Below are 96,172 nucleotides of genomic sequence, written 5' to 3'. Positions count from 1 at the left end.
GGCGGCGGTTCGTGCCGTTCCCCGGTTTCCTCTCCTTTTTTTTTGATTTCCACACCCCCCCCCACCCCCCCCCCCCCCCCGCTCCCACATTTGGATTTGAGTTGTGTCACACAGCAGCGATCTACACCAACCGCTCGATCGGCTGATGCTGCCACACCCGCTTGTAGTACAGCGTCTGCAACAGCAGCATGCTCAGGTAAGCCACCGGAAACGCCATCCACACCCCTTGCAGCCCGAAGCGGGCGTCCAGCAGATACGCCGCCGGCACTTGCACGGCGACGATGCAGAAGATCGAAATGGCGACCGGCGCCAGCACCGTGCCGCTGGCGCGCATGATGCCGCCAACGATTGCCTGGAAACCGAACACCAGCAAGCTCCAAAGCATGATATGCAGCAGGTGTTCGGCCTGGATCCGCGCCGCCGGGTCAGTGATGAACAGCCCCAACAGCCAGTGGGACAACAGGTAGCCCAGCAGCACCAGCCCACCGGTGAGCCAGAGGTTGATCGCCAGCCCCGTGCGCAGGATCGGCCCCAGGCGCTCCAGGCGCCCGGCACCGATGGCCTGGGCGCCGAGGATCGAGGCGGTGATGGCAATCGACAGCGCCGGAAACTGCACGTAGTTGACGATCTGCGTCACCGCGCCGTAGGCCGCCGTGGCCTCGGAACCGTGGCGATTGACCAGCGCGAGGATCACCAACTCTGACAACGAAATCACCACCATCTGCAACCCTGTGGGCAGGCCAATGCGCAGCACTTTGCCAAGGATGTCCTTGTCCAGGCGCATCGCGGCGAACAACGCACGGTCCGGCGCCAGGGCATGCTCGCGACGATTCAGGCGCCACGCCAGCATCAGCATCGCCGACGTCGTCCCCACCAGCCCCGCCCATGCCGCGCTCTGGATGCCCATCTGGGGCAAACCCAGCCAGCCGCGAATCAACGCCGGCGTGAGCAGCAGCCCGACACTGGTGGACACCAGCAGCGCCAACATCGGTGACACCGTATCGCTCACCCCGCGCAGCAGTTGGGTGAACAGCACGAATACCAGCAACATCGGCAAGATCCACAGCATGACCCGGGCATAGGAAACGGCGTCCTCCAGCACATCGGCCGGCGTGCCGAGCCCCTGCAACGCCTCCCGCGCAAAGACACTGCCAAGCACCGCCGCCGCCAGGCCGATGATCGCCCCCAGCAATAAGGTCGCCCCGGCAATCGCCTTCACCTTGCCGGTTTCGCCGGCGCCATAGGCCTGCCCGATCAACACCCCGGCCCCCGCGCCCAGGCCGATCACCAACGCGATAAAGAAAAACACGATGGGAAACATGCCCGACACCGCTGCCAACGCCTGGGTCCCCAGCATCTGGCCGATGTAGATGCTGTTGAGCGTGCCGGACATGGACTGCAGGAAGTTGGACAGGACCATGGGAAGCAGGAACAGGAGATAGGTTTTCCAGAGAGGCTGGGTGGGCATGGGAGCTCTGATGGCAGGTTTGAAAATCCGGGTGCCGGTAATTTAGCTCAATCCATACAACTCGTTTCAGAAGATTCGGCGCAGGCTGCTCTTATGGCTCTTATGGCTCTTGTGGCTCTTGTGGCTCTTGTGGCTCTGTGGCTCTTGTGGCTCTGTAGCTCTTGTGGCGAGGGAGCTTGCTCCCGCTGGGCTGCGCAGCGGCCCCGAAACCTGGACACGCCGTGTATCAGGCTGACCTCGCCAGCCGCTTTTGGGACCGCTTCGCGCTCCAGCGGGAGCAAGCTCCCTCGCCACAAAGGCCCCTTAAGCCATCTCCCTCGCCACAAAAGCCCCTCTGCGCGCACTTCCCGCCACGCGGCTTATACCTTCGTCGGGGCCATTCGACATTTCCCAGACTGCGTCTAATCTGAAGGCACAGTGCCACGTACTGGGTAGGCCAATGCCTACCGCAATACCGGAATCGGACAGCCGGTCTTAAAGTCCGAGTAAGGGTCGCAGATAACCAGTTATTCGCAAATAACCTGTTAGCAACACTGTTCAAGGACCGAACCATGACGTCGTATTCTCACGGTCATTCCCTTTCCCAACCACAACCGCGCATCCTCTGGAGTGCCGTGCTGGTGGCCATTGCCGCGAGCGTTGGCGTGCTCGCGCTCAATGGCGCGAGTGCATCGAACATCGGCTTGAGCGTGGCGATCCTGGCCTTGGGCGCCGGGGTTGGCGTGTGGGCTGCACGCTCGCAACGCCAGCAGTTCGACAGCGCCCTCGCCGCCGCCATGGCCGACCACGACCTGCAAGGCAGCGAGCACCAGGCTCATAAAACCCACGCACAATTCAACGAAGTCATTCTCGGTGCCATGCCGATCTGGGCCAAGCAAGTCGAAAGCTCCCGGCAGCAGACCGAAACCGCGATCGTCTCCCTGACCAGCCGCTTCACCGGCATTTCGTCGCGCCTGGAAGACACCGTGCAAGCCTCGCAACTGGCCGCCGGTGAACTGGCCGGCCAGAGCAACGGCGGTGCCGTGCAGGTGCTGGCCCAGAGCGAAGGCGAACTGGTCAAGGTCATCGATTCCCTGAAGGCCACCCAGGCCAGCCGCGACGAAACCCTGGCCCAGGTGCGCAACCTGACGGCTTATACCGGCGAGCTGCGGACCATGGCCGCCGACGTCGCGGCGATTGCCGCGCAGACCAACCTGCTCGCCCTCAACGCCGCCATTGAAGCCGCCCGTGCCGGCGAAGCCGGGCGTGGCTTTGCCGTGGTGGCCGACGCCGTGCGCAGCCTGTCGAGCAAGTCCAGCGAGACCGGCCAGCAGATGTCGGCCAAGGTCGACATCATCAACACCGCCATCACCCAACTGGTCCATGCCGCGTCCAGCGGTGCCGACCAGGACAGCCATTCCGTCAGCGCCTCCGAGCAGAGCATCCAGCAGGTGCTGGAGCGCTTCAAGAGTGTCACTGGCCGGCTGGCCGACTCGGCCGACATGCTGCAACGGGAAAGCTTCGGCATCCGCGATGAACTCACCGAGGTGCTGGTCAGCCTGCAATTCCAGGACCGGGTCAGCCAGATCCTCAGCCACGTGCGCGACAACATCGAGGACCTGCATGTGCACTTGCAGCAGGCCAGTCAGTCGCCCGAACAGGCTGTTTCCATCGACGCCCGCCAATGGCTGGCGCGCATGGAAACCACTTACGCCACCGACGAGCAACGCCGCAATCACCACGGCGACTCGAGCGCGCAACAGACTTCACAGGAAATAACCTTCTTTTAGGAGAGCCGTTCATGGCTAAAAGTGTATTGGTTGTCGACGACTCCGCGAGCGTTCGGCAGGTGGTCGGCATCGCGTTGAAAAGTGCCGGCTATGACGTGATCGAAGCCAGCGATGGCAGGGACGCCCTGGGCAAGCTCAACGGCCAGAAAGTGCACCTGATCATCAGCGACGTGAACATGCCCAACATGGACGGCATCACCTTCGTCAAGGAGGTCAAGAAGCTGGCCAGCTACAAGTTCACCCCGATCATCATGCTCACCACCGAATCCCAGGAATCGAAGAAACAGGAAGGCCAGGCTGCTGGGGCCAAAGCCTGGGTGGTCAAGCCGTTCCAGCCGGCGCAGATGCTGGCGGCGGTCTCCAAGCTGATTCTTCCTTGATGGCCGGAGGCTTAGATGCCGTTGCACTACGAAACAAACGATGACACCGCCCAGGTGCACATCGACGGCGAGCTGACGATCTACACCGCGGCCGACCTGTCTGCGCAATGGTTGCCGCACCTGGGCGCAACACCGCGGATGGCCCTGGATCTGTCGCAGATCACCGAGATGGACGGCGCCGGCCTGCAACTGCTGCTGATGGTACAGCGCGAGGCCTCCAGGGCCGGGACTCAACTGAGCCTGACCGGCCAAAGCAAGGCCGTCACGGAAACACTTGCCCTGTGCAACCTGGTTGCCTAGGACTGCAATACGTCGGACACGACAAAGGATATGAGCGTGAGCATCAATCTCGATCAGGCACAACAGACCTTCATCGTCGAGGCACGGGAACAGTTGCAGGCGATGGAAGAGTCGCTGCTGCACCTGGAAACCGACCCTGGTGACGATGACGCCATTGGCGCGATCTTCCGGGCGGCCCACACGATCAAGGGTTCGGCCGGGCTGTTCGGCCTGGAACCGATCGTCAGTTTCACCCACATCGTCGAAGACGTGCTCGATCGCCTGCGCAACGGCAGCGTCGAGGTGGACGCCGGCCTGATCGCGGTGCTGCTCAAGTCCAGCGATCACATGCTGGAACTGATCAACGTGGCCGCCAACCAGGGCGGAACGCTGCCGCCGCCGGCCCTGCAACGGGAAGTGGAGCTGTGCCAGATCCTGCAGGAGTACCAGGCGCCCTCGCCCGCCGCAGCCCCGACGCCAGCCCCTGAAACCAACACCAGCGAACCCGGAGAAACACGCCTCTGGCACATCTCCCTGCGCTTCGGCCAGGACGTGTTCCGCAACGGCATGGACCCGCTGTCGTTCCTGCGCTACCTGCAAACCCTGGGTGAAATCGTCGACATCGCCACCCTGACCGACGCCCTGCCCGCCGCCGAGGCCTGGGACGCCGAGTCCTGCTACCTGGGCTTCGACATCGCGTTTCGCTCGGCCGCCAGTCACAGCGCGATCAACGAAGTGTTCGACTTCGTCCGGGAAGATTGCGAAATCGACATCGTTGCCATCGATGACGCCGCCGCACCACAGGGAAACACTGGCCTGGTCACGACCTCGCCGGAGCCGCCCGAGGAAAACACCGCGTTGGTCGCCACCGGCGAATTGCTCGGCGACCAGCGCAAGACACCGCGCATGCCCGCCCAGATCGCCACCGACAAACAGCCGGTGACCAGCGACAGCAAAGGCAAGGACGGCACCTACGTGCGGGTCAATGCCGACAAGCTCGACGAGTTGATCAACCTGGTGGGCGAACTGGTCATCGCCAGCGCCGGTGCGAGCCTGCTGGCCCGCACCTGCCACAACGACCCGTTGCAGGAAGCCACCTCGTCCGTCTCCGGGCTGGTGGAAGAAATCCTCGACGGCGCCCTGCGCCTGCGCATGATCCCCATCGGCGAAACCTTCAACCGCTTCCGTCGGGTGGTGCGCGATGTCAGCCAGGAGCTGGGCAAGGACATCGACCTGATCATCAGCGGCGCCGAGACCGAGCTGGACAAGACCGTGGTGGAAAAAATCGGCGACCCGCTGATGCACCTGCTGCGCAACGCCATGGACCACGGCATTGAAACCGCCGAGGCCCGCCTGGCCGCCGGCAAACCGGCCAAGGGGCACCTGCATCTCAATGCGTACCACGACTCCGGCAGCATCGTGCTGGAAATCGCCGACGACGGCACCGGCCTGAACCGCGACCGGATCCTGGAAAAAGCCCAGGAACGTGGCCTGGTACCCCAGGGTGCCAGCCCCACCGACCAGGAAATCTACAACCTGATTTTCGAACCTGGCTTCTCTACCGCCCAGGCCGTGACCAACCTGTCGGGGCGTGGCGTGGGCATGGACGTGGTCAAGCGCAACATCACCCTGCTGCGCGGCACCGTCGACCTCGACAGCCAAACCGGCAAGGGCACCGTGGTGCGCATCCGCCTGCCGCTGACCCTGGCGATCATCAATGGATTCCTGGTGGGTATCGGTCAGTCGACTTATGTCATTCCGCTGGACATGGTCCAGGAATGCATCGAGCTGAGCGAAGACGATGGGCTCGCCAGCCGCGAACAAGGCTACCTCGACCTGCGCGGCGAGGTGCTGCCCCTGGTCTACCTGCGCGATCACTTCAACCATGAAGGCCCGCCCGCGCGTCGGCAGAACGTGGTGGTGGTGCGCTACGCCGAACTCAAGGCCGGGCTGGTGGTGGATGACTTGCTGGGTGAATTCCAGACCGTGATCAAGCCGCTGGGCAAGCTGTTTGGCGCCCTTCGCGGCATCAGTGGCTCGACCATCCTGGGCAGTGGCGCCGTGGCGTTGATTCTCGACGTACCGGCCCTGCTCACCCAGATCGCCCAGGCCGAAAACCGCTTCAACCCGACTCAACTACAACAAGCCAACGCTCGCTGACGCTTTTAGCAACTCCATGGAGAGGTACTTCCCAATGAAATGGTTCTACGACCTTAGAATCGCCACCAAACTGATCACTTCATTTCTTGTGGTGCTGGCGCTGACCGCCGTCATGGGGGTGTTCTCGATTATTCAACTGGGCCAGGTGAACCACACCGCCCTCGACATCCGTGAAAACTGGATGCCGTCCATGCGCGCCGCCTCGGGTATGCGCTTCTATGCGGCGAGCTATCGCCTCAAGGAAAACCGCCACATTGTCGCCGACTCCGAGCAAGAGCGCGTCACCCTCGAGCAAGAGGCCGAGGAAGCCAAGAAGGCCTTCGACACGCGATTGGACACCTACGAAAAACTGCTCTCCAGCGCTGAAGATCGGCAGGTATTCGACACCACCCGCAACGACTGGGCTGCTTATCTGGCGGTCAGCAAAGACCTCCTCGCATTGTCGCGGCAGAACCTGGCCGAGCAGGCCAATGCGATGCTCAAGGGCGAGTCCAAGCGTCGGTTCGACCTGGTGACCGGCGACCTGCAAAAACTGGTCGAGCTCAACGCGGCTGGCGCTGATGTCGCCAGTGCACACGGCACCAAGCTGTATGAAAACGCACGCCTGTCGATCATCGCCGTGCTGGTTGCCGCCCTGCTGGTGGGCCTGGGCCTGGCGCTGTTCATCTCGCGCATCATCTCCCGTCCGTTGAAACAGGCGGCGGTTGTCGCCGAACAATTGGCCGAAGGCAACCTGAACGCAAAAATCGAAGGCGGCTCCAAGGACGAAACCGGCATGGTGCTCAACGCCATGCAGAACATGGTCGGCAAGCTCTCGCACATCATCGGCGAAGTGCGTAACGCCGCGGACAACCTGGCCAGCGCCTCCGAAGAAGTCAGCGCCACCGCGCAGTCGATGAGCCAGGCCACCAGCGAACAGGCGGCCAGCGTCGAGGAAACCAGTGCCTCCATCGAGCAGATGAGCGCCAGCATCAACCAGAACACCGAGAACGCCAAGGTGACTGACGGCATGGCCAGCAAGGCCGCCAAGGAAGCCACCGACGGCGGCGAGTCCGTGCAGCAGACCGTGGTGGCGATGAAGAAAATCGCCCAGCGCATCAGCATCATCGACGACATCGCCTACCAGACCAACCTGTTGGCGCTCAACGCCGCCATCGAAGCCGCCCGTGCCGGCGAACACGGCAAAGGCTTCGCAGTGGTCGCCGCCGAAGTGCGCAAGCTGGCCGAACGCAGCCAGGTGGCTGCCCAGGAAATCGGCGAGCTGTCCTCCAGCAGCGTCGACATGGCGGAAAAGGCCGGGAACCTGCTCAACGAGATGGTCCCCTCCATCAACAAGACTTCGGACCTGGTGCAGGAAATCAGCGCCGCCTCCGAAGAACAGGCTGCCGGCGTGGCGCAGATCAACACCGCCATGACCCAGCTCAACCAGGTGACCCAACAGAACGCCTCCAGCAGCGAAGAACTGGCCGCCACCGCCGAGGAAATGAGCAGCCAGGCCGAACAACTGCAACAGGCCATGAGTTTCTTCACCTTGGACACGCCGCCCAAATCCGCCGTCCAGGTCGCTCGGATCGACAACACCCCCGGCCCGTCCAGCCGCAAACCGGCCCGGACGCCGGCACCGGTCATGCCCAAGGCATTTGCCTACAACATGGCCAGCGCCCCGGACGAATCCGAGTTCACCCGGTTCTGATGGCCCGGTTCCACAGGTTTGCTTAAAGGAGAAAAGGCAATGGGCGCCATCGCGACCACACGTCAAACCGCCCTCGCGGTCGAGGAAGAAGCGCAATACCTGACGTTCATGCTCGGCACGGAGATGTTTGCCATCGGCATCCTGTGCATCAAGGAAATCATCGAGTACGGCAACCTCACCGTGGTGCCGATGATGCCGGCCTTCGTGCGCGGGGTGATCAACCTGCGGGGCGCGGTGGTGCCGGTGGTGGATTTGTCGGCCCGTTTCGGCCGGCCGAATTCGGCGATCAGCCGGCGTTCGTGCGTGGTGATCATCGAAGCGTCCAGCGCTGACGGCCTCGCCCAGGACATCGGCTTGCTGGTGGACACGGTGTCGGCGGTGCTGGAAATCCCGGCCTCGCAGATCGAGCCGCCACCGAGCTTCGGTGCGAAGATCCGTGCCGACTTCATCAGTGGCATGGCCAAGGTCGATGGCAAGTTCGTCATCGTGCTGGAGGTGGACCGCGTACTGTCCATCGACGAAATGTCCCAACTCGCCGAAGCCAGCCCGAACGTGCTGGAAGTGGATGCCCCGTGAACGCCGATACCTGCAAGGAACGCACGCTGAACGCGCAGGCGCTTACCGACCGAGAGTTCGGCCAGTTCCAGTCCTGGCTGTACCAAGCCGCGGGCATCAGCCTGTCCGAGGCCAAGAAAGCCCTGGTGGCCGGGCGTTTGTTCAAGCGCCTCAAGCACTATGGACTGGACAGCTACGGCGAGTATTTCAAGTTGATCATGAACGGCCAGCGCACCGATGAATTGCAGGTGGCGCTGGACCTGCTGACGACCAACGAGACCTACTTTTTCCGCGAGCCCAAGCATTTCGACTTCCTGCGCCAACACGTACTGCCCCACGCCACGCCCGGCAAGACCTTCCGCCTGTGGAGCGCGGCCAGCTCATCGGGGGAAGAACCCTACAGCCTGGCCATGACCCTGGCCGAAGGGCTGGGCACCACGCCTTGGGAAGTCATCGGTTCGGACATCAGCAGCCAGGTGCTGGCCAAGGCGCGCTCGGGGCATTACCCGATGGAACGCGCCCGTACCCTGCCCCAGCCGCTGCTGGTGAAATACTGCCTCAAGGGCACCGGCAGCCAGCAAGGCACGTTCCTCATCGACCGGGCGTTGCGCAGCCGAGTCAACTTCATCCAGGTCAACCTCAACGACACCTTGCCGGAGCTGGGAGAGTTCGACGTGATCTTCCTGCGCAACGTCATGATCTATTTCGACCAGCCCACCAAAAGCAAAGTGGTTGCCCGCCTGCTGCCGCGGCTCAAGCCCGGCGGGTACTTCATCGTCAGCCACTCGGAAAGCCTCAACGGTGTGTCCGATGCGTTGAAACTGGTGGCGCCCTCGATCTACCGCAAACCATGAGCGCCGCCATCAGGGACGTGGCCGAGGTGTACCTGGCGCCGGGGGAATTTCGCTTCGCCACCTGTCCGACCCGCCTGCGCACGATCCTCGGTTCTTGCGTGGCGATCACGCTGTGGCATCCCGAGCGGCGGATCGGCGGCATGTGCCACTTCATGTTGCCCAGTCGGGTGCGCTGCTCCACCGCACTGAACGGCCTCTACGCCGACGAAGCCATCGAACTGTTCATCCTCCAGGCCCGGGCGCACCACACCGACCCCGAGGATTACCAACTCAAGCTGTTCGGCGGCGGCGAGATGTTCCCCGAGCTGCAGCGCCATGTGCCCTACGGCGATGTGGCGCGGCTGAACGTCAACGCCGCGCTGGAAATGGCCGCCCTCTATCGCCTCGACCTGATCGCCCAGGACATGGGCAGCACTGGCCACCGCAGCATCATCTTCGACCTGTGCAGCGGCGATGTGTGGGTCAGGCACCAACCCATAAGGACCCGGCACTGACCATGTCAAAAAAGATCAATGTACTGCTGGTGGATGACTCTGCCGTGGTTCGCCAGGTGTTGCTGGCGATCCTCAGCGACACGCCGGACATCCACGTCATGGGCGCGGCGTCCGACCCGATTTTCGCCATGGACAAACTGGCCAAGGAGTGGCCCGACGTGATCGTGCTGGACGTGGAAATGCCGCGCATGGACGGCATCACCTTCCTGAAAAAAATCATGAGCGAGCGGCCCACGCCGGTGGTGATCTGCTCGTCCCTGACGCCCCGGGGTGCGGAAACCACCTTGCAAGCGATGGCGGCTGGCGCGGTGGAAATCATCACCAAGCCCACCACCGGGCTGAAGAACTTTCTGTTGGAATCAGCGCCGGAACTGGTCTCGGCGATCCGCGCCGCCGCCCAGGTCAACGTGCGCAACCTGGGCAAGCGCCCGGCCCCGGCGGCGTTGACGCCAGCGACCAAACTCACGGCAGACGCCATGCTGCCCGCCGCCAACGGCCACGCCATGGCCCAGACCACCGAACGCATCGTCGCCCTCGGCACCTCCACCGGTGGCACCCAGGCCCTGGAAGCGGTGCTCACCGCCCTGCCCCGGGTGAGCCCGGGCATCGTCATCGTCCAGCACATGCCGGAAAAATTCACCGCTTCGTTCGCTGCCCGGCTCAACAGCCTGTGCCAGATCGAAGTGCGCGAAGCCCGCAACAACGACCGCATCCACCCGGGCCTGGCGCTCATCGCACCGGGCGGCAAACACATGATGGTGACCCGCAGCGGGGCGTTCTATCACGTGCAAGTGGTGGACGGCCCGCTGGTCAACCGCCATCGGCCCTCGGTGGACGTACTGTTTCGCTCCGTGGCCAAGTTCGCCGGCCGCAACGCCACCGGCATCATCATGACCGGCATGGGCGACGACGGCGCCCGCGGCCTGAAGGAAATGCTCGACGCCGGCGCCAGCACCGTGGCCCAGGACGAAGCCAGCTGCGTGGTCTTCGGCATGCCCAAGGAAGCGATCAAGCTCAATGCCGCGCAACGGGTGATGGGGTTACAGGAGATTGCCCAGGTAATCTTGCATCGATAGCCAGGGAGTGAATCAAGCATGCCCGGCACGCGACGAACGCTGTGTGACCGGGCGCAGTGCCGCAGACTCGGGCAATGAAGCGACATGGACCATGCGTGACGGGAACGCAAACTGCGTGTCGAGCGCTGCAACCGCTTCCATTATCGCCAGGTTGATCCGTTGCTGGACGTCCATGTAGACGTTGTAACTGGCGTCCAGAACGATATACACCGTCTCGAATTCCAGGGCGCTCTCGCCAAAACTTCTGAAATGACACCGGTCGAACCGGGCTTTGTCTTCATTCCTGATGATCGCTTCAACCCGTTGCGTGATCTGCCTGATCTGTTCGGTTGAACACTCATAAGTCAGGCGAAACTCGAAGACGATCCGACGCTCCTGCAGCCGCTTGTAGTTCTGGATGGTGCTGCCGATCATATCGGCGTTGGCCATGACGATTTGCTCGCCCCCCAGGCTTCGTATCCGGGTGGTTTTCAGGCCAACGTGCTCCACCGTACCGGCAAGCGAACCCACCACGATGAAGTCGCCGACCTCGAATGGCTTGTCAACGGCGATCGACAGCGAGGCGAACACATCGCCAAGAATATTCTGCACCGCCAGTGCCACGGCGATACCACCGACACCGAGGCTCGCCACGAAAGCCGTGATGTTAACGCCAACGTTCGAGAGCATCGCGAGCAGGATCACCGCCCACAGGAGCACCCTTGCGCCCCAGAGGCTCAGGGTCGCCAAGGCACTTGCCTGAAATGTCCCGTTCGCACCATGGACCGAGAAATAGCGATGCAGCAACAGCGCCAACGCTCGGTTCGTCCATAAGCCGACCTGTAGCGCGGCCACCACGAACCAAAGGCTGCTGACGCGACTGAGCCAACGTTCAGGCAAATCCAGGATGCCTATACCGATCAGAATCGACGCCAATAACAGCAGCGTGTTACTGGTCGCCGACAGCACTTGGCTGGCAATGTAGCTGAGATGTCCATTGCCCGCCTTCGCCCTCGCCTGGATTCTCCTGAACACAAACCGGATCGCGGTTTTTGCAAGCACGTAGCTGAGCACAGCTGCACAACATGCAAAGATCCAGCTAGCCAGTGAAATACCTAGAATCATGTACCCCGTGAAAAACGCCTCGAAACCCTCAATCATCGCCCCACCCTTGAAGTCCTGCGGCTGCGCATGAGTGATGGAGCCGCGCCAGGTCAAACGCCGCTTGATCCCTTGCGCAAATCAAGTGGCCTGTTGGGGATTAGTCGTTATGGGCACCGCAGTGTTCAATGAAATCGTCACGTCGTCGCCAGGAAAAAGCGCCAACCACCTTGCCTATACCGGCGAAATCGTCGCCAGTACGCCGATCAAAAGCGTCAGTGCCAAAAACCCACCTAAAAAAATCGCCATCTTCGCCATGAGCACTCCTGAATCAAGAAATTGCAGTACACGGGCCGTCCGATAGGCCAACGGGTTGTTATTCTGGGGTGGGGACTGGGCGCGTTACAGAGGCACCTGAGGCAGGAAAGTACGGATCAGACGCGCACCCCAGGCCAGCACAGGGCTTGCTCAATGCGATTAACCCGAGACTGGGCCGCCGCGCACGACCGCAAACTCAAGCAGGTAAATCGCTAACGGTCCTCGATCACGGCTATGATTGCCGCTCGCCCTTCTGACAGGCGATGTCGCAGGCCACCCTCAAGGATCCAGGTATGACTTTTCTGCCGTCACGCACCACCCTCTTCGTCTCCAGCCTCCTGCTCAGCTCCCTGTGCTTTGCCGAAGGCGAGCCAACCGACGGCAGCCTCATCAAGGACTCGACCAAAGCCGCCGTTTCAACGTTCATTACCGCCGGCAAGAACCTGTTGGGCGGCGTTAGCGAAGGCGTGCTCGATGGCCGCGAATCAGCCCAAGGCACCGATGGCGCCGCGATCATTTCCTCCGGCGAGCAAATGAAAGACCGCATCGCCGTTGAAGTGTTGAAGCTCGAACCCAGCGACGAAAACGTCAGCATTACCCTCGGTTTCAAGAACAGCACCGACACCCAACTGCGCGTGGTCAACCTCGGCCAGACCGGCGTGCTGCTGGCCATTGACCAGGCGGGCTACTCCAACCGCCTCACCGGCCTGGACAACCCGGACGAAGTCACCATCCCGCCGAAGACCGCCGTGCGCCAGAAGTTCGTGTTCGAAGGCATGAACGAGGCGGTCAGCACGGTGCGGATTTGGGGGGAGGATTACCCGGTCAAGAAGTAATGCCGCAGGGTGTCTGGCAAGCGTGCCTGGTTCTCGCCATGGGCCTGCTAGCGGCTTGTGAGTACGGTTCAGAGCCGGACCAGCTAAACCGCCCTGCTCGACGCGCCACCTGAGCTCGTTTTCAAGGGCCCGCCACCACTGGGGGAACCTACCGCACGACCGATGGACGAGGATGGAAAAAGTTGTAGCCGCAACACACCCTGTGGCGAGGGAGCTTGCTCCCGCTGGGCTGCGCAGCAGCCCCAAAAAAAGCCGCTACAACATCCCCTTCATTGTCTAAACCCACGACAGCATCAACCGACTTTTGCCCCACTCCCCGGCTCAAGCCTCAACGCCACCACACTCATCAACACAATCACCGCCCCCACAATAACCATCACTGAGGGGCGCTCAGCCAGCACCAAAGAAGCCATCAACATCGCCGTGGGCGGTATCAGGTAAAGCGCCATGGAAGCGCGGCTCACGTTGCTGTGCGCCAACACGTAAGCCCAAGCAAGGTACGCCAACGCACTGGGAAAAATACCGAGAACCAACACCGCCAGATTCACCGAAGCCGAAGCCTGTCGCCCCGCGCTCAACACCCCCGGCGCAAAAATGAACAACAGAATCGTGCCCGACCAAACGGTGTAGCAAACCACGGTCAAACCGTCATAACGATGGGCATGGCGCTTCTGCAAAGCGAAATACACACTCCAGGACAGCGCCGCCAACAGGATCAATAGCCCATGGGCGTCCATGTCACCCAAGCCGCGATCCCCCGCGACCACCACGCCTGCGCCAAGCAAGCCGCACAGCACACAGCCCCATTGCCAACCACTGACCCTGTCCTTGAAGACAAAATGCGCCAGCAACGTGCTGAACAACGGCGTGGACTGGGCCAGCACACTGGCCGCCCCGGCGCTGACGCCCCGCTGGCCGTAATTGAGGGCGATGTGGTGCAAGCTGACGGCAAAGAAACCCAACACCGCCAGCAACGGCAAATCCCTGAGACGTGGCCAGGAAATACCCTTCACCATCGCAACGAAGCCCATGAACACTGACGCGATGAGAAAACGCACCAACGCCAGTTGACCCGGCTCATAAGCCTGCAAGCCAATGCGAATGCCAATCGGCGAATAGGCCCAGCAAACGATCACCAACAGCGTCGCCAGGAAAACCTTCACATCGGTTTTGCCGGAGGAACCTTCAACCCGCGCAAAACGCGTTTCCATCTAGAGTTCCTGCTCACTGGCCGATTTGCCTCGAAGTATCGAAACCACCCCACCTCAGCACAAGTGACTTAAACTCAGCCCACCATTCACTTTTGGTGAGCTATGGAACTGTCCCAACTGCGCATGCTCAAGACGGTCTGCGACACCGGCAGCATCGCCCGCGCCGCCGAAGTGCTGCACTGCGTGCCGTCCAACATCACCGCACGCCTGAAGGCCCTGGAACGGGAACTCGGCACGCCGATGTTTTTCCGCGAAGGCCGCGGGCTGCGGGTCAGCCCGGCGGGCGAAGTGTTTCTGGAGTACGCGACCAAAATCCTGAGCCTGACGGAAGAGGCCCGCCGCGCAGTCGCCCCCACCCGCGCACCGAGTGGCCCACTGCGTATCGGCGCCATCGAGTCCAGCGCCACCGGCCGCCTGCCCCAGTTGCTCGCCAAATACCACGCGAAGTATCCGCAGGTGTCACTGGAACTGAGCACCGGCACCTGGGCGCAGTTGCTGGACGATATCCAGCATCACCGGCTCGACGGCGTGATCGTCGCGGTGGACATCGAACGGCCTGGACTCAAGCGAGCCGTGATGTACCGCGAAGACCTGGTGCTCATCGCCTCCGAGTCCCACGGCCCGTTGCGCAGCGCCGCCGATCTGCAAGGCAAGGCGATCTTCATGTGGCCCACGGGCTGTCCGTACCGCTTGGCGTTGGAACAGTGGCTGCTGCGTCATGGTCAGGTGCAACCGATCACCAGCATTGCCAGTTATGGGGCTATTGTTGGGTGTGTCAGCGCGGGTGCTGGCGTGTCGCTGGTGCCTCGGGGGATCTATGAGCAATATCGCCAAGGGGCGGGTTGGACAGGGTATGAATTTCCCGAGCTGACGGGCATCGATAACCTTTTTTACTGGCATGAAAACGCTGGGAGGCATCCTGCCAGAGAAGCATTTTTGACGATGTTGCAAACGGAGTTCGAAGTCTGGTTGCAGCACTCTCCCCTGTGGCGAGGGGATTTATCCCCGCTGGACTGCGAAGCAGTCCCAATACCCGATCATCCTGAGAAACGAAGATTTTCAAATTAACAGGGAGTCAGCTTTGAAATTAGCCCCCCACTTCATCCTCCACGAAACCACCCACTGGCTAGTCAACCACCACCTGGCCTCCGCCCTGCCCGGCTACCTCATGCTCGGCTCCAAGCATCACGTTAATTCATTGGCGCAATTGCCCGAACCCGCACTCGCAGAACTGGGTGGCCTGATGGCAAACATCCAGAGCGTTCTTGAAACACAACTGAACCCCAAATGGCTGTACATCAGCCGCTTCGGCCACGATCCCCGCTACCCCATCCACTTCCATTTCATCCCGGTGTACGACTGGGTCGAGGCACTGTTCTGGAAAGATGCGCGGTACAGGCTGCTGGAGACATTCGGGACTCAAGAAAACGCCCAGACATTGACCGATGGTGCAGAGCTGACGTTGTTCATCTGGCGTGAATTCGGTGAGAGCCCCACGCCGCCGACGATCCAAGGGCCCTCTATCAACCAGGTAATTGAAAAGTTGCGGCAAGCATTCAGGACTCAGCCAACACCAAACCTTCCTCCAGCGCGCTGGCCATGATGTCTGCTGCAGGTGCGTTGACCCAGGTCGAAATATCAGTTTCGCCCCTCGATGCAAGCCAACGTCCGACCATTTGATAGCCCAACGAGTAACCGAGCCATTTGGGTTTGTCGCCGACACCGAAGAACCACTCGTTGTGATCGTAATACCTGGATTCAAGAGTTTGCAGCCCAACCGGTGAGCGCAATAGATCGGCAGATCCGATGGCATGCTCCCAAGGCTCCGGATCGCTACCAAGCACATGCCGAACAAACTGACCGGCAAGCCCTTCGCTGACCAAAGCCTCGCCTAACGTCCAACCATAACCAGGGCCGCCCATGCGCAGGCAATGGTGAACCTCATGAACAACATGGCGACGCAGTGCGCCGGTGCGCAGGCTGGAAAAGAAACTCGGATTGTCGGGATCAAGGGTCATGGTAAACATGGAGCTGCGATACGCCCGTCCTACCAGGCCCATTTCCGGAATGGTTTCGCCCGGTAGCCGCTGAATCAGGACATCGAGTCGCGGCGGGGGCATCAGGCGAGCAATGGCTTCGTAGGCGGCGTCAAACTCATCAACCAGTTCGTGGCGAAACTCGGCAAGACTTCCCGAGGCCTCCAGCCAGTGCAGCGTCCATTTTTCCATGTCCCCTCTCCTTGATTAATCAAAGCATCTGGCTCGATGACTCCGGGCCGCTCGCGACGGTAGATCCCCCCGGGCAACTGTCCAGTGTCGATCAGGTTTGACTGCGCCTCTGTCTGCCCGGTTATCTCTGGCAAAAAACTGTCTCGATTCCTACAAGGCTATCGGAAGCTGGTGTCTTGCCCGTCGTGTCCGGTGAAATCTATAGTCATTCCCATCGCCGAATAGGGTGATCAGGTTTGGCGACCTGCGTATCGGATCAGCCCTTTAAATCAATTGGAGCAATCCCATGCAAAGATACACACCCATCACCGGCATCGACTGCACTCCCGCTTCCCTGCTCATCGACACCCAAGCCCCGCTTGACGTACTACACGCGACAGCTGATTACCGCATCCGTGTGGTGACTCAGGTACTGGAGAACATTGCGTTTCGCTCTGAAATCACTAGCGATACGGTAGTGCTTTCGGACTTTGCACAGCTTTTGGTGATTCCGTTGCGGGATGGGTGTGATTTGTTGGAGGTTATTGGTCGGCGGCTTCAGGCGCAGGTTGAAAGCTGATGGAACGACGGGCGCCTGAAGGCGCCCGTTTTACGTAATTAGCGGTGGTATCTGCATCACGCACCAAACCTGACCATCTAGTTTAAAGATCCCGACTTGCAGAAAGCGGCCAGAACTGGTCTATCGAATTTCTACAAAGCAGGGGTAGATTCATTCGATCAATCACGACTCTGCACGTCGCAAACCCTACTAACACTCGACCAGAGGTCGTATAAATCGTCAGCCATGCGTTCCGCCATGCGAGCTCTCTTTTCAGGGTTGGTCAGTACCATCAAATGCTCATCGCTGGGATTTTTCATGTTGAGTTCAGTGGTGTAGCGCCATAGCAAACCGTTGCTACTCACTCCGTTGTTTTCTAACAGCGCCGTCAGTGCATCCAGGCGGCTGTAATCATGCGGATGGGACTCGGCATCACAGTAATAACCGCAGTAAAAGCGGTGATTGAGTTCGATGTAAACCGCGCCTGATACAGAGCCGAGCTCGTAAAAAAGGCCAAAATGGCGATTATCCCGGACCGCGCTGTAGTAGCGGTCGATTATCGCCGCCGTCGGCGCTTTGAAGGGTTTGGGCAATTCGGGATATTTAACCTCTATGCACTGCGCAACCGCTTGCCAGAGTTCCAGTTGCAGGTCTTTCAAGGTCTCGAAGTAGGCTTTTTGCAAGTCCCGAACCACGAGCAGGTTGTTGCCCTGACGTAACGTCTGCTTGATAGCGTCCATGTAGGCATGTCCTTGGTTCTGGAAGGTCAATTTTGCGATGAGATCGATGTATTGCAGCAGACTTTCACGCACGGCAGCTTCGCGGATCACCCACGGTTGGCATTGCTCCAGCCATGGCAGGATGTCGGCGGCGTAGCTGATACGTTGGTAATCGATGCCCAGACAACTGCGGGGATCAGCATCGCGGCCATCCAGGGTAAGGTAGACCGGCGGATAGGTCTGGTAGCCCTCGCCCTGAAGCGTCTCCAGATAGCGAAATAACTGAGCCTCCTGGTCCTCGGCGTAGAGCTTGTTTTCGATGATGATCGCTTGCCGTTTGGCGTTACGGATCAGGATGTCGACGTTGCGGTATTCAACCTCCACCGTGACGTCGTGGCAGTCGAAACCCTCGATATTCAATGCGTCTAGCAGTAATTGCAGCAGTTTGCCACCGGCCGCATGAGCGCCTTGGGGGTTGAGCAAGAAGGCCAAGTAGCGAGAGTGCAGACGCACTTCATCAGAGCCACTGCGCAGTAAGGTGAACAGGTTGAAAGTCGGAGGGCGATGCAGTTCGGCCCGGAGTAAAGCGGCGCGGTTGATCAAAATGTGCAAGGCTCATCTCCTTGTGCTTGCAGTGTTGACGATGATTGTATTGCGCCATCACTGAATCTGCATCCGGTATATGCAGTTCGCTCCAATTTTGGATTTTGAATATCAGCCTTTGGCGAGGCGCAAGCCCCAGCAAGCGTCCGCTTTTGGCCGAGAACTGCCGCTCCAAAGGGCCGCCTCCGGCCAGAAGCGGACATACCGTGATCACTCTACAACCTCGGCGCTCTGTATCAGATACCGGAGCATTAACGCAGCGAGGAAAAATACTGAGTAGGTGGTTTATCACATAAAATCACCAACACTTGTTCCAATCTTTACTATTCTTCGATCCAAGAAGGAACTGAGATAAACGGTAACTCCTCACCTTCTCGCAAAGTCATATCTGCATCAATCCAATCATAAAACGCGGGTGAAGATAGCAGATCTTGCTTTTCCACAGATGAAAACGGCTGTTGATAACCGTTATTGAAAAACGATTTTGCTCTTTCTTGCATTGTTCTTTCATCAGAAAAATTCTTACTAAATTCCTCGAAAAATTTAATATCTATATTATTTATGCCTTGCGCAACAGTCTGCCAAAATAAACTCCGGCTTCTTAGCGTCCCTGAAAGTTCTCGCACTACATTACCAGGATCGGATAACTCGCCGCTGGAGGGAATCGCTGCGCACAACCTACGATCAAGTGTTTTCTCATCGACAGTTTCTGCAATTGGTAAATAGGCAACCAACTGTAAAGGAACAGGAAGCATTTGAGGGCGAGGTTTGCCTTCAAGCATATTATGGGGGTCTATGTCCGCAATAACCAACGCCTGATCCCCGTCACTCAATGGGTCGTCCTTACTATTGTAATAAATACCTTTCGACCAACCATGATATGGAGTTAAGCTTTCGATGTACCCATGTGTTCCCCCTCCGTATTTCCAACTCTCTCGCCCGATAAAGCAACTGCCGCCTTTCAAGCCTGAACCGACACCGTTGATAAAGACGGTAGTTGTACCAGCTGCTAACAGGCCAGCCTGACCTGCTATCCAGTAGTCAGCGGTACGCGTTGTGGCAGCTGGAACAATCATGATCGATCTTCGAGAGCCAACCCCACCGTTTTTTGAACAAACTGACAGCCAATTAGAAAGCCCCTTAAGATCCTCCCATACATCACCCTCAGACACCCCAAGTCCAAACCTCGAACACATAGCTGCGTAGTCCCTCGCCATCTCAGGAATATTCGTGGGACTCGTAAAAAGAAATATCTCAGAACAAATCAACTCCATACAATTCGCCAAAGGCAAACCAGAGTAGGCGAGCAACTTCACTACGCCCTCAATACTTATTTGCCAATCAAGACGTAATTTATCTACTATTTTTCCAGGAACAAACAATGGCGCCAAGGGTTGTGTTCCAGGATGTATAAACTCGTTCAGCGCAACCGACCTATATTTTTTTGGCCGGCTTAAATTTAGAACAATACCTTTGCTAATTTCATCATTTGCAGATTCCACACTCAGACCGCCTCGACCTTCAGAGGGCTTCAGATATTCGCGTATATCTTTCGGAACAGGCCATAAAAGATTAAGAGTCGCGCTTTTGGCAGGAAATATCGATTCAGAATCAAACTCCAAGTAAGTTCCGGCTAGCACAGCAACTGTTTTTCCAGGTAAACATTTATCCTTCAACCATCTGACTGTTTCCGGACGCACCGAGTATTCCGGCAAGATTAACAAATCCACACCAAAAGATTCACAGGCATCCACAACACTACGTAGCAGCCTACGACGACGGTGCTCCACCCAACTTGGCAACAAAATCTTCTTCTCTCTCCAAAGATGATTTAATCCAGTTGCATCAGTAGCGCTTAAAAGGGAACCGTAAGGTGAGTCTTTTAAATATCTTAGCTTTTTAATTACTGTGGATTTACAGCCAGCACTAAAAGGCCATTTCTTTGGCGTAGCTTCAACCATCGGATGAGCATAACTTAGCTCTTGATGATCCCACTGAACAAACGCAACACGCACATGCCCTAAATTCCTACTATTTTTTCGTTCGCTCCAAGCCCCCTTCTGACTCAACTTGAAAGAGTTTTCCCGTGCTTTAATTGTCGCCTCACTAAGTACCACTTCAACGGGTCTATCTTCAGTTTTTTCAGCAAAGTCCTGGGCGCGATTTTCGGTAGATTGATCATTTGAATCGATATTTTCACCCGCTTCCAGAGAAAAAATATCTTCTTGAGGCTCAGCGTCTTCTACCTCCACAGGCGTATCTTGCCCTACTTCCGCTACCGGGATAACTTCATCACTACCGACCTTTGCTACAACACTATTATCTTCAGAAGTATTTGTAGGCGTTTTTAACAGCGCAATGGATGCAAATGGCTCACCAAGAACAGAAATCGAAAGCAGTCGATCACTACTCCTATCGTAAACCTCTGTCCATACACGAACTACTCTTCGATCAGAGTCAAAGCTTTCCTCTACATGTCGAGCTCGCAACGGATATTGTGAGATCATCCAAGGCTTTATATCCCAAGCCAGTCCCCTAGAGTCCATAAAGCGTTTGGTTTGCGCATTGAAACCATAAGCTTGCTCCATAACCAGAACCACTTTAAGATCAAGCTCAGAATCCAAGTCTTTAACCATATTACAGACGGTTTCTAGCAACTCAAGATTAAGAACATCCAGAGCCTTTTCTGTAACATCGAAGAAAGGCCAATCAGTCGGCTCTGGCTCATTTAAATCTTTAGCACTTATACTTGCGAGTGCTACAGCAATTGTTTCTATTGCGCTGCTAATACCTGATGATATTTGTGGACTTCCATCATCTGCCAACCTCATCCGGTAACCCAAATGCGTGACAAGCAAACGTAATAAATCCAGAAGACTTATATTGTCATCAATGTTTGTATCCGTTCTCCCGGAATCCGCCACAGCTACGCTGGCGGGCGGAATCTCCCACTCGACGGGAAAATCAAACCCCTCGTATCTTGCAAATCCACCATGGCTTCTGAGCGAGGCAAGAATACCCTGCAAAGCAACAGCGATACCGGAGCTTACTGCTCCTGATCGAAGTGTTCTCCATGCGAATAATGGAGAAATCTGAGCGTCTTGGTCCATTGACCACAAGCTTCTAGTGAAGGTTAAGATCCCAACCAAATCCCGTCGCAGCCCAATTGTTGCGGTTGGAGCAGTGGCTAAGACCTCGCCAACGCTCAGAGGTAATTTGCTCAGAACTCTATCGGCAACAGCCCGAAGAAATATAGTTAACTCTGTTAAATCAACATGCTTCTCATAGCGAACCCACATCCCCGCTGTTTCAGTTTCCGTTGCGAGAAGATGCATCAATTGCAAAAGGGGATTATCAGTTGTATCGGGAAATTTTTCTAATAACTCAAGAGCTCTTTCAACGCTAGCCGGAAGAAAACTGTGAGGTATTATGCGCCGCCCAATTTGTGAGTTGGCAAACGCCCCTCTCAGTTTTCGAAGTTGGCTTCTCAAAACGTAATGAGAAGGTTCTGCGAGCGTTGCCTCATCTAAAGGCACCTCTGACTCGGATGAGCTAAACTTGGCTATATCATCATGAAATCCTAAGTAATCACTTAGAGCTACACCAGCACGCCATAGCTGAGCCTCATAGATTGGAACCTCTATCGTCCTCAATGCCCGGCCGCCATCTCTCACAAAAGCCCTATTACCCACCTCTCCTTTTGGCACGCCCTCGCATATAAGATAGGAAGCTTGACCAGGCGTATTAATCGCTATGTAGGGCCAGGCCGGAATCAACTCCAGGCCATCATTTTGCCTTTCGTACTCAGCCATCATCAAAACTAACGATCTGTAGAGATTTGCAGCCCGTCTCAACACGTTGGCATTTACAATAAACTTTCCTGACGGTGGTTTATCTAATAAAAATAGATTAAGACCTACTGGTAAATCTGAAGCTTTTTTAAGCAATGCTGAGCTAGGGCTTTCCTCCACAACCCATTCAGGCACCGCGGCTATAACCACTCCATTTTCAGCGCCAAAAAAAACCAGATCAGATTGACTATTTTCCTTAGAAAATACGTCATAAAACTCAAATGAATTTACACTACATAAATTTTCAGTAGTACCATCATCTACTTTACATGCAACCATTCGCCTTTGATTAACACCGGGAAGAGGAGGCATTATTAGGAGTTTGCCTCCTGCTCCCAGAGAATTTAACAAGCAAACTCTCTTAGAGAGCAAACTAATAATGCTCTCTCTCGGAATCAATGCAACCAAGACTTGTAAAGCCAAACCAAAATACTTTGCCCCTGATTTAGCGAAAAACTCTAGATCATCTGGACTTCCGTCCGAAGGTAGGAAATATCGGTAAAATTTATACGATTCATTATTATCTTCCCCTACGCTTCTCGCCAAAGCTTTATATTGCGTCACATACGAGCTTAACGGGTCAGATTCAGAACACCGATTTGCCAACATCAGTTGTTCTACGGCCGCATGAAACCAGTCAAAAGGCAGCCAAGAGCGTACATACATAGACCGCTCTGCATAGGTCTTAGTTCTACGTACTGGCACCCCACAAGATTTCGCCGCCTTCCACTCAAGCAGATCCAACCTTTTTTCTAGTTGATACTTGAGCTTTGAGTCGCTAGTTAGAACATTCTGTCTAAATTCTTCCTCAAGCACGACCTTTGCCAAATAAGAAATTCGCTTTTGCCGAAGAGCATTTTCTGACGCACTCAAACCTAGCTGAAGGCTATTTTTATGGTCAATAAGCTTTTCCAACCCTTCTAACGCGAACAGGCTTGGGGCTTCCCACCCAAAACTATCGGAGTCTAAACTCCACCCTGCGTCCTCAGTACATTCTTTCCAATACTTCTCATATAGCTTCCATGCTTTATCCGCAATCGAATCTGGTTCCGAATCTGCAACAGATAATTTAGATGCTACAGCATACCAAAGCAACCTAGCGCCTTTTGCAAGTTCGCTTGATCGCAAATCCATTGCTAAGAACGATGTCTTTACAGTTTGCAAAACAACGTCTGTTGAGCTCCTGTATATTTCCCAGTTCGATAATAGGTGCAGAGCTGACTGTCTGTCCGATGGAGGAGCACCTGACCAAAACTCCCATCCTGTTTCACCATCACCTGCTAAAGGCGGCTCCCAAGCGGGGCCCGACGCCTCCAACGCACGTCCTTGATTTGCATAATCAGAAAACTCCTCCGCTGTCATCGGAGGAATCGCGTCGGCCTTGGCTACCAATGCCAAATCTAAAGCCCGTGTCTTTAGGTCTACTACTTCTCGTAGCTCTTCCAACAACTCAGCGCTACTAGCTAATAATATAATGTCATCAACGTACCTTGCGTAACCTAGATGAGTCTCCTCATCTACATTGTATTTCCTCATCAACTCAAGTGCTGCAAGATCCACGGGAAATAGGGCAACAGACCCTAACCATGCAGAGATCACAGGGCCCTGAGGGATACCTCGCAATGGGTCTGAACGATTGATTCGCCCATTATCTGGACGTAGATATGGATAACCAAAAACCATATCACACAACTGCTCGACAACACTTGCAGCTTTATCAGCAGCCTGCCCCATTCCTGCTTGAGCTTTCAGTAATTCTGCGAATGCCGGTGCATTTCCCGCTACAGACTCCAGTGCTTTTTCAATATGCGGCTGAATGCTATCTCTAACAACATGTCGACGTATACGGTCATAGTATCGACTCACATCGAGGCGAATAGCATATACGTACTTTATTTCTTTGGCTTGCTTATTAAGAGACTGCATAAAGTCGCGCCAACAGTCTAGGAATGGACGAAACATCCCCTGATCCGTGGCGGGCTGCCTGCCCTCAATGACTTCCATATCAATCTGATAGGCGAAACTCAATGTCTGATCCGATAGAACCAACGGCTTCAAATCGTTAGACAGACCGGTAGTTATTGTTTTTCGTTCTTCACGATAGTAACGCACTGCAGGAATACAATGGCTGAAGTTCGTCCTTCCCAGAGCGGATGCATCCCAACGCTCCGTCAATAGTTCATTCAACACGTACTGATGAACTATTAAGTCCTCGGGCTGAGGCATGACCTTAAGCCTTGGTTCATCTGAACCGAAAGATCGAGGGACCCAAACAGCCTCGAATGGACCAATAGGCTCACTCAATTCATTAGACAGTCGTTCATGAAGCAGTATGTTGAACGCACTGGCAGCGACATCTAGCCGTTCCCACTTTGACTCATCACAAGGAAGCTCACCTCTCCGCGACCCCATATACGCGAGTAGTCTGGCATGGTTTAGCCGGGCATCAGAATTAGTTAGATAACACTCCGATACCGCGGCTTCAGTCGCTACATCGACGTTGAGAAATTGCAGCCACTCCTCCATTGCAGCTACAGAGGTGCCTTTTTTATTACCTTCGATAAGCTTTTTTATTGTTTCAGGGGTATTGCCAACAATTTTTCGAAGCTCCGTTCGCGCTTTCTCGAACGCTCTATATTTTCTAGAGCGAGAGGCATTATCCCAACGATGTGCCTCCAAGAGGTCGTCAGCATCAACTCCAAATTGATTTGCCAATACCGCTATACCACTTTCGTATGTGGAGTCTTTTAGAAGAAGCAGAGCATTCTGTGCAGACAATCCAGAAAGATACTCATCCGGATCTTTAGTGCGAGTCGAGCCTCCAACCCCCTTAATCTGAGTGGCCGTTGGCCAAATAAATAGCACATCGAGATTAGCACTTAGCAATTTAAGCGCGGTTTCGGAAGCGCCCCTTAACCCTGCCTCATCACGATCAAAGCAAATGCAGATTGTTAAAGATGCAACCTTTGAAGGCAGAGAGTCGCTTATTCCCTTGATAATTTGCACTTGCTCTTTGCTGAGCGATATACCCATTGCTGCTATTGCAGGCAGCCCTATACCTTCCAGCTTCAGCGCATCAAGAAAACCCTCACAAACATACAAGCGAAGATCTTTTTTACCTTCTTTGGCCGACTTTCGTATAGAACTCGCGGCTTGTTCTATACGAAATAGCGCCTTAGATTTTGGGAAGCTCTTTGAAAATAAATATTTTGGTGTTTGATCATCTAAAGCACGCCCTGCGAGACCCAACAGCTTTTTTTGCTCGTCTCTTATCGGAAATACAATACGATCCCCAGTAAAAAAATCCGCGTAACGGATATCTTGGCTGGACTGCAAATTCAGATGGTAATTTATAGTACCTACACTAGGAAGAAGCTTACGAATGAGGCTCGCTTCTTCTAATGCTCCAGCCAACTCTCGCTGAGTTCCAGCCGGCTTTGTAATCGATATCTGTTTAGAAAGGGAGTTTTTGTGTGCGTACAAGAAACCTGCTTTTTCTAATGCAGCCAAGTCCAAATTTCGACTAGAAGCCCATGTAGCTAGGCGCTCTTTATCATTGCTTACTTTATAAAGCTTGTACGCAAGCTCTAGCCCTGGGGTCTCTGACTGCTCAACCTTCAGATCCTTACGCCCACTCTCCTTTCGGATAGAAATACTAGAGTAACTTGGGGAGAGCCATTCCAACGCCCCTTTGAAGTCTAGGTTGAGAACACCTCTCACCAGATCAATCGCATCTCCATGCTCACCACAAGCAAAACAGTGAAAATGCTGCGGAGATTTATCTCTACTCGTATCTATTAGAAGAGAGGGAGTCTTATCGCTATGGAATGGGCATAACGCAAGCTTTTGCGTGGCTGACTCATTTCGCAGCTCCATTCCCAACCGCTCAGCTACCTTGTCAATTTCGACTTCATGCAGCAGCTTCTCAATGTTGATGCGGGGCATGCCGATTCCTTTCGCTGTTAACTTAATTATGGCAGGAGGTGTTTGCTGGCCCCATCATATCCGCATATTTGAATACCGCACATAGCAGCGTCACTTGGACACCTCTTACACAGGGATCTTCCGACGAACCCCCTATTAGTACGATGGGGTTCCACAGCTCTCAAATGATAACAAGTATTATTTTCCGCACTGAATCGCCCTGGATTTAGTAGACGGCGACTGGCCGCTCCTGGCCGATTGCTGCCTCTCACGAAGAGCTGCAATCGGCCAAAGCCACCGACCAAGGAAGTCGCCTATCCCCCCATCAACCCACCAACCAACTAGCCTCTAACCACCTTCATATTGCCAAGTATCCTCCCGGCATCCTATCCAGGCGGAAGTCCAAACAACCCGCGCATAATGCCGGCTGAATTGCGTTGCGCTCTCGTAGCCCACTTCGAAGGCAGCCGCCATGACTCTTTTGGCATTCGCCATCAAGGTTCTGGCCTGAAGCAGGCGCCCCCCCTTCTGGTACTGCCAGGGGCTCAGATTGGTGACAGCCTTGAAGTGACGATGGAATCCCGAGACGCTCATTGAAGCGCATTGCGCCAATCACTCAACACCAATGGACTCGGCGAAGCTGCGCCGGCTCCATTGGATTGCCAGGTTGATTCGAGCCATCGCGGTATCCGGCGCGGCGATGTCCCGCAACATCAGCCATGGGGGCCTTGGAGTACGCGGAAGATAATCTCTCGCTCATAGACGGGAGCCAGGCTCTTCGGAGAAGGGTTCGCCCAGAGCATCGCCGGGACCGTCATTACTGACCTCCAGGAATGATCAATCCTGAGGCACACGGCCCGACTACCAACGCCCTTGGGCTCAAGCCTCCAATGCACGCTTCACCTCAAACCCTCTCACCGTCACTGACATGAATACCAAGATCACAACGACCAACTGCAATATGCGATTTAAGCGTCAACGCCGGAATTTCGTAATCACCGTGATTCTGGCGCCGAAATGGCAAGGGTTGATCACTGAAAAGCCTATCCAAGCGAGCGGCATAAGCCGTGCAAATGGATTGAAACCGGGCGGCGTCCATCTTGCTGGTTTTATAAATCGGGAACGCCGGCATGACCGTGAAGCCAGGATAGAAAAGCACCCCATGCTGGATGGGAAATAGCAGGTCATCCAATGCGCCGTTCACCCCTCGGCCACTGTAGTGGGATTCCCAACCGCCCATTGTGACCACCAACATGGCGCGCTTGCCTGTCATGCTGCCTTCGCCGTAGCGATCGCCCCAGTGGTTTTCGCTATGTTCGCCGACACCATAGGCAAACCCGTAGGCGTAGACGCGTTCGATCCAGCCCTTGAGAATCGCGGGCATCGAGAACCACCACAGCGGAAATTGAAAGATGACGGCATCGGCCCAGCGCAATTTGGCCTGCTCTGCCTGGATGTCCGCCGGTTGGCTGCCAGCGGCAAATACACGCTGGGATTCAAGCGCCGGGTTGAAAGGCGTTTCTGCGTCAAAACCTGGGGCGTCGTCCGGATCGAGGGGTGCTTTCCACCCCATGCCGTAGAGATCCGAGACTTTGACCTTGTGGCCTGCTGTTTCCAGGTGAGTGATCGCAAAATCCTTGAGCGCGCCATTGAGCGAACGAGGTTCGGGGTGGGCGTAGATCAGCAGTATGTTCATGAGGGCTCCGCGTTGAGTTTGTCCCTCAGCGTAAGCATGCATCCGCTATGATAGAAATGAATTCCCGAAACACATGGTATTTGCATGCACAATAGCTTGCGCCGTCTGGATCTTAATTTGCTGGTCACATTGGATGCCTTGTTGGCCGAGCAAAATGTGACGCGGGCGGCGCGCTTGCTCAATCTCGCGCAACCGACCGTCAGCCTGCAATTGGGCAGGCTGAGAGATCTGCTTGATGATCCGCTTTTGCTCCCTGGCCCCCGAGGGATGTCGCCCACCGAGCGAGCTCGCGAATTGCAGGGGCCCCTGCGTGACGCGTTGGCCGCGCTGGAAAGCGCACTGAGTCCTGTTGCCGCTTTTGAACCCGGACGGTCCGATCAAACGTGGAAGATCGCTGCCAGTGATTATGCGACGACGGCCTTGATCTGGCCGTCGCTCTCGCGGCTCAGGCACCTGGCCCCGTACACGCGGCTGGCGCTTATGAATAAACCGACTGGCGACTATGCCAAGGATCTGGAAAACGGCCTTATCGATCTGGCGCTGCACACTCGCGATGAAGCGCCGCCCAAGTTGCGTCAGCGCTCCTTGATTCACGAACGCTATGTGCTGGCGGCGCGGCGCGACCATCCCGCCCTGGCAACCAAGCTGTCGCTCAAAGCGTTCTGCGCCCTTGAACATGCCATCATGTCACCTGATGGCGCCGGCTTCGTTGGCAGTACCGATCATGCGCTGGCAACTGAAGGTCTGGAACGGCGAGTGGTATTGTCCGTGTCCAATTTCAACTCGCTGGTCTCAGCATTGGCGCACAGCGATTTGGTTGCCGTGGTGCCGGAAAGCCTGGTGAAACATGAGCCAGCGCTTCACGTCCAGCCACCTCCCCTCGCCATTCCCGGGTTTGAAATGCTGATGTTATGGCCCGAGCGACTGCATCGCGATCCCGCCCATATGTGGCTGCGCGAGCTTATTGCTTCGACGTTGGAAACAACCGGCATGCAGAAATAAATGGACCGGACCATGAAACGATGACGACGCCCGTATTGAGCGTCGTCTCATCGCCACCCTGACCGAAGCCTGTGAAACCGCCAAACCTGAAATCCCGGGCTTCGCCTGGCTCACCCACACCGTCGACTATCGCGCCTTTCCCCAAAGCCAAGGGTGCCAGGTTTCAGGGCCGCTTCGCGCCCCAGCGGGAGCAAGCTCCCTCGCCACAAGAGCGGTTCGGTGGTGGGTCAGTTCATCAGGTGCAAGCTGTTGCCTTTGTGGCGAGGGAGCTTGCTCCCGCTGGGCTGCGCAGCAGACCCATGTCGTCAACTCAATTAGCCTGACACACCGCGCGTGATCTGGATTTTCGACAGCCGCGCCAGCCAGGAACACGCCCTCTCAACGGGGGCAGACAAACGCAGGCGTGAGCTGACCGCCGTCGCCCTGAACGACGCCGGCGTACATATGGCCCGCTGCGTCAGTTTCGACTCCGAAGAAGAATGCCGCCTCCGGCATGGCGGCGACTGGCGCCTGCGCCTGGCCAAGGTACACACGACCAGCGCGCCTGCGAGCCATCGATGACCCACTCTCTCGCGAAACTTTCTGGTATCCAGTCGCGATCGCCACCGACATGATCGGCACGGTGGCCACCGTCACCACGCTGCTGATCAAGTTCATCTAACCGGACAAGCCCCGCAGAAGCGGACCTTCTATCATCGAACCTCCATGAAAATCATAGAGCAGTACAGTCCGCTCCCCTTTTCCAGATTTGCGTTTTACACCCAGAAGTTATCAGCCACTCCGACCAATTGAACGGCCTCCTCCCCCAACGGCTCGGCAAAGACGACATCCAAATTACGATACCCGGAATAATCCCCCACCAAGCTCAACTCGAACCGAGCCCCATCCGCGTCAGCTTCGTAGCTCTTCAAATAAGTCAGGTCCTTGGCTTCATTAAAAACCACGTCCAACGTGCCGTCGTAACCATTTCCCAACCGAGTAAAGCCCAAGGCGGACACATCGATCGTGTCTTCCCCCACGGTATAGTCCATCAGGCGATCCGTGTGATTTTCGGTGGCGGTACGGTAGCTGTCGCTCAGCAAGTCGAAGCGAAACACATCGTTATTACCGCCGCCCGCCAATAGATCTCGGCCCTCTCCGCCCACCAATACATCATTCCCTAACGCGCCATACAGGCGATCATCGCCCGCGCGCCCTTCGATGATTTCGCCTCGGGCGTTGCCTTGTAGATGATCGGCCCCTTCGGTGCCCGTCAACCTGGGTTGCTGAAACAGAAGGTTGGCTTCATTCAGCGCTTGCCCCAGGTTACCGTCGAAGACCAATTCGAAACGTTCGCCATCCGCGTTGACCTCGAAACTTTTCAGGTAGGTCCGCGTCCCGCTTTCATTGACGCGTATTGCCAGGGTTCCGTCATGTCCATCACCCAGCCCGAGGAAGCCCAGGGACGAGAGATCGATCGTGTCGGTGTTGGGGTCGAAGTCGGTGATTCGGTTGCTATGGGCCGCGGTTGCGGTTCGGTAACTGTCGGTGACTGACTCATAACGGAACGTATCGGCCCCGGCGCCGCCCGTCAGCAGGTCGCGACCTTGCTGGCCATCGAGCAGATCGTTACCGGCCCCGCCAAAGATTGCATCGTCGAACGAGGCGGTACCTAGCAAGTAGTCGTCATCGCGGCCACCGTCAAGGTGGTGATAACCGTCGTCGGGATTGCCAAAGCTGTGGTCCAGGCTGCCGTCGGGGTTCAACTGGACCAACGCGGCCAGATAACCGTCCGCGCTCGTACCTTGGCTTCCCCCGATCAATAGCTTGCCGTCGGCCAGCACGATCATGTCGGCGACGGCGAAAGGAGCGCTTTCCGAGCCCCAACGTACCTGCCCCTGGTCACCGAAATCGGTGTCGAGTGAGCCGTCGACGTTGAGTCGAATGACGGTCGCTACACCGCCCGAGGCGCCCGCCAGCAGGATTTTGCCGTCATCCTGGATGACGAGGGCATTTGCGTGAACATCCAGGGCCAGGCTGCCGCCGTTTGCAAAGCTGCTGTCCAGGGTGCCGTCCGGGTTGAGGCGGGTCAGGGTCGCTTGCCCCGTGACCAAAACCTTCCCGTCTGCCTGCAGCGAAACGTCGAGCGTGCGGCTGGGGTGAATGCCAACGGACGCTGGCAAGTGCAGGACCCCAGCCTCGCCGAAAGACGAGAGCAAGGTCCCCGTCGCGTCGAAGCGGGCGATGTAAATCTCCCCGGAGGGATACCCAGCGCTTGCGAAAAAGCTGCCGTCGCGTTGCACGGAGAACGACGCTTGCTGGCCTAGGTCTTCATTCCAGTAGAAAGGCACTGTCGCGGTGCCGCCGTTGCCGAAACTCGTATCGAGGCTGCCGTCAGCCAAGTGACGACTGATGCCCGACACCCAGGCGTCGCCTACTTTCACGTAGCGCGTCACCAGGTAGCCCCCTCCCGGCTGCACGGCGGCATTACCGCCGTCCTCGATATCGAGCGCCACAGGGAGGAGGGATTTACCATCTCCACTGAAGTTGCGGTCCAGGCTACCATCGGCATTGAACCGAACCAGGCTACCGGTGAAGCCTGAATCCTCTTCGCCGCCGAGCCCCAGGCGACTATAAGCGCCAAGCCAGAGAGTACCGTCCGGATCGACCGCGATACCGCCGATTTTGTCCGAGCCCCATAAAGTTGTGGCGACCATGCCCGTGTTCCGCACAGCTGAAGCGGCGGGCGAAATGATCTGAGTCATGTCGATGCCTCCGATAGCTATCTGTCGCCAGAGACAATAGACACGGCTCAGTCAGGTTGCCACTTTACAAGACGAAGGGAGATTCTTGGACGGCCTACTACTCTGCTATCGATGTCGTGGCCTCGGCCGACTTCCCGGCAATAGTGCCCAGGTAAAGCGACAAGACGAACCCAGGTGACGTTCCCAGGGCAATGTCGACCGGAGCGCCAGCGTCATCCGGAATCAACTGCCCGCTCGTATCCTGTTCTTCGTTCAGCTCTTGCTCGACCCGCAGGCCATAACGGGTAAATTGGAGAAACCGAGGGTCGGTTATCGCGATGGCCGCCAACGGGTCCCAAAAATACAGATAAGCGCCGATACCGGGGGCGATGGTCGAGCTTTGCAGGACCTGCGTGAGGAATTGGGCAACCGGGTTGCTGATTCTGGAGAGTTGTCGCAGAAAATCCGGCGTAATGAGTATCTGGTTACAAGCGTTCAGCGCAACCAATTGCACTGGAATCCCGCTATCAAAAACATATTGGGTAGCAAGCGGATCCAGGAAGATGTTCCACTCGGCCACTTGATTGGTGTAGTAAGGCGTCTTGCCCAGAGCATCAATAATATTGCCGCCCGCGCCGGGCTGGACGTATTGCGGCAACAAATTGCCTCCCATCATCACGATGCGATCTATTTTGCTGCGCAACAAGTCTTGTAATGCGTGATCGGTTTGAGCCTGCTGAAACAAATGCCCCCAGGTCGTGCCGCCACCGATCATCAATACCGTAAATTTATGATCGGCGTTCTTCAATGTATCCCTTAAGAACGCGACCGCATCGGTCCGCGTGGGGTTCAGGTTTGTCCGTGGAAACGACGCGTCGTAATGTTGATCCGCTGCCTGGCGTGTTTCGAAGGGAAAGGTATTGCTGTACACCATGGGCCGCTGAAAGCCAGCGACAACGGGGATGCGCTCGATCTCCGGGTCATCGAACACGGTGAGAAAGTTGCTGATGTTTTCAACGCCGTGACTCAAGTGAACAGCGCCCACCCCTGTCACGGTGATGCCTTCGACCTTGACCGCAGGATGCTTCAGCAAATACGAGATGGCCATGTAGTCGTCGAAATCGACATCGGTATCGATAAGCAGGTGCGTGAGGGATTGTGCTGACATGTTGCTAGCCTCCTGGCCAATGAAGAATTCACGTCCGATATAGGTCTTCCGTCAGCGGTCGCCTCCCGCCGCAGGTAGCGATGTAACAGTAGCATCACCCAAGATAAACGCCTGTTAATATCGTCTCGCGATCCGGCCCGGCCAAGTGGCTGGGGATTTAGCTGGTCCTGATTCAGGTTTATGCCTCGTATTTTGTCGCCGCCATCAAAGCTCAAACCGTATCCGGCTCTCACGACGCTGTGCCGGCGGTAAATCCTCTCCTAGCCTGACCGCCGCCAGTAACTGCTCGACACCGACATGTATGGCATCCGCTTGCACATTGGATGGTTTGAAATCCGGAGCGTTATCAAGGCCTTGTCGGTGTGCTTGAATGATCTTCACGTCTTGGCGAATGACGATGCGGGTGTACAGATGGATGAACGGACGCAACCCCCGAAGGACCCAGCGGGGCAGTCGGAAGCGGTAGGCGATGTAGGTATAGACGCGCGACTGACGTGAATCGATTGGGGTAATTTGACTGATGATCAAAAAAGCCGAGCGCTCGCCCCACTGGTAGTCACAGCGCGTGACGTTGGGCGCAAAAAAACGGTCGGTGTGAACCAGCGGCTCGCCGTCGGGATTACTCAGCCAGTTCATCACACCAATCTTGTCGCCGTCGTCGTGATAGGTCACTTCAATGCTCCGCGCTTTACAGGCGAGCGTGGCGTCCATCGGACGACCCGTGCTGGAACGGAAAATGCCCTCATGCACGAATACGGTATGGGGCACGTCCATGAAGTTCTGTACCAGGCTGCCGACGTCGGCCTCGAAGGTATTGATCATGAAGTAGGTCTGCCAGCGCTTGTCGGCGTAAGCCGGCAGCCTGAATAGCGGCTTGGCCTGTGGGTCACCCGCACCGGTGTATACCCAGACCAAGCCATCGAGTTCCTGCACGGCAAAATGGCGTTGTTTATAGCGATACTCGCCTGATGTCGATGAACACTGTTTAGCGCCGAGACTGGGGATGTGGACCACTTGCCCTTGGGCATCGTAGCGCCAGCCATGGTAGGGACAGACAAGGCAATCATCGGAAACCTTGCCGGCGGACAATCGGGTTCCCCGATGCACGCATTGGTCCAGCAACGCCGCTACCTGCCCATCACGCTGACGAAAAAGCACCAGGTTCAGGCCGAGGATTCTTGCCCGGTAAGGTTTGTTCTTGCGCAGTTCTTTCTGGGCGCAAGCCACATACCATTGTTCGAGGGTTCCATCGCAAGGCGCTTCAAGATGGGTATTCAAAGATGCCGACATGAGCTTTCCGTTAGCGCGAGAATGGCCTCGGCTGTCTCAAGCCGATTGATCAATGGACGAGGTTTGACGTCACCGGCGCGGATACCGCTTAACTCCGCCGCCTGTTGAAGTACTTGGGCCAACACATCAGCGCTGCCTTTAAGCAAGCGAACCCGAAGCGGCCCCAACTGCCCAAGTCGGCGTGCCTGGTTGTAATGAAAGGCGTTGGACAGTTCCGATTCGACCGCCAGGGCCAATGCGCCTGCATCCAGGTCGTCAGAGGTCGCAACCAGCGCGAGGTAATGCGGTGGCATGGCCGAGGCGTTGGGGATCAGGCAAGCAGCCCCTGCCGTGGTGATGCAACGGTCAAAAATGCTTTGCACGATGTGCTCATCAAGCTTTTCTCCGACCAGATCACTGGTCACCGTCGTACGCCCCACAAACTCTACACGCGGAGTAGCCCCCAGCATGCCGACGACTCGGACTCGGTCCCCCAATGCGTAGCGATACAAGCCGCCACCGGTTGTCAGCAGGACTTGCGCGCTTTCGCCCAGGCGCAGGGAGTGGGCATTGCGTAGCGAACCGTCTTCGCAGACAAACTCAAGATAATGGCTGCCAATCGCCAAGGGACACCCCGGCTCATCACCGAATGGCACGCTGACCACTCCTTCGGTGGCAAACAGACCTTTGGGTAACCATTGCGCCTGGGGGAAGCGCGCCGCCAATGGCCTGTAGTAGTTGCGGCTGGGGCCATCCATCCAGCAACTGACGGCTGCCAGCCGTGGCCATAACTCAGTGCAGACACCTTGGGCTCGCGCACGGCGCAACGCAGACCTGCGGGCGGCGGGTAGCGCATCGTCCAGCCAAGCAAACGTCTGCTCGTGCTCAGCGGTTCCACCACCGAACACTGGCTGCAACAAACTGGTCAAGAACGTAGGACTCCAGACACTGATAAAACTCAAATCAGCGTCTGCCACCAACGCCAGGAGCGTCTGCCTACGCCAGTTGGACAGATCACCGGCAAACGCTGGAATCAACAACGTTCCGGCCAGTCCCGCAATGCTGCTGCCCTTCAGGTATTCCAGATCACTGGCTGAACCAACGGGAATACCATTAGGGCCCATCACCGGTACTTGCAAGGGGGGTGACATTGACCAGTAGCCTGAGCCATGACTGATCCCCGGGACTTGACGGTACATATCCGCAAGCCAGACGCCTAGGGCACTGTGCATTTCAGACAGGAAGTCGCGGGTATAAGGAATCGCTTTGTGCAGCGCACTGCTACCGCTCGTACGCTCGAAGAACAGCGGCGGCCGGGAAGTCAGAATCGATTCCGATTCAGTTTGAGCTCGCTCTATCCAGGGATGCAGTTGTGAGTAGGCATGAATCGGGACGTTGTCGCGAAACTGCGCTGAATCAGCGAGACCCGCAAAGTTGTGGGCACGCCCGAACGCACAATCACTGTTGGCCTTCAGCAATCGTTGCAATAGCCGCTCTTGCGCCAATTCTGGCTGCTCAAGTTGCTCGTGCCATTGATCAAGCAGGGGTTGCGCGCTTTCTATAAAGCGCTCCCACAGCGTGCGCTTGACGCCATTGTCGGCACTCATCAAAAGTAGGTCTTGGCGAGTTGCGTCAGGTCATCCGGTAGACGCTGGGGTGGCAAGAAAACCTGGAGCCAGCCAAACCACAATGGCCGGGTTTCCTTCAGGTTCGATGCCCGGTGCATCTGCTGCCAATGCAGTTGTGATTGTCGATGATGGGTGAGGTTGTAGTTAAAGTTCAGAAAGGCCCAACGGACCAGGCGCGGCGCCCTCATGTTGTAGGCCCCCTCAACCACGTCCAACGGCGTGCGCATGTGGTAGACCCACTGCAGCGAAGACCAGGAAAAAGCAAAGGCGATGTAGGTCAACAGGACGACATGCCCTTTCCACCCCAACACTGTCCCGACCGATAACCACAGCGCGACACTGGCGATCACCTCCAGCCGGATACGGCTGAAATCGCTTTTGGAAAAGTCCTTGAAGGCGGCCGCATAGGTGTTGACCTCGGCGGTTTGCGACCACCGGTCAGTGATACGCGCCGGCAGTAACGGCAACAAAAGACTGCCAATAAATGCCGCGAGCCAGATACCGCCCAGAATCGCGAAATAGTATTCGACTCGCTTGCGCAGCAACGACTCGTCTGCGCTGGCAAAATCAGCCAGTTCCGCTCGGGTGCGATTACGCGTGTGGTGCCCAAGATGGTTGATATGGATGAGCGTAGCCGACGCGCCAAACAGGGTCGAAGCCCACCACATCACGAAGTAATTCAGCTTGCTCTTACTATGGGCCAGCCCATGAAAGGCCTCGTGCATCATCGAAAAGACCCCTTGCATGACCAGGCAAAAAGGAATCAGCACAAGCCACTTGAACCACCCCGCATCCGTGGATGACAACCACGTCAGCGTCGCCCCCCAAACGAATGTCTGCAGCATCAATACACACAGATTGGCCAAGTCGTAACGACGAGAGGGTGAAGTATCACCGGAACTGCGCATAAGAGGCCCCATGGAAAGTCGGATATCCATTTACACGATCAATGACAAAAGAGATAGCCTGTCGTTTTTTCAGGGCCGCACCGTCGATGATGTCGTATCTCAAAGGCCTTTTATCCTGGCGTCCGGCGGCAAAAGCCCCCGCCGCAAATATTTCCCGCCGCAACGTACGCTTTGCTCTCGATGAGCGTATTCCCCGTTATTGGTACCGTGACTGGCCCCACGTCACGCGTTTTTTTGATGGCCTGTCGATCATGTTTCCACTCGGCGAAAAGCTGTTCATTGATAGCGTCACGCATTTTCGTACCGAGATAGAAACAGAGGGTTCGCTTTGCGACGCGGTTGAAGCGTTTGTTTATCAGGAGGCCTCGCATATTCGCGAGCACAGGCTGTATAACCAGCGACTCGCGGCACAAGGCGCGCCGGTTGAAGCGCTGGAAAAACTGCTGCTGCGCCGACAGGAAGTTGGCAATCGATTGTCGCCAGCGACTCGCCTGGCCATGGCCGCCAGCCTGGAACATTTCACCGCCATTCTCTCTGACCAACTCTTGCGAAATCCCGCTGTTCTCAACGGCGCCGATTCGACGATGGCCATGCTATGGCGCTGGCATGCCATAGAAGAAACCGAACACAAGGCCGTCGCCTACGACGTGTTGTGTCTGGTTGTGCGTCGTCCACTTTGGCGATACCTGATGCGGTGCGGGATCATGCTGGTAATGACCGCATACTTCGCAGTCGATCTGCTGTATTTCATCTACCAACTTGCAGGCACTGATGGGCAACGCCGTAACTGGCGAGGGTGGGCGCGCTTGCAGTGGTGGCTGTTTGTGAATCCTGGCCCACTGACCCGGGCATTTTCGAGCTGGCTGGCCTGGTTCATTCCTGGCTTTCACCCCAATAAGCTCGACAACAGTGCAGCCCTGGAAACGGCTCGTCTCAGGCTGGATGAATACGCTGGGCCCACGCCGTGAGGCCCTCCTTGTCGGGAAAAAAAACCTGGGTGCCAGAAGGCTTTGACGAATGGCCGCTTCATTTTCCAGCCACGCAATGGGCGAGACCCGCTGCACACCTTGATTGGACAGAGCAATTTATCGCGTGCTGGCATGACCCCGCGCCACGTCTTCCTCGAAGTACGTTGGTAGTACTGGTTGGCGGACTGTTTTCCGAATGGTTGCCACGTTGTTTTCAAGATTGCGCCCAGACGCTACGGCGCTCGAACTATCAGGTCCTGCGCATGCCCGTGCGCTCTTCCCGTGGGGTGATGGCTCAAGGAACGTCTATCGACAAGGTACTGACTGCCGAACTCCAGCCAGGCCAGCGATTCGTTGTGTTGGCTCACAGCAAGGGGGGGCTCGATGCGCTTGCGGCAATCTCACGGAACAGCGTCTTGAGTGAGGCGTGTGACGGCGTTGCGTTGGTGCAACCTCCGGCAGGCCCGTCGACGGTGATGGATGAGGTGCTGGGTTGCAGCACGCACCAACCGGCCCAACGATATCCTTTGGATCGCATTCGTCGAGTGTTTGCCAGAATGCCTTGGGTGGCCGATGGCGCACGAGACATCAGCCGCCTGCGCGACCCGCACATTGCTCTCCTGCTCGACCATCTGGCCGCCGACCTGCATTGCGCGCATGTCGTCAGTTGGACCTGCGCGCCCTGCTTTGCTCTTGACACGCATCACGCACGCCTCAATGCGCTGCGACCCGGCTGGGCGCATGACGGTCAGTTTTACCTCGACCATCAACGAGTCGATGGCATGCCGCAGATTTGCCTGCCGCACCTCGATCACGGCCAGCCTGTCTTGGGCGGTGGTGGATTTGATACAACCCGTTTTTGGTTGGCGCTGTTGAACGTCCTGCACGAGACCAAGCCCGGCCGGGGCTATCAGACGAGATAGATCTCAAACCCCGGAATACGCGCCGCCTCCATCGGTGCCAACGCTGACGCACCGCCGATGCAGGGCGCCGTATACAGGTCCATGGGGATGGCGACGCTACGATAACGGCTCATGGCGGCCCAAAGCGGATCATCGTCATACAAGCACATCTGCATCAACGCGTACTGACCGCGAACGCGCACCCACGCGGCATCCAGCAGTGCAGCGAAAATGTGCGGGTTTCGCTGCCGCACCTGTAAATGCGTCAGGTAGATGTCCCGCAGCGCCTCGCCAGGTGCAGCAATGGCAGGGCGCCCCAAGACTGGCGCGCAGGCGTTGAAAGCCAGGCGAAGTGCCTGGTGTGCCATGGGCAGTTTTTCCAGCACCACCCGCTTGATACGCCCGGCATCCCAAGGGGCGACACAACCGAGCACATTGTTACGGGTGTCCAAGGCCAGGAGAAATGACTCGATTCCGAAGTCCGGCCAGGTTTCCAGGCGTCGCGAGAACTGCGCTTCACTGAAGACGCAACCAAAGGGCTGGCCTGTCGACTCGCGATCGAGAAATGCCCGCAGTGCATCCGTATGGGCCGGCTGGGCTCGAACGATGCGGACGTTTTCCGGCGTTCTTGGCGCGCGACTCCACCCCCGCTGACCATATACGGAGACGTTGCTATAGCCGCGCCAGTGCGAAAGCATGAGCGGATTGGCTCGCCGCCCACCCAGAAGCGAGTGAACTGCGAGCCTGTTGCCGCGAATGACACAGCAATAAGCGTGCAGAGCACCGGTTTCACGGGCCAACGCTTCGAGCCGCACTTTGACCTCAGCCATCCACGACTTCGACAGGCGTCTGTCGGGCACCAGCCGCAGATCCCCCAGATAGGCCACAGGCTCGATACCGCCATTAAGGTAGCCATCGCGGACCACCAGGCTGGCGATGCCTTTGAGTTCCCCCACCTCGCTTTCGGCTATCCAGGTTCGATGGTCCGTGGCGTGACAATGATGCAGCGCGAAATAGTCCGGCCCACGGTCAAACCGCATCGGCAAACCACCCTGCATCGCCCGCTGCGCCTGAAAGTCGAGTAATTTCAGGTTGTCCGCGGCGCTTGCCTGGCGAATCAGCATGGCGATGGTTGAGCGCCAGCAAACAAGCGCAGCACCATCGGCCGAAAATTATTGGGGTGCAGCTCGCACAAACAGACCAACTCATCGCCCGATGCGTAAAGAGGGTTTCTTTCCAGAAAATACACTACGTTTGCCAGACGCAGGTGAGCCGCTGGAACCTGCGCCAATTCCGCGGTCAGCCGACCTTGTGGAACCTTGAAGGACAGAACGCCCGTTTTCGGATCATAGGCCTCACCAAAACGATCGATTGCCAAGTGATCCATCAGTGCCTGAACGCCAGGATTTGTCATCGTCCCGGCTCGGGGCGAATAGTTCAAAGCCATGGCGCCCAAATAACGGTAGGTCCGGTGACCCTTGCAGATCAGAAACCAATAGAGGGGGATTTCAGACTGCTCCTGCCAGATGTCCCCCGCCAGTCGCATCCAGGCGAAAGCCAATTGCTGGCTTCCCCAGTGTTCACGATCAATGATTGTATCGCCCGAAAAAATCACCCTGATCGGTTTGCCGGCCCAGGTTTTTTCATACAGTTTGAGCGTGGTAAATCCGACGATTATTTCACCCGCATCCCGTAAAACGATGCAGTGGGTCTTTTCCTTGAAATCCTGATCGAACCTTACTCGCGAGGTGTCGGAGTAGGACGCAGAATAAATCTCGAACATCCGATCAATTTCATTCAGATGCAGATGGGCGCATTCAACGGAGGTTGCACTCAAACTCATGGAGACCTTCAGCATCGCAAGCAAGGGGGATGGATATTGGCCAGATCAATCGGCCAATGCAACGTAGACTTCCACTCGCCCTCCTCGTTTACCCAGGCGCCTTGATCATGTCATCCACTGTCGAACACCGTCCTGTCAATGCCTCAAGGGTGACCCGTCCCGTCAGTTGGCTGCTGGTTTATACCGTTGTGACAGGCATCCTGTATTTTCTCGTCACGCATTTCCCGATGGGGCCGGTACGGATTATTCAGCCCGGCGCTATCGATGCGCACATTGCGCAACTGCCTTACACACTGCCCTTGTACCTTAGCTATTTATTGATCATGCCCGCGCTCGTGTTTCTAGGGCGTCACCGCGACTGGCTGCTACCGGCTTTTTTTGCGGCGGCCCTGGCCTCTGGAACCTGCCTGGTGAGCCACCTGTTCTGGCCCACCGTTATAGAGCGTCCGGATAGCACGTCGCAGTGGCTGGCGTGGTTCTACAGCGTTGACTCACCGCTGGCGGCGTCACCCAGCGGGCATGTTGCATTACCGGTGGCCATCAGCGTTGTGCTGGGTTATCTGCGTGTCCGCCAGGCAGGGATCTTCGCGCTATGGAGCCTGATGCTGGCAATCACCGTGTTGACGACCGGCCAGCATGTACTGCTCGATGTGGTCTATGGGGCAGCCATTGGCGCAGCAGCGGGTTTGACGACAATAGCGCTGAATCGCCTGAAGGTGGATTTGCGCACCTTGGGGGCCATCCTGCTTGAGTGGTTGTGCATCATCGTGACGTTGCGCATTGCGCTGTATGTTTCGGACTGGCGTATGTATTGCCTGGCTTTTGTCATTATTGCCGCGCGCCAACATGCATTGTTCATTCTGTACCACGACGCGACTCACTATCACCTGACGCGTCATCGCGGTATCAATGACTTTTTGATCAACGTGGCCATCGGTGTCCCGGGTACGGTGCCCATTGAATTTTATAGACCACTGCACCTTGAGCATCATCAGCACACGGGATCAACGAAAGATCCGGAGCGGCGCTTTCTTTATCACCGCCAGCCATGGAATTTCCGACCGCTGTCCGGGAGCTTATTGCTCAGGCAATTGCTGGGGGATCTGTTCCTTATTAACACGCTGCGTAACCTGCGCGCTTACAGAGATGCGGGCGGGGTTTCACCGAAGATGACACGACCCATTGCTGCTGCGGGCACTATCTGGCTCGCCCTCTTATCTGTCATCGCCTGGCAAACCAGCGCCCAGACCATGATGCTTATCGTGCTGTTATGGTTTTTGCCACTCGCCACCTTGGGAACGCTGCTACAGAAAATCCGTAGCATCGCCGAACACAGTGGTGGACCTGGCGTAACCCCAGGCTGGCAGCAATGGACTTACGCCTGGAAAGTGAGATGTGCAGGCAGGTTTTTCATTTGGCCTTATCACATCAATCTGCACTTGCATCATCATCGCAACGCCAACCATCCATGGCATGCGCTTCCAGGCCTGGTGGAGGCCGACGAGCGTTTGATGGATTCGCGTACGCTTCTTTCCCTGCTCTGGTCTGCGGCGAAGCAAAAAAGCTAATTCCGCCCTCTTTCCGAACCGCGTGAGACATGTGTTATCTGAGTCATTCTTGAAACACTTCTTTATTTAACACACCCTTCACAACGTACTTCAGTAGCAGCCCCTCAAGCCACCAATCCCCTTTTGATAAAAAATACACAAAGCGGCTTTACGTCGAAAAAATCTAAACTATGCTGCACCCAACAAGCAAACAATAAAATAAAAAAGCACACAAGGAGTGATCAATTATTATGCGCAGCCTATTCGCGAACGCAACGATATTATCGCTAATTACACTCTGCTCAGCTTGCGCCATCAGCAATCAGGGAGCTGTTGATTACCGATATAATAGACCCGGCACCCACCAAGGAAGTCTAAACCCAAAATACATTCGCTCTGAAGCCGCAGCGAATCTGATTAGCGCCGGCGACCCGATCACCGTTTCATTGAAGCAAGTTTTCATAAAAGACTTTATAGAATATAGAAGCCTGTTGCGGGTAGTTAGAAACGAACCAACGACCGGGGACATTGCAATCGTTTCCAGCACCTGCGAGGACCCTTGCAATAGAAAGTTTGGAAGCGACGGAATAAAAAACTCCAAGGTTATTTTTTATAGCAATGACGTGCGTCGCGGGCAGTTTCTCAACTTATCAAATCTCCATGGTGTTTTCGGCCCAATAACTTATGGCGGAAACCCTCTGAAACTTGACTTCTATATAATAGAGTTAGATACCGACGGCACCCAATTAAGAAATCTGGCCGCAAACCTTGCCGGGCTCGGCGAAACTTTTTATCCTCCTGCACATCCAGCCACGGCGATCCTTTCATCTTTAGCTGAGGTTTTTATCAAGGATGATCAAGATGACAATATATTTACTTTTTCATTTGACTTGAAAAGCCCGACCGATGAAAAACCTACCGCAAACCCAAGCTCTGCCGCTATTGAGGCCGGAAATTATGTTCTGATAAGAAGCGAAGATCGCACCAAACAAATCCCTTGGTCATCCCTAGCTTACAATGATGCCACAGGAAGAGTTGTCAACTCACGCTGCGCTCTAATGCTCGAACCTGCTGACGATTGCTTCTATACAGATAACTCATATATGGTCATTGAGGTGAGCAAAGCAAAAAACGCGGTAAATAATGATGCTCAGCAGATAATTTTTTCCGCACTGAAATCAAGTATCGCGGCAACTGGACCAAGCCTTTTAAACAATCAATTGACTGCAGAAAAAATGCAGGAAATCAGGAATAGTTTAGAAAGCACCGAGATTCGCGGCCGCGCTGTACACACCCTTAAAACAATCAAGGACAGCCTGCCAGACTCCCAGGAAAGAAAGCTTGCCACCCTGAACTTAGCTTCAATGTGGTTTGATGAAAGCAAAGTGACACTTCCTTCAGACACGTCCATGGTAGCTATCCAGGCTGACGATCTATTAGGGCGGTGCACGGGGTTGTCAACCGAGGACGCACTTTTATATCAAGACGCGATTCGAACCAGGAAAGTGGCAAACAAAGCGGCATTTGTTAACACGCTCGTAGAATGTTCATTCAGCAAATAGAGCGCTTACCATGATATGGCTTCACCCAGGCTAGGCGACTCTGGTGCAAACCTCGCGTTGTTGAAGGGAGTAGACACCCTCGATGCATCCAATGCTGATACGAGCTTCAGCTTCATAGGACACTCATATTACGGAAGTAAGTCGATACTGAGTGACATGGACGATATTTTTCAAAAAAAAAAATCAAGCCTGATAATCGTTTTGATCCAGAGCCCGTAGGTAAACCAGCTACCCACTGGACATTCCGTTAACCCCAGTGTCGTTGCTGCTGGCTCATTGCAGCGCAACAGGTCGGCAATCGTCGTTTCACCGGCGCTGGCCGGCCTGATTGCTGCAGAGCGTGAAATGAGTGAAGGCTTGCAGACCGGCTTTCGCCGGTTCCGCGCGTTCATTGTCCTCCCGCGCCCTCATACCGCCGCTGAATCCGCTCCAATTCCCCCGAACGCCGCAACTGCTCCAACGCCCGGGACCACGCCGCCACCACTTCATCCTCACTGTCGGGACTGAAGGCGATGTACAGCGATGAGCGATACAGTTCGATAGGAATCCGTCGCAAGGTGCCCGGGGCGATATCCAGTTGACGGCTGTAATAAGCCACGCCCGCATCAGTGTCGCCAACAATGATCTGGGTGCGACCGGCAAGCAGCATGCGGTAGAGCAGCTTGCTCTCGGTGGCGCTTTTGTCCAGGTTGTTGAAGCCCAGTGACTGCAGCATCTGAGGGACCAGGCCGGCGTGGCGCGTGGTGATCTGCGAGGCGTTAAGGAGTTGTTCCAGGGTGTCCAGCGGCGGCGCATTGGCCAGTTGATAAGGGTGGATGGACTCTTCCACGATCGGCCCGACCCATTTGAACTGCGATTCGCGTTCCGGCGTGCGAAACATGGAATACATGATGGTCTTGGGACGGTGCTTGAGTATCTGGCTGGTGCGCATGCTGGGCTGCAGCAGCACTTCGAAATCATCTCCGGTCAGCGCCATGATGGCCCGGACGATCTCGGTGGTCATGCCGGTGAGCCGGTTGTTTTCCTGGTAGTTGTACGGCGCCCATTCTTCGGTGACGATTTGATACTGCTCAGCCCTGGCAACCGTGCCGAGCAATAGGCAAAACAACGCTGCAGCCGGTATCGAATGTCTCACGCGTACTCCCTGTGGACCGTTCGGTGTTCGTGCATGGGTGGGCCTGATTCACGAAGGCAAGGTAAGCATAGACCCAAACACTTGCCCGGCAGTTGACGCAGTCCACATTCCGCCCCTTAGCAGCCACTGGCGCTTGGTGTAGGATCAGCGCGAACCGGATATCGGCCAACGTGCACGGCGTCTCCCTTTCGCCCTCCTCCTTGTGACCCAGCCCACATGAACCCAATCGATCCCCTGTCGTTGCAACGCATCATCAGCGCCCATGGCGATTTCGAAGGCGCGGCGTATTTCGATGTGGAGGAAAGCCTTGCCCATGAAGTGTTTCCAGACCGCATCGTGTTCCAGACCAACTACCTGGATTACCGCAGCTATGATGTCGATCTTGCCGAAGGCAGCGTGCGTGTGCGCAAGACGCGGCTGGACAATTACCTGCGCGGCCATAAGGCCCAGGTGATCGAGGATGACATGGATGACGAGGATTGGGACGAGCTGGGCAGCCTGTGGCAGCGCTTGAGCCACGACCTGGACACCCAGGGGCAAGGGCCGCAGCCCGATCTGGCCGATACCCTGGCTGACCTGTTCGATAGCCTGTTCGACGAGGCTCACGCGCAAGCACTTATTCAGAACCTGCCGGCGCCTACCGGGCAGTGGGATTGGGCCTGGACGCAAGTCGAGTCAGCGCTCACCGAGACCAATCAATTGGCCGGGTTCGAATGGAAGGAATGGTCGTCCTGCGGCGTCGATGCGGTCAATGCCTTGGCCCCATTGCGGCAGCTGGACATTGAAATTCCGACGCCCGAGCGTAAAACCATCGAGGCGGTCAACCGCGCCGACGATTGGGAACGCGCGCTCCTGCACTACTTCAATGGGCAGCTGGAAACCCATGATTTGAAGTTGCTGGCCATCGGCACGCACTTCGATGAATACCAAGCCTTCGCCTGCCTGCCCATGAATGGCCTGGGCCTGGTCACTGCCCTGGAGATCATGGGCAGGCTGGGCATCGTCTACAAATATTAAGCGACTGGCGCCCGGTGTTTTTGGCCGCTTTTACAAGCCCATAGAGGGCTACCCTCCTTTGAGCCTTGAAGTGACGACATGACAAACTGCGAACACTGCGGGTACCTCCTCCTTGACGACACCGATGTTTGCCCGCGATGCGCCGGGGAGATGACGTTCCCGGTGGAGCCCCTCGCGCCGGGGGCTCCGTCGAAAGGGCTGAAAATTCTTAAATGGGTGCTTATCAGCATCGTGGTCGCGGTGCTGGCGGCCGTAGCGGTGGTCGTGTGGATCATTAATTCGTTGGGGCCGATGCCTTCGTTTGGTTGAGGGCGATTTCAGGGCGCTTGAACAATACATTGTGGCGAGGGAGCTTGCTCCCGCTCGGCGGCGCAGCCGTCGCACATCGGCCAATGAAATACACCAGGAAGACTCGCGTCGCTCCGTTTGGGGCGGCTGCGCCACCCAGCGGGAGCAAGCTCCCTCGCCACGAACGAGTCACGGCAACCGAAGCGCAACGCAGCTATCCGATTTTCCCATAGTTGCTATCGATGCCCACGCCGTTCTCGTCATCGGCCTCTCTCTCTAATCTGCCCACCAACGCGATCGATGACGATCGCCGCAGATCAAACCGACCTTATGGAGAGAGACACGATGAACACCTTCAACCGCACCCTGGCTGTCGCGACCCTGGCCTTGGCCACCCTCAACGCCGAAGCCGCGTCGCCGGTCCAGGCCGCTGCCAGCGCATCCGCTGTCGGCAGCGTGGTCCAGTCCGCCAGCTACATCACCACCCAGGATGGCGTGCAGCTGTACTACAAGGACTGGGGCCCGCGTGATGGCCAGGTCGTGACGTTCAGCCACGGCTGGCCGCTGGACTCCGACAGCTGGGAAGGCCAGATGATGTTCCTCGCCTCGAAAGGCTATCGGGTGATTGCCCACGACCGTCGCGGTCACGGTCGCTCCAGCCAGCCTTGGGAAGGCAACGACATGGACCACTACGCCGACGACCTGGCGGCGGTGATTGAAGCACTGGACCTCAAGAACGTGACGCTGGTGGGCTTCTCGACGGGGGGCGGTGAAGTGGCGCGGTATATCGGTCGCCACGGTACCGCCCGGGTGAAAAAAGCCGTGCTGGTTTCTTCGGTGCCACCGCTGATGCTCAAGACAGAAACCAACCCTGGTGGCTTGCCTATCGAAGTGTTCGACGGCCTGCGCAAGGCGTCCCTGGAGAACCGCTCGCAGCTGTACCTGGACATCGCCTCGGGCCCGTTCTACGGCTACAACCGCAAGGGCGCCAAGCCGTCCCAGGGACTGATCCAATCGTTCTGGGTGCAGGGTATGCAGGGTGGCAGCAAGAATACCTATGACTCGATCGCGGCCTTCTCGGCGACAGATTTCCGCGGCGATTTGAAGAAGTTCGACGTGCCGACCTTGGTCATCCATGGCGATGACGATCAGATCGTGCCGATCGACGCAGCAGGCCGGGCCTCGGCGGCGCTGATCAAAGGCGCTCGACTGATCGTCTACCCTGGCGCACCGCACGGCTTGACCGAAACCCACAAGGACCGGTTGAACCAGGATCTGCTGACGTTCCTCAAGGAATAAAAGCGCAGATTCCTTGTGGGAGCGGGCTTGCTCGCGAAGGCGTCGGATCAGTCAGCATTGAAGTTGACTGGCCTACCGCTATCGCGAGCAAGCTCGCTCCCACAGGGGTTTGGTTGTGAATCCGGCATTGAGCACACCACCGACCAAACTGTGGGAGCGAGCTTGCTCGCGATAGCGGTGGAACACATTGCCTCTATTCCTCAGACCGCCCCGTACCCTCACGATCCTGCTCATAACATCGGGTAAGCGCAAACGCCGGCAACCAGGACTCACGGCGCACGGTCCAGCTTTCGTAGGTGGGCATCAGTTGATCGGATGCGTCCAGGGTCCCCAGGTGCACTTCGATCTCGTCGCCCGAGCGGGCAAACAGCGACGAGCCACAGCGCGGACAGAAAAATCGTCCGGCATAATCCCGGGTTTCACCCTCGACTGTCACCGCGTCCTGAGGAAACACCGCAGCCGCGTAGAACAGTGCCCCGTGATGCTTGCGGCAATCGAGGCAGTGACAAAGGCCGACACGATACGGGCGCCCCAAGGCTTCAAGTCGAACATTGCCGCACAGGCAACCGCCGGTGAATCGGTCCATGGTGTATCTCCTCTACAACTGGACAGCCAAATTTCACGAAACAGATCGATCAATAATAGGCGCATGCTGCGCCATCAGCTCCACGACCCAATCGATGAACACCCGCAACTTGGCGCTGATATGCCGGTTCGGGGGATAGGCCAGATAAAGCGGCATCGGGTCCAGCTGCCAGTCTTCGAACAGCGGCACCAATTCCCCTTGCGCCTGGTGACGGCGGGACATGTACTCGGGCAGCCAGAGCACGCCCAGCCCCGCCAGCCCGGCCGCGAGGTAGGCGTTGCCGTCGTCGATGGCCAACGCGTAGCGCCCTTTGACGTGAAGCAGTTCACCGTTACGGCGCATGGCGTAGGGCAAGGATTTGCCGGTGCGCGCCCACAGGAAACCGACGGTGCGATGGTGCGAGTCTTCCAGTTCGCGAGGGTGTGCGGGCGGGCCAAACCGTGCCAGGTAACTCGGGGCGGCGAAGACGCCAAGGGCCAGGTCGCCAACGCGTCGGGCGATCAGCGACTGATCCCGCAACTCACCGCCGCGCACCACGCAATCGACGTTTTCATCAAGCATGTCGACGAGGCGATCGCTGACGCCCATGTCAATCTGGATGTCCGGGTATCGCGCGTAGAACGCCGGCAAGGCGGGTATCAGGATCATCGCCGCCAGCGGACTCGGCACGTCCACCCGCAGTCGCCCGCGAGGTAACGCCTGGGCGCCGGACACGCTGGTCTCGGCATCGTCCATGTCGGCCAGCAACCGGATCACCCGCTCGTAATAAGCCGCGCCGTCGGCGGTGACATTGACCTTGCGTGTGGTGCGGTTGAGCAGCTTGACCCGCAACCGTGCCTCGAGCTGCTGCACCAGTTGGGTCACGGTGGTCTTGCTCATGTGCAGGGTTTCTGCCGCCTTGGTAAAGCTGCCCGCCTCCACGACTCGCACGAACGCTTGCATCGCATCAAAACGGTCCATTTCTGCCCCGGCATGGTTCGATTGTTTGGGATTAACAAACAGTGAACACCAAGGTTGCTCGTTTATCGCCCGGATACAAGCCCCTAGAGTGAGTTCATCGTTTGGAACCACTTTTTGAAGGAGGTATTCATGACACAGCGTGATGTGGTTTTTCCGCCTGGACGCCAGGCACTGTATGAGCGCAATCGCTATTCGCCGGCGATTCGTTCCAATGGTTTCCTGTTCGTCTCCGGGCAAGTCGGCAGCACCGCCGACGGTTCGCCAGAGCCCGACCTGGAGGCTCAGGTCCGGCTGGCGTTCAACAACCTGAAGGCGATCCTCGCCGCGGCCGATTGCAGCTTTGACGATGTGGTGGACGTGACAGTGTTCATGGTCGACCCCGAGTCGATCTTCGAACGGGTCTGGAGCGTCGTGCCCGAATTCTGGGGCAACGCGCCGCATCCGACACTGACGGCGGTGGGGGTGACGTGGCTGTATGGTTTTCAGTTCGAGATCAAGGTGATTGCCAGGGTGCCTGAGGCTACCCTGTAGGTCAGCTTGCATGGTGTTGGCTGTGCCGCCGTCATCGCGAGCAGGCTCGCTCCCACAGGGGATGTGGGCAGGCCGAGAAATCGAAGACACCACAACACAACTGTGGGAGCGGGCTTGCTCGCGAAGGCGTCGGACCAGTCAGCATTGAGGTTGACTGACCCACCGCCTTCGCGAGCAAGCCCGCTCCCACAAGAAAATAATGGTGATGATTCGACAGCTAGCCTTTCACCGCCGCTTCAATTGCGGCAATGTCGATCTTGGTCATGGTCATCATCGCTTCGAAGGCCCGCTTGGCCACGGCTTTGTCAGGACTGCCGACCGCTTCAAGCAACACCCGTGGGCTGATCTGCCACGACAAACCCCATTTGTCCTTGCACCAGCCACAGGCGCTTGCCTGGCCGCCGTTGTCGATGATGGCGTTCCACAAACGGTCCGTTTCGGCCTGGTCTTCAGTTGTAATCTGGAATGAAAAGGCCTCGTTGTGCTTGAACACCGGCCCGCCGTTGAGGCCGACGCAAGGAATACCGATCACCGTGAAATCAACAGTGATCACATCGCCCTCCTTGCCCGACGGATAATCACTTGGGGCATGGTAGACAGCGTTCACCGCACTGTCGGGAAAGGTTTTTGCGTAGAACCGCGCAGCTTCCTCGGCGTTGCCGTCGTACCAGAGGCAGATCCTGTTTTTATTGTTCATTCCGCTTCTCCGAAAGGGACTGGACGATAAAGTCTAGCAGTCCCCCCGAAAGTTGCAGATGGCCGGGCCTCAGGTAAACAGATCGACCCCCAACTGGAACGCGACCCACAATGCCAGGCCTGTGGCAAACAGCAGCGCGATATTCTCGAACAGGTTGTTGCGGTACTCCTTGCCCAGCAAGGACTTCTGGTTGGACATGATCAAAAGGCCCAGGGAAATCACTGGCAAGCCGACAATGTTCAGCGCGTTGACGCCGATGGTCAGCGTGACGAAGTCCGGCATGCCCGGCAGCGACCAGATCAGTGGCGTCACCAGAATGAACAGCATGAACCATTTGTGCATCGGGTCGCGGTGGAACTCTTTGCCGTAACGCTCCCGGCGCTCGGGGCGCACATGCTGGAAGGCGTCGGTGATGAGCATCGGGAACGCCGTGGTCTTGCCCGAAATGCTGGCGAACAGCGTGGCGAACACACCCACGAAGAATACGTACCAACCGATCGGACCAAAGAATATTTCCAGGGCCTTGCCCAGGTCGCCCAGGGTTTTGACCTCAATGCCGTTGGGTCGCAGGATTTCCGCGCCGACGATCCAGATGGCCAGGTTGATGATGATCCCGACAAACACCGCAAACAGCAGGTCGTTGCGCTGGATACGCTTGTGTTCAGGTCCTACCCAGCCCTTCTGGCGCATCACATACGGATGAACGAAGTTGGCGATGGAACCGGCCACTGCGCCGATCACCGAGACGGCCACCAACAACGCGCCATGCACGCCTTCATCGGGCGGAATGCTGAAGCCGATGGTGCCTTTGACGATGCCGGCGACATCCGGGCCGGACATCACCGCCAGGGCCAGGAACGCCAGCGTCATGATCGCCAGCAGCCCTTTCATCACGCCTTCGATCATCGAATAGATATTGCGCCCGACGAGCATCCACACCGCCAATACCACCGCCACCGAACACAGCAGCGGGTAGTCAATCTTGAGCAGCATGGCCAGGGCCTCACCGGCCCCCTTGATCATGTAGGCATTCATCAGGTGCCCCATGAGCAGCGCATACACCAGCAGGAACCAGGCGAAAAACGGATTGAGCTGGGCATACCCCTGCAGGATGGTCATGCCCTGGTTATTGCAGAGCTGGAAGCGCGCGATGATGTTGACGATCAGGTAGCGCAGCAGCAGAGAGACCGCCAGCACCCACATCATCGCGTAGCCGTAGTTTGCGCCGGCCACGGATGACGTGATGAGGTCGCCAGCACCCAGCCAGGAAAGAACGGCGATGATGCCGGGGCCGAGAAGCTTCAGCAGGCGTACGAAACGGCCTTGCACGGGCGCCGCAGCTTGTTCCTCAGCGGTAGGAATGCTCGTCATGGGTGAATCTCCGTTTATTTTTTTTGTAAGAAACGGCCACAGTCGAACATATTAGATACGACGTCGTACAACCATTATTAATCCGTAATTATGTATAAATATTTCACAGCATTTGCTCCGAAATGCCGCTGTATTAAGCAGCAGATTGCCACTAACCCCTCATCTGTTCGCCGTTATCGATCATCCAGCGCACTATCGCCGCCAACGGCACCCGATGCTGCCGAAGGGCGCACCAACCGAGACGTTGATGGCGATACAGCTCGACATAATGGTTGAGCAGCACGTGGCTACCGTCTTCGGCCAACCGCAGTTCCACCTCACGGCAATGCAATGCATCCGGCTGGAGCAAACGCATTCGCCGATGCAAGACCAGCGCCTCGTTACTCATCAGCGGCCCCTCCCTCCTGGCACTGCCGATTGTCCTCCACCACCGCCCCCAACTTGCCCTGGGCGACAAGATCGGCACGCCGTTGCGCCGTGGCGTCGCGAAGGGCCGCGTAGTAGTCCGCTTCGGTCTGCAACTGATCGGTGGTTGGCAACGCCTCGGCACGGCCATCGACAAGGCCGCCGACGGTGTTGATCGTGCCCAGGGTCTCGACCGTGCTGCTGTTGTCGCCGAACGGGTCGACGGCAAAGCTCAGCACTTTGCCCGTCGCATCCCGCAGGTTGGCGCTGCCCAGCAGTGGCAGTTCCAGGATGGGCCCCGGGGCGAGGTTCCAGACGCCGAAAGTCTGGCCGAAATCGGCCTTGTGGCGCTCGATGCCCAGCTTGCCCGACACGTCGATCAGCCCGACGATGCCCGCCGTGGAGTTGATGACGAAACGGCCAAGCGTGTTGACCGAGCGCTGGGCATTGCCTTGCAGCAGGTCGTTGATGAACACCTTGGGCTCGCCGAAGTTCGCCACGAAGTTGTGCACGCCGGCCTGGAACATCTCCGGCAGCTTGCGATAACCACGGGCCACCGGTGCCAGTGCGTAGTCATCCACGGTTCGGTTGAAGGCGAAGATGCCACGGTTGACGGGTTCGGCGGGATCGTAAACGGTGTAGGTCGCGCTTTCACACGAGCCTGGTTTTGCGGCTGGCGTGCTGGAGCAACCACTGGCGAGTGCCGCCAATACAACCACGACGGTGGAGCGAACGAACAACGGAACGGGCTGGGTGATCGGCATACGGGGTGATCTCGGCGAGGATTGGGATGCTGCGTAGGCCGGTCAAAAGCCAACACTGAACCCGTGGCGAGGGAGCTTGCTCCCGCTGGGGCGCGAAGCGGCCCTAAAAAGCGGTGAGCGCTTCGCACTCAAGCGGGAGCAAGCTCCCTCGCCACGGGTTCGGCGTTGGCTGGCTGTTCAACTGACCGACATCAGGGCCATCCTGCCGCCGTTTTTTTGCCCGCAGATTTCCACAATATTGCCCGCCGGCAACTTTGTTTCCGGGTTGAAATATATGACGCAGGCCCTGGATTGACCCTAGTATTCCCCCTGTATTCATTACCCTGCGTGCCCACCGTGAGCCATTTACTACTGGTGGACGATGACCTCGAAGTCCTCGCCCTCTTGCGCAAATTCCTCGAACAACATGGCTATAGCGTGGACGTGGCCGCCGACGGCAATGCCCTGTGGCAAGCGGTGGAACGCCAGGTGCCGGACCTGATCATCCTCGACGTCATGTTGCCGGGGGACAACGGCCTGGTGCTGTGCCAACGGCTGCGGGCCGAACACACGGTCGGCATCATCATGCTCACCGCCATGGGTGAATTGAGCGACCGCGTCGTCGGCCTGGAGCTGGGAGCGGACGATTACCTGACCAAGCCGTTCGACGCCCGGGAATTGTTGGCCCGGGTGCGTGCCGTGCTGCGGCGCACCGGTGAAGCCAGGGCCACGTTGAACGACTCATCCCGGCCAATCCTGGAATTCGAAAACTGGCAGCTGGACGTCACCCGCCGCGAATTGCGCTCACCGGAGAAGGTCATGATCCCGCTGTCCAGCGGCGAGTTCGAATTGCTGCTGGTGTTTGCCGAACACCCGCGCCGGGTGCTGACGCGCCAGCAGTTGCTGGACCTGGCCCGTGGCGAAACCTTCGAGGCGTTCGATCGCAGCATCGACGTCCAGGTCAGCCGCCTGCGACGCAAGTTGGAAACCGACGTCCCCGGCGCCTCGATGATTCGCACCGTGCGCAACAGCGGCTATCTGTTCAGCCCCCATGTGGTGAAGCGATGAAGCGCTCGCGCCCGGGCATTCATCGACCAAGGGACACGGTGGCGCGGTGGATCGCCCTGACCACCATGATCGCCATGCTGACCCTGCTCGCCCTCAACGAACTGTTCAGCCTGCTGGCCGGTGCCTGGGCGCGCCCTCCCCTGATGGAAACCGGCCTGATGGAAAGGGCCGCCACCATCACCCGCATCATCGACTCCGTCGCCCCCGAACAACGGGCGGCTATTGCCAAGGCCGCGAGCAACCCGGCATTCAACACGCAATGGCTACAACACCATGAGGAGGCCCGGCTACCGCTGATCGATGACCCGGAATTCAGCGAAGGTTCGGCGCTCCTGCGCCAGCAATTGGGCCGACCGGACGCCAGGATCGAAGCCTACGAACCGGCCGACTGGCCGGCCAACCAAGCGGATGCGCGCTACGCGGTGATCATCGAGCTGGCCGACCATTCCTGGGTGATTTTCTCCGTGCCGTCGCGCAGTTGGGGGCTGGGAGAATGGGCGCGCAACCTGATCATCATCGCGCTGATCCTGCTCTCGACGTTTATCGTCGCGCTGATCGCCACCCGGCACTTGGCCGCACCGCTGGAACGCTTTGCCGAAGGTGCGCGGCGCTTTGGCGTCGACCACCAGGCGCCACCGATTCCGGTGATCGGCCCCCACGAAATCCGCCAGGCGATCCTCGCGTTCAACGCCATGCAGGCCCAGCTCAAGCACTTCCTGCAGGACCGCACGCAGATGCTCGCGGCCATCTCCCATGACTTGCGTGCACCGTTGACCCGCATGCGCCTGCGCGGGGAGTTCATCGAGGATGCCGAGCAGCAATCGCGCCTGTTCCGGGACGTGGATGAAATGCAGGCGATGGTCAATTCCGCCCTGGAGTTCTTTCGCGACGATGCCCGGCTGGAACATGCCACCGCGTTCGACCTGGCCGAACTGCTGCACACCATCGTCGATGACCTCAAGGACGCCGGCACCGAGGTCGCATTCGAAGGCGCACAGCGCTTCGTGTACGTCGGCCGGCCCATCGGCATCAAGCGCGCCTTGGTCAACCTGATCGACAACGCGATCAAGTATGGCGGCGAGCCGACGGTTCGGCTCCAAGCCGACGCCCACCGGGTGGACATTCGCATCCTCGACCGAGGACCGGGCATCGATGCCCAACACCTTGAGCAGGTCTTCACGCCGTTCTTTCGCATCGAAGGCTCGCGCAACAAGCACACCGGCGGCGTCGGGCTGGGCCTGTCGGCGGCCCGGGCGACGATACTGGAGCATGGCGGGACGCTGACCCTGAGGAATCGCAAGGGTGGCGGGTTGGAGGCCAGGGTCTCGCTGCCGCTTGGCTGAAGTGTCCCGATGTATCGATCCGCGCTAAACAATCAGCGCCTTCCTCGGTAGGATGTCGGGCCTTTCCGGCCTGGATCCTGCCTGGGAAGGCGCTCTTGTTTGTATCGCACGGCACAGTATTTGTTTCGCTTGGCTCGCGCTCACTGTAGGAGCTGCCGAGTGAAGCGAGGCTGCGATCTTTTGATCTTTCGCTTGAGATTCAAGTGTCTGGGGAAAGATCGCAGCCTCGCTTCACTCGGCAGCTCCTACAGCGCACCCCTAGCGGGAGCAAGCCTCCTCGACAGACAAGAATCGACGGAGCCAAACCAAGGAATTCACCGATGATTCTTATCATTTATGCGCACCCCTACCCCGACAAATCACGGGTCAACCAGCAGATGCTCAAGCGAGTATCCAGCAACCCGGACGTGGTCATACGTTCGCTGTATGCGCTTTATCCCAACTTCGATATCGACGTTGAGGCAGAACAACGTGCCGTGGAGCAAGCGGAGCTGGTCGTCCTCCAGCACCCGATGTACTGGTACAGCACCCCGCCGCTGCTGAAACTGTGGGTCGATAAAGTCTTCACCCACGGCTGGGCCTATGGCAAAGGCGCCACGGCGCTCAAGGACAAGCGGTTGCTGTGGGCCGTGACCACGGGTGGCGAACAGGATCATTTCCAGATCGGCGCCTACCCGGGCTTTTCGGCATTGGCCCAACCCCTCCACGCCACGGCCATTTATTGCGGCATGCGCTGGCTGGAACCCGTTGCGGTGCATGGCGCGTATGCCGCCGACTCCGAGGCCCAACGCGCCCAAATCGAACATTACGGCGAACGCCTGGCCGCCTGGAAGGAAGATTGACATGGAGACGCACAGCCTGATTGAAATGCTGATCTACCTGGCCTCGGCGACGCTGATCGTACCGATTGCCGTTCGGTTCGGCCTGGGCCCGGTGCTGGGTTACCTGCTGGCCGGGTGCATCATCGGCCCGTGGGGGCTGAAGCTGATTACCGATGTAAAGGCGATCCTGGAATTCGCAGAGATCGGCGTGGTGCTGATGCTGTTCATCATCGGCCTTGAACTCGATCCCAAGCGGCTCTGGGCCCTGCGCCGGATGGTCTTCGGTGGGGGCGCCTTGCAGATGCTGGCCTGCGGCGGCGCGATCGCAACGTTCTGCGCGGCCCTGGGCCTGAACTGGACGGCGGCGCTGCTGGTCGGCCTGACCCTGAGCCTGTCCTCCACGGCCATCGCCATGCAGGCCATGAGCGAACGCAACCTGACCGCCACCGCCGTCGGCCGCAGCAGTTTTGCCGTGCTGCTGTTCCAGGACATCGCGGCCATTCCCCTGGTGGCGATGATTCCGTTGTTGTCGGCCCACGGCGACACGCCTTCAGGCACGGCACTGTTGCTATCGATTGGCAAAATCGTCGCTGCCATCGCCATCGTCGTGCTGCTGGGGCGCTACGTGACGCGACCGCTGCTGCGCTTCGCCGCACGCTCAGGCTTGCGCGAGATTTTCAGTGCCGTCGCACTTTTCCTGGTGTTCGGCTTCGGCTTCCTGCTGGAGGAAGCCGGCTTGTCGATGGCCATGGGCGCATTCCTCGCCGGCGTGCTGCTGGCAAGTTCCGAATACCGCCATGCCCTGGAAAGCGACATCGAGCCGTTCAAGGGTCTGCTGCTGGGTCTGTTTTTCATCGGCGTCGGCATGTCGATCGATTTCGGCACGTTGATCAACGCACCGCTGAAAGTCATCACCCTGACCCTGGGTTTCATCCTGATCAAATTGCTGGTGATCAAGATCATCAGCCGCTTCTTGAATGTCCCTGCCGGCCAGCGTTCCTGGCAAGCGGTGTTGCTGGGCCAGGGCAGCGAATTTGCCTTCGTGGTGTTCGGTGCCGCGACGCTGGCCGGGATCCTGACCGACCAATGGGGCAAGAGCCTGACCCTGGCGGTGGCGTTGTCCATGTGCCTGACGCCTTTGCTGATCCTGCTGCTGGATCGCTTCGAGTCCGTCACCCAGAAAAACAAGCGCGAATCCGACCTCGTCGACCAGCAGAATCCCCGCGTGATCATCGCCGGCTTCGGCCGCTTCGGGCAGATCGCCGGACGCCTGCTGATGTCCTGCGGCGTCGACGTGGTGGTGCTGGATCACGACCCTGACAACATCGAGACGCTGCGCAAATTCGGCGTGAAAGTCTTTTATGGCGATGCCACGCGCCTCGACTTATTGCACGCAGCCGGCGCGGCCCAAGCGACGGTCTTGATCAACGCCATCGACAACCAGGAAGACAACCTGACGCTGACCCGCCTGGCCCAGGAGCACTTCCCGGCATTGCAGTTGATCGTACGGGCGCGGGACATGGGCCACCTCATCATGCTGCGGCAGATGGGCGTGGAGGCGGCCGAACGGGAGACCTTCGAGAGCGCGCTGTCCTTGGGTCGCAGTGCGCTGGAGCGCATGGGCGTCGGGGCTTATGAAGCGCGTGAGCGCGCGGATCAGTTCCGCCGATTGAACCTCAAGATGCTGGAGGAAATCGTCGCCCAGCCGGAAGACGATCTCAAGTTCCGGCATGACGCCTACCGCCGCGCCAATGCGCTGCTCACGGAGATGTTCAACGAAGACCGTGCCCACCCCGTGGACAACTGGCCGGAACACCATCGCAATGAAACCGACAAGACGCCGGGCTGACCGGCGTTACACACGCCCGAACTTGCGCCGGTATGCCATCGGCGTCAGCCCGGTCAGCGCCTTGAACATGCGCTGCAAGTTGGAGCTGCTGCTGAAACCCAGCTCGGCGCCGATGCTGGCCAGGGGCAGCGAGGTCAACGTCAGGCGCTCGCTGACCTGGTTCAACTTGATGCGCCGGGCGTAGGCCGCGACGGCCTGCCCCGTTTCACGGTTGACCTTGCGCGCCAAGGTGCGCTCGGACACCGCCAGCGCGCTTGCCAGGGCCTGCACGGTGATCCCCTCGGCCGGCATCTGCTCGATCAATCCATGCAACTGCCGCAGCCATCCGCTGGGTTGCTCGATCAGCGTGCTGCCCTGGAACGCCGCATGGGGAATGGCCGGGCGCGGTAGCACCATGAGCCGGGTGATGTCGCGCAGGACGTCGCTGCTGACGCTGCGCTCGATGAGTTGTTCGGCGATGGGCAGGTAGCCGTTCACCCCGGACGCCGTCGCCGTGCGCGCGTTGAACACGCAGTTCTGCTCACTTTGCCAAAGGACTTTTCGATACTGCTGCTGCATCGCTTGCGCCAGCCACCAGGTCACCGTCGCGCCCTGCCCGTCCAAGCGGCCACTGGCGGCCAGCAGGCAGACTCCGGTGCAATAGGACCAGAGCTGCAGTGCTCGGGCTTGCTTCGACAAAGCGCTCAAAAGGGCTGTTTGCTCGGTCAGGACGGCATTCACCTGCTCGGCCGATTCGGCCCAGAAACCGGGAACCAGGACCGCATCCAGCTCGGTGCTGCCCAGGGCCGCGTCCGCGTGCAAGGTCACGCCATGGGCGCACAGCACCGGCCCGGCCTGCAACGCGATGTAGCGTGCCTCGAACAGCGCCCGCCCTCGCCTGCGGTTGGCGGCGTGCAGCAGATCGGCAAAGGCGAACAGGCCGGCGGGCATGCAGCCGGGAAACAGGAGCAGACCGATTCGGAGTTTTTGGGTCATGGCATGAAACGAATCAAAGATGTCAGATCCGGCCATTATGCACACCGGGCCGGATCGGCACCATGAAGCGCTCGCTCAATAGGAACGCCTCATGAACATCCAGCAGATCCGTAACGCCACGATCCTTCTTGAATTCGGCCCCTATCGCGTGCTCGTCGACCCGATGCTGGCGGACAAGGGCACGCTTCCACCGCTTCGACTGTTTGGTGCCAACCAGCGCAATCCGCTGGTGGCGCTTCCGGCGTCAACAGCGAAGGACCTGGAGACGGTCACGCACTGCCTGATCACCCATTGCCAGAAAGGCCATTTCGACCATCTGGACCGCGCGGCCAAGCGCTGGCTGAGGGAAAGACAGATCCCGGTCATCTGCACACCCCATGACGCCCCGTACCTGGCCAAGCGTGGCTTGAACGTCCAGCCACTTGCCCAGGCACATGACCAACCCAACCCCTTCCTGGGCGGCACCATTCGCTCCGTGAGATGCACCCATGGGCTGGGCCTGGTGGGCAAGTTGATGGAACACGGCGTCGGCTACCTGATCGAGTTGCCCGGCGAACCGAGTGTCTACCTCACCGGCGACACCGTGCTCACCCCCACCGTGCGCGAATTCGTCTTGCGCCACCAGCCGCAGGTCAGCGTGGTGCCGGCAGGCGGGGCACGGTTCGATATCGGCGGCGACATTATCATGGGCATCGACGAGACGCTGGAATTCATCCGTCTGAGCCGTGGGACCGTGGTGGCCAATCACCTGGAAGCGATCAGCCATTGCCCGACGACCCGCAAGGCCTTGGCCGACGCCGCCGCACTGGCCGGTGTCGCAAGCCGGTTGTTGATACCGGAGGATGGCGAGACGCTGGTGTTCCAGGCGGCCTAGATTGCATCCAGCTCGGCGAGCAGTTGCGCAGGAATCGTCAGTGCACTCGCCGAGAGGTTTTCCCGCAGGTGCGCCACGGACGAGGTGCCGGGGATCAGCAGAATATTCGGCGCACGTTGCAGCAACCACGCCAGGGCCACGCACAGCGGTGATGCCTGCAAGCGCGCCGCCACGCTGGACAGGGTTTCCGATTGCAGTGGCGTAAACCCACCCAGCGGAAAAAATGGCACGTAGGCAATGCCCTGCCGGCCTAGGTCGGCGATGAGTTGCTCATCGTCGCGATGGGTCAGGTTGTAGTGGTTCTGCACGCAGACCACCTTCGCAATGCCCTGGGCCTCCCTGACCTGTGCCGCCGTGACGTTGCTCAGGCCCAAGTGGCGGATCAGGCCTTGGCGCTGCAGCTCGGCCAGTGCCGTGAAGGATGCCTCGATGGAGTCTTCGGTGGGCGAATGCAGGTCGCCCCACACCCGCAGGTTGACCACGTCCAGGACCTCCACGTCGAGGTTGCGCAGATTATCGTGGACCGCACGGGTCAATTCGGCGGGGCTGTGGGCCGGGTTCCAGGACGCGTCGGCACCGCGCACGGCACCGACCTTGGTCACGATGACCAAGTCCTGGTCGTAAGGGTGCAGCGCTTCACGGATCAGCTGGTTGGTGACATGGGGCCCGTAGAAATCGGCGGTGTCGATGTGGTTGACCCCGCTCGCCAACGCTTCGCGCAGCACGGCGACGGCGGCAGCCGGGTCTTTCGGCGGGCCGAAGACCTGAGGCCCCGCCAACTGCATCGCGCCATAGCCCATGCGATTCACCACGCGCTCGCCCAATAAAAAGTTGCCCGCCTTGTCTGCAATGTTCATCTCGTAGCCCTCGGATCAATGTGAGTGGGCCGACTATAGGCGTTGACCATTCCCGTGATAATCAGGTGCAATCAGCACGGGTTGTACGGCGGAGAGAACAATGGCGACGGATATTCAAGACTTGCTGGCCTTCGTGGCCGTGGTCAACGCGAAGGGCTTTCGTGAAGGCGCACGGCTGAGCGGCAAGTCCGCGTCGAGCCTCAGCGATGCCGTACGGCGGATGGAAAGCCGGCTCGGCGTGCGCCTGCTCAACCGCACCACCCGCAGCGTGGTGCCGACCGAGGCCGGCGCCCGGTTGATGGAACGCATCGTGCCGGCCCTGGGCGAAGTCGAGGCGGCGATGGACGTGGTCAACGATTTTCGCGACCGGCCATCGGGCACCCTCAGGCTGAACGTGCCCGTCAGCGCCGCCCGGCTGGTGTTGCCGGCGATTATCACGCCGTTCCTGAAAAGCTACCCCGACATCCGCCTGGAAGTGGTCACCGAAGAGAGTTTCGTCGACATGCTGGCCGCTGGCTGTGACGCGGGGATTCGCTACGACGAACGCCTGGAGCAAGACATGATCGCCATCCCCATCGGCCCGTGGTTCCAGCGTTTCGCCACGGCCGCGGCACCGGCGTACCTCGACGCCCGGGGCCGCCCCGAACATCCACGGGACCTGCTGGGGCACGCCTGCCTGACGGGCAAGTTTCCCAGCGGCGCCCTGCCCTTGTGGGAATACGAACGTGACGGCGAGACCGTGAGCGTCGACCCGAGCGGTCCGTTGATCGTGCGCATCGGCGGCGCCATGGACCTGGCGGTGCAGGCCGCGGTGGATGGGCTGGGCATTGTCCACCTGTTCGAGGACTGGCTACGGCCCCACCTGGACAGCGGCGCCCTCGAACCGGTGCTCGAACCCTGGTGGCAGCGCTTTACCGGGCCGTTCCTCTACTACCCTGGGCGGCGCTACTTGCCTTCGCCGTTGAGGGCGTTTATAGACTTCATCCATGCACAACGCCGTGGGAGCGAGCTTGCTCGCGATGACGCCAGCACAGCCTGACCTCCCCGCAAGCTGACACACCGCTATCGCGAGCAGGCTCGCTCCCACAGGGGCTCGGCGGTGTAGCTGAGAATCCTGACCCACCACAACTCCATTGTGGGAGCGAGCTTGCTCGCGATGGCGTCAGTGCATCCACCCCAATTGCCCGCTCGTCTCCCCGCCGCGAGGATTTTCGAACCAAGCATTTCGCCACGGGTTCGGACCTACATGACACCGCTGAAAGCCACGGCAACCACGGTTTGAACGGCGGGTACATCAAGGCCTATTTGCGTTTCACTGCCGGAGTTTTCGTTATGTGTGACGGTCTGGTTCAACACGTTTCTTCAAAAGATTCCCTGGCGTATTTCGCCCAGCGAGACACCTCCGGCAGCCGTTTCGGTACATCCGTCACGCCCCTGGACCTGTACGAGACAACGCCGCCCAAGGCCCAGGAGCGACACAGCCTGATCAAGCCCAACATGCAGGTCAGCGCCATTCGCCGTCGCGGCGGGCACTTGGAATGCATCAAGGTTCGCTGGGGCTGGTCGCCGATCTGGTCGGTGGGCACCATGCCGCCGCTGACGCACCTGCCCTTGCACCTGGTCATGCGTTCCAAGGTATTCGATCCCATCAAGCATGAAGGCCGCGTGCTGGTCGCCGTGGAGGGCTGGTATGAGTCGCAAGCACCCGCCTCGCCGTCCCAGGCGCCACGCCTCGCCTACCTGACCGCTCGGCAATCGGCGCCGATCTTCCTGGCCGCCCTGGCCCAGGCCAGCGAGACCTCGTTTGGCTGTGACGGCCTGGCCCTGGTGACCTATGGCGACATCGCCAACCAGCAACAACGAGTCCTGGCCTTCAGCGCCGACGACGCTCTCGACTGGCTGGAGCCCGATCTGGGATGGGAACAGGCACAACAACTGGTCGCACGCCTGAACGGCACGCAACCGCCCCTTGAACCGGCGCAAACCATCCAGCGTCCGGCCCAGGGCGGCCTTTGATTCCAGGAGATGAAGCCATGTACGTGATCATGGGCGCCACGGGCCACGTTGGATCGGCCACGGTCCGGGCCTTGCTGGCCCCAGGGCATGCCGTGATCGTCATGACCCGCAATGCCAGCCACGCCGCTGAATGGCACGCCAGGGGCGCTCAAATCGTCGAAGCCGATGCTGAAAATGTCGAGTCATTGCGTGACGCCTTTCGGCTCGGGCGCAGGGCGTTCATTCTCAACCCGCCCGCCGCGCCCAGTACCGATACCGACGCGGTGGAACGGCGCACGGTCGCCAACATCCTCGCGGCCCTTGACGGCTCGGGCCTGGAGAAAATCGTCGTGCAATCCACCGCCGGCGCCCAGCCCGGTGAGCGCATCGGCGATCTCAGCGTCTTGTGGGAATTGGAAGAAGGCGTGCGCAACCAGTCGATCCCGGCGGCGATCAATCGCGGGGCTTACTACATGAGTAACTGGGACAACCTGCTCGAGACCGTCCGCGAGACCGGCAAGCTGCCCACGCTGTTCCCCGCCGACCTGGCGTTTCCCATGGTGGCGCCCCGTGACTTGGGCGAGGTCGCCGCCGCGCGCTTGCTTTCGCCGATTGACGACGTTGGCGTGCGTCATGTGCAAGGGCCTCGCCTGTATTCGCCCAATGATGTGGCACGGGCATTTTCCCAGGCGCTCGGCCGGCCGGTCGAGGTGCAGGTGATACCCAGGAACCAATGGGAAAGCCATTTCCGGAGCCTCGGCTTCAGCCCCGCTGCGGCGCAATCCTATACGCGCATGAGCGCCGTCAGCCTCGACAGCGGCTTCGACGCGGGCGACGACGCGGCCCTGCACGGCACCACGACGCTGGAGGCCTACATCCAGGCGCTGATGCAAAACCATGGCCTGGAAACGCACGGCTAAAGGAATGCAGGAACGGCGCGGCAATGGACGGTAAACTGCGGCGGTCCTTTTTCTTTCCTGCATGAGGCTTTGCATGAGCAACCCAGACATCACGTTTATTCCAGATCCGGATGCCGATTCGATTTCCTCCGACGTCGCCGGCTTCGGCGGCCTGCTGGTTTCCACGCAAATCCCCACCCGCGCCGACGGCAGCCTGGAACTGGGCGACATCACGCTGCAGAGCGAATGCACACTGCAAGCCCTCAAGACCGCCTTGGAGGGTGCCGGCAGTTCCATGGACCGGGTGTTGCACCTGACCATCTACCTGACCGACATGGCCGATCGCGCCGCGTTCAACGAGGTCTACAAACGCTTCTTCGCCAAACCCTGGCCGGTTCGCGCCGCCGTGGGCGTGGCATCGTTGGCGGTCGAGGGGATGAAGGTGGAAGTGACGGCGATGGCGGCGAAGGGCTAACGAGCACACCGCTCTGTTGGCCTGAGTCAGCGCTTTTGTGGCGAGGGAGCTTGCTCCCGCTGGGTGGCGAAGCCGCCCCAAAATTTCTGCATTGAGCAAAAAAACGTGGGCCTGCTGCGCAGTCCAGCGAGCAAGCTCCCTCGCCACAAGGGTTGTGTTGTTAGTCTTATTTCCGCTCCAAACAAGCCTGCGTTTATTCAGATGTAGGAACGTTCGGGTTCAGGCTACGTCGTCTTGCGCCGTTACCTACAACTACGCCAGAATCCGCCGGCTTGTGCGCCTGGAGGTCGGGCTTTATCGTTTCCCCGTCGCTGATAAATCAGCGATCGGGTTTGGTAGCCCGGCCTCTACATGACGCACGGCTCACTTTTTTGCAGGCGCGTTTCAGCATTTGCATTCAATGGTGGCCATGCGTAGGGCGCCCTCGGGCGCGCCGGTGTTCATGTGGACCGGTCTACCAACCTGCGTATGGCCGCCACCCTTCGTTTGGTAGCGAGGGTGATGGCTCCGTCAAACTTCCACATGAGCCTCAACTATGTTCAAAGTAACGCCCAACCCACCGGACACCGATCCATCCAATTCAAAAGCATTCGACAAAGCCGCCGACCGCATCCTCGATTCCTACCTCAAGCCCAAACCCAGCAAACCCGAGGCCGATCCCGGCCAGCTGTTCACCGTTGCCCCCGGCATCGACACCGAAACCCTGCTCGCCAACCTCAGCGAAAACCTGGCCTCGGCCAATGCCATGGTCAGTGACCTGGCCTTCGACCTGAAAGGCTCAAGACGCCACATTGCCCTGGGTATCCAGCAATTGATCGAACTGAGCGCAATGCTGGCGAACCGTGCGCTGGATAACGTCGAAGCACGCTAGCCAATCCACCCCTTGAAACTGGCCTCTGAGGAACAGCGCCCAGAGGCCAGCGCGAACCCGCTTTTGTGGCGAGGGAGCTTGCTCCCGCTGGACTGCGCAGCAGGCCCAGGTTCATTGTTTCAACACAAATTCTTGGGGCGGCTTCGCCACCCAGCGGGAGCAAGCTCCCTCGCCACAGGGGTTTGCCTGGCAATCGCTTAACAAATCCCCGCCTATACTTCTCTGCCAATCCCCCCGGGGCCTGCACTTCCAACAATAAAAAGCAGAGGTGGAACATGGTCTGGCAACAAGTCTACGATCCCTTCGGTAATGCGGTGCTGTCGACGCTCCTGGCGGCGGTTCCGGTGGTGGTGATGCTGGCGTCCCTGGCGTTCTTTCATGTCAAGGCGCACCTGGCGGCGTTGTACGCCCTGGCCTCGGCCTTGCTGATCGCGATCTTCGCCTTCGGCATGCCGGCCGACATGGCCGGTTCGGCGGCGTTGTATGGCGCGGCCAACGGCCTGCTGCCCATCGGCTGGATTGTCCTCAACATCATTTTCCTGCACCGGCTGACCACCGAAAACGGTTCGTTCAAGGTCCTGCAGGACTCCCTCGCGCGCATCACCGACGACCGGCGCCTGCAACTGCTGCTGATCGCCTTTTGTTTTGGCGCGTTCTTCGAAGGCGCGGCGGGCTTCGGCACGCCGGTGGCGGTGACCGGTGCGATCCTGATCGGGCTGGGGTTTTCTCCCTTGGCCGCCTCGGGCCTGGCACTGATCGCCAACACCGCGCCGGTGGCGTTCGGCGCCCTCGGCACGCCCATCATCACCCTGGCCAAAGTCACCGGGCTGGATGAAATGGAATTGTCGATGATGGTCGGTCGGCAGTTGCCGTTTTTCTCGGTGCTGGTGCCGTTCTGGTTGATCTGGGCCTTCGCCGGGTGGCGCAAGATGCTGGAGGTCTGGCCGGCGATCCTGGTGGCCGGCGTCAGCTTCGCCATCCCGCAGTTCCTGGTGTCCAACTACCACGGGCCGATGCTGGTGGATGTCATCGCCGCGTTGATTTCCATGGCCTGCCTCACCGGTTTCCTCAAGGTCTGGAAGCCAGCCACGGTGCATACGTCCGCGGCGTTGACGGGGCGCCACGATGACTCCAAGATCGACGCGAGCGAGCAGCAGCAACCGGTCACCACCGGCGCTTTCGGCAGCGACAACCGCCCCGCCGTGCTGCGTGCCTGGATGCCCTGGATCATCCTCACGGTATTCGTCTTCGCCTGGGGCACCCAGGGCTTCAAGAATCTGTTCGACACCCGCCCGGCACTGGACCCGCAAACCCAATCGGCCAAGCTCGACCCCCAAGGCAAGCCGATGCGCGAGGCCAACCCGATCTTCTCGCCACTGGTGACCTTCGGCACCATCCACCAGCAGATCGAAAAAGTCCCGCCCGTGGTCCCGCAGCCGAAAACCGAGGAAGCGGTCTACAAGTTCAACTGGTTCACCGCCACGGGCAGCGGCATCTTCCTGGCGGCGATTCTCGGTGGCTTGCTGATGGGCTACTCCATCCCGCAACTGGTGCGCCACTACCTGCGCACGCTGTGGGTGGTGCGCTACTCGCTGATCACCATCGTGGCGATGTTGGCGCTGGGGTTCCTCACGCGTTATTCAGGCCTGGACGCGACCATGGGCCTTGCTTTCGCCGCCACGGGCATTTTCTATCCGATGTTCGGCACCCTGCTGGGCTGGCTCGGCGTGGCGCTGACCGGTTCGGACACGGCGTCCAACGTGTTGTTCGGCGGTTTGCAACGGGTGACGGCGGAACAGTTGGGCATTAGCCCGGTGCTGATGGCCGCGGCCAACAGTTCTGGTGGGGTGATGGGCAAAATGGTCGACGCCCAGTCGATCGTGGTCGCCTCCACCGCGACACGTTGGTACGGCCACGAAGGCGAAATCCTGCGCTACGTGTTTTTCCACTCGGTGGTCTTGGCGATCCTGGTGGGCGGGCTGGTGACGTTGCAGGCGTATGTCGAGCCGTTCACGCAGATGGTGGTGGGCGGACGCTGACAGAGGATCGGGCATGATCGGGCTGTTGTGGCGAGGGAGCTTGCTCCCGCTCGGTTGCGCAGCGACCGCAAAAAACGGGGCCGCTGCGCGCCCCAGCGGGAGCAAGCTCCCTCGCCACGGGTAAGCACGCTTACCTTTAACGCTTGGGTGTTACTGAACGCTTTTCAGCTTGACCACGTCACCGGACACCGAGGTGGTGTAGCCGGTCAGGACCCAGGCCCAGAACCAGTTTTCCTGGACTTGGGTGTTGATCATGGCGTCGCCGCCCTTGGCCTTGATCGCGGCGGTCTGGGCGCGCACGAAACGGTTGTTCTGCTGGATCGGGATCAGGCCGAACAGCAGCAGGCCGGTGGCCTTGGCTTCACTGTGGCCGACAACGGTGTATTGGGTGCTGTCGTACTGCTGGGTTTTCATCGGGGTGCCGGTGCAACCCGCCAGGGCCAGGCCGAACACTGCGCACGCGATGACTTTACTGATGTGATTCATTTGACGCTCCATGGGAAGACGCCCGGGATCCGTCTCTCGGGCGGCGCGTACTCTAACCGATCAGTAATAAATTGACACACCATAATCCGCCCAATTCAGTGCCCGAAAGGCTCATCGCAGAGCCATCCGTCAGGTGCGCCTCCAGCGAAACAGACCCTCGTCGATAACATGAAAACTACGCCACGGAAGGCCGTTCTTTGTCTTGACGGCCGCCAGGTAACGGCCGCTCCCGTTGGAGGTTTTCATATGATTGACGTGACTGTCTGGAGCGTAACCCTGCCGGTGCAAACGCCGGCGCAGGTCGTGGCGACCAAAGCCATGCCGACCTTGAAGAACAAGTATTTCGACAATAACGGCCAGAGGATCATCTTCTGGGCGCCCGTGACCGGCTCCCATACCGGTAACAGCCAATACCCGCGTTCCGAACTGCGGGAAACCAGCCGGGACGGGAAACACCTCAACTGGCGCTACAACAGCGGCATCAACACCCTCAAGGGCGAGCTGTCGGTGAACCAGGTGCCTTCCGAAGGCCGTGTGGTGGTGGCGCAGATTCACGCCAAGGATGCGCCGACGCCCTTGTTGAAACTGGTGTACCGCTACGAAAAGGGCATCGGCAATATCGACGTGGAATATCGGTTCAAGCCCAAGGACAAGAAAAGCCCGGTGATCTTCACCGTGCCCAAGGTGCCGTTGAACAAATCCTTCTCGTATACGTTGCAAATGGACAAGCAAGGCCAGCTCTCGGTGCTGATCGGCAAGAGCGGTAAACAGGTGAAGTTGGACAAGTCCTGGCAAGGCTACAACTTCTATTTCAAGGCCGGCGTCTACACCTTGGATAACAAGGGCTATTCCAATGAAGGCGGGAAAGTGACCTACACCAAACTGAGCGCCAGTCACAAATGACTGGCGCCCAGCCCTGCTTCAGGCCTTTGATGGCGCAGCGATTGCCTGCTGGCCACGGAAGGTAAACACAAAGCCGACCAACACCAGCAGCGCAAAACCGGCCGGGAACAGCCAGATGCTCTGCCAGTCATGCCCACCGGCCACGACAAAGTGATCGGTCACCTGCCCCGCCACCCAGAAACCGATCAGCATCCCCACACCATAAGTCGCCAAGGTAATCAGGCCCTGGGCCGAGCTGCGGAAGCGCTCCGGTGCCTTGGCGTCGGTGTAGATCTGCCCCGAGACAAAAAAGAAGTCGTAGCAGATGCCGTGCAGGGCAATGCCGGTGAACAGCATGAACGCCAGGTCGCCGTTATTGCCGTAGGCAAACAATACGTAGCGCAACGCCCACGCCAGCATGCCCACCAGCAGCGCCAACTTGATGCCGAAGCGCTGGATGAACAGCGGCAACAGCAGCATGAACAACACTTCCGAGACCTGCCCGATGGCCATCTTCGCCGTGGGGTTGGTCATGCCGGTTTCGGCCAGGAACGGGTTGGCATTCTGGTAATAGAACGCCAGGGGAATGCAGATCAGGATCGAGGCGATGAAAAACACCAGGTAGCTGCGATCCTTCAACAGCCCCAACGCATCCAGCCCCAGCAGTTGCTTGACGCCCCCAGCGCTGGCCTGTTCCTTGAGCGGTGCCGTGGCCGGCAGCGTGAAGCTGTAGAGCCCGAGGACCAGGGATGCGATGGCGGCCATCAGGAACGTATTGCGCAAGCCGCCAGCCGCGATCGCATCGCGCGAATCCCAGGCGAACACGAAGCTGATCACCACACCGGCGACGATCCAGCCAATGGTGCCCCACACCCGGATGCGAGAGAACTCCAGCGCCGGGTCGCGCATCTGCCGGAACGCCACGGAATTGACCAGGGCCAGCGTTGGCATGTAGACCACCATGTACACCAGCACATACGGGTAGAACACGCTGAAATCCGCCGCCGAATACAGCTGATACAGCAACACCGCGCCGAGCAGGTGCAGCACCGCCAGGATCCGTTCGGCGTTGAAGAAGCGGTCGGCGATCAGGCCAATGACGAACGGCGCAATGATCGCCCCCCACGATTGCGTGGAGAAGGCCATGCCGATCTGCCCACCGCTGGCGCCCAGGGTGCTGGACAGAAAGGTGCCGAGGGTGACGAACCAGCCGCCCCAGATAAAGAATTGCAGGAACATCATCACGCTCAGGCGTGCATTCATCGTGGTCATGACAGTCACCGTTTTATTGTTTTTCTTGTGAAAATGAAAAGCTTGCACAGCGCTTGTGGCTTGCTTTTTATGGCCTGCTTTTGTGGCGAGGGAGCTTGCTCCCGCTCGGCTGCGAAGCAGTCGTAAAACCTCCTGACGCGGTGTTCCTGGAAAACCGCGCCAGCCTGTTTGGGGCCGCTTCGCAGCCCAGCGGGAGCAAGCTCCCTCGCCACGGGGGGTTTGCTTTGGGCGGCTATCTAAGCAAACCCAACAACCGCCGATTGGAGTCCTCATCCGCCGTGACGCTGGCGAAATCGTCGAACGCCTTGCCGGTCTTGCTGATCATGTGCCGCTGGATAAACGCCGCCCCTTCAGCAGCCCCCTGTTGCGAATCCTTCAGGCAACACTCCCATTCCAGGACCGCCCAACCGCTGAAGTCGTATTGGGTCAGCTTGCTGAAGATCGATTTGAAATCGATCTGGCCGTCACCCAATGAACGGAACCGCCCGGGGCGATCGACCCAGCCCTGGTAACCGCCGTACACCCCGGAACGGGCATCGGGGCGAAATTCGGCGTCCTTGACGTGAAACATGCGGATGCGTTCGTGGTAGCGATCGATGAAACCCAGGTAGTCCATCTGTTGCAGCAGCAGATGGCTGGGGTCGTAGAGAATCGCCGCCCGTGGGTGATGATCCACCGCCTCCAGGAAGCGCTCGAACGAGGCCCCGTCGTGGAGGTCTTCGCCGGGGTGGATTTCGTAGCACAGGTCCACCCCCGCCGCGTCGAAGCAATCGAGAATCGGCAACCAGCGCCGGGCCAGTTCGGCAAAGCCCTGCTCCACCAAACCCGCCGGGCGTTGCGGCCACGGATAGACATAGGGCCACAACAGCGCACCGGAAAACGTCGCATGGGCCTTCAGGCCGAGACGCTGGCTGGCGCGGGCGGCCAGCTTGAGTTGCTCGATTGCCCACTCGGTCCGCGCTTGGGGCTGGCCACGCACATGGGCCGGGGCGAAGTCATCGAACAGCGCGTCGAACGCCGGGTGCACCGCCACCAATTGGCCTTGCAGGTGCGTCGATAACTCGCTGATCGCCACACCGGCCTGGGCACAGGTGGTCCTGAGTTCATCGCAATAGTCCTGGCACTCGGCGGCCCGGGCCAGGTCGATGTATTGCGTGCCCGAGGTCGGCACTTGAATGGCTTTGTAGCCTTGCGAAGCGGCCCACTGGGCAATGTTGGCCAGGGTGTCGAACGGGGCCTCGGCGGACATGAACTGCGCCAGGAAAATGCCTGGGCCGCGCAAGCCGCTCGGTGTTGGGTCGGGGGTATTCACAACAAGGATGCTCCAGTTTGCACGGTGGTCCATTTCGCCTCGCCGCGGTGGTTGAGGATCGCGGCCTCGATGAACGCCATGCCCCGCAAACCGGTCTCGATGCCGGGTACGCCTGGGGCGTCAGGGCCTTCGGCATGGCTGCGAATGGCCTGGGCGAAATCGCCATAGAGGTTGGCCATGGCTTCCAGGTAACCCTCGGGATGCCCGGCCGGCAGACGCATGCGACGTTGAGCCGCCTCGCACAGCCACGGCTGGCCGACACCGCTGCGCAGGATGCGCAAGGGTTGGTCGAAGGCGCGATGGATCAGGCTCGCCGGTTCTTCCTGGCGCCACTCCAAGGCGCCCTTGTCGCCGTAGACGCGAATCTTCAGCGGGTTCTCTTCGCCGGTGCAGACTTGGCTGGCGATCAACACACCGCTGGCACCGCCCGCCATCTTGAACAGCATCGCCGCGTCGTCGTCCAACTGCCGGCCCGGAACGTGCGTGCCCAACGCCACGCACAGCTGCTGGATGGGTTGGTCGGCGACGAACTCGGCCAGGGAAAACGCATGGGTGCCGATGTCACCGATGCACCCGCCCAGGCCGGACTGCGAGGGGTCGTCACGCCACTCAGCCTGTTTGTTGCCCTGGGCGGCGACATCCTGGCTGAGCCAGCCTTGGGGATATTCGACCAGCACTTTGCGCACCGCGCCGATCACACCCGAACGCACCATGTCCCGGGCCTGCCACACCATGGGGTAGCCCAGGTAGGTGTGGGCCAGGCCGTAGAGGCAACGGCTGCCTTGCAGCACTTGCTTGAGGGCGAGCAACTCCTTGAGGTCCAGGGCGGCGGGCTTCTCGCTGAACACATGAAAACCGGCTTTCAAGGCCTGGCTGGCAATGGGTGCGTGAAGGTGATTGGGCGTGACGATCACCAGCAGTTCCATGCGCTGGTCAAGCGGCAGCAGCGCTTCGGTGTCGAGCATCTGCTGCCAGTCGTGGTAGCAACGCGACGCCGTCAGGCCCAGGGCCGCGCCGGTTTGCCGGGTGTTGTGAGGGTCGCGGCTAAACGCGCCGCACACCAGCTCGAAACCGCCATCCAGGCCCGCCGCCTGACGATGGGCCTGGCCGATGAACGCGCCCTCTCCACCGCCGACGAAGCCCATTCTTATTTTCGGTGCTACAGGATTCATCGCGATTCTCTTCCTGTCAGGATGATGATGTAACCGGTTACATTATGGCGGAAATCTAGGCTCAGTTTCCCTCCGTGTCAAACCCAACGGGTTCACACCTGAACATTTGTCAGGCGCCCAACCTGCGGTAAGCTCCCCCACCGTACCCCTGTTCCCCGAGGTGATTTTGTCCAACATTCGTGAAGTGGCCCGGCTGGCGGGTGTTTCGGTGGCCACGGTGTCCAGAACGCTGAAATCCCCCGAGCGGGTGCTTCCCGAGACCCGGGACAAGGTCAACGCGGCCGTGGAACAGGCCGGCTACCGGCCCAACCTGATGGCGGTGCAATTTCGCTCCCGACGTACCGGCAACCTGGTGATTCTGGTGCCGGCCATCGCCAACACGTTTTTCGCCCGGGTCATCAGTGGCGCGCAGCAGGCCGCGCAGGCGGCGGGCTACCGATTGCTGCTGTGCGACACCCAGGGCCGGGTGGAGATCGAGCGGGAGTTCGCCGCCCTGGTCTATGCCCACCAGGCGGACGGGGTGATCCAGCTGCGCGCCAGCGATCCTTACGAATCGATGCCCACAGGCGCTGAAAGCCTGCCACTGGTCAACGCCTGTGAAGTGGTCAAGGGTGCCCCCTACCCGACCATCAGCCTCGACAACCGCGCCGCCGCCCAAGCCATGACCGAGCACCTGCTCGGCCTCGGCCACCGCCGCATCGGCATCATCAAGGGCCCGCGCAGCAGCCCGCTGACCCTGGACCGCGTGGCCGGATATCAGGATGCCCTGGACCAGGCCGGCATCGCCGTCGACCCCAGCCTGATCTGCCATGGCGACTTCACCTTGAAGGCCGGTGACGACGGTGCCGGCGCGATGCTGGCGTTGGCCGACCGCCCCAGCGCGCTGTTCTGTGAAAACGACGAAATGGCCATCGGCGCGCTCCGGCGCATCAAGCAAATGGGCCTGCGGGTGCCCGAGGATATTTCCCTGGTGGGCTTTGACGACATCCCATTCGCCGCCTACTGCGACCCGCCCCTGACCACCATTTCCCAGCCTGCCGAAGCGTTTGGTCAAAAGGCGGTGCAGATGCTGATTGCCTTGATCGAGAAGAAGCCGATTGCCGAACAGCATGTGGTGTTGCCGTTTAAATTGACGGTACGTGGCAGTACAGCGCCCTTGGCGTGACCGGGAACCTGTGGCGAGGGGATTTATCCCCGCTGGGCCGCGAAGCGGACCTAAAACCTGATGCTCCGGTGTGTCATTTTGATTGGGTTGTTCATTGATGGGGCCGCTTCGCGGCCCAGCGGGGATAAATCCCCTCTCCACAAAAATCTCCTGACCACGGCTCGACTCGCCTCCGCCCCCGTTTGAACTACAGTGGAAGGACTCTGCATAAAGCCATAACAAGACGGAGAGTTTCCCATGCGAGTCAACAAGCGCTTCACCCTCCTGGCCGCCGCGGCAGCCTTGGCGGTCACCACCACCGCTCACGCGGCTCCCCCAGTGTTTATCAATATCCTGACCGGGGGCACCAGCGGGGTTTATTACCCGATCGGGGTCGGGCTTTCACAGATCTACAGCAGCGGCATCGAAGGTTCCAAGACGTCGGTCCAGGCCACCAAGGCGTCGGTGGAAAACCTGAACCTGCTGCAAGCCGGGCGCGGTGAGTTGGCGCTGGCCTTGGGGGACTCGGTGGCCGACGCGAAAAACGGCGTGGAGGATGCCGGCTTCAAGGCACCGCTGACCAAGCTGCGGGCGATTGCCGGCGCGTACCCCAATTACATCCAGATCGTTGCCAGCGAGGAATCGGGGATCAAGACCCTGGCGGACCTCAAGGGCAAGACCGTTTCCGTGGGCGCGGCGAAATCCGGCACCGAGCTCAACGCCCGGGCGATCTTCAAGGCGGCGGGGCTGACCTACAACGACATGAAGGTCCAGTACCTGCCGTTCGCCGAATCGGTCGACCTGATCAAGAACCGGCAACTGGACGCCACCCTGCAATCCTCCGGCCTGGGCATGGCGGCCATTCGTGACCTGGCGTCGACGATGAAGTTGAATTACGTGTCGATTCCCACCGACGTGGTACAGAAAATCGGCAACCCGGCCTATCAGGGCGCGATGATCCCCGCCAACACCTACGATGGCCAGGCCGAGGCCGTGCCCACCGTGGCCATCACCAATATTCTGGTGACCCGCGCGGACGTCCCGGACGAAGTGGCCTATCAGATGACCAAGCTGCTGTTCGACAACCTCGCCCGCCTGGGCACTTCCCATTCGGCGGCCAAGGACATCAACCTGAAAAACGCCGCGAAAAACCTGCCCATCGCGCTCCACCCCGGTGCCGAGCGCTACTACAAGGAAGTGGGCGCGCTATAGCCCCTGGCCTGCAACGGCGCACGCCGCCGTTGCAGCATTGCGTTCCACCTCCGCACGTCGACAACAGGCAGGCATTTCATGAGTGAAGACCAGCACGGCATCGCCACGGACCCGCGGGACTGGCCCAAGACACTGTTCTACGTGGCGTTGCTGTTTTCCATCTTTCAAATCATCACGGCAGCCTTTTCACCGGTTTCCAGCATTGTGCTGCGGGCGGTGCATGTGGGCTTTCTGCTGTGGGTGGTGTTCCTCAGCTACCCCGCCCATGGCAAGCAACGACCCTGGCAACCCCTGGCCTGGGCGTTGGGCCTGGCGGGAATGGCAACGGCGCTCTATCAATGGGTGTTCGAGGCCGACCTGATCCAGCGTTCCGGCGACCTGACGACTGCCGACATGGTCATCGGGGTCATCCTGATCGTGCTGGTGTTCGAGGCGGCGCGGCGGGTGATGGGCATTGCCTTGCCGATCATCTGCGGCCTGTTCCTGGCCTATGGCCTGTTCGGCGAACACCTGCCAGGCGACCTGGCCCATCGCGGCTACGGTGTCGATCAACTGGTCAATCAATTGTCCTTCGGCACCGAAGGGCTCTACGGCACGCCGACCTATGTGTCGGCCACCTACATTTTCCTGTTCATCCTGTTTGGCGCCTTCCTGGAAAAGGCCGGCATGATCAAGCTATTCACCGATTTCGCCATGGGCCTGTTCGGTCACAAGCTGGGCGGTCCGGCAAAGGTGTCGGTGGTGTCGTCGGCGCTGATGGGCACCATCACCGGCTCGGGCATCGCCAACGTGGTGACGACCGGGCAGTTCACCATCCCGCTGATGAAACGCTTTGGCTACAAGGCGGCGTTTGCCGGCGGCGTGGAAGCAACGTCGAGCATGGGCAGCCAGATCATGCCACCCGTGATGGGCGCGGTGGCGTTCATCATGGCCGAGACCATCAACGTGCCGTTCGTGGAAATCGCCAAGGCCGCGCTGATACCGGCGTGCTTGTACTTCGGCTCGGTATTCTGGATGGTTCACCTGGAAGCCAAGCGCTCCAACCTCAAAGGCCTGCCCAAGGACCAATGCCCCAGCGCGTGGGGCGCGGTCAAGGAGAGCTGGTTCCTGCTGATCCCGCTGGGGGTGCTGGTCTATCTGCTGTTTTCCGGACGCACGCCGCTGTTCTCCGGCATGGTCGGGCTGGCGCTGACGGCCATCGTGATTCTCGGTTCGGCGATCATTCTCAAAGTCTCGAGCTACGCCTTGCGCTGCGCCTTCTGGGTCGCGCTGGGCATTCTGTGCGTCGGATTCTTCAGGATGGGCATCGGCATCGTGTTCGCGGTGATCGGGCTGCTGGTGGTGGCCTGCTGGTTCATGCAAGGCACGCGGGAAACCCTGGTCATCTGCCTGCACGCATTGGTGGACGGTGCCCGTCACGCCGTTCCGGTGGGGATCGCCTGCGCCTTGGTCGGCACCATCATCGCCGTGGTGTCGCTGACGGGCGTGGCGTCCACCTTCGCCGGTTACATCCTGGCGATCGGCAAGGACAACCTGTTCCTGTCGCTGCTGCTGACCATGCTCACCTGCCTGGTGCTGGGCATGGGCATCCCGACCATTCCCAACTACATCATCACCAGTTCCATCGCCGCGCCGGCCCTGCTGGAACTGGGCGTGCCGCTGATCGTGTCGCACATGTTCGTGTTCTATTTCGGCATCCTCGCCGACCTGACGCCACCGGTGGCACTGGCGTGTTTCGCCGCCGCGCCCATTGCCCGGGAAAGTGGCCTGAAGATCAGCTTCTGGGCGGTGCGCATCGCCCTCGCCGGTTTCGTCATCCCGTTCATGACGGTCTATAACCCGGCCTTGATGCTCCAGGGCGACAACCTGTGGATGACCGCGTACATGCTGGTCAAGACGTTGTTGGCCATCGGGCTCTGGGGGATGGCCTCCACCGGTTATATGCAACAGAAAATGCCGGTGTGGGAACGCCTGCTGTGCTTCGCCGCTGGCGCGTTACTGGTGGTTGCCCTGCCCCTGACCGATGAGATTGGCTTCGTGCTCGGTGGGCTGCTGATCTTCCAGCATGTTTGGCGCGCGCGACGTAGCGGACGGGCCTTGGCGTGATCGGGCTGTGCCTGGGCCTGTCCGGCGTGGTCTGGGCCCAGCTGGCCGTGACCGATTTCACCCTGGCGTGGAACCACACCATCGAGAAGATCCGCTGGGAGGAAGACTATCGCGTCAGTGAGCAGGGCCTGGTCCTGGGTGAGGCCAGGGTCAAGGGCAACGGCGCGGGCATGGAGATTCCCGACAATGCCCGGCTGGAAAATGGCAGTTGGCACTATCGGCTCCAGATGCCACCCCTGCAACCGCTGAAACTGGGGCGCACGCCCCAGGCCGGGGATTATCAATTGTGTTTCGACGGGGGTTGCCAGCCGATGAGTCATTGGTTGGGGCCGCCTACGGCGGGCCAACCGACGGTGGAGCTGTGGAGTTGCGGACAGTCCTGAGCCCATCAGAAAACACCTGAGAAAAAGTAGACATCTGTGGCGAGGGAGCTTGCTCCCGCTGGGCTGCGCCTGTAGGAGCTGTGTAGGAGCTGACGAGTGCAACGAGGCTGCGATCTTTCCCAAGACACTTGAGTCTCAAGCGAAAGATCAAGATCAAGATCAAGATCAAAAGATCGCAGGCTTCGCCAGCTCCTACAGAGCCCAGCGGGAGCAAGTTCCCTCGCCACAGAGGCCATCACGCCATCGAAGATGGGTGCTTCAATCAGGCAAACGTCGCCCCTCGGGTATTCACGAACAGCGAATACAACGAATGGCTGCCGGCCATGAACAACCGATTGCCTTCCCGGCCGCCGAAGCAGACGTTAGGGCATCGCTCCGGCAGGGAGATGTGCCCGATGGCCTTGCCTTCGGGGTTGAACACCCGCACGCCGTCGAGTTTTTCCAGGTCGGCCTTGGGGTCGCCATTGCCGCCCCAACCGCACCAGAGGTTGCCGCTTTCATCGCACTTGATGCCGTCGATCGCTGCGTAATCCAGGCCTTCGATGTGCTTGCGCCGCTCGCCCAGGGTGCCGTCGGCCTTGACCGCGATGGCCCAGACCAAGCGGTTGGGCTTGGCGCGGCCCTCGACCACATAGAGGGTTTTCTCGTCCGGGGAGAAACACAACCCGTTCGGCCCCGCCAGGTCGTCGATCACCCGGCTGACCTTGCCGGTTTCGCCGTCGATGCGGTACACCGCGTGGGGTTGGACCGGGGTGACTTTGTGCCCTTCGTAGTTGTTGCCGGTCTGGAACGGTGGGTCGGTGAACCAGACCGAACCGTCCCGCTTGCAAACGATGTCGTTGGGCGAGTTGAAAGGCTTGCCCTCAAAACTGTCCGCCAGCACGGTGAGGGTGCCGTTGTGTTCGGTGCGAGTGATACGCCGGCCTTCGCTGGCGGTGGTGGAGCCTTCACACACCAGCAATCGCCCCTGGCGATCGCGGCACATGCCGTTGGAGAAATTGGAGTTCTCGCGGTAGACCGAGAGGCCACCGGTGACTTCATCCCAGCGCACGATGCGGTTGTTGGGAATGTCACTGACCAGCAGGTAACGCCCGTCACCGACCCACACCGGCCCTTCTGCCCAACGCAGGCCGCTGGCGAGCTTCTCCACGCTGGCGTTGAAGATGCGCAAGTCCATGAAGCTGGGGTCGAGGATGTTGATCAGCGGGTCCGGGTAACGCTGGCTCAAGGGCTCGGCCTGGGCGAGCCCCGGCAGGTTGCCGAGGGTAGCGGCGGCGGCCGAGACCACCAGGGATTTTTTCAGGAAGACCCGGCGGCCTTGATCGGCGGCGGTTGCAGATTGCGAAGCATCCATCGTGCGTCTCCGTTAATTATTATTGGACGGGACGACAGTTTTACTCCGTGATAAGACATCGTACAAGTAGATGAAGCGGCTCACCTGGACAACTCTCAGTCCGGGTGCAGCGGTATGCGCACGGTGAAGGTCGTGCCGACTCGTGCCTTCGAATGCACCTCGATGGTGCCCTGATGGGCCGATACGATTGCCGAGGCGATGTGCAGGCCCAGCCCGAGCCCGGCCGTGGAACCATATTGCGCTTCACCGCTGCGCAGATTTCGGACCATCGGATTGAAGATGCTGGCGATGGCCTCTTTCTCGATAGGCTTGCCCTGGTTGTTGATCGCGATCACTGCCATATCCCGTTCAACGCTCAACGAAACGGTAATCGGCGTGCCTTCGGTGCCATGCTGGACAGCGTTGCCGATCAGGTTGGCGAACACCTGCTCCATACGGGCCGGATCGAACAGCCCCTCCAGGGCACCGGTCGTTTCAAAGAGGATTTCGCTTTCCGGATGATAGGCCCGCGCCTCCTCCACCATGCCTTCGCAAGCGGCCACCAGATCACCGTTGAAACGCTGCACCGGAATGCCCGAGCCGAGTTGGGTACGGGTGAAATCCAGCAGATCGCCGACGATCTTGTTGGCCCGCTTGACGCTGGTGTAGATGCGCGACGTGATCTTGGTGGCTTTGGCGGGCAGGTCCCCGGCCCGTAGCAGCACTTCGGAACTCAGCAGGATCGCGCCCAAGGGGCTGCGCAGGTCATGCCCAAGAATCCCCAGGAAGATGTTGCGCGACGCATCCACCGCTGCCGAATAACTGACCACGGACTCGGCCAAGGCCTGGTCCACGGCCTCGTTGAATCGAATCAGATCGTCCATGACCTGCTTGTGATCCAGTTGCATGTGCGGCATCCAGAGCATGAGCACGCTGGTGCGCAGGGCCCGGTATTCGGAAACCATTTGCTCCACGGTAAAACCCGAAGACTGGCGGATGACCGCATGGGTTTCGGCGGCGGTTTCGGCCTCGGTCGCCGGCGCTTCCCCGTGGGACTTGGCAATCGCCTCCTTGCGCGTTTGGGAAGTGCGCAGGTCAGCGGCGATGGTGCGCAGCATCTGCTCGGCATGGTCGCGCAGGGCCACGGAATCCATGCCAATGGACGCGGGGGTGATGGTTTTGGCGAAGTCTTCCCACGCCTGAAGAATCGGCTCGATGTTGTCGAGGATGAAATCGGCCAGGCGCATGAGTTTTCCCGCAAGAAGGCAATGCTGTAGACGACACAGCGGCCTGATGGTTGTACAGCAAAGCGCTGGGCAATGTGCGTAATGCTGTTCACCAAGCCGTTATGGGAGCGAGCTTGCTCGCGAAGAGGCCAGCACATCCAACACCTTCATTGACTGAACCACCGCTATCGCGAGCAAGCTCGCTCCCACACTGGATTTTCAACAGACACAAAACTCATGCCCACCCAGTCCCCCTTTGGGAGCGAGCTTGCTCGCGAAGAGGCCGGTACATCCAACATCTTCATTGACTGAACCACCGCTATCGCGAGCAAGCTCGCTCCCACACTGGATTTTCAACAGACACAAAACTCATGCCCACCCAGTCCCCTGTGGGAGCGAGCTTGCTCGCGAAGAGGCCAGAAAGCCCGGCATCCATATGACTGAACCACCGCTATCGCGACCGCCCCCATGCAACCGAGCGCACAGGCCCGCAGATCTTGTCCCTTGCACCCCATGAGATAAAAACCTTAGAGTTGTACGACAACTTATAACTTAAAATAACCGATCCGGGGCCTTTTGCCTTGGCGGTCGCCTTCGAGACATCTGCCATGACCCGCTCCACCGCCACACCTGCTATCCCCACACCGTTACCCCGCCACCTCGCCGTACTGGTCCTGCTGTGCATGGGCTGCGCCTTCGCCGGCAACCACGTCGCCGCCCGGGCCGCGTTCGATGACGGTGCCGGGGTGTTGCTGGCGATCCTTTTGCGTTCGGGCGGGACGCTGCTGGTGCTGGCGGCGATGGTGCTCTGGCAACGGCAGAGTCTGCGCTTGTCGCCCGGTGCGTGGCGTTGGCAATTGACCCTGGGGCTGTTGATCGGCGCCCAGAGCCTGTGCCTGTACTCCGCTGTGGCGCGGGTGCCGGTGGCGTTGGCCTTGTTGGTGGGCAACGTGTTTCCGATCCTGCTGGCCTTGCTGACCTGGGCGTTGGGTGGCCCCCGCCCGACGGCGCGCACCGCCGCGTTGATGGGTATGATCCTGGTGGGGCTGGTGTTCGTGCTGGAAGTGCCGGCGCGGTTGTCGTCCGGGCAGGACGTTGGTCCGCAATGGCTGCTCGGGGTGGGCCTGGCCTTCTGCGCCGCGTGTGTGTTCGCCTGTGCGCTGTGGATCACTGATCACAAGTTGTCCCAGGTGCGCGGCTCAGTCCGCAGCCTGCTGACGATTTTCATCGTGTTCAGCAGCGTCAACCTCGCCGGCCTGACCGGTGCCCTGCCCGGCGGCTTCGACCTGCCAGCCAGCAGCACCGGCTGGTTCGCCCTGGCAACCTTGGTGGTGCTCTATGGCACCGGGTTCATCGTGCTGTTCATTTCCGTGCCCCGGCTGGACATGCCGCGCAACGCCCCGGTGATGAACATCGAACCGCTGGCGACGCTGCTGATCGGTTGGCTGGTGCTGGACCAGATGCTCAACCCGGGCCAGATCCTGGGCGGCGCGATTGTGGTGACAGGCATCGTGTTGCTGACCTATCGCAAGGTTGAGCGGGCCAAGGCGCCGGTGGCTGAACCGACAAATTGAATTGACCGAACCGATTGTGGCGAGGGAGCTTGCTCCCGCTCGGCCGGGCTGGCGTTCCAGCGCGAAGCGGTCGCCAATGCCTTGGGCCTGCTTCGCAGGCCAGCGGGAGCGAGCTCCCTCGCCACAAAGGTGTTCAGTCAGCGCTACAGCGTATGCCCCGCCATGGGTCCAGACAGACCCACACGGACCTGAAAATTAAGTCTTCGCCCTGCGGAAACTTGTTCCCGAACCCACAGTCCTACCCCAGCCGTGAAAACCTCGCCGACCTGCAGCGACGAATTTTCCAACTGATCGGCGCCGAGCCTGGCGCTAACGCAACTCCCCCTTCTTGAGCCGTTCGCCCCATGCGCCACCCTGTTCGCTCTTGCCGTTTCGTTTCGCTGTGCCTGCTTGCCCTGTTTCCCTTACTCACCAGCCCCGCCCAGGCCCGCGGCGAAAGGCAGCTGGTGGAAGCCATCAACGACTTCCGTAGCCAGTCCCGCCGTTGTGAATGGCGCACGGTGCGGGCGGCGCAGCCGCTGGTGCTGCGTTCGAGCCTGGGCTTGCCGATCGGTTTTCGCGGCGGTCTGCGGGATACCTTGAAAGACGCCGGCTATCAAGCCCAGGCCGTGCGCAGCATTCGCCTGACCGACGCGCGGGACGCCGAAGAAGCCTTTGAAATGCTGGCCGATGAACATTGCGCAGCGCTGCTGGACAGCCAGTACGCCGATATCGGCGTCAATCGGGTTGGTGATGAATGGCGCGTCGTGCTGGCGCAGCCCATGGGCGGCACACGGATGAGCGATGCGGGGGCGTCGGACAAGACGCTGCTGGCCCAGGTCAATGCCGCCAGGGCCAAGCCCCGGATGTGCGGGCGCCAGCGCTTCGCGGCGACTCGGCCGCTGAGCTGGAACGCCGCCTTGGGCACGGCGGCCCAGGGCCACAGCCGGTCGATGGCCCGGGAGAATTATTTCGCCCATCGCGACCCGGACGGACGCTCCACCTCCGATCGGGCCAAGAGCGCCGGTTTTCGCGGACGTAAATTAGGTGAGAACATCGCCGCCGGCCAACGCTCACCAAGCCAGGCCCTGCACGATTGGCTCGCCAGCCCCGGACATTGCGCCAACCTGATGAACCCGATGTTCACCCAAATGGGCGCAGCCTCCGCCCGCGATTCACGCAGCGATGCGGGGGTGTATTGGACGATGGTGCTTGGCGCGCCGTGAAACATTACTCCCAGCGCTGAACCATCCGCTGTGGTGGCGAGGGAGCGTGCTCCCGCTGGATGGCGAGGGAGCTTGCTCCCGCTGGACTGCGAAGCAGGCCCAAGGCATTGGCGACCGCTTCGCGGTCGAGCGGGAGCAAGCTCCCTCGCCACAAGGGCTACGGCGAATCGGCCAGCGCTCACACAGGCCGACGCACCGCCCGCACCTTGCCACTGCCTCCGCCACCACAGAAAAACCTATCCGCGCCGTCAGACTCCAACCCCGACACACCGATCCCTGGCGGCATCGTCACGCTTTCCAGCACTTGCGCCGTTTGCGGATCGATCCGCCGCAAGTCGCTCTCGTCGTTTTCCCAGGTGCCATGCCACAGTTCGCCATCGACCCAGGTCACGCCCGTGACGAAGCGGTTGGATTCAATGGTGCGCAGGACCCGGCCGTCGGCGGGGTCGATCTGCAGGATCTTGCGCGCCTTGTACTGACCGACCCAGAGCGAGCCTTCGGCCCACGCCAGGCCGGAATCATCACCGCTGTTGGGGGCCGGAATCGTGGCCAGGACCTGGCCGGTGCGCGGGTCGATCTTGCGGATGCTGTCACCGGCGATCTGGAACAAATGCTCACCGTCGAACGCCGTACCCGCGTTCGCCGGGACATCGAGCGCATGCACGGTCTGGCCGCTGGCGGGGTCGAGGGCGTGCAGCTTCTCGCCTGAAGCGAACCAGACGCGCTCGCCATCATGGCTGACGCCGTGCACGCAGTCGACGCCCGGGAACGGGCCGTATTCACGCAGGATCTGTGCTTCTGAACGTTTCATCTCACTCACCTCATCGGTAGGGGTTGAGTGCATCCTAGCCATCGGATGGCAGTGCCGTGAGTAACAATACCGTCGCGAATCCCGGCATCGACGGCGCCATCCAACGCCGGGCCCTGGCGCGCCCGAACGACTGCGCCTTGCCGGCGGCGGCCAGTGTTTCCAGGGCTCGCTGCACGCTGCGTTGGCTGATGTCCAGGGCCAGCGCCAACCCCGACGTGGACCAGGCTTCGCCATCGGCCAATAGCGCCAGCACTGCCCCGTAGGGTTCCTCGACGGGGCGCGCGAGCACCACGACCTCCTCTGCCTGCCGCGGCACCAGGGTAAAACCGCGCGGGGTGGCCTTCACCTCCGCCAACGGGCGAAGCATCGCCCGCAACCGCCCCATCTCGACCCGCAGCCGGGCGCGATGGGACTCATCCGTCAGCTTCAAGCCAAAGCCCTGGGTCATGAGTGCTTCCCTCGACACGTCGCCGGGCCATGCGTGCGCCAACGCCCGCGCCAGGGCGAACAACACCGGGCGCCGAGCCAGGTCGACCTGAATGCCAGCGCCACTGATTCCATAGCGGCACGCGTCCACCACCAGCGCCGACCCGGCCAACAGGGCTTGCACCTCTTCCAGTACGAGCAGGCGCTCTTCGCCCCGGGCGATCAGGCGCGCGGCGGGCGTACTCAGCAGTTGCCAGGCGCTTTCGATTTCGGCGCTCAGCGCACCGATTCCCGCTTGCTGAGCGGCGTGCCCGGCTCGTTCGAGGGCGGCGCGGGCGGTTTGCGTTTGCAGACGCCGCATGGCGATCCCTGCGGCCACCAACTCGCAAGCCGCCCGTGATGCCAAGGGCAGCCAGGCAAGATCCAGATCGACCAGTTTGAGCTCGGCCTCGTCGAGTCGACCGATCAACAGCAGGCGGCGGATTTTGATCGTGTGGGCATGGGCGACGTTCGCTCGGTCGCCGTGGGTTTCGAGCACAGCCCGCGCGGCGTCGAGGCGTTTCATTGGCCATGCCAGGTCACGGGACGCCAGGGCGATTTCACCTTCGGCGATCACACAACGCGCCCGTGCCACGGCTTCCTGGGGCCCGAAGGCCGCGCCGGCCCGACGCATCAGGGCCCGGGCCTTGGCCAGATCGCCCAACTGCGCCATGGCGATGCCGCGAAGCGCGAGGGCCGGGGCATCGTTGCGCAAGGCGATGCGATTGAGCGCGGCCACGGGGTCTCCCGCTGCCAGTGCGCGCGCTGCTGTGGTGATCAGAGGATCAGTTGTCATCACCCGCTTCCCCTGTGGCGAGGGGATTTATCCCCGCTGGGTCGCGAAGCGGCCCCATTGTATCTATCACTGCAGTGTGTCGGATGGGCCATGGGGCCGCTTCGCAGCCCAGCGGGGATAAATCCCCTCGCCACAGGGTTGAGGTGACCTTTCATTGGCTTCGGGTCAGAGGCGAATGTCAGCCGCCGCCACCACATCGATCCGCGACACCGCGCTGCTCAGCCGCCCCAGTCGGTTGTTGTGGTTGGCGATGATCTGCTCGGCCGCCATGCTGCCATTGTCCACGGTGGAGTGGGCGTCGGCCGCCAGGACCACGTCGTACCCCAGGGCATGGGCCTGGCGCACGGTGGCATTGATGCAACAATCGGTTTGCAACCCGCAGATCACCAGGCGGTCGATGCCCCGGGCCTGCAACAGCGGTTGCAGGTCGGTCTGGTAGAAGGCGTCGGGGGTGGTCTTGCGCACCCGCAGGTCATCCGCCGCGGTCAACAGGTCGGCGGTCAGTTGCCAGCCGGCAGCGCCATAGGCCAGCGCGCCCTCCAGTTCTTCATGCTGGATCAGGATCACTGTCCGGCCGACAGCCCGGGTCCTGGCACTGAGGTCGTTGATGGTCTGGAGGATGCGCTGGCGGTCGAAGCACTCTTCTTCGCCGCTGCACAGCGCCTCCTGGACATCGATGATCAGCAATGCGGTGTTCATATTTCCCTCTTCTGACGGTATCGGAGCCGCGCTCCCTCAATAACCCAACGACAGCCCAGTGTTGCGACGGGGATCGTTGGCGCCATAGAAGCGGTTCTTGCCCACGGGCTTGCCGCCCAATGACGGCGCGCCCACCAGGATCGCGGCAATGTGGTTGGGGTCCTGCGGGCCCGCGAACTTGTGCCCCCAGCTTTCCAGCAACTTCTGGGTATCCGGGCTGGCCGCGAAGGTCTCCAGGTTGGTTTCCTCCGGCATCCACTGTTGATGGAAACGCGGCGCGTCGACCGCCTCCTGGAGGTTCATGCCGTAGTCGATCACGTTGAGGATGGTCAGCAACGTCGCGGTGATGATGCGGCTGCCGCCCGGGGTGCCCACCACCATGACCGTCTTGCCGTCCTTGGTGACGATGGTCGGGCTCATGGATGACAACGGCGCCTTGCCCGGCGCGATGGCGTTGGCCTCGCCCTGCACCAGGCCATACATGTTGGGCACGCCGACCTTGGCGGTGAAGTCGTCCATCTCATCGTTGAGGATCACCCCGGTCTTGCTGGCCATGACACCGGCACCGAACCAGTCGTTCAAGGTGTAGGTGACCGAAACGGCGTTGCCCCACTTGTCGACGATGGAGTAATGGGTGGTGTTGCTGCCCTCATGGGGTGCTACGCCGGGCTTGATCTTCTGCGAGTCGCCGGCCTTTTGCGGCTCGATCGCGGCCCTCAGCTTGGCGGCGTAGTTTTTATCCAGCAGATGGTCGATGGGGTTCTTCACGAAGTCCGGGTCACCCAGGTAGCTGTTGCGGTCCACGTAGGCGTGGCGCATGGCTTCGATCTGGTAGTGCATGCCCTGGGCCGAATGGAACCCCAGCTCCTTCATCGGATAGCCGTCGAGTATGTTCATGATCTGGCACAGCACCACCCCGCCGGAACTGGGTGGCGGTGCCGAGATGATGTGGTAGCCGCGATAGTCGCATTCCACCGGGGCCAGCTCGCGAGTCTTGTATTTGTCCAGGTCGGCCTGGGTGATGATGCCTTTGTTGGCCTGGCTGGAAGTGACCAGGGCATCGGCGACCCAGCCCTTGTAGAAACCATCGGCACCTTTGGCGGAGATTTCCCGCAAGGTCTTGGCGAGGTCCTTTTGCACCAGCTTCTGGCCGACCTGCATGGGCTCGCCGTTGTGCAGGAAGATCGCACCGGAGTCACGCATGTCTTTCTTGAACACCTCGGTGGCGGTTTCCAGCAGATCGACATCGCCCTGCTCCAGGGTGAAGCCTTCCTCGGCGAACCTGATGGCCGGGGCGATCAGTTCCGCCCGGGGCTTGCTGCCGTACTTGCTCAACGCCAGTTCCATGCCGGACACGGTGCCGGGCACACCCACTGCCAGGTGGCCGCGGGTGCTGAGTTCGGGCACGACGTTGCCGTCCTTGTCCAAGTACATGTTCGCTGTGGCGGCCAGGGGGGCTTTTTCGCGGAAATCCAGGAACGTCTTGCGGCCATCGGCCAGTTGCAGGGTCATGAAACCGCCCCCGCCCAGGTTGCCCGCCGCCGGATACACCACCGCCAGGGCATAGCCCACCGCCACCGCCGCATCCACGGCATTGCCGCCGTTCTTGAGCACGTCGACCCCGACATGGGTCGCCAGGTGCTGGGCGGTGACCACCATGCCGTTTTCGGCGGCCACTGGCGCCTGGGAGGCGGCGTACGTCGATAAACAACCGAGGGTCAACGACGTAGCGATAAGGGTCCGGGCTAAGGATTCGAACTTCATGAGTCGGCCTCTTCTTGTTTTAGAAAGTCGGGGGAACGCATCAAGCAGCTAGCTAGTATGGCTCGGTTTGCGTAATGCGCCTGTTTCCAAGTCGACCGTGACGCCAACGCAACCTTTGGGATAGGCTCCTGCGGTTCATCTTGACTGCATAGGGACATCGCCGATGACGCTACGAATCGAACGCACGGACACACCCACCGACGAAGAACGCCAGGCCATCCTCGCGCCGCTGCGCGCCTATAACACGGCCAAGACCGGCGGGACGGTGCCGGAACTGGTGGCTTGGCTGGTGCGGGATGAACAGGGGGAAATTGTCGGTGGGCTGTACGGCCGAGTGTTTTTTAGCTGGCTGTACATCGAATTGCTGGTCGTGCCGGAACAGGCCCGGGGCCAGGGCACCGGCTCGACCCTGATGCAGATGGCCGAAGAATTGGCCCGGGAGAAAAACTGCGTGGGCATCTGGCTGGACACCTTCGACTTCCAGGCGCCGGCGTTCTACCGCAAACACGGCTTCACGGAAATCGGCCAGATCGACGACTACCCGCCGGGCCACCAGCACTTCTTCTTCCAGAAGCGCCTGACTGCCTCTGACTGAAACCCAATACCTGTGGTGGAAGGCAATCGTTCGGCCACCCCCGACCAGTGTGGGAGCGAGCTTGCTCGCGATAGCGATCTAACAGTCAATATTCCTGTTGCCTGAACCACCGCCATCGCGAGCAAGCTCGCTCCCACAGGGGTCCTGCGGCGGATGACCTCGTGTGGGAGCGAGCCTGCTCGCGATGGCAGGCACCTCGGTCTATCGGCTTAAAGACAAGTCGCCAACGCCGCCAACCGGCGCTTGGCCACGAAGTCGTCATGCTTGGCGTAATAACTCAACTCGGTGCCCGTCGCCCCGGCGTGCAAATCGACAAACGATTCGGCAGAGCGGGTATAGACCGTCGAGCCGCCCTTCTTGCCCGGTTGCAGGTAAGCGCCTGCATCGACACCGAATACTGCCTCGTCCTGCCAGGAAAACTGCACGCACTGGGCCACGACCTGCTCGGGTTTGTCCGAAGTCAGGGTCTTGTAAGGGGCCTGGGTCCGGGCTTCATTCATCGCCGAACCCGCGCAGCCGGCCAGCAAGGTAGCGGCCAGGGCCACGGTCAACATTCGCATTGCGTTCACTCATCGAGAAAAAAACGGACTGTAGCACTGCGGCCCCAGCCATCGTGCTGCTTTACTGAAATTTACCCGCGACAGCGAACACCGATTCACGCACTCTGTCGCGCCCTGTCCCCCAAGGAGTAACCATGGCGACAACCGAACAGCAACACGAACGGGCCTTGGAACGGTTTCTCGATGAGCGCCCCGAACTGCGCCACGAACTGGACCACCTCAACCCGCTGCTGGCCCAGGCCAAGGGCGAGACCGCCACGCAGTACCGCGCCGAGCGCTTGCATGAAGCGTTCGAAGCCGAGGCCGAGCGCCTGGGGCTGTTTGCCTGGGAACTGACCCTGCAACTGACCGCCGCCTCGCCCGAGGACTACCAGGCCCAGCGCCTGGAGGTGCATAAGGAAGTGGCGGAAATGGCAGGGATGGAATGGGCCGAGTATTGCGAGCTCAATGGCCTAAAGGCCAAGCACTGAACCCTTGTGGCGAGGGAGCTTGCTCCCGCTGGCCTGCGCAGCAGGCCTAAAAAAAGCAACTCATTCAACCTGACACACTGCGTTGCCAGATCCAGGGGCTGCTGCGCAGCCCAGCGGGAGCAAGCTCCCTCGCCACAGGGTTAACTCCCAAAAAATCTCACCCTTCCCTGGCAATCGCCCCACCGCCCATAAAGCTTTATCATGGCCGCAGTTTTGCTGATCGGATTTGTCATGAAGTTCGCCATCGCGCTGTTTTCCGCCGCCCATGCGCCCTCCTCGCGCCGTGCCTTGCTGTTTGCCCAGGCGGCGCTGGCGGGTGGGCATGAGATCGTGCGGCTGTTTTTCTATCAGGACGGCGTCTACAACGCCTGTGCCAGTGTCGTCACGCCCCAGGACGAGCAGGACCTGCCCCAGCAGTGGCGCGCCTTTGTCAGCGACAACCGGCTCGACGGCGTGGTCTGCATCGCCGCGGCGTTGCGCCGTGGTGTGTTGAACGAGGAAGAGGCCCAGCGCTACCAGCGCTCGGCGGCCAGTGTCGAAGCGCCCTGGGCCTTGTCCGGGCTGGGCCAGTTGCACGACGCAATCCAGGACGCCGACCGCTTGATCTGTTTTGGAGGCGCGTGATGGCCAAGTCTTTATTGCTGATCAGCCGACAGGCCCCGTGGTCCGGCCCTGGTGCCCGCGAAGCGCTGGACATCGTCCTCGCCGGCGGGGCGTTCGACCTGCCCATCGGCCTGCTGTTTCTCGATGACGGTGTGTTCCAGCTCAGCGCCGGCCAAAACGCCAAGGCCGTCCAGCAAAAGGACCTGAGCGCCAACCTGCAGGCCCTGCCGATGTTCGGTGTCGACGACCTGTTTCTCTGCGCCGACAGCGCCGCCGAACGCGGCGTTGCTAACGATGCCCTGGCGCTGGGCGAGGTGAAAGTACTGGGTGCAGCGGACATCGCCGCGCTCATCGACCGCTACGACCAGGTGATCACCCTCTGATGTCGACTTTGCATGTGTTGTCTCATTCGCCCTTCGGCGACAACCGCCTCGCCAGTTGCCTGCGGGTACTGGGCAATCAGGATGCGCTGCTGTTGTGTGGCGACGCGACGTACGCGTTGCAACCGGGCAGCCCACCGTTTGACGTGCTGCAGGCTGCGGGCGTGAGCCTGTTCGTGCTCGCCGAAGACTTACAGGCCCGCGCCCTGGACACGCCAGACTGGGCCGAAGCCATCAACTACTCAGGTTTCGTCGAGCTGTCGATCGAGCACGACAAGGTCAACACCTGGCTATGAACACGCTGAACGTGGGCGGTCGCGCCATCGCATTGGACAAGGACGGCTACCTGGCCGACCTGGACGACTGGTCGGCCGAAGTCGCCACCGCCCTGGCCACCGCCGAAGACATCGACTTGAGCCCCGAACACTGGGAAATCCTCGAACTGCTGCGCGGCTTCTACAACGAATTCCAACTCTCCCCCGCGACCCGGCCGCTGATCAAATACACGGCGCTGAAACTGGGGGCGGACAAAGGTAACAGCCTGCACCTGAACCGATTGTTCAAAGGCACTCCCGCCAAACTCGCCGCCAAGCTGGCGGGCCTGCCCAAACCGACGAATTGCTTATGACCGACTTCCCAGCGCTGACCCTTGAAACCCCGGCCGAACACCCATTCGCCCAGTTCGTGCGCATTCTTGGCAAAGGCAAGCGCGGCGCCCGCAACCTGACCCGCGAAGAAGCCCGCGAAGCCATGGGCCTGGTCCTCGATGAAAAAGTCGAGGACACCCAACTGGGCGCCTTCCTGATGCTGCTGCGGCACAAGGAAGAAAGCGCCGAGGAAATGGCCGGCTTCACCGAAGCCCTGCGTGAGCGCCTGGTGGTTCCGGCGTTGACGGTGGACCTCGACTGGCCGACCTACGCCGGCAAGAAGCGCCATTTGCCGTGGTACCTGCTGGCGGCCAAATGCCTGGGGCAGAACGGCGTGCGGATTTTCATGCACGGCGGCGGCGCTCACACCGCCGGGCGGCTCTACACCGAACAATTGCTGGGCTTGCTGCGGATCCCGCTGTGCCGGGACTGGCAACAGGTCGGCAGCGCGCTGGACAACGGCGGCCTGGCCTTCATGCCGCTGGTGGACTGGGCGCCGCAAATGCAGCGCATGATCGACCTGCGCAACACCCTGGGCCTGCGCTCGCCGATCCATTCCCTGGCGCGGATCCTCAATCCGCTGGCGGCTCGTTGCGGCTTGCAAAGTATCTTCCACCCGGGCTACCAGGCCGTGCATCGCGATGCCAGCGGCTTGCTCGGTGATACCGCCATCGTGATCAAGGGCGACGGCGGCGAGATCGAGATCAACCCGGATGCCGACAGCCACCTGTACGGCACCACCGGCGGCGCCAGTTGGGACGAAGAATGGCCGCGACTGGCCGAGCAGCGCCACGTCAAACCCGAACGCCTCGACCCTGAGCACTTGAAGGCAATCTGGCGCGGTGACGTCGAGGACAGCTACCCGCAACTGGCGCTGATCGCCACCATGGCGTTGGCGCTACGCGGCCTGGGCGACACACGCGACGAAGCGTTCGACAAGGCCCGGCGATATTGGGATGCCCGGGACAGATCGATTTAATCGATCATCAACGCCCAACCTTTGCGCTTTTTGTTCGAACCTATCGGAATAGACTCGTCTCCAATGATTATTGAGCGAGGACATTCAGATGGGTTTGTTGGTCGAGGGCCGCTGGCAGGACCAGTGGTATGAAAGCAAGGACGGCAGTTTCCAGCGCGAGCAGGCGCAACGCCGCAATTGGGTGACCGCCGACGGCAGCGCCGGCCCTTCCGGCGTGAGCGGCTTCGCCGCCGAGGCCGGGCGCTACCATTTGTATGTCTCCCTGGCCTGCCCCTGGGCCCACCGCACGCTGATCTTTCGCAAGCTCAAGGGCCTGGAAAACCTGATCGATGTCTCGGTGGTCAGCTACCTGATGCTGGAGAACGGCTGGACCTTCGACCAGGCCCACGGCTCCACGGGTGACAAACTCGACGATCTGCAATTCCTTCATCAGCGCTACACCGCCGACACGCCGGACTACACCGGCCGCGTCACCGTGCCGGCCCTTTGGGACAAACAGCAACAACGCATCGTCAGCAACGAATCGGCGGAAATCATCCGCATGTTCAACAGTGCCTTCGACGGCTTGACCGGCAACGACCTGGACCTGTATCCCGAACACCTGCGCGGCGAGATCGATGCGTTGAACGAGCGCATCTATCCGGCGGTGAACAATGGCGTCTACCGGGCCGGATTCGCCACGACCCAAGCGGCGTACGAAGAAGCCTTCGACCGATTATTTGCCGAGCTGGATTGGCTGGAAACGTTGCTGGCAAACCGTCGTTACCTGGCGGGCGAGTATCTGACCGAGGCCGATATCCGGCTCTTCACCACGATGATCCGCTTCGACGCGGTGTACTTCGGCCACTTCAAATGCAACCTGCGGCGCATCGCCGATTACCCGAACCTGTCGAACTGGCTGCGGGAGCTGTATCAATGGCCGGGGATTGCCGAAACCGTGGATTTCACCCATATCCAGGGCCATTACTACGGCAGCCACAAGACTATCAATCCCAATGGGATCGTGCCCAAGGGGCCGAAGCAGGACTTTACCGTCGCCCATGATCGGGAGCGGTTGAGTGGGAAAGGGATTTGGCGTGGCGCCGGGATTGATCTGAAGAATTCGTTGTAGCTGAAGGCCTCTTCGCGAGCAGGCTCGCTCCCACATTTGATCGTCGTGCAACCATAAATCTGTGGCTGTACACCGTCCCATTGTGGGAGCGAGCCTGCTCGCGATGGGGACAACGCGGTCTTCAGACCTGCCCCTGAGCCCCTTCGAACCAGGCCAACTTCTCGCGCAATTGCACCACTTCCCCAACAATCACCAACGTCGGCGCATGCACCTCATGCTCGGCCACCAGCCGTGGCAAATCCGCCAAGGTACCGGTAAAAACCCGTTGGTTGGACGTCGTACCCTGCTGGATCAACGCCGCCGGCGTGTCCGCCGCACGGCCGTGCTTGATCAGCTCGTTGCAGATCATCGGCAGGCCAACCAAACCCATGTAGAACACCAGCGTCTGCGCCGGGGACACCAGGTCGGCCCACGGCAGATCGCTGGTGCCGTCCTTGAGATGGCCGGTGATGAAACGCACCGACTGGGCGTAGTCGCGATGGGTCAGCGGGATCCCGGCGTAGGCCGCGCAACCACTGGCGGCAGTGATGCCCGGGACGACCTGGAACGGGATGCCATGGGCCGCCAGTTCCTCGATCTCTTCCCCACCACGGCCGAAAATGAACGGATCGCCGCCCTTCAACCGCACCACACGCTTGCCCTGGCGGGCCAGGTCGACCAATTGCTGGTTGATCTGGTCCTGGGGCACGGCGTGGTCGGCGCGGCGCTTGCCGACGTAGATGCGCTCGGCGTCGCGCCGGCACAGTTCGAGGATCGCCGGGGCCACCAGGCGGTCGTACAACACCACGTCCGCCTGCTGCATCAGGCGCAAGGCGCGGAAGGTCAGCAGGTCCGGATCACCCGGCCCGGCCCCCACCAGATAGACTTCGCCCGGCGCGTTCGGCGCCTGGCCGTCGATCTTTTCCCGCAGCAAGCGCTCGGCTTCGCCGCCCTGCCCGGCCAACTGACGGTCGGCGATGGGGCCTTGGAACACTTCTTCCCAGAATGCCCGGCGCTGCTGGACATCGGGGAACAAACCTTTGACCTGATTGCGGAAACGCGCCGCCAACCCAGCCAGTTGCCCGTAAGTCGAAGGAATCCAGGTTTCCAGCTTGGCCCGGATCAGCCGCGCCAGCACCGGCGCATCGCCGCCACTGGACACCGCTATCACCAAGGGCGAACGGTCGACGATGGCCGGAAAGATCACGCTGCACAGGGCCGGCGCGTCCACCACGTTGACCGGCACGCAACGCTTGTGAGCATCGGCCGAGACCTGGGCATTGAGCGGTTCGTCGTCGGTGGCGGCAATGATCAGCCCGCAACCGTCCAGATCCGTCTCCAGGTAACCGCGCTGGACACACTCGCCGCCGCTGCCACTGACCAGTTCCCGCAACTGCGGTTCGATGTCGGGTGCGACCACCCGCAGCAACGCGCCGGCATCGGCCAGCAGGCGGGACTTGCGCAAGGCAATTTCCCCGCCGCCGACCACCAGCACGCGGCTGCCGCGCAGGTTGTGGAACAGTGGCAGATAGTCCATTTAGCCGATGACCTCGATGCCGCCCATGTAGGGTTTCAACACCTCGGGCACCCGAATCGAACCGTCGGCCTGCTGGTAGTTTTCCAGCACGGCCACCAGGGTACGCCCCACCGCCAGGCCGGAGCCGTTGAGGGTGTGGACCAGTTCCGGCTTGCCGGTTTCCGGGTTGCGGAAGCGCGCCTGCATGCGGCGGGCCTGGAAGTCACCACAGTTGGAGCACGACGAAATCTCGCGGTACTTGTCCTGGCTCGGGATCCAGACTTCCAGGTCGTAGGTCTTCACCGCGCTGAAGCCCATGTCGCCGGTGCACAGCGCCAGGGTGCGATACGGCAGTTCCAGCAGTTGCAGGACTTTTTCGGCGTTGGCGGTCAGGCTTTCCAAGGCTTCCATGGACTTCGAAGGTTCGACGACCTGGACCATCTCGACCTTGTCGAACTGGTGCTGGCGGATCATGCCACGGGTGTCGCGGCCCGACGCCCCGGCTTCGCTGCGGAAGCACGGCGTATGGGCCACGAACTTGATCGGCAGTTGCTTGGCGTCGACGATCTCGCCAGCGACGATGTTGGTCAACGAGACTTCGGCGGTCGGGATCAGGTACAGGTCGGCCTCGCCGTCGCGGCTGATCTTGAACAGGTCTTCCTCGAACTTCGGCAACTGGCCGGTGCCTTGCAGCGCCGGGGCCTGGACCAGGTACGGCGTATAGGCTTCCTCGTAGCCGTGCTCGGTCACGTGCAGGTTGATCATGAACTGTGCCAGGGCCCGATGAAGACGGGCGATCGGCCCGCGCAGCAAGGCGAAACGCGCGCCCGACAGCTTGGCGGCGGTTTCGAAATCGAGCCAGCCGAACTTCTCGCCCAACGCCACGTGGTCCTGCACCGGGAAATCGAAGGTGGTCGGCGTGCCCCAACGGCGCACTTCGACGTTGCCGTCTTCGTCTTCACCGACCGGCACCGATTCGTGAGGCAGGTTCGGGATGCCCAGCAGGATCGAATCCAGCTCGGTCTGGATCGCGTCCAGCTCGACCTTGCCCGCGCTCAATTCGCCCGCCATGCGCTCGACATCGGCCATCAGCGGCGCGATGTCTTCGCCACGCTGCTTGGCCTGGCCGATGGACTTGGAGCGCGCGTTACGTTCAGCCTGCAGGGCTTCGGTGCGGGTCTGGACGGTCTTGCGCTGTTCTTCCAGCGCTTCGATGCGCGCGACGTCCAGGGCAAAGCCACGGGAAGCCAGGCGGTCCGCTACGTCCTGGAGGTTGCTACGTAACAGTTTGGAATCGAGCATGTCGGTCTCTCGTTATCAAAGTTTGGTCAAGGACAGGCCGGCCCAGGTGGCGAGCAGCCCGCCGAATACGCTGATGGCCGCATAGCCCAGGGCCAGCGGTACCTGCCCGGTTTCCAGCAGGCGCACCGTATCCAGTGAAAAGGATGAAAAAGTCGTCAGGCCGCCGAGAAAGCCAACCATCAGCCCGGCCCGCACCTCGATGGGCACTTCCGGGCGAATCAAAAACAGACCGTATAGAACGCCAATCAGCAGACAGCCCACGATATTAACGGCCAGCGTCGCGGTATAGAAGTGCCGCGGCCAATTTGCGTTGATCCAGTTGCCCGTGGCGAAACGCAACAAGGTGCCGGCAACGCCGCCAGCGGAAACGGCCAGTATCAAGGGGATCAAGGTTTTCTCCGCTGCCGTGGACTCAGGCGATCCAGTTGCGCCAGGTGGTTGAGCTTCTCGCCGATCTTCAGTTCAAGGCCCCGGGGCACCGGCTGGTAGAAGCGCTGGGGGTCGAGTTCATCGGGAAAATAGTCTTCGCCAGCCGCATAGGCGTCCGGCTCGTCATGGGCGTAACGGTATTCATCGCCATAGCCCAACTGCTTCATGAGCTTGGTTGGCGCGTTGCGCAGGTGCAGCGGCACTTCGAGGGAGCCGTGCTCGGTAGCGCTGCGCATCGCGGCCTTGAAGCCCATGTACACGGCGTTGCTCTTCGGCGCGCAGGCCAGGTAGGTGATGGCCTGGGCCACGGCGAGTTCGCCTTCCGGGCTGCCGAGGCGCTCTTGCACGTCCCAGGCCGCCAGGCACAGGCTCAGGGCCCGCGGGTCGGCATTGCCGATGTCTTCGCTGGCCATGCGCACCACGCGACGGGCCAGGTACAGCGGATCGCAACCGCCGTCGATCATGCGCGCAAACCAGTACAGAGCACCGTCAGGATTGGAGCCGCGTACCGATTTGTGCAGCGCCGAAATCTGGTCGTAGAACGCCTCGCCGCCTTTGTCGAAACGCCGGCGGGTATCGCCCAGCAGGCTTTGCAACAGCTCGACGCCAATCTCGCTGTCGTCTTCGGCCAGGTCCGAGGCGTTTTCCAACAGATTGAGCAAGCGTCGACCGTCGCCATCGGCGGCCGAAAACAGGATCTGGAAGCCTTCATCGCTGAGGCTCAAATGCCGCTTGCCCAGGCCGCGCTCCTCGGTCAGCGCCCGATGCACCAGCTTGCGCATCGCCGTTTCGTCGAGGCTCTTGAGCACATAGACCCGCGCCCGCGACAGCAAGGCGTTGTTGAGTTCGAACGAGGGGTTTTCGGTGGTGGCACCGATGAAAATCAGCGTGCCGTCTTCGACGTAGGGCAGGAACGCGTCCTGCTGGGACTTGTTGAACCGGTGCACTTCGTCGACGAACAGGATCGTGCGCTTGCCGTACTGCCCGGCCTGCTGCTTGGCGACTTCCACCGCCTGGCGGATTTCCTTGACCCCGGCCAGCACCGCCGACACCGTTTCGAAGTGCGCGTCCGAGACTTCCGCCAGCAGCCGCGCCAAGGTGGTCTTGCCCACGCCCGGCGGGCCCCAGAAGATCATCGAGTGCAGGGCGCCCTGCTCCAGGGCCTCGCGCAGAGGCTTGCCGCGGGCGAGCACATGTTCCTGGCCGACGTACTCATCCAGGTTGGTCGCGCGCAGGCGGGCGGCCAATGGCTGGGCAATCGGGGCGCTTCGAAACAGGTCCATGATTACTACAAAACCTCCGCTGGGTCCTGTTGCCGAGATTCCTTGTGGGAGCGGGGGGGGGGGGGGGGGGGGGGGGGGGGTTGGTAAAAAATGTGAAATGGTAGAAGACAAAGAGGAAACAAAACA

General features: G+C 59.8%; 86 protein-coding genes and 2 pseudogenes. 49 read left to right on the top strand and 39 right to left on the bottom strand.

Annotation, left to right across the window (positions count from 1 at the left end):
• Positions 1-121: 121 nt before the first annotated feature.
• Positions 122-1,468 (bottom strand): MATE family efflux transporter, encoded by a 1,347-nt coding sequence (locus ACIPQ1_RS01885; RefSeq protein ID WP_411387174.1) that lies wholly within the window; start codon positions 1,466-1,468, stop codon positions 122-124.
• Positions 1,469-2,019: 551 nt separating this feature from the next.
• Between ACIPQ1_RS01885 and ACIPQ1_RS01880 the strand changes: the two genes are divergently transcribed.
• Genes ACIPQ1_RS01880 through ACIPQ1_RS01840 form a run of 9 tightly spaced genes read left to right on the top strand, consistent with a single transcriptional unit; the run spans position 2,020 to position 10,728 of the window.
• Positions 2,020-3,237 carry a methyl-accepting chemotaxis protein gene (locus ACIPQ1_RS01880; protein WP_250964936.1) on the top strand — a complete coding sequence of 406 codons (1,218 nt, stop codon included), beginning with the start codon at positions 2,020-2,022 and terminating at the stop codon, positions 3,235-3,237.
• 11 nt (positions 3,238-3,248) lie between these two features.
• Complete coding sequence (locus ACIPQ1_RS01875) at positions 3,249-3,617, top strand: response regulator (protein WP_186709275.1); 369 nt, start codon at positions 3,249-3,251, stop codon at positions 3,615-3,617.
• Between the two features lie 15 nt (positions 3,618-3,632).
• Positions 3,633-3,917 carry an STAS domain-containing protein gene (locus ACIPQ1_RS01870; RefSeq protein ID WP_446533472.1) on the top strand — a complete coding sequence of 95 codons (285 nt, stop codon included), beginning with the start codon at positions 3,633-3,635 and terminating at the stop codon, positions 3,915-3,917.
• A 36-nt stretch (positions 3,918-3,953) separates the two neighbouring features.
• On the top strand, positions 3,954-6,056 hold the full coding sequence (locus ACIPQ1_RS01865; RefSeq protein WP_446533471.1) for a chemotaxis protein CheA: 2,103 nt from the start codon (positions 3,954-3,956) through the stop codon (positions 6,054-6,056).
• A gap of 34 nt (positions 6,057-6,090) precedes the next feature.
• On the top strand, positions 6,091-7,749 hold the full coding sequence (locus tag ACIPQ1_RS01860; protein WP_446533470.1) for a methyl-accepting chemotaxis protein: 1,659 nt from the start codon (positions 6,091-6,093) through the stop codon (positions 7,747-7,749).
• Between the two features lie 39 nt (positions 7,750-7,788).
• Positions 7,789-8,325, top strand: a complete 537-nt coding sequence (locus ACIPQ1_RS01855; RefSeq protein WP_446533469.1) for a chemotaxis protein CheW — start codon at positions 7,789-7,791, stop codon at positions 8,323-8,325.
• Positions 8,322-9,158: a CheR family methyltransferase gene (locus tag ACIPQ1_RS01850; RefSeq protein WP_186729691.1), complete on the top strand. Its 837-nt coding sequence runs from the start codon at positions 8,322-8,324 to the stop codon at positions 9,156-9,158. The genes ACIPQ1_RS01855 and ACIPQ1_RS01850 overlap by 4 nt, the downstream gene beginning before the upstream one ends.
• The gene (cheD, locus tag ACIPQ1_RS01845) at positions 9,155-9,652 is read left to right on the top strand and encodes a chemoreceptor glutamine deamidase CheD (protein WP_250964943.1); all 498 of its coding nucleotides are present in this window, start codon (positions 9,155-9,157) and stop codon (positions 9,650-9,652) included. The genes ACIPQ1_RS01850 and cheD overlap by 4 nt, the downstream gene beginning before the upstream one ends.
• A 2-nt stretch (positions 9,653-9,654) precedes the next feature.
• Complete coding sequence (locus ACIPQ1_RS01840; RefSeq protein WP_186709264.1) at positions 9,655-10,728, top strand: protein-glutamate methylesterase/protein-glutamine glutaminase; 1,074 nt, start codon at positions 9,655-9,657, stop codon at positions 10,726-10,728.
• A 12-nt stretch (positions 10,729-10,740) separates the two neighbouring features.
• Here the strand turns inward: ACIPQ1_RS01840 and ACIPQ1_RS01835 are convergent, their stop codons facing one another.
• Complete coding sequence (locus ACIPQ1_RS01835) at positions 10,741-11,868, bottom strand: mechanosensitive ion channel family protein (RefSeq protein ID WP_446533605.1); 1,128 nt, start codon at positions 11,866-11,868, stop codon at positions 10,741-10,743.
• 109 nt (positions 11,869-11,977) lie between these two features.
• Between ACIPQ1_RS01835 and ACIPQ1_RS01830 the strand changes: the two genes are divergently transcribed.
• Both ACIPQ1_RS01830 and ACIPQ1_RS01825 read left to right on the top strand, forming a co-directional pair.
• Positions 11,978-12,172: a hypothetical protein gene (locus tag ACIPQ1_RS01830; RefSeq protein ID WP_186709262.1), complete on the top strand. Its 195-nt coding sequence runs from the start codon at positions 11,978-11,980 to the stop codon at positions 12,170-12,172.
• Positions 12,173-12,419: 247 nt separating this feature from the next.
• The gene (locus ACIPQ1_RS01825) at positions 12,420-12,962 is read left to right on the top strand and encodes a hypothetical protein (protein WP_446533468.1); all 543 of its coding nucleotides are present in this window, start codon (positions 12,420-12,422) and stop codon (positions 12,960-12,962) included.
• A 293-nt stretch (positions 12,963-13,255) separates the two neighbouring features.
• Here ACIPQ1_RS01825 and ACIPQ1_RS01820 read toward each other — a convergent pair whose 3' ends face one another.
• Positions 13,256-14,173 carry a DMT family transporter gene (locus ACIPQ1_RS01820; RefSeq protein WP_411387168.1) on the bottom strand — a complete coding sequence of 306 codons (918 nt, stop codon included), beginning with the start codon at positions 14,171-14,173 and terminating at the stop codon, positions 13,256-13,258.
• A gap of 102 nt (positions 14,174-14,275) precedes the next feature.
• Between ACIPQ1_RS01820 and ACIPQ1_RS01815 the strand changes: the two genes are divergently transcribed.
• Together ACIPQ1_RS01815 and ACIPQ1_RS01810 are read left to right on the top strand one after the other, a co-directional pair.
• Positions 14,276-15,241 (top strand): LysR family transcriptional regulator, encoded by a 966-nt coding sequence (locus ACIPQ1_RS01815; protein WP_446533467.1) that lies wholly within the window; start codon positions 14,276-14,278, stop codon positions 15,239-15,241.
• A 13-nt stretch (positions 15,242-15,254) separates the two neighbouring features.
• Positions 15,255-15,776 (top strand): HIT family protein, encoded by a 522-nt coding sequence (locus ACIPQ1_RS01810; RefSeq protein WP_446533466.1) that lies wholly within the window; start codon positions 15,255-15,257, stop codon positions 15,774-15,776.
• Here the strand turns inward: ACIPQ1_RS01810 and ACIPQ1_RS01805 are convergent.
• The gene (locus ACIPQ1_RS01805; protein WP_446533465.1) at positions 15,730-16,401 is read right to left on the bottom strand and encodes a DUF2268 domain-containing putative Zn-dependent protease; all 672 of its coding nucleotides are present in this window, start codon (positions 16,399-16,401) and stop codon (positions 15,730-15,732) included. The two genes, ACIPQ1_RS01810 and ACIPQ1_RS01805, sit on opposite strands and share 47 nt — an antisense overlap.
• A gap of 286 nt (positions 16,402-16,687) precedes the next feature.
• Here ACIPQ1_RS01805 and ACIPQ1_RS01800 point away from each other — a divergent pair, with 286 nt between their 5' ends.
• Positions 16,688-16,960: a hypothetical protein gene (locus ACIPQ1_RS01800; protein ID WP_018601122.1), complete on the top strand. Its 273-nt coding sequence runs from the start codon at positions 16,688-16,690 to the stop codon at positions 16,958-16,960.
• A 158-nt stretch (positions 16,961-17,118) separates the two neighbouring features.
• On the opposite strand, the gene ACIPQ1_RS01795 is transcribed toward ACIPQ1_RS01800, so the two are convergent.
• From ACIPQ1_RS01795 to ACIPQ1_RS01780, 4 genes and pseudogenes are all read right to left on the bottom strand, one after another.
• The gene (locus tag ACIPQ1_RS01795; protein WP_446533464.1) at positions 17,119-18,270 is read right to left on the bottom strand and encodes a PDDEXK-like family protein; all 1,152 of its coding nucleotides are present in this window, start codon (positions 18,268-18,270) and stop codon (positions 17,119-17,121) included.
• A gap of 314 nt (positions 18,271-18,584) precedes the next feature.
• Positions 18,585-26,057, bottom strand: a complete 7,473-nt coding sequence (locus tag ACIPQ1_RS01790; protein ID WP_446533463.1) for a CHC2 zinc finger domain-containing protein — start codon at positions 26,055-26,057, stop codon at positions 18,585-18,587.
• A gap of 365 nt (positions 26,058-26,422) precedes the next feature.
• Positions 26,423-26,812: pseudogene (locus ACIPQ1_RS01785) on the bottom strand (helix-turn-helix domain-containing protein); the annotation flags it as partial.
• Between the two features lie 128 nt (positions 26,813-26,940).
• The gene (locus tag ACIPQ1_RS01780) at positions 26,941-27,732 is read right to left on the bottom strand and encodes an NAD(P)H-dependent oxidoreductase (protein ID WP_446533462.1); all 792 of its coding nucleotides are present in this window, start codon (positions 27,730-27,732) and stop codon (positions 26,941-26,943) included.
• Positions 27,733-27,816: 84 nt separating this feature from the next.
• On the opposite strand from ACIPQ1_RS01780, the gene ACIPQ1_RS01775 reads away from it, so the two are divergent.
• On the top strand, positions 27,817-28,734 hold the full coding sequence (locus ACIPQ1_RS01775) for a LysR family transcriptional regulator (RefSeq protein ID WP_446533461.1): 918 nt from the start codon (positions 27,817-27,819) through the stop codon (positions 28,732-28,734).
• Between the two features lie 330 nt (positions 28,735-29,064).
• Positions 29,065-29,295: pseudogene (locus ACIPQ1_RS01770) on the top strand (hypothetical protein); the annotation flags it as partial.
• A gap of 194 nt (positions 29,296-29,489) precedes the next feature.
• Here ACIPQ1_RS01770 and ACIPQ1_RS01765 read toward each other — a convergent pair.
• From ACIPQ1_RS01765 to ACIPQ1_RS01745, 5 genes are all read right to left on the bottom strand, one after another.
• The gene (locus ACIPQ1_RS01765; protein WP_446533460.1) at positions 29,490-31,478 is read right to left on the bottom strand and encodes a M10 family metallopeptidase C-terminal domain-containing protein; all 1,989 of its coding nucleotides are present in this window, start codon (positions 31,476-31,478) and stop codon (positions 29,490-29,492) included.
• A 97-nt stretch (positions 31,479-31,575) separates the two neighbouring features.
• Complete coding sequence (locus ACIPQ1_RS01760) at positions 31,576-32,625, bottom strand: nucleoside hydrolase (RefSeq protein ID WP_446533459.1); 1,050 nt, start codon at positions 32,623-32,625, stop codon at positions 31,576-31,578.
• Between the two features lie 204 nt (positions 32,626-32,829).
• Entirely contained in the window at positions 32,830-33,915 is a 1,086-nt protein-coding gene (locus ACIPQ1_RS01755; protein ID WP_250964453.1) for an aromatic ring-hydroxylating dioxygenase subunit alpha, read from the bottom strand.
• Positions 33,900-35,501 carry a GH3 family domain-containing protein gene (locus ACIPQ1_RS01750; RefSeq protein WP_446533458.1) on the bottom strand — a complete coding sequence of 534 codons (1,602 nt, stop codon included), beginning with the start codon at positions 35,499-35,501 and terminating at the stop codon, positions 33,900-33,902. Before ACIPQ1_RS01750 ends, ACIPQ1_RS01755 begins: the two co-directional genes overlap by 16 nt.
• Entirely contained in the window at positions 35,501-36,430 is a 930-nt protein-coding gene (locus ACIPQ1_RS01745; RefSeq protein ID WP_446533604.1) for a fatty acid desaturase family protein, read from the bottom strand. Before ACIPQ1_RS01745 ends, ACIPQ1_RS01750 begins: the two co-directional genes overlap by 1 nt.
• 41 nt (positions 36,431-36,471) lie before the next feature.
• Here ACIPQ1_RS01745 and ACIPQ1_RS01740 point away from each other — a divergent pair, with 41 nt between their 5' ends.
• Together ACIPQ1_RS01740 and ACIPQ1_RS01735 are read left to right on the top strand one after the other, a co-directional pair.
• Complete coding sequence (locus ACIPQ1_RS01740; protein ID WP_446533457.1) at positions 36,472-37,398, top strand: metal-dependent hydrolase; 927 nt, start codon at positions 36,472-36,474, stop codon at positions 37,396-37,398.
• 8 nt (positions 37,399-37,406) lie between these two features.
• Positions 37,407-38,321, top strand: a complete 915-nt coding sequence (locus tag ACIPQ1_RS01735) for a hypothetical protein (protein ID WP_446533456.1) — start codon at positions 37,407-37,409, stop codon at positions 38,319-38,321.
• On the opposite strand, the gene ACIPQ1_RS01730 is transcribed toward ACIPQ1_RS01735, so the two are convergent.
• Both ACIPQ1_RS01730 and ACIPQ1_RS01725 read right to left on the bottom strand, forming a co-directional pair.
• Positions 38,309-39,424, bottom strand: coding sequence for a hypothetical protein (locus tag ACIPQ1_RS01730; RefSeq protein WP_411387153.1), 1,116 nt, complete (start codon positions 39,422-39,424; stop codon positions 38,309-38,311). The genes ACIPQ1_RS01735 and ACIPQ1_RS01730 overlap by 13 nt on opposite strands.
• Positions 39,418-40,143, bottom strand: coding sequence for a hypothetical protein (locus ACIPQ1_RS01725; protein ID WP_446533455.1), 726 nt, complete (start codon positions 40,141-40,143; stop codon positions 39,418-39,420). Before ACIPQ1_RS01725 ends, ACIPQ1_RS01730 begins: the two co-directional genes overlap by 7 nt.
• Positions 40,144-40,250: 107 nt before the next feature.
• Here ACIPQ1_RS01725 and ACIPQ1_RS01720 point away from each other — a divergent pair, with 107 nt between their 5' ends.
• Positions 40,251-41,711 carry a fatty acid desaturase gene (locus ACIPQ1_RS01720; RefSeq protein WP_250964458.1) on the top strand — a complete coding sequence of 487 codons (1,461 nt, stop codon included), beginning with the start codon at positions 40,251-40,253 and terminating at the stop codon, positions 41,709-41,711.
• Between the two features lie 230 nt (positions 41,712-41,941).
• Positions 41,942-43,252: a hypothetical protein gene (locus ACIPQ1_RS01715; protein WP_411387151.1), complete on the top strand. Its 1,311-nt coding sequence runs from the start codon at positions 41,942-41,944 to the stop codon at positions 43,250-43,252.
• A gap of 388 nt (positions 43,253-43,640) precedes the next feature.
• Here ACIPQ1_RS01715 and ACIPQ1_RS01710 read toward each other — a convergent pair whose 3' ends face one another.
• Entirely contained in the window at positions 43,641-44,387 is a 747-nt protein-coding gene (locus ACIPQ1_RS01710; protein WP_411387150.1) for a substrate-binding periplasmic protein, read from the bottom strand.
• 216 nt (positions 44,388-44,603) lie between these two features.
• On the opposite strand from ACIPQ1_RS01710, the gene ACIPQ1_RS01705 reads away from it, so the two are divergent.
• Complete coding sequence (locus ACIPQ1_RS01705; RefSeq protein WP_411387149.1) at positions 44,604-45,404, top strand: hypothetical protein; 801 nt, start codon at positions 44,604-44,606, stop codon at positions 45,402-45,404.
• A gap of 633 nt (positions 45,405-46,037) precedes the next feature.
• Positions 46,038-46,991, top strand: coding sequence for an alpha/beta fold hydrolase (locus ACIPQ1_RS01700; RefSeq protein ID WP_411387147.1), 954 nt, complete (start codon positions 46,038-46,040; stop codon positions 46,989-46,991).
• A 193-nt stretch (positions 46,992-47,184) separates the two neighbouring features.
• Here ACIPQ1_RS01700 and ACIPQ1_RS01695 read toward each other — a convergent pair whose 3' ends face one another.
• Positions 47,185-47,577 (bottom strand): GFA family protein, encoded by a 393-nt coding sequence (locus ACIPQ1_RS01695; RefSeq protein WP_446533454.1) that lies wholly within the window; start codon positions 47,575-47,577, stop codon positions 47,185-47,187.
• Between the two features lie 33 nt (positions 47,578-47,610).
• The gene (locus ACIPQ1_RS01690; protein ID WP_446533453.1) at positions 47,611-48,537 is read right to left on the bottom strand and encodes a LysR substrate-binding domain-containing protein; all 927 of its coding nucleotides are present in this window, start codon (positions 48,535-48,537) and stop codon (positions 47,611-47,613) included.
• A gap of 129 nt (positions 48,538-48,666) precedes the next feature.
• Between ACIPQ1_RS01690 and ACIPQ1_RS01685 the strand changes: the two genes are divergently transcribed.
• The gene (locus ACIPQ1_RS01685) at positions 48,667-49,068 is read left to right on the top strand and encodes a RidA family protein (protein WP_207961599.1); all 402 of its coding nucleotides are present in this window, start codon (positions 48,667-48,669) and stop codon (positions 49,066-49,068) included.
• A 217-nt stretch (positions 49,069-49,285) separates the two neighbouring features.
• Here ACIPQ1_RS01685 and ACIPQ1_RS01680 read toward each other — a convergent pair whose 3' ends face one another.
• The 4 genes from ACIPQ1_RS01680 to ACIPQ1_RS01665 form a co-directional block, all read right to left on the bottom strand.
• The gene (locus ACIPQ1_RS01680) at positions 49,286-49,765 is read right to left on the bottom strand and encodes a VOC family protein (protein WP_446533452.1); all 480 of its coding nucleotides are present in this window, start codon (positions 49,763-49,765) and stop codon (positions 49,286-49,288) included.
• Positions 49,766-49,834: 69 nt separating this feature from the next.
• Positions 49,835-51,136 (bottom strand): Nramp family divalent metal transporter, encoded by a 1,302-nt coding sequence (locus ACIPQ1_RS01675; protein ID WP_411387143.1) that lies wholly within the window; start codon positions 51,134-51,136, stop codon positions 49,835-49,837.
• Between the two features lie 151 nt (positions 51,137-51,287).
• Positions 51,288-51,524, bottom strand: coding sequence for a hypothetical protein (locus tag ACIPQ1_RS01670; protein WP_186710719.1), 237 nt, complete (start codon positions 51,522-51,524; stop codon positions 51,288-51,290).
• Complete coding sequence (locus ACIPQ1_RS01665) at positions 51,517-52,305, bottom strand: MlaA family lipoprotein (RefSeq protein WP_446533451.1); 789 nt, start codon at positions 52,303-52,305, stop codon at positions 51,517-51,519. Before ACIPQ1_RS01665 ends, ACIPQ1_RS01670 begins: the two co-directional genes overlap by 8 nt.
• 336 nt (positions 52,306-52,641) lie before the next feature.
• On the opposite strand from ACIPQ1_RS01665, the gene ACIPQ1_RS01660 reads away from it, so the two are divergent.
• From ACIPQ1_RS01660 to kefC, 4 genes are all read left to right on the top strand, one after another.
• Positions 52,642-53,352 carry a response regulator gene (locus ACIPQ1_RS01660; RefSeq protein ID WP_446533450.1) on the top strand — a complete coding sequence of 237 codons (711 nt, stop codon included), beginning with the start codon at positions 52,642-52,644 and terminating at the stop codon, positions 53,350-53,352.
• Positions 53,349-54,695, top strand: coding sequence for an ATP-binding protein (locus ACIPQ1_RS01655; protein ID WP_446533449.1), 1,347 nt, complete (start codon positions 53,349-53,351; stop codon positions 54,693-54,695). Before ACIPQ1_RS01660 ends, ACIPQ1_RS01655 begins: the two co-directional genes overlap by 4 nt.
• Before the next feature lie 320 nt (positions 54,696-55,015).
• The gene (gene kefF / locus ACIPQ1_RS01650; protein WP_446533448.1) at positions 55,016-55,537 is read left to right on the top strand and encodes a glutathione-regulated potassium-efflux system oxidoreductase KefF; all 522 of its coding nucleotides are present in this window, start codon (positions 55,016-55,018) and stop codon (positions 55,535-55,537) included.
• Between the two features lies 1 nt (position 55,538).
• Positions 55,539-57,365: a glutathione-regulated potassium-efflux system protein KefC gene (gene kefC / locus ACIPQ1_RS01645; protein WP_446533447.1), complete on the top strand. Its 1,827-nt coding sequence runs from the start codon at positions 55,539-55,541 to the stop codon at positions 57,363-57,365.
• Between the two features lie 6 nt (positions 57,366-57,371).
• Here kefC and ACIPQ1_RS01640 read toward each other — a convergent pair whose 3' ends face one another.
• Complete coding sequence (locus tag ACIPQ1_RS01640) at positions 57,372-58,340, bottom strand: GlxA family transcriptional regulator (RefSeq protein WP_446533446.1); 969 nt, start codon at positions 58,338-58,340, stop codon at positions 57,372-57,374.
• 91 nt (positions 58,341-58,431) lie between these two features.
• On the opposite strand from ACIPQ1_RS01640, the gene ACIPQ1_RS01635 reads away from it, so the two are divergent.
• Positions 58,432-59,214, top strand: coding sequence for an MBL fold metallo-hydrolase (locus ACIPQ1_RS01635; protein WP_446533445.1), 783 nt, complete (start codon positions 58,432-58,434; stop codon positions 59,212-59,214).
• Here the strand turns inward: ACIPQ1_RS01635 and ACIPQ1_RS01630 are convergent.
• Positions 59,211-60,071, bottom strand: coding sequence for an aldo/keto reductase family oxidoreductase (locus tag ACIPQ1_RS01630; protein ID WP_446533444.1), 861 nt, complete (start codon positions 60,069-60,071; stop codon positions 59,211-59,213). The genes ACIPQ1_RS01635 and ACIPQ1_RS01630 overlap by 4 nt on opposite strands.
• A 100-nt stretch (positions 60,072-60,171) precedes the next feature.
• Here ACIPQ1_RS01630 and ACIPQ1_RS01625 point away from each other — a divergent pair, with 100 nt between their 5' ends.
• The 6 genes from ACIPQ1_RS01625 (at position 60,172) to ACIPQ1_RS01600 (ending at position 66,350) form a co-directional block, all read left to right on the top strand.
• The gene (locus tag ACIPQ1_RS01625) at positions 60,172-61,110 is read left to right on the top strand and encodes a LysR family transcriptional regulator (RefSeq protein WP_446533443.1); all 939 of its coding nucleotides are present in this window, start codon (positions 60,172-60,174) and stop codon (positions 61,108-61,110) included.
• A gap of 293 nt (positions 61,111-61,403) precedes the next feature.
• Positions 61,404-62,087, top strand: coding sequence for an SOS response-associated peptidase family protein (locus ACIPQ1_RS01620; protein WP_446533442.1), 684 nt, complete (start codon positions 61,404-61,406; stop codon positions 62,085-62,087).
• A 17-nt stretch (positions 62,088-62,104) separates the two neighbouring features.
• On the top strand, positions 62,105-62,986 hold the full coding sequence (locus tag ACIPQ1_RS01615) for an NmrA family NAD(P)-binding protein (RefSeq protein ID WP_446533441.1): 882 nt from the start codon (positions 62,105-62,107) through the stop codon (positions 62,984-62,986).
• A 73-nt stretch (positions 62,987-63,059) separates the two neighbouring features.
• Positions 63,060-63,440 (top strand): RidA family protein, encoded by a 381-nt coding sequence (locus tag ACIPQ1_RS01610; protein WP_186729661.1) that lies wholly within the window; start codon positions 63,060-63,062, stop codon positions 63,438-63,440.
• Between the two features lie 535 nt (positions 63,441-63,975).
• A complete protein-coding gene (locus ACIPQ1_RS01605) occupies positions 63,976-64,311 on the top strand; it encodes a DUF6124 family protein (protein ID WP_250964480.1) in 336 nt (111 codons plus the stop codon).
• Between the two features lie 275 nt (positions 64,312-64,586).
• Positions 64,587-66,350, top strand: a complete 1,764-nt coding sequence (locus tag ACIPQ1_RS01600) for an L-lactate permease (RefSeq protein ID WP_446533440.1) — start codon at positions 64,587-64,589, stop codon at positions 66,348-66,350.
• A gap of 150 nt (positions 66,351-66,500) precedes the next feature.
• On the opposite strand, the gene ACIPQ1_RS01595 is transcribed toward ACIPQ1_RS01600, so the two are convergent.
• A complete protein-coding gene (locus ACIPQ1_RS01595) occupies positions 66,501-66,836 on the bottom strand; it encodes a hypothetical protein (RefSeq protein WP_446533439.1) in 336 nt (111 codons plus the stop codon).
• Positions 66,837-67,082: 246 nt separating this feature from the next.
• Here ACIPQ1_RS01595 and ACIPQ1_RS01590 point away from each other — a divergent pair, with 246 nt between their 5' ends.
• On the top strand, positions 67,083-67,739 hold the full coding sequence (locus tag ACIPQ1_RS01590) for a polysaccharide lyase family 7 protein (protein WP_250962963.1): 657 nt from the start codon (positions 67,083-67,085) through the stop codon (positions 67,737-67,739).
• A gap of 18 nt (positions 67,740-67,757) precedes the next feature.
• Here ACIPQ1_RS01590 and ACIPQ1_RS01585 read toward each other — a convergent pair whose 3' ends face one another.
• The 3 genes from ACIPQ1_RS01585 to ACIPQ1_RS01575 form a co-directional block, all read right to left on the bottom strand.
• Positions 67,758-68,990, bottom strand: coding sequence for a nucleoside permease (locus ACIPQ1_RS01585; RefSeq protein WP_250962964.1), 1,233 nt, complete (start codon positions 68,988-68,990; stop codon positions 67,758-67,760).
• Positions 68,991-69,222: 232 nt separating this feature from the next.
• Complete coding sequence (locus ACIPQ1_RS01580) at positions 69,223-70,335, bottom strand: sugar phosphate isomerase/epimerase family protein (RefSeq protein WP_411387128.1); 1,113 nt, start codon at positions 70,333-70,335, stop codon at positions 69,223-69,225.
• Positions 70,299-71,474, bottom strand: a complete 1,176-nt coding sequence (locus tag ACIPQ1_RS01575; RefSeq protein ID WP_411387127.1) for a Gfo/Idh/MocA family protein — start codon at positions 71,472-71,474, stop codon at positions 70,299-70,301. The genes ACIPQ1_RS01580 and ACIPQ1_RS01575 overlap by 37 nt, the downstream gene beginning before the upstream one ends.
• Positions 71,475-71,640: 166 nt before the next feature.
• On the opposite strand from ACIPQ1_RS01575, the gene ACIPQ1_RS01570 reads away from it, so the two are divergent.
• From ACIPQ1_RS01570 to ACIPQ1_RS01555, 4 genes are all read left to right on the top strand, one after another.
• Positions 71,641-72,639 (top strand): LacI family DNA-binding transcriptional regulator, encoded by a 999-nt coding sequence (locus ACIPQ1_RS01570; RefSeq protein WP_446533438.1) that lies wholly within the window; start codon positions 71,641-71,643, stop codon positions 72,637-72,639.
• Between the two features lie 237 nt (positions 72,640-72,876).
• On the top strand, positions 72,877-73,830 hold the full coding sequence (locus tag ACIPQ1_RS01565; protein ID WP_446533437.1) for a TAXI family TRAP transporter solute-binding subunit: 954 nt from the start codon (positions 72,877-72,879) through the stop codon (positions 73,828-73,830).
• Positions 73,831-73,908: 78 nt separating this feature from the next.
• On the top strand, positions 73,909-75,936 hold the full coding sequence (locus tag ACIPQ1_RS01560) for a TRAP transporter permease (protein ID WP_446533436.1): 2,028 nt from the start codon (positions 73,909-73,911) through the stop codon (positions 75,934-75,936).
• Positions 75,933-76,319 carry a DUF1850 domain-containing protein gene (locus ACIPQ1_RS01555; protein WP_446533435.1) on the top strand — a complete coding sequence of 129 codons (387 nt, stop codon included), beginning with the start codon at positions 75,933-75,935 and terminating at the stop codon, positions 76,317-76,319. Before ACIPQ1_RS01560 ends, ACIPQ1_RS01555 begins: the two co-directional genes overlap by 4 nt.
• Positions 76,320-76,581: 262 nt before the next feature.
• Here ACIPQ1_RS01555 and ACIPQ1_RS01550 read toward each other — a convergent pair whose 3' ends face one another.
• Both ACIPQ1_RS01550 and ACIPQ1_RS01545 read right to left on the bottom strand, forming a co-directional pair.
• Positions 76,582-77,673: an SMP-30/gluconolactonase/LRE family protein gene (locus ACIPQ1_RS01550; protein WP_446533434.1), complete on the bottom strand. Its 1,092-nt coding sequence runs from the start codon at positions 77,671-77,673 to the stop codon at positions 76,582-76,584.
• 95 nt (positions 77,674-77,768) lie between these two features.
• The gene (locus tag ACIPQ1_RS01545) at positions 77,769-78,899 is read right to left on the bottom strand and encodes a sensor histidine kinase (RefSeq protein WP_411387121.1); all 1,131 of its coding nucleotides are present in this window, start codon (positions 78,897-78,899) and stop codon (positions 77,769-77,771) included.
• A 587-nt stretch (positions 78,900-79,486) separates the two neighbouring features.
• On the opposite strand from ACIPQ1_RS01545, the gene ACIPQ1_RS01540 reads away from it, so the two are divergent.
• Positions 79,487-80,452 (top strand): EamA family transporter, encoded by a 966-nt coding sequence (locus ACIPQ1_RS01540; RefSeq protein ID WP_411387120.1) that lies wholly within the window; start codon positions 79,487-79,489, stop codon positions 80,450-80,452.
• A gap of 344 nt (positions 80,453-80,796) precedes the next feature.
• Positions 80,797-81,657, top strand: coding sequence for a CAP domain-containing protein (locus ACIPQ1_RS01535; protein ID WP_446533433.1), 861 nt, complete (start codon positions 80,797-80,799; stop codon positions 81,655-81,657).
• Between the two features lie 178 nt (positions 81,658-81,835).
• Here the strand turns inward: ACIPQ1_RS01535 and ACIPQ1_RS01530 are convergent, their stop codons facing one another.
• The 4 genes from ACIPQ1_RS01530 to ggt all read right to left on the bottom strand — a co-directional run bounded on the left by ACIPQ1_RS01530 (position 81,836) and on the right by ggt (position 86,192).
• On the bottom strand, positions 81,836-82,468 hold the full coding sequence (locus ACIPQ1_RS01530) for a Vgb family protein (protein WP_250962972.1): 633 nt from the start codon (positions 82,466-82,468) through the stop codon (positions 81,836-81,838).
• A 34-nt stretch (positions 82,469-82,502) separates the two neighbouring features.
• Positions 82,503-83,729 (bottom strand): helix-turn-helix domain-containing protein, encoded by a 1,227-nt coding sequence (locus tag ACIPQ1_RS01525; RefSeq protein ID WP_446533432.1) that lies wholly within the window; start codon positions 83,727-83,729, stop codon positions 82,503-82,505.
• 165 nt (positions 83,730-83,894) lie between these two features.
• Positions 83,895-84,428, bottom strand: coding sequence for a cysteine hydrolase family protein (locus tag ACIPQ1_RS01520; protein WP_250962974.1), 534 nt, complete (start codon positions 84,426-84,428; stop codon positions 83,895-83,897).
• 36 nt (positions 84,429-84,464) lie between these two features.
• Entirely contained in the window at positions 84,465-86,192 is a 1,728-nt protein-coding gene (gene ggt / locus ACIPQ1_RS01515; protein WP_446533431.1) for a gamma-glutamyltransferase, read from the bottom strand.
• A gap of 163 nt (positions 86,193-86,355) precedes the next feature.
• On the opposite strand from ggt, the gene ACIPQ1_RS01510 reads away from it, so the two are divergent.
• Positions 86,356-86,787: a GNAT family N-acetyltransferase gene (locus ACIPQ1_RS01510; protein ID WP_446533430.1), complete on the top strand. Its 432-nt coding sequence runs from the start codon at positions 86,356-86,358 to the stop codon at positions 86,785-86,787.
• 209 nt (positions 86,788-86,996) lie between these two features.
• On the opposite strand, the gene ACIPQ1_RS01505 is transcribed toward ACIPQ1_RS01510, so the two are convergent.
• A complete protein-coding gene (locus ACIPQ1_RS01505) occupies positions 86,997-87,347 on the bottom strand; it encodes a hypothetical protein (RefSeq protein WP_013693699.1) in 351 nt (116 codons plus the stop codon).
• Positions 87,348-87,481: 134 nt separating this feature from the next.
• Here ACIPQ1_RS01505 and ACIPQ1_RS01500 point away from each other — a divergent pair, with 134 nt between their 5' ends.
• The 7 genes from ACIPQ1_RS01500 (at position 87,482) to ACIPQ1_RS01470 (ending at position 91,537) form a co-directional block, all read left to right on the top strand.
• Positions 87,482-87,817 carry a DUF6388 family protein gene (locus ACIPQ1_RS01500; RefSeq protein ID WP_446533429.1) on the top strand — a complete coding sequence of 112 codons (336 nt, stop codon included), beginning with the start codon at positions 87,482-87,484 and terminating at the stop codon, positions 87,815-87,817.
• Between the two features lie 231 nt (positions 87,818-88,048).
• The gene (gene tusD, locus ACIPQ1_RS01495; RefSeq protein ID WP_053123601.1) at positions 88,049-88,441 is read left to right on the top strand and encodes a sulfurtransferase complex subunit TusD; all 393 of its coding nucleotides are present in this window, start codon (positions 88,049-88,051) and stop codon (positions 88,439-88,441) included.
• On the top strand, positions 88,441-88,803 hold the full coding sequence (gene tusC, locus ACIPQ1_RS01490) for a sulfurtransferase complex subunit TusC (protein WP_250962978.1): 363 nt from the start codon (positions 88,441-88,443) through the stop codon (positions 88,801-88,803). The genes tusD and tusC overlap by 1 nt, the downstream gene beginning before the upstream one ends.
• Entirely contained in the window at positions 88,803-89,096 is a 294-nt protein-coding gene (gene tusB, locus ACIPQ1_RS01485; RefSeq protein WP_250962979.1) for a sulfurtransferase complex subunit TusB, read from the top strand. Before tusC ends, tusB begins: the two co-directional genes overlap by 1 nt.
• Positions 89,093-89,428, top strand: a complete 336-nt coding sequence (locus ACIPQ1_RS01480) for a TusE/DsrC/DsvC family sulfur relay protein (protein ID WP_250962980.1) — start codon at positions 89,093-89,095, stop codon at positions 89,426-89,428. Before tusB ends, ACIPQ1_RS01480 begins: the two co-directional genes overlap by 4 nt.
• Positions 89,425-90,426: a glycosyl transferase family protein gene (locus ACIPQ1_RS01475; RefSeq protein ID WP_411387063.1), complete on the top strand. Its 1,002-nt coding sequence runs from the start codon at positions 89,425-89,427 to the stop codon at positions 90,424-90,426. Before ACIPQ1_RS01480 ends, ACIPQ1_RS01475 begins: the two co-directional genes overlap by 4 nt.
• 88 nt (positions 90,427-90,514) lie before the next feature.
• Positions 90,515-91,537 carry a glutathione S-transferase family protein gene (locus tag ACIPQ1_RS01470; protein WP_446533428.1) on the top strand — a complete coding sequence of 341 codons (1,023 nt, stop codon included), beginning with the start codon at positions 90,515-90,517 and terminating at the stop codon, positions 91,535-91,537.
• A gap of 121 nt (positions 91,538-91,658) precedes the next feature.
• Here ACIPQ1_RS01470 and cysG read toward each other — a convergent pair whose 3' ends face one another.
• The 4 genes from cysG to ACIPQ1_RS01450 are packed head-to-tail and all read right to left on the bottom strand — an operon-like array spanning position 91,659 to position 96,046.
• On the bottom strand, positions 91,659-93,053 hold the full coding sequence (cysG, locus tag ACIPQ1_RS01465) for a siroheme synthase CysG (RefSeq protein WP_053123159.1): 1,395 nt from the start codon (positions 93,051-93,053) through the stop codon (positions 91,659-91,661).
• Complete coding sequence (gene serS / locus ACIPQ1_RS01460; RefSeq protein WP_053185694.1) at positions 93,054-94,334, bottom strand: serine--tRNA ligase; 1,281 nt, start codon at positions 94,332-94,334, stop codon at positions 93,054-93,056.
• A 15-nt stretch (positions 94,335-94,349) separates the two neighbouring features.
• Positions 94,350-94,724 carry a fluoride efflux transporter CrcB gene (crcB, locus tag ACIPQ1_RS01455; RefSeq protein ID WP_446533427.1) on the bottom strand — a complete coding sequence of 125 codons (375 nt, stop codon included), beginning with the start codon at positions 94,722-94,724 and terminating at the stop codon, positions 94,350-94,352.
• Positions 94,721-96,046, bottom strand: a complete 1,326-nt coding sequence (locus ACIPQ1_RS01450) for a replication-associated recombination protein A (protein ID WP_186710181.1) — start codon at positions 96,044-96,046, stop codon at positions 94,721-94,723. Before ACIPQ1_RS01450 ends, crcB begins: the two co-directional genes overlap by 4 nt.
• Positions 96,047-96,172 lie beyond the last annotated feature (126 nt).

It is taken from the genome of Pseudomonas sp. LARHCG127 (genome assembly GCF_052871455.1).
The sequence above is the reverse complement of the archived record's forward strand: the minus strand, read 5'-3'. Positions and strand labels throughout refer to the sequence as shown.

Coding starts and splice junctions, on each gene's coding strand:
- ACIPQ1_RS01885 (WP_411387174.1), bottom strand. CDS start 1,468: ATGCCCACCCAGCCTCTCTGGAAAACCTATCTCCTGTTCCTGCTTCCC.
- ACIPQ1_RS01880 (WP_250964936.1), top strand. CDS start 2,020: ATGACGTCGTATTCTCACGGTCATTCCCTTTCCCAACCACAACCGCGC.
- ACIPQ1_RS01875 (WP_186709275.1), top strand. CDS start 3,249: ATGGCTAAAAGTGTATTGGTTGTCGACGACTCCGCGAGCGTTCGGCAG.
- ACIPQ1_RS01870 (WP_446533472.1), top strand. CDS start 3,633: ATGCCGTTGCACTACGAAACAAACGATGACACCGCCCAGGTGCACATC.
- ACIPQ1_RS01860 (WP_446533470.1), top strand. CDS start 6,091: ATGAAATGGTTCTACGACCTTAGAATCGCCACCAAACTGATCACTTCA.
- ACIPQ1_RS01855 (WP_446533469.1), top strand. CDS start 7,789: ATGGGCGCCATCGCGACCACACGTCAAACCGCCCTCGCGGTCGAGGAA.
- cheD (WP_250964943.1), top strand. CDS start 9,155: ATGAGCGCCGCCATCAGGGACGTGGCCGAGGTGTACCTGGCGCCGGGG.
- ACIPQ1_RS01840 (WP_186709264.1), top strand. CDS start 9,655: ATGTCAAAAAAGATCAATGTACTGCTGGTGGATGACTCTGCCGTGGTT.
- ACIPQ1_RS01835 (WP_446533605.1), bottom strand. CDS start 11,868: ATGATTGAGGGTTTCGAGGCGTTTTTCACGGGGTACATGATTCTAGGT.
- ACIPQ1_RS01830 (WP_186709262.1), top strand. CDS start 11,978: ATGGGCACCGCAGTGTTCAATGAAATCGTCACGTCGTCGCCAGGAAAA.
- ACIPQ1_RS01825 (WP_446533468.1), top strand. CDS start 12,420: ATGACTTTTCTGCCGTCACGCACCACCCTCTTCGTCTCCAGCCTCCTG.
- ACIPQ1_RS01820 (WP_411387168.1), bottom strand. CDS start 14,173: ATGGAAACGCGTTTTGCGCGGGTTGAAGGTTCCTCCGGCAAAACCGAT.
- ACIPQ1_RS01815 (WP_446533467.1), top strand. CDS start 14,276: ATGGAACTGTCCCAACTGCGCATGCTCAAGACGGTCTGCGACACCGGC.
- ACIPQ1_RS01805 (WP_446533465.1), bottom strand. CDS start 16,401: ATGGAAAAATGGACGCTGCACTGGCTGGAGGCCTCGGGAAGTCTTGCC.
- ACIPQ1_RS01800 (WP_018601122.1), top strand. CDS start 16,688: ATGCAAAGATACACACCCATCACCGGCATCGACTGCACTCCCGCTTCC.
- ACIPQ1_RS01790 (WP_446533463.1), bottom strand. CDS start 26,057: ATGCCCCGCATCAACATTGAGAAGCTGCTGCATGAAGTCGAAATTGAC.
- ACIPQ1_RS01780 (WP_446533462.1), bottom strand. CDS start 27,732: ATGAACATACTGCTGATCTACGCCCACCCCGAACCTCGTTCGCTCAAT.
- ACIPQ1_RS01775 (WP_446533461.1), top strand. CDS start 27,817: ATGCACAATAGCTTGCGCCGTCTGGATCTTAATTTGCTGGTCACATTG.
- ACIPQ1_RS01765 (WP_446533460.1), bottom strand. CDS start 31,478: ATGACTCAGATCATTTCGCCCGCCGCTTCAGCTGTGCGGAACACGGGC.
- ACIPQ1_RS01760 (WP_446533459.1), bottom strand. CDS start 32,625: ATGTCAGCACAATCCCTCACGCACCTGCTTATCGATACCGATGTCGAT.
- ACIPQ1_RS01755 (WP_250964453.1), bottom strand. CDS start 33,915: ATGTCGGCATCTTTGAATACCCATCTTGAAGCGCCTTGCGATGGAACC.
- ACIPQ1_RS01750 (WP_446533458.1), bottom strand. CDS start 35,501: ATGAGTGCCGACAATGGCGTCAAGCGCACGCTGTGGGAGCGCTTTATA.
- ACIPQ1_RS01745 (WP_446533604.1), bottom strand. CDS start 36,430: ATGCGCAGTTCCGGTGATACTTCACCCTCTCGTCGTTACGACTTGGCC.
- ACIPQ1_RS01740 (WP_446533457.1), top strand. CDS start 36,472: ATGACAAAAGAGATAGCCTGTCGTTTTTTCAGGGCCGCACCGTCGATG.
- ACIPQ1_RS01730 (WP_411387153.1), bottom strand. CDS start 39,424: ATGCTGATTCGCCAGGCAAGCGCCGCGGACAACCTGAAATTACTCGAC.
- ACIPQ1_RS01725 (WP_446533455.1), bottom strand. CDS start 40,143: ATGAGTTTGAGTGCAACCTCCGTTGAATGCGCCCATCTGCATCTGAAT.
- ACIPQ1_RS01720 (WP_250964458.1), top strand. CDS start 40,251: ATGTCATCCACTGTCGAACACCGTCCTGTCAATGCCTCAAGGGTGACC.
- ACIPQ1_RS01715 (WP_411387151.1), top strand. CDS start 41,942: ATGCGCAGCCTATTCGCGAACGCAACGATATTATCGCTAATTACACTC.
- ACIPQ1_RS01705 (WP_411387149.1), top strand. CDS start 44,604: ATGAACCCAATCGATCCCCTGTCGTTGCAACGCATCATCAGCGCCCAT.
- ACIPQ1_RS01700 (WP_411387147.1), top strand. CDS start 46,038: ATGAACACCTTCAACCGCACCCTGGCTGTCGCGACCCTGGCCTTGGCC.
- ACIPQ1_RS01695 (WP_446533454.1), bottom strand. CDS start 47,577: ATGGACCGATTCACCGGCGGTTGCCTGTGCGGCAATGTTCGACTTGAA.
- ACIPQ1_RS01690 (WP_446533453.1), bottom strand. CDS start 48,537: ATGGACCGTTTTGATGCGATGCAAGCGTTCGTGCGAGTCGTGGAGGCG.
- ACIPQ1_RS01685 (WP_207961599.1), top strand. CDS start 48,667: ATGACACAGCGTGATGTGGTTTTTCCGCCTGGACGCCAGGCACTGTAT.
- ACIPQ1_RS01680 (WP_446533452.1), bottom strand. CDS start 49,765: ATGAACAATAAAAACAGGATCTGCCTCTGGTACGACGGCAACGCCGAG.
- ACIPQ1_RS01675 (WP_411387143.1), bottom strand. CDS start 51,136: ATGACGAGCATTCCTACCGCTGAGGAACAAGCTGCGGCGCCCGTGCAA.
- ACIPQ1_RS01670 (WP_186710719.1), bottom strand. CDS start 51,524: ATGAGTAACGAGGCGCTGGTCTTGCATCGGCGAATGCGTTTGCTCCAG.
- ACIPQ1_RS01665 (WP_446533451.1), bottom strand. CDS start 52,305: ATGCCGATCACCCAGCCCGTTCCGTTGTTCGTTCGCTCCACCGTCGTG.
- ACIPQ1_RS01655 (WP_446533449.1), top strand. CDS start 53,349: ATGAAGCGCTCGCGCCCGGGCATTCATCGACCAAGGGACACGGTGGCG.
- kefF (WP_446533448.1), top strand. CDS start 55,016: ATGATTCTTATCATTTATGCGCACCCCTACCCCGACAAATCACGGGTC.
- kefC (WP_446533447.1), top strand. CDS start 55,539: ATGGAGACGCACAGCCTGATTGAAATGCTGATCTACCTGGCCTCGGCG.
- ACIPQ1_RS01640 (WP_446533446.1), bottom strand. CDS start 58,340: ATGACCCAAAAACTCCGAATCGGTCTGCTCCTGTTTCCCGGCTGCATG.
- ACIPQ1_RS01635 (WP_446533445.1), top strand. CDS start 58,432: ATGAACATCCAGCAGATCCGTAACGCCACGATCCTTCTTGAATTCGGC.
- ACIPQ1_RS01630 (WP_446533444.1), bottom strand. CDS start 60,071: ATGAACATTGCAGACAAGGCGGGCAACTTTTTATTGGGCGAGCGCGTG.
- ACIPQ1_RS01625 (WP_446533443.1), top strand. CDS start 60,172: ATGGCGACGGATATTCAAGACTTGCTGGCCTTCGTGGCCGTGGTCAAC.
- ACIPQ1_RS01620 (WP_446533442.1), top strand. CDS start 61,404: ATGTGTGACGGTCTGGTTCAACACGTTTCTTCAAAAGATTCCCTGGCG.
- ACIPQ1_RS01615 (WP_446533441.1), top strand. CDS start 62,105: ATGTACGTGATCATGGGCGCCACGGGCCACGTTGGATCGGCCACGGTC.
- ACIPQ1_RS01610 (WP_186729661.1), top strand. CDS start 63,060: ATGAGCAACCCAGACATCACGTTTATTCCAGATCCGGATGCCGATTCG.
- ACIPQ1_RS01605 (WP_250964480.1), top strand. CDS start 63,976: ATGTTCAAAGTAACGCCCAACCCACCGGACACCGATCCATCCAATTCA.
- ACIPQ1_RS01600 (WP_446533440.1), top strand. CDS start 64,587: ATGGTCTGGCAACAAGTCTACGATCCCTTCGGTAATGCGGTGCTGTCG.
- ACIPQ1_RS01595 (WP_446533439.1), bottom strand. CDS start 66,836: ATGAATCACATCAGTAAAGTCATCGCGTGCGCAGTGTTCGGCCTGGCC.
- ACIPQ1_RS01590 (WP_250962963.1), top strand. CDS start 67,083: ATGATTGACGTGACTGTCTGGAGCGTAACCCTGCCGGTGCAAACGCCG.
- ACIPQ1_RS01585 (WP_250962964.1), bottom strand. CDS start 68,990: ATGACCACGATGAATGCACGCCTGAGCGTGATGATGTTCCTGCAATTC.
- ACIPQ1_RS01580 (WP_411387128.1), bottom strand. CDS start 70,335: ATGGACCACCGTGCAAACTGGAGCATCCTTGTTGTGAATACCCCCGAC.
- ACIPQ1_RS01575 (WP_411387127.1), bottom strand. CDS start 71,474: ATGAATCCTGTAGCACCGAAAATAAGAATGGGCTTCGTCGGCGGTGGA.
- ACIPQ1_RS01565 (WP_446533437.1), top strand. CDS start 72,877: ATGCGAGTCAACAAGCGCTTCACCCTCCTGGCCGCCGCGGCAGCCTTG.
- ACIPQ1_RS01560 (WP_446533436.1), top strand. CDS start 73,909: ATGAGTGAAGACCAGCACGGCATCGCCACGGACCCGCGGGACTGGCCC.
- ACIPQ1_RS01550 (WP_446533434.1), bottom strand. CDS start 77,673: ATGGATGCTTCGCAATCTGCAACCGCCGCCGATCAAGGCCGCCGGGTC.
- ACIPQ1_RS01545 (WP_411387121.1), bottom strand. CDS start 78,899: ATGCGCCTGGCCGATTTCATCCTCGACAACATCGAGCCGATTCTTCAG.
- ACIPQ1_RS01540 (WP_411387120.1), top strand. CDS start 79,487: ATGACCCGCTCCACCGCCACACCTGCTATCCCCACACCGTTACCCCGC.
- ACIPQ1_RS01535 (WP_446533433.1), top strand. CDS start 80,797: ATGCGCCACCCTGTTCGCTCTTGCCGTTTCGTTTCGCTGTGCCTGCTT.
- ACIPQ1_RS01530 (WP_250962972.1), bottom strand. CDS start 82,468: ATGAAACGTTCAGAAGCACAGATCCTGCGTGAATACGGCCCGTTCCCG.
- ACIPQ1_RS01525 (WP_446533432.1), bottom strand. CDS start 83,729: ATGACAACTGATCCTCTGATCACCACAGCAGCGCGCGCACTGGCAGCG.
- ACIPQ1_RS01520 (WP_250962974.1), bottom strand. CDS start 84,428: ATGAACACCGCATTGCTGATCATCGATGTCCAGGAGGCGCTGTGCAGC.
- ggt (WP_446533431.1), bottom strand. CDS start 86,192: ATGAAGTTCGAATCCTTAGCCCGGACCCTTATCGCTACGTCGTTGACC.
- ACIPQ1_RS01510 (WP_446533430.1), top strand. CDS start 86,356: ATGACGCTACGAATCGAACGCACGGACACACCCACCGACGAAGAACGC.
- ACIPQ1_RS01505 (WP_013693699.1), bottom strand. CDS start 87,347: ATGCGAATGTTGACCGTGGCCCTGGCCGCTACCTTGCTGGCCGGCTGC.
- ACIPQ1_RS01500 (WP_446533429.1), top strand. CDS start 87,482: ATGGCGACAACCGAACAGCAACACGAACGGGCCTTGGAACGGTTTCTC.
- tusD (WP_053123601.1), top strand. CDS start 88,049: ATGAAGTTCGCCATCGCGCTGTTTTCCGCCGCCCATGCGCCCTCCTCG.
- tusC (WP_250962978.1), top strand. CDS start 88,441: ATGGCCAAGTCTTTATTGCTGATCAGCCGACAGGCCCCGTGGTCCGGC.
- tusB (WP_250962979.1), top strand. CDS start 88,803: ATGTCGACTTTGCATGTGTTGTCTCATTCGCCCTTCGGCGACAACCGC.
- ACIPQ1_RS01480 (WP_250962980.1), top strand. CDS start 89,093: ATGAACACGCTGAACGTGGGCGGTCGCGCCATCGCATTGGACAAGGAC.
- ACIPQ1_RS01475 (WP_411387063.1), top strand. CDS start 89,425: ATGACCGACTTCCCAGCGCTGACCCTTGAAACCCCGGCCGAACACCCA.
- ACIPQ1_RS01470 (WP_446533428.1), top strand. CDS start 90,515: ATGGGTTTGTTGGTCGAGGGCCGCTGGCAGGACCAGTGGTATGAAAGC.
- cysG (WP_053123159.1), bottom strand. CDS start 93,053: ATGGACTATCTGCCACTGTTCCACAACCTGCGCGGCAGCCGCGTGCTG.
- serS (WP_053185694.1), bottom strand. CDS start 94,334: ATGCTCGATTCCAAACTGTTACGTAGCAACCTCCAGGACGTAGCGGAC.
- ACIPQ1_RS01450 (WP_186710181.1), bottom strand. CDS start 96,046: ATGGACCTGTTTCGAAGCGCCCCGATTGCCCAGCCATTGGCCGCCCGC.